Origin of the sequence: Pelagibius litoralis, assembly GCF_011683915.1 — a bacterium.
GTDB classification, from domain to species: Bacteria; Pseudomonadota; Alphaproteobacteria; order Kiloniellales; family Kiloniellaceae; genus Pelagibius; species Pelagibius litoralis.
The window spans coordinates 1-89672 of sequence record NZ_JAAQPH010000025.1 but is presented as its reverse complement, the minus strand read 5'-3'; the positions used below and the strand labels follow the sequence as shown (position 1 = coordinate 89672).

Below are 89672 nucleotides of genomic sequence, written 5' to 3'. Positions count from 1 at the left end.
CCTCGTCCGCGCCAATCTCATGCACCGAAAGCGCATCGACCGCCTGATCCAGTCCGATCCAGAGCCTCCGATCAACCCCGATCAGATGGTCCTCCAGTGGGCCTAGTCTTAACCGGACACCAGTGGGCTTGACCCGGGCATCCGTGGCGGTGGCAAAACCGAACCGATCCGGCAAGGGCTCCAGCGAGCGGCCCCATGGACCTCGGGTCAAGCCCGAGGGTGACGTCGAGGGACAACCGCCCCGCTGCAAAACTCCCGCCGCCAAAAGACCGGCTCACACACAAAAAAAACCGGCCGGCTGGGCGCCGGCCGGTCTGGTGTTCAAAAAAGACTGGGGCTGGGATTCAGTCTTTCTCTTTCTCCGCACCGTTGCCGTTTGTGCCTATGTCGTGCAAGGCGGACTTGGTGCGCTGTTCCACCGGCGCCCAGCAGTCGCGGGTGATGCGGGCCATCATGGTCATCAGCTTGCTGGTTTCCTCGATGTACTGCTCGGCCGCATAGCGGGCGATGGTGCACTGTTTCTCGAAAATCTCCTCCGGGTCCTTTGATTTGATCAGTTCCTCGGAGGTTTCGATGTTTTTGCGCATGCGCTCACCGGCAAAGGTCATCACTTCCTGGCTGACCTCGGCCATGCCGGCAAACATCGCCTCGCTGGCGCTCATCGCGGCAGAGATGTTCTCGCCGTTGGACCCGAGCACGGCTTCATAGGAAGGCGCACCCGGTAAAGACACCCCGGGGATACCGGTTTGAACGCCCGCCTGGCTTTCGCCGGCGGGGGACGGGGAAGGATTGCTGCTGCTTGTTGTCTGTTTACGGGCCGTAGCCATGGCTTGGGATCTCCTGCACGACGCTTTGGTTTGTGGGGGGGAACCGGACATTGCCGGCAAAAACAAACCGTCTCCTTGGCATTTCCCGATACCGCAACCTGATCCTGCAGACCCGGACTCTGCACTCGTTCACACGAGCGCACCTCTGCACGTCAGGATCGCGGGTCACGGGAACCCCAGCAACCGGAGCTTCACATTCATGAGCATAGTCTAACAGGTGTTAACCATAATTGATCTGGGACAGTTTCCCTTTTTAGGGGTGCAGGGCAGGCCGGAACCCGGACAAGATCGTTCATGGCCACCATGGACGCCTGAATTTCTTGGCAGCCCGAAGGTTCCACCCTAGATTGATCATCCCCAACCCGTCGCGGCATCCTGCCGGGCGCGGCGCCGGGTTCCGCAGCAGGCAGGTCGCAACAAGGCAGGGGGACAAGTCAGCCGTCATGGTCGCGCGCATCACCACGGTCGCCTTTTCCGGCGTCGAGGTTCTCGACATCGACGTGCAGGTGCAGATGGGCAGCGGCCTGCCTGCCTTTTCCCTGGTCGGGCTGCCGGACAAGGCGGTGGCCGAAAGCCGGGAGCGGGTGCGTGCCGCGCTCAGCGCTCTCGGCCTCGCCCTGCCGCCCAAGCGCATAACCGTGAATCTGGCCCCGGCGGATCTGTTGAAAGAAGGCAGCCATTTCGACCTGCCCATCGCCCTCGGCCTGCTGACCGCCATGGGGGTGCTGCCCGCCGACGAGATGGCCGGCTATACCGCCCTGGGCGAGCTGGCGCTGGATGCCCGCATCACCCCCGTCGCCGGGGTGCTGCCGGCGGCGATCAACAGCCTGGCCGCCGGGCGCGGCCTGATCTGCCCAGCGGCACAAGGCGGCGAGGCGGCCTGGGCCGAGGGGCTGGATATCCTGGCGCCGGCGACCCTGCTGACCCTGATCAACCACTTCAAGGGCAGCCAGGTGCTGAGCCCGCCGGAGCCGGTGCTGGCCGAACGCGATGAGAACGCTCTCGACCTCCGGGACATCAAGGGGCAGGAAAGCGCCAAGCGGGCGCTGGAATTGGCCGCGGCGGGCGGCCACAACCTGCTGATGGCGGGACCGCCCGGCGCCGGCAAGTCGATGCTGGCGGCGCGCCTGCCGGGCATCCTGCCGCCGCTGGCCCCGGCGGAGGCGCTGGAGGTCAGCATGATCCATTCCGTTGCCGGAACGCTCGGCCAGGCCGGGCTGCTGCGCCAGAGACCGTTTCGCGAACCGCACCACTCCGCCTCCCTGCCGGCGCTGGCCGGCGGCGGCCTGCGCGCCCGGCCCGGCGAGATCTCCCTCGCCCATCTCGGCGTGCTGTTCCTCGACGAACTGCCGGAGTTTCAGCGCGGCGCCCTGGAAGCCCTGCGCCAGCCGCTGGAGACCGGCCGCGTCTCGGTCGCCCGCGCCAACGCCCATGTGACCTATCCGGCCCGGGTCCAGCTGATCGCCGCCATGAACCCCTGCCGCTGCGGCTATCTCGACGATCCGGCCCAGGCCTGCGCCCGCGCGCCGCGCTGTGCGGCCGACTATCAGGCCAAGATCTCCGGCCCGCTGTTCGACCGCATCGACCTGCATGTCGACGTGCCGGCGGTAAGCGCCGCCGACCTCTCCCTGCCGCCGCCGGCGGAGGGTTCCGCCGCCGTGGCCGCAAGGGTCGCCCAGGCCCGCGCCCGCCAGACCGCCCGCTACGCCACCCTGCCGGAGGACAAACGCCCCCGCACCAATGCCGAGGCCGACGGGCAACTGCTGAAAGAAGTCGCCGCGCCCGACGCCGAGGGCCGCAAGCTGCTGACCCAGGCCACCGAGGCCATGAAGCTCTCGGCCCGCGGCTATCACCGCGTCCTGCGCGTCGCCCGGACCCTGGCCGACCTGGAGGGCGCCGAAGCCGTGCGCCGCCCCCAGATCGCCGAAGCCCTGACCTACCGGCGGCAACTGCCGGGGCGGTGGGGGCCAAAAGCTTAACGGCCATAATTGGTTAACGAAATGCAGCCTAAAATGCTGCATGGCAGAAATAACCGCCCACTACAGCCCGGCTTCGGCGCTCACGCTCTTCGTGGCGGAGGGCCGCATCCTGGCCGACGACCTGGTCGCGGCCATCGAGACCCACTATGGCGCCAACCCGACCAGCATCACGATCTGGGATCTCTGGAAGGCCGACCTCTCCGAGCTCGATATGCCGGCCCTGACCCGGGTGTCGGACTGCGCGCGGAACTTCTCGAAAAACCGGGAAAACCCAAGAACGGTCTTCGTGGTGAAACGGGAGCAGGAAAAGCTGCTGATCAAACTCTACAAAAAGATTTCCGAGGTGCGGGGCTCCCCGACCAGCTATGAACTCTATCCCTCCGTTGCCACCGCCTACGAAGGGCTTGGCCTTGCCGACCCCTTCAAAGAGCAGAGAAAGCGCGCCTGAGAAGACCGGCATCGGTTACCGCCGCCCGTGCTGAGGGCGATGGCGATCGCGGTAGCGCCTGGGCACATTGCCACGGCGAAGAAAGCGCGCTATGCGATCGGGCATGAACGCGCCCGACAGCCTTCCCGACATCACCATCGAACTGGTCGACCTCGACGCGACCTTCGAGCTGCGCAGGGCGGTGTTGCGGCCCTGGCTGACGCCGGAGGAATCCCGCGCAAGTTGGGAAGGCTTCGACGAACATTTTCAGATCGGCGCCCTGCTGGATGGCCGGGTTGTCGGGACGGCGGGCTTTGTGACCGAGGCGCAGCCGGACTACGACGGCAAGGCCTTTACCGGCCCGCAGTGGCGGCTGCGCGGTATGGCCAGCGATCCGGATTTCCAAGGCCGCAGCCTGGGCGGAAAGGTGCTGGTCTTCGGCATCGAAGAGCTGGCGCGGCGGATTGCGGCGCGGGGTCAGGAAAGTGCGATCCTCTGGTGCAACGGGCGCACCCCGGCGCAGCGCTTTTACGAGCGCCACGGCTTTCAGCCGATCGGCGATGTCTTCGAAACACCGGGTACCGGACCACACTACGTCTTCTGGCGAAATGTGGTTGCGGCGTAAGAAAACCAAGAACAAAGCCTCCTCACCCCGACCCTCTCCCGCAAGGGGATAGAGGGAGGTTCTATCGAGGCCACCGCGAGCCCCTCTACCCTGGTGGGAGAGGGAGGGGCCCGCGAAGCGGGAGGGTGAGGGGGATCGCGCTACCGCACAAAACCCCGACGGCAGAAGTTGGGATCTCGCCGAGACATGTATGTCAGGGTCAAGCCCGCGTAGGACGGCTGTAAAGCGGTGGGGCGGGCACCTTCAGCCTGAAACCGCTACAGCCCTTCGAGGAATTCGCGCAGGTGGCCGTTGAAGGTTTCCGGCTGCTCCATATTGGGCAGGTGGGCGGTGCCGGGGATGACGGTGCCGAGAGCCTGGGGCATGGCCTGGACGACATGGACGCAGCGCTGCTGCAGGTGGGGAAAGTCGGCATCGCCCCAGACCACCTGGGCCGGTACGCCAAGGTCGGCAAGGCGGGAATAGGCCACCGGAAAGGCGGCGGGATTGGTTTCGCGCCCGGGGTCCGGCGCGTGCAGCGCGCGGTCGTTCATCACCAGGAAGAGATCGCGTGCGGGGCCGCCGACGCGGCCCTCCTCGCTGGCCGGGCCGTCGAGCCAGAGCCAGGCCTCCAGCAGGTTGATGCGGTCGAGGTCTTCTTCTTCCTCGGCCTCCTCCAACAGCTCCAGCACCGCCTCCACCGCCGGGGGGAAGTCCTCCGTCCTCGGCGCACCGGTTACCGAGGGAGCGACGAGGAAGAGACCGCCCACCCGGCCCGGATGGGTGAGGGTGAAATCGATGGCGATACGCCCGCCCTGGGAACAGCCGACCAGAACCGCTGACGTAATCCCCTGCTGGTCGAGCACCGCCAGCAGATCGTCGACGTGGGAGAAAGTCTCGGCCTCGTAGCGCGTTTCACCGAAGCCCCGGCGGTCGTAAGCGATGACACGATGGCTGCCGGCAAAGGCGGCGATCTGGTCCTGCCACATGCGCCGGTCCGCGACCCCGGCATGCAGGAACACCAGAGCCGGGCCCTCACCCGCCTCGACACCGCTCAGCGTCGCCTTGCCGCTGACCAGGCTAAAATCCTTCACCATGGGGGTAGGTCCGTTCCTTCAGTCGTCAAGATCCAGCGCGGCCATTGAGCCGGGGAAGGCCCCCGGCAGGGCGGCCTCGCCCTTTGCGGTGATAATGACCTTGCGGGATTTGCGGTCGCGCTTCAACCACTTCGCGGCAATCAGCCGGTCGGCAAGAGCCGCACCCAGGGCGCCGCCCAGATGCGGGCGCCGTTCGCTCCAGTCCAGACAGCAGCGCGCGAAGTGGCGGCGCTGGCCCTCCGCCGTTTCGATGTCGACACCGAGAGCGGCCAGGAAGCCGCGGCCCTTGGGGCCGAGCCGGAAGTCGCCCTCGACCCGGCGCAGGAAGCGGCGCTTCAACAGCGAGTCCGTCAAGGCAACCCCCAGGCGCCCGGCCAGATGGTCGTAGCAGAAGCGCGCCCGGCGCAGGTCGCCGACACGCCGGGCATGGGCGCGGCGCCGTTCCGGCACCCGCTGGTTGGGCGTCAGATGGGTCAGCGGCTCCAGCGCTTCGGCAACGCCCGGATTGGCCAGACAGTAATAGCGATGCCGGCCCTGGCTTTCGACCGCCAGAAGGCCGGCCTCGGTCAGCTTGGCGAGATGGCTGCTCGCGGTCTGCGGCGTCACCCCGGCAACGAAAGCCAGCTCCGTCGCGGTCTGGGCGCGGCCGTCCATCAGGGCGGCCATCATGTTGGCACGCGCCGGGACCCCGATCAGGGCGCCGACGACAGCAAAGGAAGGTTCTACGGACATATTTCGATGATAGGCGATCCGTAATCGCCCGGCAAGATACGATCAACAAGAATTGCGATCAAACATATCGGCCAGGATCGAAATATGATTGTCATCTAGATGACTCATTGTGGAAACCAAAGCCCCCTCACCCTCCCGCTGCGCGGGCCCCTCCCTCTCCCACGAGGGGAGAGGGAACCAAAAGCGGCGCATAAGAATCCCCCTCTCCCCTCGTGGGAGAGGGTCGGGGTGAGGGGGCTTTGCTCTAAGGAAATGGCATCGCCCTTCGAGACGATCACGACACACCTCATCCTGAGGAGCGCTCACCAGAGCGCGCCTCGAAGGATGGCAAGAGAGGAAGCCTCAACCCTGGGGCGGCTTGATCATGCGGCCGAGGGGCTGGCCGCCGAAGAGATGGAGGTGGAAGTGCGGCACCTCCTGGTGGCCATGCACACCGGTGTTGGCGAGGACGCGGTAGCCGTCGCCTTCGATCCCCAGGTCCTTGGCGATCTTGCCGGCGGCGCGGAAGAAACCGGTGATCTCCGCCTCGGAGGCCTGGGCGGAAAAGTCCGCGAAGGAAACGTAGGCGCCCTTGGGAATGACCAGGACATGGACCTTGGTCTGCGGCTGGATATCGCGGAAGGCCAGAACGTGGTCGTCCTCGTAAACCTTGTCGCAGGGAATTTCACCGCGCAGGATTTTAGCGAAGATGTTGTTGTCGTCGTAGGTCATGGAGTCCTTCCCCTGCCGCGCCCGGTTTGCAGATCGGTCAGCCGCTGGCGCGCGACGCCTTTTCGACAATGCCGGAGATGCCCTTGCGGCCCTCCAGCGCCGCCCAGACGTGCTTGGGCTTGATGTCGCTGGCCGCCCAGAGCACCAGCAGGTGGTAGAGCAGGTCCGCCGACTCGTCGATCACGCCGTCGCGCCGTTCGCGCGTTGCCTCGATCACGGTTTCCACCGCCTCTTCGCCGACTTTCTGGGCGATCTTATCCATGCCGCGGTCGAACAGCTTGGCGGTATGGGACGTTTCCGGGTCTTCGCCGCTGCGGCTTTGGATCACGTCATAGAGTCGGTCGAGGACGGAGCCGTCGAGTGAGCCGCTCTTCATAGGATGAGAGTCCTTAAAGGTCTAAACATATGCCTGAGGCGTAACAGGAATTTCCCCGGCTGTCACGCCGCCCGCCGGTGGATATCCGGTGGAAACTGCGTGGATAAAATGGCGGGCCCAGCCAGGAGTCCGGTTCCGCTTTTTCAGGAAACGGGTCTGACCGGCAGCCCCGCCGCCGCCAGGGCGGCCTTGGCCTCGGCAATGGAATGGGTGCCGAAGTGAAAGATCGAAGCGGCCAGCACGGCGGAGGCATGGCCTTCGCGCACACCGGCGCTCAGATGATCCAGAGTCCCGACACCGCCCGAGGCGATGACCGGCACCGGCACCGCATCGGCCACCGCGCGGGTCAGCGGCAGATTGTAGCCCTGCTTGGTGCCGTCGCGGTCCATGGAGGTCAGCAGGATTTCGCCGGCGCCGAGTTCGCAGAGCCTGACCGACCAGTCGACCGCGTCCAGGCCGGTGGCCTGGCGCCCGCCGTGGGTGAAGATTTCAAAGCGCGCTTCACCCTTCTTGTCCTCACCGTTCGGTGCCGCACCCACCGACTTGGCATCCACGGCGACCACGATGCACTGGCTGCCGAACTTCTCCGCCGCCTCGCGCACGAAGTCAGGGTTCTCCACCGCGGCGGTATTGATCGAGACCTTGTCGGCCCCGGCCAGCAGGAGCTGGCGGATATCTTCGGTGGTCCGGACGCCGCCGCCCACGGTGAGCGGCATGAAGCATTGTTCCGCCGTGCGGCGCACGACGTCGAGCAGGATACCGCGCTTCTCATGACTGGCGGTGATATCGAGGAAGCAGAGTTCATCGGCGCCGGCGGCATCATAGACCTTGGCCTGTTCGACCGGGTCACCGGCATCGCGCAGGTCGACGAAGTTCACGCCCTTGACGACGCGCCCGTCCTTCACGTCGAGACAGGGGATGATGCGAACCGTCAGCATCAGGCGGCCAGCAGGGCGAGGGCGGAAGCCGGGTCAAGCCGCCCGTCGTAGAGCGCGCGGCCTGAAATGACCCCTTCGATACCGCTGTCGGCAATACTGAGGAAGGCGGCGATATCGTCCAGCGAGGCAACGCCGCCGGAGGCGATCACCGGCGTGGCGATGGCCTCGGCCAGGGCGAGGGTCGCGGAGACATTCGCGCCCTGCAGCGCGCCGTCGCGGTCGATGTCGGTGTAGACGATGGCCGCCGCGCCGGCATCTTCGAAGCGGCGGGCAAGATCGTCGGCGGTGATCTCGCTGACTTCGGCCCAGCCCTCCACCGCAACGCGCCCGCCACGGGCATCGATGCCCAGGACCACGCGGCCGGGAAAGCGCCGGCAGGCTTCGCGCACCAGATCCGGATTCTTCACCGCCACGGTGCCCAGGATCACCCGCCGGACGCCGAGTTCAAGCCAGCGTTCGATGGTCGCCAGATCGCGGATGCCGCCGCCCAGTTGCACCGGCAGATCGACCGCCGCGACAACCGCCTCGACCGCCGCCGCGTTCACCGGCCGGCCTTCGAAGGCGCCGTTGAGATCGACCAGATGCAGCCATTGAAAGCCCTGTTCGGCAAAGGCAACGGCCTGGGCGGCCGGGTCTTCGTTGAACACGGTTGCCGTGTCCATCTCGCCGCGCAGCAGGCGCACGGCCTTGCCGTCCTTCATGTCGATGGCGGGAAACAGAATCATGAAGCGATGCCTTTAAGAAGCGGCACCGGCCCGCTCCCCCTCCCGGCCACCCAACATGAGTATCCTATGGGTGGCCGGGAGGGGGAGCGGGCTGGAACCGAAATCATGCGAAGCATAGACAATCTAATCGCCCTGCGGCATAGCGCCGTTACCGATCAGATCCTTGTAGTAGTAGAAGCCGGTCACCCAGCGGTTATCCACCCAGGCATAGTGCGGATGGGTGCCCCAGCGCACGTAACCCATCTGCTCCACCACCTCGATGGCGCGGCCCTGGGTTTCGCGGATGTCCAGGTTCAGAACCCGCAGGCCGTTCTGGCGCGCCGCCTCTTCGACCTGGGATACCAGGCCCGCCGCCAGGCCATGACCGCGTGCCCAGGGGGCAACGAAGAACGTCGTCAGCTGGCCGGTCAGGTTCTGCGCCTCGTTGTTGCGCGGCAGGCGCACCAGCTGGGCCGAACCGGCAATGGTGTTGTCCAGGCGGCCGACAAAGAGCTCACGCTCCGGCACCAGAAGCACGCCCTGCCAATAGGTTTCCATGGTCTGGCGCGGCGGCGGGGTCAGCCAGCCGAAGCCGCCGCCATCGTTGATGGCCGCCTCTGCGGCGTCGCAGAGATCGTGCAGATCGGGGCCGTGAAAGCCGGTCAGCCTGTCCACGGAAATGCTTGCGCTGGAATCACTGACCGTCATGGACACCACCTCAGGAAATTCGACAGGAACCGCAGGCCCACCGCCTGGCTCTTTTCAGGGTGAAACTGGGTTCCGGCCAGATTATCGCGCCCCACGACGGCCGTAACCAGCCCGCCGTAATCGACCGAAGCCAGCAAATGCCGGGGATCGGCCGGGCGCAGATGATAGCTGTGGACGAAGTACACATAGGAAGGCCGGGGCAAACCTGCCAGCAGCGCGTGATCCGCCGCTTCGATTTGCAGCTGGTTCCAACCCATATGCGGCACCTTCAGAGCCACCCCCGGGTCGCGGGCTGGGTCCGGGGCCGGCGCCAAAGCCACCACATCGCCCGGAATCCAGCCGAATCCGGCATGGCTGCCGTGCTCCAGGCCGCGGCTGGCCATCAGTTGCATGCCCACGCAGATGCCCAGAAAGGGCCGCTGGCGGGTTTCCACGAAATCGACCAGGGCCGCCACCATGCCCGGCAGGGCGTGCAGCCCGGCGCGGCAGTCACCAAAGGCGCCGACGCCGGGCAGGACCACCCGGTCGGCAGCCCGCACCACGGCCGGATCGTCGGTCACCCGCACCGGACCGCCACCCACCTCGGCGGCGGCACGTTCCAGGGACTTGGCGGCCGAGCGCAGATTGCCCGAGCCATAGTCGATGATCGCAACGCTCATGGTCTTCCTAGATCCGCTTCAAAAGCCCGCTTTAAAGGCACTCTTTTCCGGGCGATTCAACGCGCCGCGAGCCCTGTTCCGGGCCCGCAAAGGCTCTGGTTTTAGAGGCTGCCCTTGGTCGAGGGCACGGCGTCGGCCTTGCGGGGGTCGATCTGGATCGCCTCGCGCAGGGCCCGGGCCAGGGCCTTGAAGCAGGATTCGACGATATGGTGGTTGTTCGTCCCATAGAGGGTTTCGACATGCAGATCCAGCCCCGCATTCTGGGCGAAGGCCTGGAACCACTCCTTGAAAAGCTCGGTATCCATGCTGCCCAGCTTGTCGCGGTTGAATTCCACCTTCCAGATCAGGTAGGGCCGGTTGGAGGCATCCAGCGCAACCCGGCTGAGGGTCTCGTCCATCGGGATCAGGGCCGCGCCGTAGCGCCAGATGCCCTTGCGGTCGCCCAAAGCCTGGAAAACCGCCTGACCGAGCACGATGCCGCAGTCTTCCGTCGTGTGATGGCCGTCGATATGCAGATCGCCCTCGGCCTTCAGCTGGATGTCAATCAGGCTGTGGCGCGACAGCTGCTCCAGCATATGGTCCAGAAAGCCGATCCCGGTGCTGATCTCATAGCTTCCGGTACCGTCCAGGTTCACCGTTGCGCTGATCCTGGTTTCCGCGGTTTTTCGCTCGACTGTTGCCCGGCGCATATCTCTTCGCCCCGCCGCCGCGGGGTCCCTTGGCATTCATGGTATGAAACGAAGGCGCCCTTGTAACAGGAAGGCCCGGAATACGCCAGAACCCATGAATGGGGTCACTATGAGAGGCCAAAGGGGGGCCAAGAGGAGGCCAGCGGGCGGCCTTGGCGGACGGCGGCATCGAAATGCGGCTTGACCCGGCTGCCGATTTTGCCCATTTGACAGACCATGTCCGAAAATCAATCCCCAACAGGCCAATCCCCGATCTGGCACGGGACCACGATCCTATCCGTGCGCAAGGGCGATACGGTGGTGGTCGCCGGCGACGGCCAGGTCAGCTTCGGCAACACGGTGATGAAATCCAACGCCCGCAAGGTCCGCCGCCTGGGCAAGGACAACGTCATCGCCGGTTTCGCCGGGGCGACGGCCGATGCCTTCACCCTTTTCGAGCGCTTGGAAGCCAAGCTCGAAACCTATCCCAACCAGCTGACCCGGGCCTGCGTCGAGCTCGCCAAGGACTGGCGCACCGACCGCTACCTGCGCCGCCTGGAGGCCATGATGGCGGTGGCCGACGCCACCACCTCGCTGGTGCTGACCGGAACCGGCGACGTGCTGGAGCCGGAGGACGGCCTGATCGGCATCGGCTCCGGCGGTTCCTTTGCGCTTTCCGCCGCCCGCGCGCTTTACGACATCGACGGCCTGGAGGCCGAGGCGATTGCCGCCAAGTCGATGGGCATCGCCGCCGACATCTGCATCTATACCAACGACAATATTGTCATCGAAAGCCTGCCCAACAGCGCGCCTGCAACGGCCGCGCCCAAAACAAGCGGGTGAAAGCGCGGACCCCTATGACCGATAACAACTCTGCCTTTTTCACCCCCCGGGAGATTGTCTCGGAACTCGACCGCTTCATCGTCGGCCAGAACGACGCCAAGCGCGCGGTGGCCATTGCGCTGCGCAACCGCTGGCGCCGCCAGCAACTGCCCGAGGAGCTGCGCGAGGAAGTCCTTCCCAAGAACATCCTGATGATCGGGCCGACCGGTGTCGGCAAGACCGAGATCGCGCGCCGCCTGGCCAAGCTGGCCCAGGCGCCCTTCCTGAAGGTCGAGGCCACCAAGTTCACCGAGGTCGGTTACGTCGGGCGCGACGTCGAGCAGATCATCCGCGATCTGGTGGAGGTCGCGATCCACATGACCCGCGAGCGCCTGCGCCAGGAGGTGAAGGCCCAGGCCGAGCTGAATGCCGAGGAGCGGGTGCTGGACGCCCTGGTCGGCGCCGGCTCCAGCGCCGATACGCGCCAGAAATTCCGCCGCATGCTGCGCCAGGGCGAGCTGGACGACCGCGAGATCGAGGTCGAGGTCCAGGACAGCGGCGGCATGCAGCTGCCGACCATGGAGATCCCCGGCATGCCCGGCGCCTCCATGGGGATGCTGAACCTGGGCGACATCTTCGGCAAAGCGATGGGCGGGCGCAGCAAGCAGCGCCGCATGAAGGTCGTCGATTCCTACGAGGTGCTGCTGGCCGAAGAGGGCGACAAGCTGCTGGACGAGGAAACCGTCGTCAGCAGCGCCATTACCGCCGTGGAGCAGAACGGCATCGTCTTCCTGGACGAGATCGACAAGATCACCGCGCGCTCCGACCGCGCCGGGGCCGATGTCTCGCGCGAAGGCGTGCAGCGCGACCTGCTGCCGCTGATCGAGGGCACGACGGTCGCCACCAAGCACGGCGCGGTGCGCACCGACCACGTGCTCTTCGTCGCCTCCGGCGCCTTTCACATGGCCAAACCCTCGGACATGCTGGCCGAACTGCAGGGCCGCCTGCCGATCCGGGTGGAGCTGGAAGCCCTCACCCGCGACGACATGAAACGCATCCTGACGGAGCCGGAAAACAGCCTGATCCGCCAGTACAAGGCCCTGATGGACACCGAAGACGTGACCCTGGACTTCACCGAGGACTCCATCGACGCCCTGGCCGACCTGTCCACCGAGATCAATTCCTCGGTCGAGAACATCGGTGCAAGACGCCTGCACACGGTGCTGGAAAAGCTGCTGGAGGAGATCTCCTTCACCGCCACCGACCGCGGCGGTGAGACCGTCACCATCGATGCGGCGCTGGTGCAGGAGCGTGTCGGCGAACTGTCGAAGAACGCCGACCTGTCGAAGTTCATTCTTTAGGGCAAACCTGAACTTCCGGGCACCAACGCAGTCTGATTCCGCTCCCCGGTCACCCCGGACTTGATCCGGGGTCCATGTCGGCAATGATCACAACATCCGCCTGGAGAGGCCGAGCCTGTGGAACCATGGATCCCGGATCAAGTCCGGGATGACGGGTAATATGAGCGTAGCGGCAAAGAATTCGCCTGGGTCAGGAGTCCTCTCTCAGTGTGCTTTGTCCAGCGGCGCCTTGCTCTCCTTCTGTTTCGGAGGCCGGTGAAGAAGGATCGACGAGGGCCAGCAGGCGCTCCAGGGTGGCCGCGTCCATGGTGGCGATGCGTTCGGCCAGCAGGTTGGCCAGCAAGGTTGCCCGCGGGCTGAGGCCTGCGGTATCCACGGCAACGCGCGGGTGGGAGAGGTCGGCCAGGTTCTGCAGCTCCTCGGCGTCGTCCCAGATAATGCCCAGGAACTGACAGACCCGGTGCACGAAACGGCGGCTCGGCTTGCCCCGGCGGCCGTGTTCCATGGCCGAGAGATAGGCGGGGGAGACCTGCAGGCCCGCCGCCATGTCCTTCAGCGCCAGGTTACGCGCCGCCCGGATGGCCCGCAGCTTTTCCCCGAAAGGCGTCATGGCGAGGCCTCACCGTCCGACTCGTCGAAGAGACCGTGCGCCCTGTGCCAGTCTTCGAGAGAGAGTTCCGGGTAGGCGTCATGGCAGGAGTCCGGATCGGCATCGCGCGGCAGCCCGGCCCAGGCCGGTTTGGCGTCCAGCATGATGAAAACGCTCTCCGGCGCCTTGGGCAACGGCGTGTCGATGGCCGAGGCGAAGGGGTGCAGCAGATCGGGCCAGCGCGGATCGAAGACGTAGAGCGCAGAGCCGCAGTGCTTGCAGAAGTGGCGCCGGGCCGGGCTGACAACCTCGGGGTCGCTGCCCACGCCCTTGGCCTGATAGACCGTGATGTGTTCCTTGCCCTCCAGCGTCAGGCTAGCCGCCTCGCCCGAGAGATTGATGGCGTAACCGCCGCCGCCCGCCGTCTTGCGGCAGATCGAGCAATAGCAGCGCATGTAGGGAACGGCGGCGCGCGAGAACACCGAGAAGCGCACGGCGCCGCAGTGGCAGGATCCCTTGAGATGGGGCACGCGCACTCCCCGCTTTCCGGAATAGGGTCTTGGTGGATAACCGGATCGGAGTTTAGCGGCTTTCTGCCGCCAAGGCGATTCCTGCTTGTCGGCCGGAAACGACCGCTCAGCGGCGGCGGCGCAGCAGGACGTAGAGCGCGCCGGTGCCGCCGTGTTTGGGCTGGGTATAGTCGAAGGACAGGACGCGCTCCCGGTTGCCGGGCTCGTTCAGCCAGCGCGGCACGGCGGCCCGCAGAACCCCGCCCTCTTCCTTGTGCAGGCCCTTGCCGGTCACCACCAGGACGCAGCGCTTGCCGGCGTCCTGGCAGTCGGCCAGGAAATGGCCGAGCCGCCGGTGGGCCTCCGCCTGGCGCAGGCCGTGCAGGTCGAGGCTTGCCTCGATGGGCAACTTGCCGCGCTTCAGGCGTTCGGCCTTGCGCCGGTCCAGGCCGTCGCGGGTGCCGTGGGCCAGGGGCGGCGCATCCCTGCGGCTGGGCGCGGGTTTGGCGACCGGCCGGGGCGCCGCCCGCTTGGGGGCAGGCGCCGGATTCTTGGGGAGCGGTATCACCGGATGCCGGCGCTCCTGCTCGCGCAGGTCATCGACCTTGGAGCGCAGCCGGTCGCGCCCGGTAAGGGGCTTGGCCTGCCGGGTTACATGGTCCCAAAGATGCTTGTCCTCTGCAGAAACATCCACCGCGCTGCGATCGCGCGGCGGGCCCTTACGCTTGCCGCTCATCGCGATCTGATCCGCCAGCCGCATCGCCGTCTTCGACCAGGATCACATGAAGCCGCCGCGGCCCGTGGGCGCCGAGCTGTATCGTCTGTTCGATGTCGCCGGTGCGCGAAGGCCCGGTAATCATGTTCACCGCCCGCGGCATGACCCCGCTGCCGTAGCGCTGACGCAGCCGCGTCCAGGCTTCCTCGTAGGCGCCCACCACCTGGGAGGCGCGCAGCACCACGATATGGTTTTCCGGCAGGAAGTTCAGGGTAATCGGCGCTTCGGGGCCGGAGGCCATCATCAGGGTGCCGGTCTCGGCAATGCCGGCGAAGGCGCCGGTGAGCGAGGCGGTATCCGGTTCCTCGGCAATGCCCTCGGCCACCTCCAGCAGCGGCTGGCTGTCCCAGGGCAGATCGCGCAGGTCGTCGCGCGGCGCCAGGCGCAGCTTCGGCGGCAGATTCTCGCCCTTCAGATAGTCGGCCACGGCCCGGGGCACCTCTGCGTCATCGCGCAGGCGCACCACGCTGGCTGAGAGCTCGACGAGCATCTCTTCCATCAGGTCGAGCTGTTCGCCGTGGGGGCGCTGCCCGCGCGCCGGAATTAAACCCGGCTGCGGGGCCGAAAGCCGCGCCTCAAGCTGCGCGCGCTCCTCTGCCGAGGGCTGTTCGCGCTTCAGGGAGCGGCGCAGCGTCGCCATGATTTGTTCCCGGGAACCGCTCATCGCCGGCCCCCGCCCGTCTGCTTTTCCGCCCAGAGCTGCTGGAAGGTCTTGCCCTGCGGGGCCGGGAAGTCACGGTGCTTCGTCCAGCCGCCGGTGAAGGGCAGGGCATCGAAGCGGCCCTTGCTGCGGCCGAACGCCGCCAGCGCGCGCATCTTCCAGCCGGCGATCCGGTGGTAGAGTTCCGGCCGCCGGGCGAAAAAGGCCCAGAAACCCAACCCCGCGCGCACCGCCTTGGGGCTGAGGTGGCGCTCGAACTCGCGCTCGCGCCAGTGGCGCATCATCTTCGGCAGGGGAATGCGCATCGGGCAGACCGCCTCGCAGCGCCCGCAGAAGGTCGAGGCATTGGGCAGTTGCCCGGCTTCGTCGACGCCGATCAGGCTGGGGGTCAGCACCGCCCCCATGGGCCCGGGATAGACCCAGCCGTAAGCGTGGCCGCCAACCGCGTGATAGACCGGGCAGTGGTTCATGCAGGCGCCGCAGCGGATGCAGCGCAGCATGTCCTGGAACTCGCTGCCCAGCATCTCGCTGCGCCCGTTGTCCAGCAGGACGACGTGATACTGCTCGGGTCCGTCCGGGTCTTCGGCGCGCCGCGGCCCGGTGGAGAAGGTCGTGTAGGAGGAGAATTCCTGACCGGTCGCCGAGCGCGCCAGAACCCGCAGGATGGTCGTCGCATCCTCCAGATTGGGGACGATCTTCTCCAGGCTGGCGATGACGATGTGCACCTTGGGCAGGGTCTGGGTGAGGTCGCCGTTGCCCTCATTGGTGACGATGATCGAGGTGCCGGTCTCCGCCACCAGGAAATTGGCCCCGGTGATGCCGACGTCGGCCTCGAGGTAGCGCTGGCGCAGCATCTGGCGCGCCTCGGCGACCAGCTGGGTCGGCTCGGAGAGCGGGCGTTCGTCCGGCAGGTCCTTGTGGTGATGGCGGAAATCGGCCTCGACCTGATCCTTGGTCAGGTGAACCGCCGGCGCGATGATGTGGCTCGGCGCTTCCTTGCGCAATTGGATGATGTATTCGCCGAGATCGGTTTCCACCACATCCAGGCCGGCCTCTTCGAGATGGGCATTGAGGGCGATCTCCTCGGAGATCATCGACTTGCCCTTGGTCACCACCCGGGCGTCAACATCACGGCAGATCTTCAGGATCATCGCCCGCGCTTCTTCCGCGGTCGCCGCCCAATGCACCTGACCGCCACTCTCGGTGACTTTTTCTTCGTAGCGTTCGAGGTAGAAGTCGATGTTGGCCAGGGTGTGGTTCTTGATATCCCGGGATGCATCGCGCAGGTCATCGAACTCCGGCAGGCGGTCGCGGGCCTTGGCGCGCTTGCCGATGAAGCCGGATTTGACGTTCTGCAGGGCCTTTTGAAGCTGCTGGTCGGCCAGCGCGTCGCGGGCGTTGTCCTTAAAGGCGGGCGAGGTGCTTTGCATCAGGAGGCTATACTCTCTTCGTCCGCCGCTTCGCCGATGGCCGGCTGGCCAATCGCTGGTTCATGGGTCATATCCGCCAGCACCTCGGCCACGTGGCGCACCTGGACGGCGACCCCCTGGCGTTGCAGCTTGCCGGCCATGTTCATCAGGCAGCCCAGGTCGCCGGCCAGCAGGGTATCCGCACCGCTGGCGGCCACAAAGGCGGCCTTGTTGGTCACCATCTTGTTGGAGATGTCCGGGTACTTCACGCAGAAAGTACCGCCGAAGCCGCAGCAGACATTGGACTCCTCCATCTCGCGGATCTCCACGCCGGTCAGGGTGTTCAGCAGCTTGCGGGGCTGCGTCTCGACCCCCAGTTCACGCAGGCCCGAGCAGGAATCATGATAGGTCACCGCACCGCTGAAGGAAGACTCCACCGCCTCGACATTCAGGACATCGGTCAGGAAGGACACCAGCTCGAAGGTCCGCTCCGCCAGGTCTTCGGCCTTGGCGCGCAGCGGCGGATCGTCGGTAAAGAGGCCAGGATAGTGCTTCTTGATCATCGAGGCGCAGGAGCCCGAGGGGGCGACCACATAGTCGAAGCCGTCGAAGGCGGCGATGACCTGCTCGGCGATGGCCTTGGTATCGGCCCGGTCGCCGGAGTTGTAGGCCGGCTGGCCGCAGCAGGTCTGGGCCCGCGGCACTGCGACCTCGCAACCCGCCTGTTCCAGCAGCTTCACCGCCGCGAAACCCACCGACGGCCGCATCAGATCGACCAGACAGGTTACGAAAAGCCCGATACGGGGCCGCGTCTCAGCCATGGTCTGCTTCCTCAGCTCGGTTCCTCAGCACCAGGCGATAATGGTATTACCACTTGGGAAAAGCAAGGGGCGGGCGGGGCGGCGTGTCAGGTTTCCGGACCTCACCCGGGATTTCCCGGCGGCACGGCAGACCCCGGCATCGCTTGACAGAGCGACCAGGAGACCGCCAAACTAGACAGGTACAGACACGTTATCCAGACAGGTTTGGTCAGTGACGCGTAGAAAGTTGGCAACGACGAACACGCCCCCGGGGGCGGCAAAGCCCGAGCGGATCGCCTCGGCCCTGGAAGCGGAGATCCGCTCTGGCCGGCTTACCTACGGCGAACGCCTGCAGAGCGAGCAGGAGCTGGTCCGGCGCTTTTCGGTCAGCCGGACCACGGTCCGCAAGGGCCTTGAGGAGCTGTCCAGCAAGGGCCTGATCATGACCCGGATGGGTGTCGGCTCCTTCGTCACCTTCAACGGCCAGACCATCAACGACGCGGTCGGCTGGTCGCGCGCCCTCGCCGATGCCGGCGCCGACGTCAAGACGCGCACCCTGCGCATCGAAGTGGTCGACGAAGCGGAACTGGCCGAGCTGCTGAGTGTCCAGGGTCAGACCTTCATCGCCATCGACCGCCTGCGCAGCCTTGCCGCCGGCGGCCAGGCCATCTCCATCGAACGCAGCCGCGTGCCTTTGCTGCCGGCGCTGGAGGATCTTCCCCTGCGCGGCCTGCGCGACGGTTCCCTGCACGAGACGCTGCGCGCCGCCGGGCTGGTTCCCGACCACGGCGAGGAATGGGCGGAACTGCATCGCCTGAACGCCGAAGACGCCGCGCTGCTGGGCTGCGAAACGGGCACCGCCTTCCTGCGGACGCGGCGCCTCGTGCGGGCGGCGGACGGCCAGCCCATCGAACACGTGGCAAGCCTGCTGAACCCCGACTTCTTCGCCCTGCACCTGGAGTTCTGAGCGATGGCGCCGGCACAGCAAGGAGCGGACCGGGCGACAGACCGCGCAATTGATCGCGCTTTGGGGGCTCTGATGGGCGGCGCCCTGGGCGATGCCCTGGGCATGCCGACCCAGACCCTCTCGCCAAGGGAAATCAAGGAGACCTTCGGCCGGGTGACCGATTTCGTCGCCCCGAGGGACGACCATCCGGTGTCGCGGGGCCTGCCGGCCGGCACCGTCACCGACGATACGGAACAGACGCTGCTGCTGGCCAAAACCCTGCTGGCGTCGGAAGGCGCCTTCGACGACCGGCGCTGGGTCGAAGTGCTGGTGGACTGGGAGGCGGATGTAAAGGCGCGGGGCAGTTACGACCTGCTCGGCCCCTCCACCAAGCGGGCGATCGATGCCATCCGCAGCGGGGTGCCGCCGGCGGAGGCGGGGCGCTACGGCGATACCAATGGCGCGGCCATGCGCGCTGCGCCGGTGGGGATCATCATGCCGCCGGAACCCCTGGACGGGTTGATCGCCAAGGTGGCGGAGACCTGCCGCGCCACCCACAACACCTCCATCGCCATCGCCTCGGCCTCGGCGGTCGCCGCTGCGGTCAGCGCCGGGATCGGCGGCACCGGCTGGCGGGGCGCTTCGGCCCTGGCCGTGAAAGCCGCGCGCCACGCCGGTCAGCATGGGCATTGGGCCGCCGGCGCGGACATCGCCACGCGCATTGCCTGGGCCCTGAAACTGGTCGACGGCCGCGACCGCGATGATGCCCTGGAACAGGTGATCGCCCTGGTCGGCACCAGCGTCGCCGCGCAGGAGTCGGTTCCGGCGGCCTTCGCCGTGCTCAGCCTTGCCGAAGGCGATGCCTGGCAAGCCGCGGTGCTGGGCGCCAACCTGGGCGGCGACACGGACACCATCGGGGCCATCGCCGCCGGCATGGCCGGGGCCTGCGGCGGCTTCTCGACGCTGCCGGCCGATAAGGTTTCGCGTCTTCGGGGCATCGATCTTGGCGAGGTCGAGACGCTGGTCTCCGCTCTGATTGACCGGCGTCTCGGCGACCAGAGGCAGCGCATGACGGCCGCATCATGACCGCGCCGCGCATGCTGCATATGGGCGGCGCGGTGGTGGACTATGTCTACCGCATCGCCGCGCTGCCGCCGCGCGGTGGAGAGGCCGTTGCCGGGGCCCACGCCAGGATCGCCGGCGGCGGTTTCAATCAGATGTGCGCCGCCCGGCGCAACGGCCTCGCCGTTGCCTATGGCGGCGGCCACGGCAGCGGGCCGGATGGAGACTTCCTGCGCGCCGCCCTGACGGGCGCCGGGATCGAGGTCCTGCTGCCCCGCTCAGCCACCATCGATAGCGGCAACTGCGTCGTGATGATCGACGAAGCGGGCGAACGCAGTTTCGTTTCCTGGCCCGGGGCCGAGAGCCGCCTGAGCGACGCCGAGCTTTCGGCGGTCCATCCGCAGCGGGGCGACTGGATCGTCGTCTCGGGCTACACCCTCAGCTACGCCGACAGCCGCGAGCCACTTCACCGCTGGCTCACGTCCCTGCCGCCGGACCTGCCGGTGATCTTCGACCCCGCCCCGGTGGTCGCCGCCATTCCCGAGGAGATCCTTCACGCGGTCCTGGCCCGAGCGACCTGGGTCAGCGCCAACCTGGCCGAAGCCCGGGTGCTGACCGGCGAGAACATCCCCGAGCGTCAGGCCGCCGTGCTGCTGGAGCACCACTGTCCGGCCGCCGAGGGCATCCTTTTGAGAGCAGGCGCGGAGGGCGCCTATCTGCAGCAGCGCGGCGAACCGCAGACACGGCTGCCGGCCTTTGCCGTGGAAGCCGTCGACACCAACGGCGCCGGCGACACTCACCTGGGGGTCTTCGTCGCCGCGCTGGCGCGCAACGAAACAGCCTGCGACGCGGCACAGCGCGCAAACGCGGCAGCGGCTATCTCCGTCACCCGTTTCGGCGGATCGGCCGCACCGACCGGGGGGGAGATCGATACATTCCTGGCCGGCCAACAACCCGACGCGCCGAACGCGGCCCCACCAAAGACAGTCCAGAATCAATGATGCCAAAAACACGACCGGAAACAGGATCAGAATCAAGAAAGGAACAGGGAATGCGTAAGATGAACCTGAAACATATCGTCTCGGCCGCCGCCCTCGCCGGCATGGTGACGGCCGGTGCCGTTCAGGCCGACGAACTGCACGTCCTCAATTGGAAGGGCTACGGCACCGACGAGGCCTGGGCGACCGCCGCCTTTGAGGCGAAGACCGGCCACAAGGTCATCCACGACTATTTCAATTCCGAGCAGGAGATGCTCACCAAGCTGCGCACCAACCCCGGCACCTATGACGTGGTGATGATCAACGCGGCCTTTACCGGACAGGCCATCGACGAGGCGCTGATCCAGCCCATCGACGTCGGCAAGATTTCCAACGCCGCCGGCCTGGCGCCGGAGATGGCCAGGTCCGAACTTCTCAACGCCGAAGGGGCCGCCTACGGCGTTCCCTGGGTCTGGGGCGTGACCTCGGTCGCGGTGAACGACAAGGCCTTCGATGCGCCGCCGAGCAGTGTCGAGGTGATGTGGGATGCCGCCCACAAAGGCAAGGTGGTACTGCGCGACGACGCCCTGGAGGCGGTGCAGTTCGCCGCCCTGGCCAGCGGGCAGAACATCAACGACATCAAAGATCTCGACAAGGTGCGCGACAAGCTGGCCTCGCTGATGCCGCAGATCCGGACCTTCTGGAGCTCGGAGAACGACTGGAACCAGATGGTCGCCGCCGGCCAGATCGATGTCGGCACCTACTGGAGCGGTTCGGCCTCGCGCGCCAAGACCAGTTTCAACCTGCCGGTCACCTTCGTCATTCCAAAGGAGGGCGCCATCGGCTGGCTTGACGGCCTGTCGATCCCGGCCGGTGCGAAGAATGCCGAGGGCGCCCATGCCTTCATCGACTTCATGATCGCGCCGGACTTCTACGTCGAGTGGGATCAGAAGGTCGGCGCGCCGGTCTCGGCCAACCTGGAAGCCGTGGCGGGGCTCGACGAGACGGCTTTCAATCGCGCGGTACTCGGCGATCCCGCGGTCGCCGCACGCATTCAGTTCCAGAAGCCGGTCTCCGACGAAGACCGGGAAAAGTACCTCAAGCTCTGGCAGGAACTGAAAGCAAGCAGCCAGTAACGGCCGCAGAGGCGGAAAGGGGGAGAGGCCATCATGACAGCGGCACCGCCGCCGGGCGCGCAGCATAGTCAACTGCGCCCGGCGCTCCCCCTGCTGCTGCCCGCCTATCTCTGGCTGACGCTGGCCATCTTCCTGCCGCTGTCGGCCATGGTCTTCTTCAGCTTCATGACCGATCTGCCGCTCGCCGACCGGTCATGGGCCATGACCCTCGGCAACTACGCCGCCTTCTTCGAAACCGACCTCTATGGCCGCCTGCTGCTGCGCTCTCTACGGCTCGGCCTCGAGGTGACGCTCTACTGTGTGCTGATCGGTTTTCCCTGCGCCTATGTACTGGCAAAGGTCCTCAAAGGGCGCAGCCGCGAGGCGATTTTCCTGCTGGTCATCCTGCCGTTCTGGAGCAACGGGCTGGTGCGCATCTTTTCCTGGGCGATCTTTCTGCGCGGCGGCGGCGTGATCGACAGCGCGTTGAATGCGGTGCTGCCCTTCGAGGTCTCCGTCGACCTCATGTACTCCTACCCGGCGGTGATCATCGGGCTGGTGCATTCCTATCTGCCCTACATGGTGCTGACCTGTTATCTGACCTTGCAGGCCATCGACGACTCCTTGATCGAAGCGGCCCGCTCCCTCGGCGCGTCCAGGCTGACGGTGCTGCGGCGCCTGATCGTTCCCCTGGCCATGCCGGGGCTGATCGCCGGGGCGGTGCTGATCTTCGTGCCGGTCGTCGGCTCCTTCATGGAACCGCGCATCCTCGGCGGGCGCAGCGGCACCTTCTACGGCACGGTGATCGAGGACCAGTTCGTCGCGGTCTTCAACTGGCCGCTGGGCGCGGCGCTGTCGTTCATCCTGCTGGCCGTGGTGCTGGCGGTCCTGGCGCTGGCGGCGCCGGTCCTGAGGCGGCAGACATGAGGCTCTTTCCGCGATTTCTGAACGGCGCGGGCCAGCTTTACGTCGGCCTGGTCCTCGCCTTTCTCTACCTGCCGATCTTCATCATGGTGCTGATGTCCTTCAACGCCTCGCCGTTCTATCAGCTGCCGATCGACTGGTCGGCCGGCTGGTACACGGCGCTTGCCGGCAACAGCCAGCTCATCGCCGCGACCTGGAACAGCGTCACCATCGCGCTCACCACCACCGCCATCGCCACCCTGCTGGGCACCGCCGCCTCCCTGGCCCTCTACCGCTATCGGTTCCGGGGCAAGAAGCTGCTGCAGGCCCTGTTGTTTCCGCCCATCGCCATTCCCTGGCTGATCACAGGCACCGCCATGCTGATCTTTTTCTTCGCGGTCGGCATCGGCCGCGGGCTGCACGCGATCCTGCTGGGCCATGTGGCACTGGCCCTGCCTTACGTGATTGTCGTGGTCTCCGCCCGCCTGCAGACCTTCGCGCCGGAGCTGGAGGAGGCGGCGCGCTCCCTCGGCGCCAGCCAGTGGCAGGTGACGCGCCGGGTAACCCTGCCCTGGATCGCGCCGGGTGTGATCGCCGGAGCGCTCTTCGCCTTTGCGGTTTCCTTCGATCAGTTCGTGGTCTCCTACTTCCTGTCGACGCCCGGGCAGACAACCCTGCCGGTGGAGATCTACGCGGCGATCCGCAAGGGCTTCACGCCGGAGATCAACGCCGTGTCGACCATCATCATCGTTCTTTCCATGACGCTGATGCTGCTTACCGCGCGCTATTTCCGTTTCGGGGGAGAAAAGTAATGGCCGAGGTCACCGTGCACGGCGTCTCGCGTTTCTTCGGGTCGCATGCCGCCCTGCAGGACGTTTCCATCGACTTTCCCGACGGCGGCTTCTACGGCCTGCTCGGCCCCTCCGGCAGCGGCAAGACGACCCTGCTGCGCATGATCGCGGGTTTCGATTTCCCTGACGCCGGCGCCATCGCCATCGGCGGTGAGGACGTTGCCGCCCTTCCCGTGCAACGCCGGCGCATCGGCATGGTGTTTCAGAACTACGCGCTGTTTCCCAACATGAGCGTCTTCGACAACATTGCCTTCGGCCTCTCGGTACGCGGCGTCGCCCGCAAGGAGACGCGGGACAGGGTGGAAAAGGCGGTCGATCTGGTCCAGCTCTCGGGCCTCGGCGCGCGCCGCCCGCATCAGCTCTCCGGCGGCCAGCGCCAAAGGGTGGCCTTGGCCCGGGCAATCGTGACGCGCCCACAGGTCCTGCTGCTCGACGAGCCCTTGTCGGCACTCGACAAGTCCTTGCGCGTGGGCATGCAGATCGAACTGAAACGCATCCAGCGCGAAGTCGGGATCACCACGATCTTCGTGACCCACGATCAGGAAGAAGCCCTGACCATGAGCGACCGCATCGGCATCCTGCGCGACGGGCGGCTGGAACAGGAAGGACCACCGGCTGAGATCTACGACAACCCGGCCAGCGAATTCGCCGCAACCTTCCTGGGCGATGCCAACATATTTCGGGGAACGGTGGACGGGAATACGATCCACCTCGCCGATGGAACCTGCCTGCACTGCCGGGAGGCCCTGCCCCCCGGCACCCGGGCAGCCTGTGCAGTGCGGCCCGAACGCATCATGATCCGATCCACGGCCGGGCCCGTCGAAGCAGCAGCCATGAACAGCCTGCCGGCCCGCATCACCAAACGCATCTTCGCCGGCAACAGCATTACCTATCTGCTCAACTGGCAGGGCGAGACCCTGAAGGCTTTCGCACAGAATACCGGCACGACACCCTTCGACGAGGGCGCGGCAGTGACCCTTCACTGGGCGGTCGAGAGCACCATCCCACTGAGCTAAAGCGGACTTTGTGGGTAAGCCTCAGCTCGCCCTCTGCCGGCGCTCGGCGACGGCCTTGGGGAGGAGCAGGTAGTAGACGCCCTTCTGCTTCATGCGCCCGGCCTCGGCGAGCGCTGCTTCACCGGAGCCCCAGAAGAAATCGCCGCGCACCGCGCCCTTGATGGCGCTGCCGACATCCTGGGCGACCATCAGGCGGCGCAGCGGCTTGTCGGTTGCCGGCCAGGTGGTGTCGAGGTAGAGCGGCACGCCGAGCGGCAACAGCTTGGAATCCACCGCCAGGCTGCGCCCGGGGGTCAGCGCCACGCCCTGGGCGCCGATCGGCCCTTCACCCACGATCTCGCGAAAGAAGATGTAGCGCGCATTGCGCTGCATGATTTCCTGGGCGCGCGCCGGGTTGGCACGCAGCCAGTCGCGGATCGACTGCATCGAGGAGTCCTTGCGCGAAACGATGCCTTCGTCGATCAACGCGCGCCCGATGGCATAGAAGGAATGGCCGTTGGAGCCGGCGAAGCCGACCCGGGTGCTGCTGCCGTCGGGATAGATGACGCGGCCCGAACCCTGCACATGCAGGAAGAAGACATCCACCGGATCGTCGGCCCAAAGCAGCTCGGCGTTCTGTCCGTCCAGTGCGCCGGCGTCGATTTCCTTGCGGGTCAGATAAGGCAGCAGGCGCCCGTCGCGAACCTGGCCGACCAGGCGCTCGCCGCGCAGATCGGCGCGGAAACGCCCGAGATCGACGGTCACCAGATCCTTCGGCAGGCGGTAAAGCGGGGTGGCGCCGGGCGCCGCCGGATCGCGGGTGCCCTTCAGCTCGGCCTCATAGTAGCCGGTGAAGAGACCTTCGCTCTGCCCGGCGTTGGACACGGCGAAAGGCTGGAAACTGTTCTCCAGCAGGCGGCGCAGCGCGGCGTCATCCTGGCCCCCGGCTTGTCCCTGGGCCTGTTCCAGGGCCGCACAGGGCGCGGCCCAGTCGGCCACCTGACCGGCCAGGCCGTCAGGGCCGACCGCGCGCTCGCCCGGCTGGCGGGCCAACCTGCCACAGGATTTCAAAAGGGCCGGCAGAGCCTCCGACACCGGATCGCTCGACCATCCCGGCAGGGCGTCAAAGCCGACCGGCGTCAGCAGCAGGGACGGTGGTTCAGGCGGCACAACCGTTTCCGGCGGCGGCGGCACCTGTTCGACGGCTTCCTCGGGCGGCGCCTCGCCGTTGCAGGCGGCCAGCACCACCACCAGCGCAAACGACAGGCCTGTGGGAAAAAGCCGCCTGCCGCCCCAGCTCACCCCGAGCAGCCGCTTAATTGGGGCTGCGGGTCGCAACCAGGGCCCAGTTGGGGTCGCGGCTGCGGGTGTTGCGGGCGAAAGTCCAGATATCGGTGATCTTGGTCACCTCATTGGGGTCGCCGTCGACGATGCGACCTTCGGAATCACGGGTCACATTGACCTGCTCGGAGACGAACTTCACGGTCACGAAGGCGCTTTTCTGCTGCATCTCCGCCTCGATCAAGTCCACCGAGGTAATGCCGATCAAGGTTGTTTCCAGGCTTTCATTGCGACTCTCGCGGTCCTTGATGGCGCCGTCGAAATCGCTGAAGACGTCGTTGGCCAGCAGCGGGCGCAGGGATTTGCTGTCGCCGTCGGCAAAGGCGGCGACGATCATTTCAAAGGCGCCGCGCGCGCCGCCGACGAACTGAACAGGATCAAAATCCCGGTCCGCCAGCCTGATCTGGGTGATCCCGGCCGCCAGGGGACTGTCGTCCATGGCCGCTTCGGCCGATTCCGGTTCACCCTGCTCAAACAGCTCGTCCTGGGAAATCCGCGGGCCCTTGCCGCGCTCGGGAAGCTGAACGACCTTGTCGTCCTCGCCCTCAGCGTCGTTCGGACGCGGCTTGAAGGGATCGAAATCCGGTTTTTCCTCATGGCCGGTGCGCTTGCCGAGTACCGAACGCAGCTTGAAGATAAAAAATGCTGCGACGGCAGCGAGGATGACTATTTCTATGAGGCTGCTGTCGCTCATCTACTTCGCAATCTGTAAGACAAAAGGCGGAGGGCGGCCGTGAAACCCCTGAAGTCCGCCGCGGCTGGCCTCACCGCATGGTTTATGGGCATTATGTAGGCAACTGGTCAAGAAAGAGCAAGTATGGCCCTTATTCTGTTGGCTGTCTTTATTGGGCTGCCCCTGCTGGAAATCGCCGTGTTCATACAGGTAGGTGGTGCCCTGGGCATCTGGCCGACCATTGCCGCGACCGTGGCGACGGCCCTGGCCGGCAGCCTGCTGCTGCGCGCACAGGGCCTGGCAACCCTGGGGCGGGCCCGGGCCCAGATGGATCGGGGCCAACTGCCGGCCCACGAAATGTTCGAGGGGATCTGCCTGGTCTTTGCCGGCGCGCTGCTGCTGGTCCCCGGCTTCGTGACCGACGCGATGGGCCTGCTGCTGTTTCTGCCGCCTTTCCGCGCGTTTCTGCGCCGCGCCGTCGGCCGGCGGCTGGCCCAGCGGGCCGCGCGCGGCCAGGCCCGGGTTTTCGTCGACGGACAGGAGGTCAATCCCAACACCTGGGGCAAGGACAGCCACAATAAAGGCCGCCACGGCGGCCCCGGCGGCATCATCGACGGTGAGTTCGAGGAATTGGACGATTCCCCGGGCGATCCCAATGACAGTGGCAAACCCAAGAACAAACCGGGTAGCGGGCCCGGCGCCGAAAACGGGCCCGACGCGCCAAGGAGGCTGGAGCCTTGATCCTCGTTCGTCACGGTCAATCCCACTTCAACGTCCATTTCGCCAAGACCCGCATCGACCCGGGCATCGTCGATCCCGGCCTGACCGAAGAGGGTGAACGCCAGGCGCAGGCGGCTGGCGAAGGCCTGACGGGCCAGGGCATCAAGCGGATCGTCGCCAGCCCCTATTGGCGCACGCTTCATACCGCGGAAATCATCGCCGAAACGCTGGGCCTGCCGGTCGCCATCGACCCGCGGGTACGCGAACGCTACTTCTTTACCTGCGATATCGGCAGCCATCGAAGCGACCTCACGGCACGCTGGCCGGGTTTCGGTTTCGGCGATCTGCCGGAGCGCTGGTGGCCGGAAGAGGAAGAGACCGAAGACGCCCTGGGCCTGCGTTGCGCGGACTTTCGCAGCGCCATGCTGGAACAGGGCCGCTGGGACGGTCTGCTGATCGTCAGCCACTGGGGCTTCATCCGTGGGCTGACCGGCGAAGCCGTCGGAAACGGGGTCGCCCTGCGGTTCGACCCCCATCAGGGCGCGGTTTCCGCTGCACTCTAGAGAAGCGTCAGCTCAGACAGTCCGGCGTCAGGCCGGCAACCGGCCCGGCCCGGCAGGCTTTGTTGTAAGGGGCGGCAATCCGTGATAGCCAAGCGCCCAACACAAGAGGAGGCGTAAATGGCCGAGGAAGCCGCGCAAGCACCGTTGACCATCAACTCTCAGTACGTGAAGGATCACTCCTTCGAGAACCCCAATGCGCCCGGCATCTACGGCTCCATGCGCAAGGAAAGCCCGCAGCTCAACGTCAATGTCGAGGTGACGCCGGGCCATCTGCAGGGCGACCTCTACGAGGTGACCCTGGGCCTGCGGGCCTCTGCGATGATCGGCGAGACGACGGCCTTTCTGGCGGAACTGGACTATGCGGCCGTGGTCACCATCGCCAACAACCTGGATGAAAAAGTGCGCGAGCAGATGCTGATGATCGAGGTGCCGCGCTTCCTTTTCCCCTTTGCCCGCGCCATCCTGGCCGACGATACCCGCGACGGCGGCTTTCCGCCGCTGATCATGAACCCCATCGACTTCGGACAGATGTATATGAGCCGCAAAATGGCCCAGTCCGCTGAGAATCCGTCGGGTGAGGGCGAGTCCGGCGAAGACGAGGCTGGCGAAGATGGGGGCGAGGCCGCGGCGGAAGAAACAACCCCGGCCAACGGCCAGGCCTAGATCGCTATCGATCCGGCGTCACTCCGGCATCACTGGCGCCAGATCGGATCGGAGAGTTTGGCCAGCATCGCATCGTGGGCGGCCTTCTCGTCGTCGGAAGCGCTGTGCGGCCGGGCAGGCCGGGCCGCACGGGCAACGGACTGAGCGGCGCCGCCGCGTTGCTGTTGCTGACGCTCCAGCGTCAGACCCGGCTGGCGGCCGCCGGAAAGCTCCAGATAAACCTCAGCCAGAAGCTCGCAGTCGAGCAGCGCGCCGTGAAACGTGCGCGCGGAATTGTCGATCTCGAAACGGCGGCAGAGTGCGTCCAGGTTCACCTGGGCACCCGGAAAACGCTTGCGCGCCATGGCCACGGTATCGATGGCACGGTCACTGGGCAGCGTCGTAAGACCAACGGCTTTCAGTTCGGCGTTCAGAAACTTCATGTCGAACTGGGCGTTGTGGATCACCAGCTTGGCATCGCCGATGAAGTCCAGAAAGGGCTGGGCGATGGCGGCGAAGAGCGGCTTGTCGGCCAAAAATTCGGCGCTCAGGCCGTGAATGCGCTCCGCCTCTTCCGGCATGTCGCGCTGGGGATTGATGAATTCGCGGAAGGTGCGGCCGGTGGGCACATGGTGCAGCAGTTCCAGGCCGGCGATCTCGACGATGCGGTGGCCGGCGGCCGGGTCCAGGCCCGTTGTCTCGGTGTCGAGAACGATCTCACGCATCAGGAGTATCTCCCAAAGAGCTTGTGCAGAGGCGGCGGCGCGGCGGCGGCGCGGCCTTTCATCACTGTGACGATGCTGCGCAGCTGTTGCAAGGCATGGGCCTTGTTGAGCCCGGACTGCACGACAAAGTCGGCACGGCGGCGCTTCTCGGCATCCGGCATCTGCTGGGCGAGAATGGCCTGAAAGCGTTCCTCGGTCATGCCGGGCCGGGCCATCACCCGGGCGCGCTGGGTCGCCGCCGGCGCCGAGACCACGATGACCGCATCGCAGATCTTTTCGCCGCCGGTTTCGAACAGCAAGGGAATATCGAGCACCGCCAAAGGCCGCTGCAGCCGGGCCTGCTGGGCCAGGAAGGCACGGGCGGAGGCACGGGCCAGGGGGTGCAGAATCGCTTCCAGACGACTCAGCGCAGCCGGGTCACCCAGCACCTTTGACGCCAAACGGGCGCGATCGACAGCCCCCTCGACAACGACGCCCGGAAAGGCTGCTTCCACCGCCGCCACGGCAGCACCGCCCTTGGCCATCAGGCGATGCACCGCGGCATCGGCATCATGGACCGGCAGGCCGAGGCGCCGCAGCATGGCCACCGCGGTGGACTTGCCCATGCCGATGGAACCGGTGAGGCCGATGACCAGCATCGCGCCTCAGCCGTCCCCACCGGGAACAAAATCCCCGAGAACGAAATCGCGCAACGCAGCCGTTACTGCCGGGGCAACGCCGAACCAGGCCTGAAAGCCCGGTCGGGCCTGATGCAGCAACATGCCCAGGCCATCCACGGTCACACAGCCCCGCGCGCGGGCCGCGGCCAAGAGGCCGGTCTCCAGCGGCGTGTAGACCAGGTCGGTGACCAGGGCGCCGGCCGGCAGACGGTCGAGTACCAGATCCAGCGGCGGGTGGCCGGTCATGCCAAGAGAGGTGCTGTTGACCAGGAGGCCGACGCCCGCCAAGGCCTCGGCCCGCCGCGCCCAGGCCAGCGGCTTGGCGCGCGTACCCAGGTCCGCCGCCAGACGCTCCGCCCGCTCCGGGCTGCGGTTGCAGATCAACAGCTCCGGAAGGCCGGCATCGAGCAAGGCCACCGCAACCGCCTTTGCAGCGCCGCCGGCGCCGAGCAGCAAGCCCGGTGCCGTGGTGAAATCGTGAGAAGGCACGGCTTCCTTCAGGTTCTCGATGAAACCGAAGGCATCGCTGTTGGAGCCATGGATGGCCTCGCCGTCAAAGACCAGGGTGTTGACCGCGCCGATGCGCCGCGCCGTCTCGTCAACCTGATCGCAGAGCGCCATCACCGCTTCCTTGTGCGGGATCGTCACGTTCAGGCCGCGGAAACCGGCATCGCGCAGGCCCAAAACGGCGCTTTCCAGTTTTTCCGGCGCCACGGCCAGGGGAAGGTAAGCCCCGTCGATGCCATAGGCCTTCAGCCAGAAGCCATGCAGCCGCGGCGAGCGCGAGTGGGAAATCGGCCAGCCGATCACACCGGCCAGGGCCGCCTTGCCGCTGAGGCTCATGACGGCAGCACCTTGTTGGCCCGCAGATAGTCCAGCAGCGGCAGCAGCGGCAGGCCGAGGACGGTGAAGAAATCGCCCTCGACCTCGGCAAACAACTGAGCCCCCGGACCTTCGAGCTGATAGGCACCGACCGAGCCCAGCACCGCCTCGCCGGCGGCGGCCAGATAGGTTTCTATGAAGTCATCTGACAGGGACCGCATGGTCAGGCGCGCCACCGCGTTGTGATGCCAGGCCCGCGCGCCGTTGCGCACCACGCAGACCGCGGTACTGAGCTCATGAGCCTTGCCGCTGAGCGCGCGCAGATGCGCCGCGGCATGATCGCTGTCGACCGGCTTGTCGAACCACACAGCGTTGCAGGAAAGCATTTGATCGGCGCCGATTACCAGGGCGCCGGGAAACTTCGCGGCAACCCGCTGGGCTTTCAGTTCGGCCAGGGTTTCCGCTGTCTGAATCGCGGTTGCCCCCTCGGCTCTCAGGGATTCCTTCACCGCCGTTTCATCAACCGCCGCCGCCTGAACCTGAAACGCCACGCCCGCCGCGGCCAGCACCTTGCGGCGGGTTGCTGAGCCCGACGCCAAGACCAGCAAGGGGGCGTCAGCCGCGTTCAGGACAGCAGGCGCTTCGCCGGACATCTGCATCACACCTCGGCACCGATGTGCCGGGCATAGTAGTTCATGATCGTCGCCGCGGTTTCCTCGATGGAACGGCGGGTGACGTCGATCAGCGGCCAGTCGTGTTCGACGCAAAAGCGCCGTGCCTGGGCGATCTCCTGGCGCACCGCCTCCAGGTTCACATAGTCGGTTTCCTGCCGGTCGTCGGTCAGCATGCGCAAGCGGTTCTGGCGCACCTGAACCAGGCGGGCCGGGTCTTTCGTCAGGCCGATAATCAGCGGACCGTCGGCCTGCAGCAGCTCGTCGGGAATGGGACAGCCCGGCACCACGGGAATGTTCGCCGCCTTGATGCCCCGGTTCGCCAGATACATGCAGGTCGGCGTCTTGGAGGTGCGCGATACGCCGACCAGAATGATATCGGCCTTGGCGATGTCGCTGCAGTGCTGTCCGTCGTCGTGGGTCAGGGCAAAGGTCATGGCATCCATGCGCCCGAAGTATTCCGCGTCCAGGACATGCTGCAGACCGGGCGTCCCCTTCATTTCGACACCGAAATAGTTTGCCATGGTGTGGATGACCGGGTCGAGAATGGCGATGCAGGGAACCCCCAGCCGCATGCAGCAGGAGGTGAGCTGATCGCGGAGCTGCAGATTGACCAGGGTGTAGAGCACCGGGCCGGGATGCGCTTCGATCTGACCGACGACCTTGTTCATCATCCCGCGGGTGCGCACCAGGCTCCAGATATGCTCGACGGGTTCGACCCCGCTGAACTGGACCAGGCAGGCCCGCGCAACCGAATTGATGGTCTCGCCGGTCGAGTCCGAAACAAGATGCAGATGATGCGCTGTCATTCCCGACGTTCCTTAGCCCCGGCGTTGCTTAGCGAAATGGCCCCGAAATCAACGACAGGCCCGAAGCCCTCGGTCCGCCGCTGCTTCCCGGGCCGATTCTGTGCATGACCTGTGCAGCCAATGGGGAAACCGGGGGCAAATCGGAGTCGCTGCAACACGGAAAAAAAACCATCACACCCGTCCCTTCTTTCATCAGACGAGTCTTCAGTTTTGAACAGATAAGAACCCACAGCCGCCCAAGACCCTGATATCGGCGCCGTAGATGAAGATTTTCCCCGTTATCCCCTGGTTCCCATTTTTGTGCAAGCGACAGCAAATTGGCCGGTCGCAGGGTCTTCTCCCGGTGAAACCCACCGCCAAAGACCGGCAGGCCGTTCCCTGCGGATGACTCTCTGGACAGATTCAGGCAAAGCGCTGATCCCCAGGATTCACAGGGATCAACTACAACTACACTAGATTCTAATTTAATACTTTTTAGAAGAAGGGGGGTTTGCCAAGTCTGCGGAAAAGGCCATCTTTCGGCTCAGTGATGATCTGCTGCGAAAAGAGAAACCGTGAAGCAAGCAAGCGACAAGCTTCTGTTACAGGCCCTGAGCGGCAAAACCCTGCCCCGGCCCCCGGTCTGGCTGATGCGCCAGGCCGGCCGTTATCTGCCGGAATACCGGGCCCTGCGGGCTGAGGCCGGCGGCTTTCTGGACCTCTGTTTCACGCCGGATCTGGCGGTCGAAGTGACGCTGCAACCGATCCGCCGCTATGGATTTGACGCCTCTATCCTGTTTTCCGACATTCTGGTGGTGCCCCATGCCCTGGGTCAGAAGGTCTGGTTCGAAGAAGGCGTCGGACCGCGGCTGGAAGCCATCGAGAAACCAGCCGGTCTGGACCGGCTTTCACGCGACGGGATGCACGAGGCCCTGGCGCCGGTCTACGAAACGGTTCGGCGCCTGAGCAAGGAGTTGCCGCCGGAAGTGACCTTGATCGGCTTTGCCGGTGCGCCCTGGACCGTTGCCAGCTACATGCTGGAGGGCGGAAGCAGCAAGGATTTTGCCGCCGGCAAACGCTGGGCCTACGGGGCGCCCGATGATTTTCAGCGCCTGATCGATCTTTTGGTCGAGGCGACCGGCGACTACCTGATCGCGCAGATCGATGCCGGCGTCGAGGTTGTTCAGATCTTCGATTCCTGGGCGGGCATCTGGCCGGAAGAGGCCCTGCGGCGTTGGTGTCTGGAGCCGGCCAAGGCCCTGACCGCCCGCATCCAAAAAGAGCGGCCGGGCATTCCCGTTATCCTGTTTCCCCGAGGGGCCGGGCTGCTGTACCGCGATTTTGCGATTGAATGCGGCGCCGCCGGGCTCGGCCTGGATACTACGCTGCCCCTGGGCTGGGCGCGCGACGAGCTGCAGTCGCGCCTGACCGTGCAGGGCAACCTCGATCCGCTGCAACTGGTGGCTGGCGGCGATCAGTTGACCCAGGCGGTCGAGCGTATTCTAAACCATCTCGGCCAGGGCCCGTTCATCTTCAACCTTGGCCATGGCATCGTCCCGGAGACGCCGCTGGATCATGTGAGCCGGATGATGGAGCAGATTCACGCCTGGAACGCGTCGGAAAGGCGCGCAGGTTAGCACCATGAGCAGGATTGCCGTCGTCGTCTTCAACCTCGGCGGGCCGGACCGGCCCGAAGCGGTCGAGCCCTTTCTGTTCAATCTGTTCAACGATCCGGCGATCATCGGCCTGCCGGGCCCGCTGCGCTGGCTGCTGGCCAAGGTTATTTCCAGACGCCGGGCCCCGGTGGCCCAGGAGATTTACCGGGAGCTGGGCGGCGGTTCGCCTTTGCTGCCCAACACCCAGGCGCAGGTCGACGCCCTGCAGGCACAGCTGAACGATGGAACCGACGACTACGGCGTTTTTATCGCCATGCGCTACTGGCATCCGCGGGCGGCGAAGGCGGCCCGGGAAGTCGCGGCCTTCGCGCCGGACCAGGTTCTGCTGGTGCCGCTCTATCCGCAGTTCTCGACCACAACATCCGGTTCTTCGCTGAAGGAATGGCACAAGGAAGCAAAAGCAGCCGGGATATCCGCGCCAAGCCGGAGCCTATGCTGCTATCCGGAGGAGCCGGGTTTCGTGGCGGCAACGGCGGCAAAGCTGCGTGAGGCCCTGCGCGGCCTCGAACACGAAACGGCGCCCCGGGTTCTGTTTTCCGCCCACGGCCTGCCGAAGAAGATTGTCGAGAAGGGCGATCCCTATCAGTGGCAGGTGGAACAGTCGGTTGCGGCGGTTGTGAAGGCGATGGGCGAGGTGAATCTCGACTGGGTGGTCTGCTACCAAAGCCGGGTCGGCCCGCTGGAGTGGATCGGCCCCTCGACCGATGCGGAGATCGAACGGGCCGGGCGGGAAGGCCGGCCGCTGATCGTGGTGCCCATCGCGTTTATTTCGGAACACTCGGAAACCCTGGTCGAATTGGACATCGAATACCGCAAGCTGGCGGAGGATTCAGGGGTGCCGGCCTATGTCAGGGTCACGACGGTTTCCTGTGACGAGGCCTTTATCGGGGGCCTGGCCAAGCAGATCCGCGCGATAGCGGCCAGCGACCGGACAATCTGCTCACAGGATAGGGGCCGGATTTGCCCGGCGCGCTGGAGCGGTTGTCCCCAGGCGCCTCACGAAGCGCCCGACCAGGGTGCTGCGGACTAGCGTTGTGATCCTAATTGCATAAGAAAGACTTTTGGGAGACGTGATGGCCGGTTTTCTGGGCGATGCCTATCTCTGGGTGAAGAGCCTGCATATCCTGGCGGTGATCGCCTGGATGGCGGGTTTTCTCTATCTGCCGCGTCTTTTCGTCTATCACTGCGGGGCCGAGGTCGGCTCCAAGCAGTCCGAAACCTTCAAGATCATGGAACGCCGCCTGCTGCGGGCGATCATGAACCCGGCCATGGTGGTGGCCTGGGCGGCGGGCTTGTCGCTGGCCGCCCACATCGAGGCCTGGGGCGAAGGCTGGTTTCACGTAAAATTGACCCTGCTGATCGTCCTCACGGCCCTGCACATGATTGCCGGGCGCTGGCGCCGCGCTTTTGCCGAGGACGACAACCGCCACAGCGAGCGTTTCTATCGCGTCATGAACGAAGTGCCGGCCCTGCTTATGATCGGGATTGTCGTCATGGCGGTGGTGAAACCGTTTTGACTGCCGACTTGATAGATTTTGACAATGGCGGATGCAGATACCGGCTTCACTTGACTTCATCATTGGCTTCAAGTAACCATCGCGAAATCCTAAGCACCTTGCCGTCCGGCGGTGTCGATCCCATATGGTGAGTCATAATTCATTAACCAGCCAAGTATAGGCTGTATTTGGGAATTCCTCCCCCGTCCGCGGTCTCTTCCCACGTCTTTCTGCACCCCCTTCCCGTTGTTTCTCTTTGGTGCAGGTCCAGGCCAGACATCCAATTTTCCCTTCGATCGAGCACAGGCGTAAGCGCCCATGAACCTCCAAGAACTTAAAGCCAAAAGTCCGGCAGATCTTTTGGCCTTTGCCGAAGAGCTGGAAATCGAAAACGCCAGCTCCCTGCGCAAGCAGGACATGATGTTTGCGATCCTGAAACATCTGGCGGAGAACGATCAGCCGATCTACGGACGCGGCGTTCTGGAGATCCTGCAGGACGGTTTCGGCTTCCTGCGCTCGCCGGAATCGAACTACCTGGCCGGACCGGACGACATCTATGTCAGCCCCAGCCAGGTGCGCCGCTTCGGTCTGCGCACCGGCGACACGGTCGAGGGACAGATCCGCTCCCCCAAAGACGGCGAGCGCTACTTCGCGCTGCTGAAGGTCAGCGAGATCAACTTCGATCCGCCGGAGAATTCGCGCCACCGGATCAACTTCGACAACCTGACCCCGCTCTATCCCGACGACAAGATCAAGCTGGAGGTCGAGGACCCGACGATCAAGGATCTCACCCCCCGGGTGATCGATCTGACGGCGCCCATCGGCAAGGGCCAGCGCGCGCTGATCGTGGCGCCGCCGCGCACCGGCAAGACCATGATCCTGCAGAACGTCGCGAAATCCATTGCCGCCAATCATCCGGAAATCTTCCTCATCGTGCTGCTGATCGACGAGCGGCCGGAGGAAGTGACCGACATGGACCGCTCGGTCGTCGGCGAGGTGGTGAGTTCCACCTTCGACGAACCGGCGCAGCGTCACGTGCAGGTCGCCGAGATGGTGATCGAAAAAGCCAAGCGTCTTGTGGAGCACAAGAAGGACGTGGTGATCCTGCTGGACTCCATCACCCGCCTGGCCCGTGCCTACAACACCGTGGTGCCGAGCTCGGGCAAGGTGCTGACCGGCGGTGTCGATGCCAACGCCCTGCAGCGCCCGAAACGATTCTTCGGTGCCGCTCGAAATATCGAAGAAGGCGGATCGCTGACCATCATCGCCACCGCGCTGATCGATACCGGCAGCCGCATGGACGAGGTCATCTTCGAAGAGTTCAAGGGCACCGGTAACAGCGAAATCGTTCTCGACCGCAAGCTGGCCGACAAGCGCACCTTCCCGGCCATCGACATCGGCAAGTCCGGCACTCGCAAGGAAGAGCTGCTGGTCGACAAGGCGACGCTGTCGAAGATGTGGGTGCTGCGCCGCATCCTCATGCCCATGGGCGTTACCGATTCCATCGAGTTCCTGGTCGACAAGCTGAAGCAGCAGAAGACCAACCAGGACTTCTTCGATTCTATGAACCAATAGGGTGATACCGGCCGTTCTGCGAGCGGGTAAGAATGCGGCGCCATGGATCATGAAACGGCTCTGATCAACGCCTTTGTCTTACCGGCGAAGCGCGAGCGCGCTTTGGATCAGCTTGCTAATCATAAGCGCCGCCGCAAGTTTCTCGAAAGCTTGTACCACTACCGGGATCTTGACCCCAGATACCGCATTGACATCGCACCAGCAGATCAACAAGCGGAAACCATTTTTTCCTTGTTGACCAAGCGTGGCGCTTCGGCTCAGTGCCACTTGATCTCAAGCGATCGCAACCTCGATGGTTTCGACATTGCGCTGTCGGACGCGCTTGCGAAGGTCGTTGGTCTCGGCGAAGGCACGTTGGTTTCCTGCATACCGGGTCGACTGGGATACTTCGAAGGGGAGTCGCCTGGCGACCGGTTTATCCTTGAACGAACCGCGCCTTAGCTGCGCCCAGTTCAAGCTAGACTCTTTTCAGTTTAGACGGCAGCGGTCCGTGCTAACGGGCGGCGTATGCCCCCTGGATATCACTCTCTTATTCGTCATCCCGGGCTTGACCCGGGATCCATAGCGTGTCCAGGTCCGGCATTCGCTGGAGAGGCCCCTGCGCGGGGAGGGATGGACCCCGGATCAAGTCCGGGGTGACCAGGAATCTGAAAGTACTTACGAAATCTTGGTCAAGCGGTTACGACCCTCAGCCCGCTTCGACGTAAGTCGAAAACGCTATAGCTGGAGGTCGGTACGACAATGAGCCTACCACTCTCCCCTCGCACCCCCTTCTTCAAAGGCTAAGGCAGCAGCACTGTCGAACCCGTCGTTTTGCGGGCCTCCAGGTCGCGGTGGGCCTGGGCGGTTTCGCTTAAGGGATAGGTCTGGTTCACCGCGAACTTCACCTTGCCCGATGTCACGACGTCGAAGAGCGCGGCGGCGGAGGCCTCCAGTTCTTCGCGCTTGGCGTTGTAGGCCATCAGGCTGGGACGGGTCCGGCAATCCGCTGGGCCCGTTTTTTTATATTGGATTGCGAAACCTTCCGAAAGGGCAGGCGCCGAGAGAAGCTCACGTCAGATTTCGGAGAAAATGCTGAACGGCTTTTCGACTGTTCAAGTGATAGGTCGTGAGAGTCGGAGGCGGTTTGTTGTAAATTTTCTGGAGTTTCGCACGCGACGTTTTTCGGGTTCGCCAGATGAAGCGCAGGAACTCGATTGTTTCCTTGTTCAACTGCTCAGGGCAACCATCCGGCAGATCAGGCCGGGTCCTGCCGGCATTGACGACTGAACGGCGCAAAACTCTCCAGAGTCTGATCCACACCGGAAAGTCGAGCCAGATAAAGGTGTCAGCTCTCTCCACCCTTTCGTCGTAGGTTCGCGAGTGCCCGCCTTCGAAGATCCATCTATCGAGCATGTGGACTTTATGGGTAAGCTGGTCTTTCTCGACTTTGCTTCGCTCGATCCAGCCAGACTTCCAATGGATATGATCCATATGGAAAACAGGTAGGCCTGAACGGCTGCCCAGCAGGTTCGCGAGGGTGCTTTTCCCTGAACCAGGGCCTCCCACGATCATGACGCGTTTCACTGCAGCCCACCCACTCAGTCGCTGATGAACGGACCGCAAAGTATCGGAAGCCGGTCCTTAAAGCCACAAGACACGGCGCTGCCGGGTCATTGGTCGATCAGTGCATCAGAGCCGCCTGCTCGTGCAGCCATCCGACAAGGGCGGCAACGCAAGGGTCGGCGAGGGCGCCTGGCGCGTAGGCGATAAAGTAGCCATAGTCTGCCAGTTCAATCGGTGAAAGGCGGGCGAGCTTTCCGGCGGTAATCTCGTCGCTGACCAGGGCGTCGTTCAGGGCAATGCCCTGACCGTCGATGACAGCCTGAACAAGCACGTTGGGGTCCGGGATCGCCAGGGCGCCGCCATGGCGGAGGTAGGACAGTCCTGCGGCGGCATGCCAATCGGCCCAGGCAGAGCTGCCCTCTCGGTCAATGAGGAGGGGCGTTCGCGCGAACACGGCCGTCAGGCCGTCGCGTTCTATGCGTGCCGCCAGGCCCGGCGCGCCTGTCGGAAAGGCCGGACAGGGGAAGAGCGGTTCGAGTTCCAGATCCGGCCAATCCCCCTTGCCCCAGCGAATGGCCAGGTCGACGCCGGCGCCGCGGAGGTCGACCAGATCGACCATCGGCTGCAGGCGCAGCCTGATGTCGGGGTGAGCCTGCATGAAGGTCATCAGGCGCGGCGACAGCCAGCGCGACGCAAGATAGGTCGAGAGGCCCAGGGTAACGGACTGCTGTACGCCACTGCGCAGCCGTTCGATCTTGCGCTCGATGTCTTCAAAGGCTGTTTGAACCGAAGCCCGGAGTTCCCGCCCGGCATCGGTCAGCTCGATCCCGCGGGGGCGGCGGTGGAAGAGCGCGAAGCCCAACGCTTCCTCCAACTGGTGGACCTGATAGCTGACGGCGCCCTTGGTCAGGTTCAGTGCGGCGGCGGCGGCGGAGAAGCTGCCGTGTTCGGCGATGCTGGCGAAGAGCCGCAGACTGTCGTGATGACGGAAGCGCATCCTGATCGTCTAAGATATTTGAACGATCTGTTCAAATGAATTGCATTGTCCGGCAGCGCTTTTACCGCGAAGTTGGCTGATTAAAGTCTAATGAAAGTCACGCCTCGCGATGACTTACCGTCACCGCGCAGCCTGTTGAGTGCAAAAATGCTGAACCATAAAAGCGATCTGCCGGCGCCGGAGAAGCCCGGCACAGCCCCCCGCAGGAGAGGGCGCGTTGCGCGCCGGGAAGCCCGCGTGGCTGCCGGTAGAGAGAAGGTGCCACAAGCGCTTCGGCGGATTCCGGCTTATACGCTGCTTGACGAAGAATCGCTGATCGCCATCGAGGAACAGGCAGACTGGATTCTGAGCCGGATCGGGGTGGAGTTTCGGGGAGACGACACCGCGCTGGCTCTGTTCCGGGAGGCGGGGGCGACGGTGGAGGGTGCGCGCGTGCGCTTCGATCCCGGTCATGCACGCGCGCTCTGCGCCACGGCGCCGGCAACCTATCGCCTGCATGGCCGCGATCCGGACCGGAGCGTGACGCTGGGCGGCGACCATGTCGTGCTGATGCCGGGCTATGGCTCGCCCTTCGTGACCGATCTCGACCGCGGCCGCCGCTATGCCTCGCTTGAGGACTTCCGGAACTTCGTGAAGCTGACCTATCTCAGCCCCTGGCTGAACCATTCCGGCGGCACGGTCTGCGAACCGGTGGACGTGCCTGTGAACACGCGCCACCTGGATATGGTCTATGCGCATCTGCGTTACTCCACGAAGCCGTTCATGGGGGGCGTAACGGCGCCGGAACGCGCCCGGGACTCGCTCGACATGGCGCGGATCGTCTTCGGCGGGTTCATGGACAGCCATGCGGTGATCCAGGCGAACATCAACGTCAATTCGCCGCTCGTCTATGACGGCACGATGTCCGGCGCGCTGCGGGTCTATGCGGCGGCGAAGCAGTCGGTGGCGATCTCGCCGGCGATCTTCGGCGGGGCCATGGGGCCGGTGAGCCAGCCCGCGGTCATCGCCCAGACGCTGGCCGAAGGCATGGTCGGCATCGCGCTCGCGCAGCTGGTGCGCACGGGCTGCCCGGTGGTTCTCGGCAGTTTTCATTCGACGATGAACCTGAAGTCCGGGGCGCTGACTTTCGGCTCGCCGGAAGCGAACCTCTCGACCATGGCGCTGTCGCAGTTGGGGCGGCGCCTGGGCGTGCCCGTGCGCTCCGGCGGCGGGCAGATAACCGCCGCGAACTCCGCCGACGGTCAGGCCATGCAGGAAAGTTCGATGGCGATGCTGACGTCGATCCTCTCCGGCGCGAACCAGATCTGGCATGCGGCCGGTTGGCTCGAGGGCGGGCTGACCATGGGCTATGAGAAGTTCGTGATGGACGTCGATCACTGCGGGATGCTGCTGCGTCTGATCGAAGGTCTGGTGGTCGACGACGAAAGCCTGGCCCGCGAGGCCTATCTGGATACCGGCCCGGGTGAGAACTTCCTTTCGACCCGGCACACGCTGCGTCATTTCGAGCAGGCCAACTACCTCTCCGCATTGCCGGAGGCGGGGCCTTACGAGACCTGGCTGGAACAGGGCAGCCGGACGGCCGAGCAGCGCGCCAACGGGTGCTGGAAGGCCATGCTCGCCGCCTACGAGGCGCCGGCGATCGACCCGGGGGTGGACGAGGCGCTGCGCGACTTCATCGACCGAAAGAAATCATCGCTGCCGGAACGCTGGCACGAGTGACGCTGGCATGAATGTCGGGGGAACGATCATGACCGAAGAACGCGGCCGCAGTTCCGCTCTTGCCGCGCGCCATGCCGCTCTACAACACCGTCGAATCGCGAACCGATGCTTAGGCGGTGACGCCCGGCATCGGATGATGATCTCCTTCGGCAGCCAAACCCGCTAAGGCAGCAGCACTGTCGAGCCGGTGGTCTTGCGGGCCTCCAGGTCGCGGTGGGCCTGGGCGGTTTCGCTTAAGGGATAGGTCTGGTTCACCGCGATCTTCACCTTGCCCGAGGTCACGACCTCGAAGAGCGCGGCGGCGGAGGCCTCCAGCTCTTCACGCTTGGCGTTGTAGGCCATCAGGCTGGGGCGGGTGAGGTAGAGCGATCCCTTCTGGCCGAGGATGCCCGGATTGAACGGTTCGACCGGGCCCGAAGCGTTGCCGAAAGTGACCATAAGACCACGGGGACGAAGACAATCGAGCGAGCCTTCGAAGGTGTCCTTGCCGATGGAATCGTAGACCACCGGCACACCGGCGCCGTCGGTCAGTTCGCGGACCCGGGCGGTGAAGTTTTCTTCGCGGTAGTTGATGGTGTGGTGGCAGCCGTGCGCCTTGGCAAGCGCGGCCTTTTCTTCCGAGCCGACGGTGCCGATCACCGTGGCGCCGAGGTGGTTCAGCCATTGGCAGGCAATGAGGCCGACCCCGCCGGCGGCGGCATGGAGCAGCACGGTGTCGCCGGGTTGCACCGCATAGGTGCGGCGGATCAGGTACTCGACCGTCATGCCCTGCAGCATCATGGCGGCGGCCTGCTGGTCGCCGATGGCATCGGGCAGTTTCACCAGCCGGTGCCAGGGCATGATGCGGGCGGCGGCATAGGCGCCGGGCGGCACGTCGGCGTAGGCAACGCGGTCGCCTGCGACAAAGGCATCGACACCCTCGCCGACCGCTTCGACGACACCCATGCCCTCCATCCCGATGACGGCGGGATAGGCAGGCAGGGGATAGAGGCCGCTGCGCTGATAGACATCGATGTAGTTGAGGCCGCAGGCATTCTGCTTCAGCAGGACCTCGCCGGGCCCCGGCGCGGGAACCTCGACGTCTTCGTAGACCAGGGCTTCGGGGCCGCCGGGCGCGTGGATGCGGATTGCTTTGGTCATCAGCCGAGGTTCTCCCTGAAAAATTTCACGCTGCGGTCGTTTGCAAGTTTCGCGGCGGCTTCGTCGTAGTGTTCGCCGCCTTCGCGCGCGAAGGCGTGGTCGTTGCCGTCGTAGACATGGATTGTGACGTTGTCATTGCCGCCGAGGCCCTGTCGGACCTTTTCGATTTCCTCGGCCGAGGAGAAGGCGTCCTTCTCGGCGATGTGCAGCATCAGGGGTTTGGTGATCCTGTCGGCTTCGCCGAGCAGGTCGCCCAGGCCGACCCCGTAGTATCCGACATTGCAATCGGCGTCCGAGCGTGTCGCCATGAGGTAGGCGAGCTTGCCGCCGAGGCAGTAACCGAGGGTACCGGCCTTGCCGTTGCAGACCTCGTGGGCCCGCAGCGTGGCCAGGGTGGTGTTCATGTCCTCGATACCCTTGTCGACATCGAAAAGGCCGAACAGTTCGAAAGCGCGGTCCCACTCCGGCTTGCTTTGATCGGTCAGCTGGATGCCCGGCTCGATACGCCAGAAAAGATCGGGGCAGACGGCGACGAAGCCCTGGGTCGCCAGCCAGTCGCAGGTATCGCGCATCACTTGGTTGACGCCGAAAATTTCCTGCGCGACGACGATGCCCGGCGCCGGTGTGACATCCGGTACCGCGGTGTAGACCGCGAAGCTGCCGTCCTTGCCTTCGATGGTGACTTCGCTCATGCGCTTTCCCCGTCTGTTTCATTGTTTCGATATGCGGTTTGCCGGCGGCGAGCTTATCGTGCGCTGCCCGCTGCTGTCATCCCGCCAGCGGTGGATGCCGGCTGGTCAGGCAAAGGAAAAGCCGTGCTGGATCGGCCAGGCGCCTTCCAGGGTGAGCAGCTCGGCTTTGGTCTCCGCCCCTAGGCCGCCGGAGAAACCGCCCAGCGCCCGGTCGGCGCCCAGCACGCGGTGGCAGGGAATGATGATCGGGATCGGGTTGGCCCCGCAGGCGCCGCCGACGGCGCGGGCAACGCCGCCGGTCGCCTTGGCCAGATCGCCGTAGGAGCGGGTCTCGCCATAGGGAATGCGCAGCATCTCCCGCCAGACGGCAAGCTGGAAGTCGCTGCCGGCGGGGCGCAGGGGCAGGTCGAAGACCTGAAGCGCGCCGGCGAAGTAGGCGGTGATCTGTTCGGCGGTACGATCCAACAAGGGACTTGTGTCGTCGAACATTGCGGTTCCCGGGCTGCCGGCCCAGGTGACCCGGATGATGACGCCGTCGTCCTCGGTCAGGTTGACCGGGCCGGTCGGGGTTTCGACGCTGCGGCGAAGCAAGGTCATGGTGCGGGGTTGCTCAGTGAAGTCGGTTCACCTTCCGAATCGGAGGGGGCCAGCGCGGCGGTCAGCGCTGCCGGCGCGGTGATCGGCAGGGAGCAGGTCGGGCCGTGACAGACGTAGGCCGTGGCGCGTCCCTCGCTCTGGCCCTTGCCGCTGGCCGGGTGGTTTTCAGGCAGGCTTTCCGCCGGCGCGATCACCTGAAGAACCCGGTTGGGCAGGCAGAGCGCGCGGACGGCGGCCAGCAGATCCGCCGTATCCGCGGCGTCCTTGTCGCCGACGATGACGATCTGCACTGCGGAGGACAGAAGCTCGGTGCTGTTGAGCAGGGTGGCCAGCGGGAAGAAGTTGCGGTTGATCTCGCCGGAGAAGGCCCGCATCACGGCTTCGGCGCGGTGGCGGTAGCTTTCTCTGCCCGTGAGGTAAAAGAGCTTCGCCAGCACGGCGATGATCGTTCCGTTACCGGAAGGAACCGCGTTGTCGTGCGGCGTCTTGGTGCGCACGATGAGGCCGCGGGTATCGTCGGCGGTCAGGAAGTAGCCGCCGTCGGCATCGTCCCAGTAGTGCCGGTCGAGATCGCCGACCCAGGCTTCGGCCTGATGGAGATAGCTGGACTGTGCCGTGGCTTCATAAAGAGCGAGCGCCGCGGCGGCCATGTTGGCGTAGTCGTCCAGGGTGGCCGGATGCTTCAGACGACCGTGGCGCCAGGAATGAAAGAGGCGGCCATCGCGCTGCATCTCGCGGCAGACGAAGGCGAAGGCCTCTTCGGCCGCGACCAGCCAGGACGCTTCGCCGAACAGCGGGCCGAGCTCGGCCAGGGCGGCGATCATCAGCCCGTTCCAGTCGGCCAGGACCTTGTCGTCCCAGCCGGGCCAGATGCGCCGGCTGCGCACCGCGAACAGCTTTTCGCGGGCCGCGGCCAGGCGGGCCTCGACGGCGGGTTCGGCCAGCAGCGGCCGGTCGGTGCGGTTGAGGATGGTCTTGCCTTCCCAGTTGCCGCCGGGGCCGACGTCGTAGTGGGTTTTGAAAAGCTCCGCTTCCGCGCCGAGCAAGGCGTCGATCTCGCTCTCCGACCAGACGTAGAATTTGCCCTCTTCGCCCTCGCTGTCGGCATCCAGGGTGGCGGCGAAGGCGCCGGAAGGCGTTTTCCCGCTGCCGTCGCCGTCGGCGATCATTTCCCGCAGGGTCCAGGCGACCGTCTCGCGGATGCGTTGCTCATAGAGCGGATTGGCCGTGTCCTGCCAGAGCCAGCCGAGCACCTCGAGCAGCTGGGCGTTGTCGTAGAGCATCTTTTCGAAGTGGGGCGCCAGCCAGATCGCATCGACGGAGTAGCGCGCAAAGCCGCCGCCCAGGTGATCGTAGATGCCGCCCTGGGACATCTTGGTCATGGTCAGCTCGCAGGCCTGGCGCAGGGCCTGACGCTGGGCCGGGTCGCCGCTGCGCTTCCAGGCGCGCCACAGCAGTTTCATGATCGCCGGCTGCGGGAACTTGGGCGCGCTGCCGATGCCGCCGTGCAGCGGGTCGATCTCTTTCACCAGATGGGCGGCGATCTGGTCGATCATGCCAAGGCTGATGGCTTCGCCGGCTTGGTTCTGCGACAGCTTGCCCAGGGCGTCTTTCAGCGCCGTGGTGTTCTTGGTCACCCGCGCGCTGTCGTTGGCGTAGATCTCGGCAATGCCCTGGAGCACCTGGGGCAGGCCGGGCCGCCCGAACCGCGGGCTCGGCGGGAAGTAGGTGCCGCCCCAGAAGGGCTTGCCCTCAGGGGTCAGGAACATGGTCAGAGGCCAGCCGCCATGCTCGCCCAGCAGCGCCAGCGCCGATTGATAGATCGAATCGACATCGGGCCGTTCCTCCCGATCCACCTTGATATTAACATATAATTGGTTCATTTGGGCGGCGATGTCGGGGTTTTCAAAGCACTCGTGGGCCATCACATGGCACCAGTGACAGGCCGCATAGCCGACGGAAAGCAGGACCGGCTTGCCCTCCCGGCGTGCCGCTTCGAAGGCTTCGTCCCCCCAGGGCTGCCAAGCCACCGGGTTGTCGCGATGCTGCAGCAGATAGGGGCTGGTTTCCTCGTCCAGGCGGTTTGCCAGGCCATCGGTGTTGCTGGCGGTGTCGGACAACGGGGGCTGTTTGGTCAAGGGGCGACTCTTTGTTTGCGGCAGGCTGCGGGCGGCGCAGAAACCACTCTGTTGTTGGATCGGATTGCGGTGCCGGGTTGGCGCCCTGTAGTTTCACAATCGCTGCCCTCAATATGGGTTGCCATGGCGTCCCGGCTCAACCTTGAATTCAGTGTGGGAATTCGGGGCGGAAGTCTGGGATGGGAATTCAGCGGCGCCACGATGCGGCGCCATGATCCGGTGACAGGCGGACACGCGTGAAAGCGTGCTTATAAGAACGGGAGAGAGTGATGAAGATTCATCTGGATATCGATTGCACCCCGGAAGAGGCGCGGGCCTTTCTGGGGCTGCCCGATGTTACGCCCATGCAAAAGGCTGTCATGGAAGAAATGCAGAAGCGCATGATGGCGAGCCTGTCGGCCATGGAGCCGGAGCAGCTGTTCAAGACCTGGCTGCCCGCCGGTATCCAGGGTTGGGAGCAGATGCAGAAAGCCTTCTGGTCGCAGATGACCAAGACCGCCGGCGACAAGGCCAAGGGCGCCTAGCGGTTCGCCGGATGCGCCATAACTATTTGATAATGAAATATAAATGACCATAGTGGTGAGCTTGGGCGATGCCTGACGGCTATGCAGGAGAGACCATCTTCGCGCCCTCGACGGCGCCGGGCCGGGCCGGTGTCGCGGTGATCAGGGTGTCGGGCCGGCAGGCGGGAAGGGCCCTGTCGGCGCTCACCGGCGGCGATGGGGCTGGTGGCGATGGGACCGGCGGTGGTGCGACAGCCACCGATCTGCCGGCGCCGCGGCTGGCGACGCTGCGCAGCCTTCGCGATCCCAAATCTGGGGAGCCGATCGACCGGGCGCTGGTGCTGTGGTTTCCGGCGCCGCAGAGTTTCACCGGCGAGGATGTTGCCGAGCTGCACCTGCACGGCGGCCGGGCCGTTGTCGCTGCGGTCCTGGCCGGATTGGGCGGGATCCCCGGGCTGCGCCCGGCCGAGGCGGGCGAATTCACCCGGCGGGCCTTCGACAACGGCAAACTGGATCTCACCGCGGTCGAGGGCCTGGCGGACCTGATCGAGGCGGATACCGAGGCGCAGCGGCGCCAGGCGCTGCGGCAGATGGAAGGCGGGCTGGCGCGCCTGACCGATGCCTGGGCGGCGCGGCTGCTGCGCGTGCTGGCCCACTTTGAGGCGGCCATCGACTTTGCCGACGAGGATCTGCCGGAGGCGCTGGATCGCGAAGCGCTGGACACGGCAGCCGGCGTCGCCAGCGAAATTCGGGCGGCCCTGGCGGACGGGCGGCGGGGGGAGAGGCTGCGCGAAGGCCTTTCCGCCGTCATCCTGGGGGCCCCCAACGCGGGCAAGTCGTCCCTGATGAATGCCATTGCCCGGCGCGAGGCCGCCATCGTTTCGACGGTTGCCGGGACCACCCGTGATGTGATCGAGGTGCATCTGGATCTCGGCGGCTATCCCGTGACCCTGGTGGATACCGCCGGTCTCCGCGCGGGGCCGGCCGGTGAGGACGAAGGCGACAATGCCGAAGCCGGGCAATGGGCCATTGAACACGAGGGAATGGAGCGCGCCCGGCGCCGCGCCGAAGCGGCCGATCTTAAACTGCTGGTGTTCGACATCACGGGGGGGCCGGGCCTGCCGCCTGAGGTGCTGGCGCTTCGCGATGAGCGCAGCCTTCTGGTGCTGAACAAGATGGACCTGGGCTCACCGGAAGAGGTGGCGGTAGCCCGCCGGGCGCTGGCGGGTGAAGACGGCGTTCGCGGTGCCGGTTGCTTCCTTGTTTCGGCGGAGACCGGGGAAGGGTTGTCGGATCTGCTGGCGGCGATGATCGAACGGGCCGGCGATTGTTTCGCCAACGGAATGGGGTTGGCCGAGATCACCCGGGAACGACATCGCCGTGCCCTGGAGGACTGCTGCGCTTCCCTGGAAGCAGCGGCGGCGGCGGCCCTGCCGGAGCTGGTGGCGGAGGAACTGCGCCTGGCCGTCCGCTCGCTGGGCCGGCTTACCGGGCGTGTAGATGTCGAAGACCTACTAGATGTTGTGTTCAGCGAGTTCTGCATCGGTAAATAGGCTATCGATAGGCATGTTTCACGTGAAACATGGTGAAGTTTCCTTAACCCGTTTCAGCGCTGTTCGCAGGCGCCAGGACCCTGGGGTTGCCGCGGGGAGTTGCCTGGACCTTCAGGCCTGATATAACCCGGCACAGCAAAGGATGCTGGGCGGATGTCGCGAAAAACCTCTTTTGACGTGATCGTTGTGGGCGGAGGCCATGCCGGCTGTGAAGCGGCTGCGGCTGCCGCGCGCCTGGGCGCCGACACCCTGTTGGTCACTCACCGGCAGGACAGTATCGGCGTCATGTCCTGCAATCCGGCGATCGGCGGTTTGGGGAAGGGTCACCTGGTTCGGGAGATCGACGCGCTGGATGGCGTGATGGCCCGGGTCGCCGATGCGGCCGGCATTCAGTTCCGGGTGCTCAACGCCAGCAAGGGGCCGGCGGTCAGGGGCCCGCGGGCCCAGGCCGATCGGGCGCTCTACCGAACTGCGATGCAGGCGCGGCTGGCGGGGCAATCGAACCTCAGTATTTATGAGGCGGCAGTCCATGATCTGATCCTCGATGCCGAAGGGCACTGCTGCGGCGTGACCTCCGAAACGGGAGAGAGCCTGCAGGCGGCGGCCGTGGTCCTGACCACCGGCACCTTCCTGCGTGGTCTGATCCATATCGGCGCGCAGCGCATCCCGGCGGGCCGCGCCGGTGAAGCGCCGGCTGTGGGTCTTTCGGCGACCCTGGAGCGGGCCGGGTTTCAGCTGGGGCGCCTGAAGACCGGGACCCCGCCGCGGCTGGACGGGCGGACCATCGACTATGACGGCCTGACGGCGCAGCCCGGCGACTCGCCGCCGGAGCCTTTCTCGACCCTCACCGAGACGATCACCCAGCGCCAGATCGACTGCCACATCACCCATACTTCCGAGGCCGGGCATGCCCTGATCCGCGCCAATCTGGACCGGGCGCCGCTGTATTCCGGCCAGATCGAAGGGGTCGGGCCGCGTTACTGCCCCTCGATCGAGGACAAGGTGGTGCGTTTCGCCGACAAGGAACGGCATCAGATCTTCCTGGAGCCGGAAGGCCTGGAGGATCACACCGTTTATCCGAACGGGATTTCGACCTCGCTGCAGGAGGAGGTGCAAAAGGCCCTTCTGAAGACCATTCCCGGTCTCGAACGGGCGGCGATGATCCAGCCCGGCTACGCCATCGAATACGACTATGTCGATCCCCGCGAGCTGTCGTCGTGCCTGGAGACGCGGCGGCTGCCCGGTTTGTATCTGGCGGGTCAGATCAACGGCACCACCGGTTACGAGGAGGCGGCGGCCCAAGGGCTGATGGCCGGACTGAACGCGGCGCGGGCCGTCGCGGCCCGGGGGGCGGATGCCCAGGCGGCGCCCTTTGTTCTCGACCGCTCCGAAGCTTACATCGGCGTGCTGATCGACGATCTGGTCACGCGGGGCGTCAGTGAGCCCTACCGCATGTTCACCAGCCGCGCCGAGTATCGCCTGCGGCTGCGCGCCGACAATGCTGATCAGCGGCTGACCGCCAGGGGGATTGACCTGGGATGCGTCGGACCGGCGCGGCAAGGTGCCTATGAGGCCAAGCGGGCGGCACTCGCCGAGGGACACAGCCTGGCGGCCGCGCTGACCGCCACCCCCAATGAACTGGCGGGGCAGGGCATCGCCATCAATCAGGACGGGGTCCGGCGCAGCGCCTATGAGATGCTGCGCTATCCCCAGCTCACCCTGGCCCGTTTGGCCGAGGTCTGGCCGGCGCTGCGCGATATGCCGCCGGGGATTGCCCGCCAGATCGAGATCGAGGGGCGGTATCAGGGTTACATGGAGCGGCAGGACGCGGATATCCGGGCTTTTCAGAAGGACGAAGCCCTGCTGTTGCCGGAGAACCTGGATTACACCGCCATCGGGGGTCTTTCCACCGAGGTTCTTCAGATCCTGGCGCGGGCGCGGCCTGAGACCCTCGGCGCGGCATCGCGCATTCCCGGCGTGACCCCGGCGGCCGTGGTGGCGCTGCTGCGGCATGTGCGCAAGAAGCCGGCGCAGCGGCGACCGGCGGCGGCGGGCCGTTCCGGGGATTCCGCCGCATAGGGTGGAGAGTCGATATGGTTAATGAGCCGGAAAGGCTGACCGCCGCCGATTTTCAGCGCATCGTCGGTGTTTCACGTGAAACACAGGACAAATTCGATCGATACGCGGCCATGCTGACGAAATGGACGGCGGCGATCAATCTCATCTCTCCACGCAGCCTGCCGGATCTCTGGCGCCGCCATTTCCTCGATGCTGCCCAGTTGCGGCAATACCTTCCCGATCCGAAGGAGACGGCTGAGAGAACGATCCTTGATCTGGGATCGGGCGGGGGATTCCCGGGCCTGGTCCTGTCGATCCTGGGTTGCGGCCACGTCCATCTTGTGGAGTCGGATCAGCGCAAGGCTGTCTTCCTGCGGGAGGTGGCCCGGGAGACGGGCGCGCGCGCGACGGTTCATGCCGTGAGGGTCGAGGCCCTGGATCTGTTTCCCGTCGATGCCGTCACCTGCCGCGCTTTTGCCCCGCTGCCGAAGATCCTGGACCTTTCCGAGCGGTTTCTGAGGGCAGATTGTGGAAAAGATCGGCCGATCGGGCTGTTTCTGAAGGGGCGGAACGTGGATCAGGAATTGACCGAGGCCGGTAAAACATGGAGACTGCAAACCGAGCGCTTTGAGAGCATCACCGATCCAGAAGGATCGATTCTGCGTCTCAAACTTCTACCTGTTGAGGATAGCGCGTCTTGAACCTACAATATATTGATGAATCCCCAGACCCTGGGCTGATCTCACCGGCCGCTCCGGTGGCGCGGGTCATCGCCGTCGCCAACCAGAAGGGCGGCGTCGGCAAGACCACGACAACGGTCAATCTGGCAACGGCGCTGGCCGCCTGCGGCAAGCGGGTGCTGATCGTCGACATGGACCCGCAGGGCAACGCCAGCACCGGTTTGGGCGTCTCGGCCGAGAAGCGCAGCCAGGGTGTCTATCAGGTGCTCATCCAGGGCCTGGCCCTCGACGAGGCGGAAAGCACCACCCTGGTGCCGGGCATGGACATTATTCCCTCCGGCGTCGAGCTGTCGGGTGCCGAGCTGGAACTGATCTCGGTGGACAACCGGGAATACCGCATGCGCGACGCGATCGACCGGGTGAGGGGCCGTTACGACTTCATCCTGATCGATTGTCCGCCCGCCCTCGGCCTGCTGACCTTGAATGCCCTGGTGGCGGCCGATGCGGTGCTGGTCCCGCTGCAGGCGGAGTTCTACGCCCTGGAAGGGCTCAGCCACCTGATGCGGACCATCGACCGGGTCCAGCGCGGGCTCAATCCGAAACTGTCGCTCCAGGGCGTCGTTCTGACCATGTTCGACCGCCGCAACAATCTTTGCGAGATGGTGGCGGCCGACGTCCGCGGGCATCTCGGCGATGCGGTTTATCAGACGGTCATCCCCCGCAATGTCCGGGTCTCGGAGGCGCCGTCCCACGGCAAGCCGGTGCTGCTGTACGATATGCGTTGTGCCGGCTCTCAGGCCTACATCCGTCTGGCGCGCGAGATTTTGCAGCGCGAGGATGGTTTGGCCGGCCAGCCGGCGATGGCATCTTGATCCCAGGCTCTTGCGATAGCGTCCTTGGGGAAAGTAATTCGTTTCTGGATCGTAACGATCGATCTTGAGATAATCCAGCCGGCTTTCGGGCGAAGGGACCGGGCGGGCGAAGCGGACGGGCGCCACTGGGCAATGCCGTGTCGGGGAAACTGAGACTATGACAGACGGAGCATCATCGGACCAAGGCAAGCGCAACAACCTGGGGCGCGGCCTTGCGGCGCTCTTTGGCGAGGAGAACGAAGACTACGCCTCCCTCGACAAGGTGCGTGCCAACAAGAGCGTACCGGTCGAGCATCTTCATCCCGGGCGCTACCAGCCGCGCCAGCACTTCGATGAAGAGGCGGTGTCCGCGCTGGCTGAATCGGTGAAGGCGCAGGGCATTCTTCAGCCGATCCTGGTGCGCCGCCATCCGGAGCGGCCGAGCGAGTTCGAGATCGTCGCCGGCGAGCGCCGCTGGCGGGCCGCCCAAAGGGCCAAGCTTCACGAAGTGCCGGTGATCATCCGTGACCTGACCGACGCGGAATCCCTTGAGCTGGCCATTGTTGAAAATGTTCAACGGCAAGACCTGACCCCGATTGAAGAGGCGGAGGGATACCGTCGTCTCCTGGAGGAGTTCCAACACACCCAGGATGACCTGGCCAAGGTGGTCGGCAAAAGCCGGAGCCACGTGGCCAATACCATGCGGTTGCTCAGCCTGCCGGAGGCGGTCAAGGCCATGGTCATGGAGGGCAAACTCTCCGCCGGCCATGCCCGCACCCTGGTCGGCTGCGAATCGCCGGAGGACCTGGCGGCGGAGATCGTCAGCAAGGGCCTGAACGTGCGCCAGGCCGAACGCCTGGTGCAGGAGGCCAAGGCCGGCGCGCGGTCAAAAACCAGGACCGGCAGCAGCGCCTCCCCGGGTGAAGTCGCCAAGGACAGCGACACCATCGCCCTGGAGCGCGACCTGACGGCGCTCCTCGGCCTGAAGGTCAGCATCAAGTTCCATGGCGATGGCGGTTCCCTGACCATTCACTACAAAACCCTGGAACAGCTGGACGATGTGCTTCACCGGCTGAACCAGATGCCGCCGATGGCCGGTCGCCCCTAGATCGGATCATGTTTTGACGGAACCACTTCGTGGTTGCGCCAAAACATGATCCGATCGACATCAAACAGTTAGAGCAGATCCCGGTCGATAGAAGATCAACCTTGACCGGGCTCAGCGCCGTGCCGCCCGCCGGCCCGGTGCATTGGCGGCAATCTCCATCAGGGCCCGCGCCGTCAGGGTCTCCGCCGGCGCGCCGCTGCGCTTGCAGGCGGCCTCGGCTTCCAGAAGCTTGTTCATCGCCACCGCCAGGGCTGCACCGGGCCAGGCGCTCGCCTGCGCCTTGAAACTGGCTGCCGATTTCCAGAATACCGGGGGCCGCAGGCCCTTCATGGCCTGCTCCACCGCCGTGCCTGCGGCAACCGCGCCCGCGACCTGATGAATCCGTTGAAAGTGACGTGCCACGGCGCGCAGCAGGCTGACCGGCGCATTGCCTTCGGAAAAGCAGCGGGACAACGCGCGTTCCAGGCCCGCCAGGTTTCCGCTGGCTGTCGCCAAGGCCACGTCGTCCAGGCTCAGCAACGCGGAGTCGCCGACGCAATGCTCCGCGTCTTCGGCGGTCAAGGGCCCGGACTCCAGGCCTTTGAAGAGCAGCAGCTTCTCCAGTTCCCGCCGGGTGAGCTGCCGGTCGCCGCCCAGATGACCGGCCAGGAAGTCGACGGCTTCGCGCTCGATCAGCAGGCCCGCCTCGGCAAAGAAATCCCGCACCACCGCTGCGACACTGCGCTGGTCGTCGTGATAACAGGCAATGGCCACCGCCGATTTGTCTCCTTCGAAGGCGCGGCGCAGGCTGGAGCGACCGGGAAGGTCGCCGCCGTCGAACACCACCAAGGCCTCGCCCGGTGCTCTTTCCAGGAAATCCTTCACCGTTGCGGTCATGGCATCGGCGGCATCGCGGACCAGGACAAAGCGCCGGCCGCCGCCGAATGTCAGGGCGGCCGCCTCGTCCGACAGGCGGGCCGGATCTTCCTTGATCTGCGCTGCCGAAAGCTCCGAGACGCAGAAAGGGTCGCCGGGGTCGTCCACCACACCGGCGCGCAGCTGGTTTATGCGCTCCCGGCGCAGGCCGCCGTCCGGGCCATACACGAGCACTGCCCGCTGTGCCGGATCGGGCCTTGCAAGAAAACCATCAACCTGCTTGCCCGTCAGCTTCAAAGCGTGCTTCTGCCCGGTTCAGGTACTGGAAAAATAGACGGCGAGGCGGGTCTGGATGTCGTCCGCCACCTCGCGCAGCGCCCGGTCGCGCGCATCGCGCTCGGAGATCGTCGTCGCAAAAGGATTCTCGAGGATGTCGTAGCTGGTCGTCGAGGTGGAGCGTCCATTGATCAAAGACGCGCCGTTGCCGGCGTCCCTCAAGTCAAAGTTCGCCGTCAGCTTAAGGTTGGCGCGGGTTGCCGTCTCGTCCCGGCGTACGCCGAGCTCACTTGTGGTTTCCTGGATCTGCAGCCGCAGTTGATAGTTCGGTGACACCGGCTGCCCGTTGGGGTTCAGCCGATCCCGCAGAAAGTTGTGCATCTGCTGGCCGATCCGGTCGCGCAGCGGCTCGATGCGCACCGCCGCCAGTTCGGCCGAGACCGCCTGGCTGTTATCGTCCCCGCGGCTATAGAGCGGGCTGAACCCGCAAGCCCCCAGGGGAAGGATTGCTCCCGCCACGGCTGCCCGCCGGACCAGATTGCAGAAATTGCGACGCGACCTTTCCATCCCTCAGACTACCACGTTCACGATGCGATTCTTCACCACAATTACCTTGCGCGCGGGCTTTCCATCCATGGCCTTTTGCACCGCCGGCTCGGCCAGGGCCAGTTCCTGGGTTTCGGCCTCCGACGCGTCGACGGGCAAGGATATCGTCGCGCGTTTCTTGCCGTTCACCTGAACCGCCAGGGTCACGTGCTCGTCGGCCACCAGGGCGGCGTCCGCCTGCGGCCAGGCGGTCTCGGCCAGCAGACTGTCGTGGCCCAGCTGCAGCCACATTTCCTCGGCCAGGTGCGGCATCATCGGTCCGATCAGGCGCACCAGAAGCTCCAGGCTTTCGCGCAGAACGAAACGCCCGCCGTCATCGCCCGGCTTGAAACCCGCCAAGGTATTGGCGATCTCATGAATCCGCGCCACCGCGCGGTTGAAGCGGAATTTCTCCAGGTCGTCGCCGAAAGCCTGCACGGTCTTGTGCACCGCGCGGCGCATCTCCAGGGCCGGGCCGTCCAGCGCCTCCGGTACCGCCGTGCCCTTGGGCGCCAAGGCGTCCAGGCTTTCCGTCAGCAGACGCCAAAGTCTCTGGGTGAAGCGCCAGGCGCCCTCGACGCCGGCGTCGGTCCACTCCATGTCACGCTCCGGCGGACTGTCGGACAGCATGAACCAGCGCGCCGTATCGGCCCCGTAGGTGCCGATGATGGCTTGCGGGTCCACGACGTTGCGCTTGGATTTGCTCATGGATTCGGAGCGGCCCAGGACCACCGGTTGCCCGGTCTCAAGATGCTGCGCCGTGCCGTCGGCGCGTTTCTCCACCTCTTCCGGGAACAGCCACTTGCCGTCCGGGTCCTTGTAGGTTTCGTGGCAGACCATGCCCTGGGTGAACAGCCCGGCGAAAGGCTCCGGCAGGCCGACATGACCGACCTTTGCCAGGGCGCGGGTGAAGAAGCGGGCATAGAGCAGATGCAGGATGGCATGCTCCACCCCGCCGATGTACTGGTCGACCGGCAGCCAGTAGTCCACAGCCTTGCGATCCATCGGGTCTTCGGCGCGCGGGCTGCAGAAGCGGGCGAAGTACCAGGATGAATCGACGAAGGTATCCATGGTATCGGTATCGCGCTCGGCGGCTGCACCGCAGCCCGGACAGGTCGTTTGCTTCCAGGTCGGATGCTGCGCCAGCGGATTGCCCGGGGTCTCGAAGGTGACATCCTCCGGCAGGACAATCGGCAACTGATCCTCAGGCACCGGCAGCGGGCCGCAGTCCGGGCAATGGATCACCGGAATCGGGCAGCCCCAATAGCGCTGGCGCGAGATTCCCCAATCCCTCAGGCGGTATTGGATCGTGCTTTCGCCCTGGCCTGCTTCGACAAGGCGGTCGATCGCGGCGCGCTTGGCCGCCTCGACACCCAGACCGTCCAGGAAGTCGGAGTTTATCGCCGTGCCGTCGCCGGTATAGGCTTCCGTGCCGATCTCGAAGCTGGCCGCATCGCCGCCGTCGGGCAGCACGACGGGCACCACTGGCAGGCCGTATTTGCGGGCAAAGTCCAGGTCGCGCTGGTCGTGCGCGGGGCAGCCGAAAATCGCCCCGCTGCCGTACTCCATCAGCACGAAGTTGGCGATGTAGATCGGCAGGCTCTGGTTCGGCAGAAAGGGGTGCCGCACCCGAAGACCGGTATCGAAACCCTGCTTTTCCGCCGTTTCTATGGCCTCTTCACTGGTTCCCAGGCGGTTGCAGTCCTCAGTGAAGGCCTGGGCCGCCGGGTCGCCGGCTGCCACTTCGGCCGCCAGGGGATGGTTGGGCGAAACGGCGCAGAAGGAGGCGCCGAAGAGCGTATCCGGCCGGGTCGTGAAGACAGTCAGGCGGTCTTCGCGGCCTTCGATTTCAAAGCGGACGGTCGCACCCTCGGAGCGTCCGATCCAGTTCCGCTGCATTACGCGGACCTTGTCCGGCCAGCGTTCCAGGCTGTCGAGACCCTCCAGCAGGTCGTCGGCAAAAGCGGTGATCTTGAAGAACCACTGTGAGAGTTTCCGCCGCTCGATCAGCGCGCCGGAGCGCCAGCCGCGACCGTCGATCACCTGTTCGTTGGCCAGGACCGTATGGTCGACCGGATCCCAGTTTACGGATGATTCCTTGCGATAGACGATGCCGGCCTTCATGAAGGCCGTGAACAGCTTTTGCTGCTGGGCGTAGTAACCGGGATGGCAGGTCGCGATCTCCCGGTCCCAATCGATCGCCAGGCCCATCAGCTTCAGTTGGGCGCGCATGGTGGCGATGTTGTCGTAGGTCCACTGCGCCGGGTGGATGCCGCGTTCCATGGCGGCATTTTCAGCCGGCAGGCCGAAAGCATCCCATCCCATGGGATGCAGCACATTGAAGCCCTTGGCCCGCTTATAGCGCGCGACGACATCGCCGATGGTGTAGTTGCGTACGTGCCCCATGTGGATCTTCCCCGATGGATAGGGGAACATCTCGAGCACGTAGTACTTTTCGCGGGTCTCATCCTCTTGGACGGAAAAGCAACGGGCCTCATCCCAGCGGCGCCGCCACTTCTCTTCGACTTCCTTGGCGTTGTAACGGCTCATGGTCTGGTCAATGCCTGGATTAGATCAAAGGTCGGATCTGGGTCGCCTGTTTGGCCGGCAATGGCGGTCATCTCGCAATCGGGCAGGGTCCTGCGGTTGCCGGCACGCGGCGTCGGCAAAGCAAGCGACTCCATCGCCTCCCGACCGCGCAAAGAGACCTCGAAACTACTGGAGCGAGGCGATGCGCAGCTGGCGGGCGCGGGTAAGGATGGCGTTTTCGATGTCGACCGGGGTCTGGCCCTCGACCACGGCATCGACCCAGGCCCCGTTGCGCGGGTCCTGCAGCTGACGGAACACGGCTGCACGTACACCATCGGCGCGGAGGTCGCGGCCGAGAATGTAGACATTGATCTTGAACCGCTCGGCCGCGGACTCAGGGGGCGAGTACCAGTCGGTGATGATCACCCCGCCGAAGGGATCGGCTGAAGCCAGCGGCATGAAGGAGACGGTATCCAGCGAAGCGCGCCAGAGGTAGGAATTCACGCCGATCCCGGAATCGCCGCCGCTGGCGTCCGGCCGGTCGCTGTCGTTGTTGATCCCGACCTGGTCGTTGCCGAGGATCGATCCGCGGGTTTCCTCAAGCTTTTCAGCGGTATCGTCACGATAGACGGCTTCGCCGCCCAGGCCGCAGCCGGCCACAACGCTGACTGCCAGGGCCATCGCCACCAGGCGCAGGCTCGTCTTCTTGCTGGCAAAGGCCGTTCTTGTCATCGCTCTCACGTCCCTTGAATACATACACCGGCTGGTTTTCCGCCCGTTGGGAGAAAACCAGGCTCGAACTCTTGATCGTGTAGATATCATAGGGCCCGGAAGCGGGCAAAAGAAATGGGCGGCACCCGAAGGCGCCGCCCATTCAAGACTGAAAAGTCTTCGTTCTGGCTTAGAAAGAAACAGCCAGACCGCTGGTCACCGCGACGATTTCGTTGTCATCGCCGCTGCCGAGGTCTTCCTCACCGATGTAGCCGGTCAGGAACACCCGAACGCCCGGGGCGACGCTGTAGCCAACGTTAGCCGAACCAGCGAGCAATTCGTCGTCTGAGTCGTCGTCTTCGGAGTAGATGCCGTTAACCGAGAACGACCAGGGACCGGTCGCATAACCGATACCGGCGTCAAAGGCATAACCTTCACCACCATTACCATCGGCATCGTCAAAGACTGCGCCGGTCGCGAAGGTGAAGCCGGCGTAGCTGATAGCAACACCACCGCCGATGCCATAAACGTCGTCTTCCGGCTCAGCGTCGGCTGTACCGAAGGCTGCAACCAGACCAAGCTCAATACCGACGCCGTTGAACTCGCCGTCGTAGCCGAGGCCAACACCGACGTGGTCGTGGATGCCATCGTCGTCAGCCCGATTGAACTTATTACCATCACCACCGTCAGACGAGTCCGGCGCATAGCTGACGCCGGCGCTGAAGCCGTTGAAGTTCGGCGTGGTGTAAGTGATCTTCGTGCCGTCGCTGCTGTCGACGCCGTTCGCGAAATCGACCGACGTGCGAGCCTGACCGGCAAAGGCAGACGAGAGGAAGTTCGACGTCGGGTTACCGACACCGCCATAGTCAACGCCGGAGTTCGAGCCGTTCACCATGAAGGTGTCTTCGGCGCCGTCGTTGTTGCCGAATTCCAGCTTACCGAAGCTGCCCTGGGCGTAGATGCTGTTTTCGTCGACGTTGTTTTCTTCACCCGAATCCGCCTCGAACTCGACGCGGAAACCGAAGGTGATGCCATTGTCGGCCATGATCTCGCCCTTGACGTGCACTTCCGTGTTCGTCGAGAACGCAAAACCACGATCCGAACCGCCTTCATCTCCGCTGTTTTCTTGATCTGCGTCGCCACCGGAGGCCATGAAGACCTGGAACGCGTTCAGCGTCAGTTCCTGAGCAGCGGCAGGCGAGGCAGCCAAAACCGCGGCCCCGACAATGGCACTGCTTGCCATCAATACTTTTTTCATTTCCGAAAAGCTCCAAATACGGTGTCTATTGTGGGTACCCCAAGCCACGGGATGGACTGTTGGTACTAGGCTCTGCTTAGGATCGCAAGGGTGGGCAAGGGTATTAAGTTGTTTTTCCGACACACTGTGTCTTCGTTGCAACGGTTCTGTTTTTCGGCGGTAGACCAGATACTTCGTGAACCGCCTTGCAACCGGACAATAAGCGGAATTTGCACTGGTCAGTTGTTTAGCCTTCGTTAAAATCCCCAGAAAAGTTTATTTTGAATCGTCCCATTAACTTTTCCACTGCAGGGCCCTGCACCCTGCCTTGCATCCGCCCGGGCTTTTGCCTAGAGCAGTCCGGCAGCGTTACGGCTGCGGCGCCCTGCCCCTTCGATCTTTAAGGTTCACGTCCCGATGCCCGGAATTCTGTGGCTGGCCTCTTACCCCAAGTCCGGAAACACCTGGATGCGGGTGTTTTTGGCGAATGTCATCCTCGGCGAGGAAAAGCCGCTGGCCCTGCAGCGCATCAACGAGGTTTGCTCCAGCGAACCCAACGAGGTCTGGTTCGCGCCGCTCACCAAGGCCCCGCCCGGCCAGCTCAGCGATAAGAAGGTTGCCGCTCTGCGGACCAAGGCGCAGGAGCGCGCCGCCTCCCTGAACAGGAACATCCTGCCCATGAAAACCCATAGCTTTCTGGGCAAGGACTACGGCTACCCGACGATATCGGTGAAGGCGAGCGTCGGTGTGATCTACATTGTGCGCGACCCGCGCGATGTGGCCATCTCGGCCGCCGACCACTACGGCCTCACCATCGACCAGGCCATCGAGATGATGCGCGACAAGACGACGCGCGGGCGGCCCATGGCCGGCAACACGGTCTATGAACGGATGGGCAGTTGGTCCGACCACGTGAAATCCTGGACCGGATGGCGTCACAGCCCGCTGATTGTGCTGCGCTATGAAGACATGCTGGCCGATCCGCTGCGTCAGTTGGGCGGTGTGGCCCGCAAGCTGGGCGTTACGCGCGACGACGCGAAGATCGCCAGGGCGGTAGAGTTTTCATCCTTCAAGGTGCTTCAGGCCCAGGAGGAGCAAACCGGCTTCGTGGAGAAATCGGTGAACAGCCAGCGCTTCTTCCGCTCCGGTCGTTCGGGCGGCTGGCGCGAGAAACTCAGCCCCAGCCAGGCGGCCGAAATCGGGCGTGACCATGCGGTTCAGATGAAGCGCTTTGGGTATCTTTAGGGTCATGCGCCGTCTCCTGCGTCCCCTCCCATCGCTGAGAAAGGCTTGCTGACGATGCCCGGTATCCTCTGGCTGGCTTCCTACCCGAAATCGGGAAACACCTGGATGCGGGCCTTTCTGGCCAATCTCATCCTCGATGCGCGAGAGCCCCTGCCCTTGAAGCGGATTGGCGAAATCTGCCCCAGTGAGCCGGCGGAGACGTGGTTCCGGCCTCTGTCAGAGCGCCCGGTCGACCAACTTTCAGCGAAAGAAATCGCGGGGCTGCGCAGCAAGGCGCAGGAGCGGGTTGTCAGTCTCAACAAGAACGTGGTGCCGATGAAGACCCACAGCTACTTCGGCGAGGACTACGGCCATCCGATCTTCTCGATGTCGGCCACCTTCGGGGCGATCTACATCATCCGCGATCCCCGCGATGTTGTTTTGTCGGCGGCCGACCATTTCGGCAAAACCCTGGACGAGATGATCGTCATGATGGCCAATCCCGCGGGTCTTGGCGCGGCAATGCCGGGTACTATCGTTCATGAGTTTCTGAGTTCCTGGTCCAACCATGTCGAATCCTGGACCAAGTGGAATCATCCGGGGATCTACACGGTACGCTACGAGGACCTGTTGGCCGACCCGCTGGACCAGTTCGGGCGGGTTGCCCGGCGGTTCGGTATCTCCAACGACCAGACGTGTATCGAGCGCGCGGTCGAGCATGCCGCCTTCAAGCAGCTCAAGAAGCTGGAGTCGGATGAAGGCTTTATCGAACGCTCACTGCACAGCGAACAGTTCTTCCGCTCCGGGCGCGCCGGCGGTTGGCGGGAAAAGCTGTCGGCGCAGCAGGCCCGCCAGATCGAACTTGATCACGGCGTGCAGATGAAGCGTTTCGGGTATCTTTAGGCGACGACAGGTTTTAGAGGACGACAGGCGGACCCCGATGGCGACGATTGCAGAGAACCTGGCAGAGGTGAAACGCCGCATGGCCGAGGCGGCGGAGGCGGCGGGGCGCGACCCGGAAGCGGTCGCGCTGGTTGCCGTCAGCAAGGTACAGCCGCCCGAAGCGGTGGAAGCGGCGTTGGCGGCCGGGCAACGGGTGTTCGGCGAAAACCGGGTGCAGGAGGCCAAGGCGAAATTTCCGGCGCTGCGGGCGCGCTTTCCCGATCTGCGCCTTCATCTGATCGGACCGTTGCAGACCAACAAGGTGAAAGAGGCATTGGCTCTGTTCGATGTGATCGAGACGCTGGATCGGCCGAAACTGGCCCAGGCCCTGGCCCGCGAGGCCGGAAAAACCGGTCAGCGCCCCGCCTGCTTCGTTCAGGTGAACACCGGCGAAGAACCCCAGAAAGCCGGCATCATGCCCCGGGATGCGGATGCCTTCGTGGCCGAAAGCCGCGCCCTGGGGCTCGAAATCAGGGGGTTGATGTGCATTCCGCCGGTGGATGAGGAGGCGGCGCTGCACTTTGCCTTCCTGCGCGAGATCGCCCGGCGCAACAGCTTGCCTGATGCGCCCCTGGCGCTGTCGATGGGCATGAGTGGCGACTACGAGACCGCAATTCGTTTCGGGGCCGATCTGGTGCGCGTCGGCACCGGGGTTTTCGGTCCGCGGCCGGTCAAACCGGCTGCCGTCTGACTTCTTTTCTGCGCTCTGCTGCGCCGCTGCGTTTCAACCGCTTAATCGCACTTCCGGAACAGACAGTCGTCGTCGACCACCGGGTTGCGCCGCGGCAACGCCTGCCGTCCGATCGCGCCGACGAAGTCCAAGAAAGCCGCGGAGTTAATGTCCGCATTCGCGCCGGGTGTGCCCTCTGCGATGCTGACAAAGCGTGCGCCGCGGCACAGCGCTACCACCGTTCGCTCGCTGCTGCCGTCACTGCCGACATCATCCGGCTGCAGATCACTGCTGCAGAGATCCGCCCGGGCGAAAGCGACAGGTGCACCATAGGCAAAGCGCAGACGGTAGGGTGCCTTGGGGGTGTCGGCGGGATTGCCGCTATAGCCCAACTGGGCCCAGCGCGGGCCGGATTTGCGCAGGCCTTCGACGGTCGCTGCCGTAATGGCCGCCTGCGACGGCCCTGCGGCGGGCCGCCCGAAGGTCTCAACCAACAAGGGCTCGCGCAAGGCCGCAAGGCTGCTCGGCGAATAGCCGGCGGTGAAATTCTTGTTGTAGACCACACCTTTGCTGCCGGCACAGGCCGACAGGGCCGTCAGACCGCAAAAGGCGGTGGTCAGCAGCAAGACCTGTGTGACGCTGCGGCGATTGGTCTTCATGGAACGGACTCCCTGATGGTCGTGTGAGTATCGAACACTCCGCCCATAGAGATACGTAGGGATTCGGCTCGGCGTTTCCATGGCCAGCTCTTTTCGGCTTCACAAAGACCGGAGGTTCCCGCCGACCAATCAGTCGCCAGACTCTTTCGCAGTTTGACGGCACCGGCCCGCTCCCCCTCCCGGCCACCCACCAGGATAATCGCATTGGGTGGCCGGGAGGGAGAGCGGGCTGGAACCGATTCGACGTAAGTCGAAAATGCGCTAGCCCTCGCCCAGAACCCTGACGGCATCGCCGGGCCCGGCTTCGCTCAACAAGGTCAGCAGGTCGGCTTGGGCAAGGGCGACGCAGCCTTCGGTGCCGCTGTAGTCGCTCTGCGCCAGGTGCAGGAAGATGGCGCTGCCCAGGCCCGGCACCACCGGCGCGTCGTTGTAACCCAGCACAACAAGCAGGTCGTAGAGATGGTCGTCCCGGCGCAGCACCTCGTGGCTTGCCGGATAGGGTAGCTGGACCGGCTGGTTGTAGGCGGGATCCTCCGGGGCATCGCACCAGCCGTCGCCGTCGCCGATCGTCCGGCAGGACAGGGCGGTTTTCGGGTGTTCCAGGCGGTCGTCGCGATAAAGCAGGCGCCGCAGCGGCCAGACGCCGACCGGCGTGGCCCCGTCGCCCTCCCGCTTTGCCGTGGTGATGCCGCTGCGCCCGACGGCACAGCGCCATCGCCGGTCCCCCCAAGAGGCCCGGTAAACGCCATTTTCCTGAGAAACGGTCAGCTCCATGGGCGCAGTCTAGCCACGCTTCGGATGATCTCAAGGGCGGCGGAGATCATGGAGGGCCCTAAAGCCTTGGCAGCGCCGGGTCGCGGGTGTCGACCGGCGGGTTTTCCTGGTTCTGTTGCTGGCGCTGCTGGGTCATGGCGCCATACTTGTCCAGGGCCTTGAGCATGCGCTCGGCCAGGGCCGCGTCGGGGGCGCCGGCCGCGGACAACAGCGGATTTGTTGCCGCTGCCGGGTTCTGTGGCGTCGTGTCGGGCGGGCCGGCGCTATCCGCGGTTACTGCCCGGGTCCTTTGTCCAACGGCGCTGCGATCCAGCGGTATGGACGGGGGCATCGACGGCGGTTGGCTGGCGGGCGGCGTCACCGCCGCGCCGCCATGCAGGTCGTTGAAGAGCGCGTTCAGGGCAGCCTGTCCGGTCAGAAGCCCATTGCCGCTAGTTTCCTGACGCCCGGCGGCAGGGGTCTCCGGCTTGCCGGGCTGGGCTTGGGGCAGTGGCGGGAGTTGAGGCTGCGGCGCCAGCGGCATGGCCGTCGGGATAAACCCGGTGGGATCGCCGTCGCCCTTAGGCATCGTTGCCGGTGCAACCGCCGGCATAACGCTGCCGGCGGCGGTCACCAAGGGTGCTGCGGCAAAGGGATCGGCGCCGCCGCCTGGTACCGCGCCGTCGCTGGCGACCTGGCCTTCGCTGCTGTCGTCCTCGCCGCTGAACCAGGCCAGGACGCTGGCGCCCACGTCTTCGCCGGCGACTTCATCAAAGAGGGTGTTGGCAATGGCCGAGACGAAACCGCTGGGGCCGCCGAAGAGGGTGCCGCCGATGACTCTGGCCGGTGCCGAGATCTCGTCTCCGGTCAGTTCGCGATAGAGGCTCGATACGACGGGGATGTGCTGCAGCGGATTGATGATGTCCAGGAAGTCGTCGAAGGTGAACTCCGCCTCTGCCGTTTCGCCCGGCTTACCCGCGCCCGGCATATCCGCCGCTGGCGTGCCTGCTTCCGGCTTGTCTGCGCTCGACGCAGGCGAAGACCGGCCGAAGCGCCCGGCCGCCGCCGACTGCTCGTTCGCATGCCCTCGCCAAAACTGAATGTCCGTCATCAATCCTCCACCCGCGCAATCCGCAAGATGCGGGCCAGAACATGAAGTGAAGGAAAATCAATTGGTTACCGGCAGGCTTGGGAGGATAGAGGCGTTCTGGCGGCAAGTTCTGCCTGCCAAAAAAGCCCGCAACCCGGCGGTTTTGCCGGGTTGCGGCGCTCGGTCTACGGTTCTGCCGTGGCGTGTTAAGGCCGGCTGACCTAGAAAAGGTGGCCGAAACGCTCCGCCTTGGTCGCCAGGTAAAAGGCGTTGTGGCCGTTCGAGGGGAAGCTGTGCTCGACCCGCTCCTCCACCGCAATGCCGAAGCGGCTCAGGGCCGCGACCTTCTGCGGGTTGTTGGTCATCAGGCGTACCTTGCGGAAGCCCAGTTGGTGCAGCATCTGGGCGGCAGGCAGATAGACCCGCTCGTCGGCGTCGAAGCCCAGCTGTTCATTGGCATCCAGGGTGTCGGAGCCGAGGTCCTGCAGGGTGTAGGCGCGCAGCTTGTTGACCAGCCCGATGCCCCGTCCCTCCTGGGTGAGGTAGAGCAGGATGCCCGAACCGGCGTCGGCCATGGCCTTGATCGCGCCGCGCAGCTGCTCGCCGCAATCGCAGCGCAGCGAGGACAGCAGATCGCCGGTGAAGCATTCTGAATGCAGGCGCAACAGCAGCGGCGCTTCCGGATCGGGCTCACCGATGATGATGGCCAGATGCTCGGTGCCGCCGTCATCCGGGCGGAAGGCGACAATGCGGGCCTGCTCGGCCTCGGCCAGCGGCACCATCGCATCGGCGACCGGTGCCAGGGACCGGGCGGACGCAAAACTGTATTCGGCAACGTTGGCGGCCGTTACGGCCAGCAGATCATGGGCATCGGCCCAGGCCAGCGGGCTTTGTACCGGCGCGCCCGGCAGGGGCGCCAGAAGAGCCGCCGGCAGCAGGCGTGCCAGCTTGGTCAGCTCGACGGCGGCCACGTCCAGGCCCGGCGGTGCCGTCACTACGCGCCGTTCCCGGCCGCTGCCGGCCTTTGCGGCTGTCGGGTCGGCCAGGGCGCGGATCCGCTCGGCTTCGCGGTCGTCCAGGGCCAGGGCAAGCACGCCGCCGCTGGCGATCAGGCCGTCGGCCTCCGCCATGCCCAGCGCCTGCGCCCGGCGCGCCGTGAGCAACAGCATGGCGTCTTTGCCGGTCAGCGCGCCCAGGCCCGCCAGGCCCTCTGTGCTGACCTGTTCGGCGGCCTGCACCAAGGCGCCCTGGCCGGACCAGTCATGCAGCACAATCGTGGCGCCCCGGCGCAGCTCGGCGAGGGCGCGTTCGACCGCCTGCAAAACGGTGGCATCGGCCGATTTCTGATATTTTTCGGGTTCTTGCATCATCAATGGTCACTTTACGGCTGCGGCCAAGCCATGTCACGCTGGTGCAACGTCGCAGCCGGCCTAGTTAGAGATAAGGGGCGGAACGGCGATTGACCAGTGTTTCGGGCCTGGCGGGACCAGACCGCCGGGGCAGTGTGGCCGAAGTGGCCCGGTAAGCAGGGACAATAAGGAAAACATGGCAGTTCAGGTGGAAGCCGGTACCGCAAACCAGAAAGCGGCTGCGATCTTTCGGCACTATGACCAGGCGGCGCTCGACAAACAGCTCAACCTTCGGGACCGCTGGCCGGATCATCCGGTTTTCTTTGAACGCTGGGCACGGGAATCCGCAGCGGTCCGGGCCCGCCTGACGGCCCATCTGGATCTGTCCTATGGGACAGCGGCACTGGAAACCCTCGACCTCTTCCCGGCCGAGGGATCTTCATCGGCGCCCCTGCTGGCCTTCATTCACGGCGGTTACTGGAAAGCGCTCGACAAAAGCGATTACAGCTACCTGGCGCCGACTTTCCTCGACCGGGGTACGGCTTATGCCAGCCTGAACTACGGCCTGGCGCCGGGTACCGCCATCGGCGCCATGATCGATCAGATCCGCCAGGCCCTGATCTGGCTTTACCGTCACGCGGCCGACTATGGCATCGATCCGCAGCGGATCTATGTGGCCGGGCACTCCGCTGGCGGGCATCTGGCGGCCATGGCGCTTTCCACCGACTGGCCGGGCATGGAGCCCGATCTGCCGGCACGCCTGCTGGCCGGTGGCTGCTCGATCTCCGGCGTTTACGACCTGGAGGCCGTGCGCCTGAGCTTTCATAACGAGATCCTGGCGATGTCCGAGGCCGAGGCTGCCGGCTGGAGCCCGCTTCACCGGCTGCCGCCGCAGGCGCCGCCGCTTATTCTCGCGGTCGGCAGCGAAGAAACCGACGAATTCCGCTGTCAGCATGCGGAATATGCCGCGGCCTGGGAAGAGCGGGGCCTCAAACTCCATGACATTCCGCTTCCGGACCTTCATCATTTCTCCGCTGTCGATGCACTGGGCGATGCCGGGCACCCGCTTTGTGTTGCGATGCAGCAGATGGTGGCAGGGCAGCTTTCTTGAACCGCGGCTGCAGCGGTGCTATCTCACAATTTACAGGGGGTCCGAGTGGATTTAGGAGATAGATGTCGGGTATGAGCGGCGCCAGCGGCAAAAAGATACTGCTCGTCGATGATGATTCGGCGCTTCGTCAATCGCTTAGCGAACAGCTGCGCTTGCACGAGGAATTCGATACCGCGGAGGCGGAAACCGCAGCTTCCGGGTTGGAAAAGGCGAAAGCGGACTACTACGACCTGATTCTCCTGGATGTCGGCCTGCCCGATATGGACGGGCGAGAGGTCTGCCGTCTCATGCGCCGCGGCGGGGTGAAGTCGCCGATCATCATGTTGACGGCGGCTGAATCCGATGCCGACACCATCCTGGCGCTCGATGCCGGCGCCAACGACTACGTCACCAAACCGTTCCGGCTGGGGGTTCTTCTGGCGCGCATGCGCGCCCAGCTGCGTCAGCACGAGCAAAGCGAAGACGCGGTTTTCACCATCGGTCCCTACACCTTCCGGCCCAGCGCCAAGCTGCTCACCCATGGCGAGTCGAAAAAGAAGGTGCGGCTGACGGAAAAAGAAACCTCGATCCTGAAGTATCTCTACCGCAGCGGCGATATGGTCGTCGGCCGCGACAAGCTGTTGGGCGAGGTCTGGGGCTACAACGCCGGGGTCACGACCCACACCCTGGAAACCCACGTTTACCGCCTGCGCCAGAAAATCGAGAACGATCCCTCGGTGGCGGAGATCCTGGTCACCGAGCCCGGCGGCTACCGGCTGGTTCCCTAAACCCCTGCCGCCTTGCCGCCGCCGGCCGGTATCAGCAACTCCCGGCGCACTCTGGGCGCGGCGAACACCAGCAAGGCGGCAAAGGCCGCTGCGAGCGTTGTCAGAAGACCGAAGATCAGGCTGCTTGCCATCCAGCTGCCGAACCACTTCACCAACTGCGCCAGTAACAGCGGGCCCATCAGGACACCCAGATTCCGCCCGGTCATGATGCCGCCGAAGGCGCGGGCGGTCTGTCCCGGACCGGTCGTCAGCACGGTCGGCAGGGCAAACAGGCAGGTCGGCACAATGCCGGCCGCGATGCCGTAGATCACCAGTGAAAGCAGGCCGGGAAAGCCGCCCCCGGTGAACGGCTGCAGCCACCACAACGCGGCTTGCAGGATAACCGCCCCCAGGAGCAGGCATTCCGGGCGCAGGCCGCTGCGCAGGGTGAACCCGGTTGCCACGTTGAACAGGGCGACGAAGATCACCGGGACGAGATAGAACCAGAGCGCGGTTTTCACCGGCATCCCCAGGGTCTCCATCAGGTATTCCGGCAACCAGGTCATGTAGGCCAGATACTGACCGGCCCACAGCATGAAGACGGCGGCGGTCAGCAGCAGGCTGTATCTCTGCGCGGCGCTCCACGGCTGCGCCGATTTTGCCTGCTGCGCGTTCTGTGCAGCCGACCCGGATGGCGTGCGCCGTTTTATCGCCCAGGTCCAGAGCGTCAACAGAGCCGCCAGGGCGATGCTTCCCTGCCAAAGCAGAGACCAGTCGCCCCCGGCCAGCGCCAGGGGCGCCAGCAGGGCGGCGAACAATTGTCCGACCGGTATCCAGGCCGCTATCAAGCCGATCACCAGGGCGCGGTGTCGTGGCGCCGCCGCGCTGGTGGTCAGCGCCGCACCGGCAATTGCGAGGACGGCGAAGGCTGCCCCTTCGAGGCCGCGGCCCAACAGCATCGTCATCCCCGACTGCGGGGCTGACAGGCTGACCAGGGTGCCGGCGGCCATCAGCGGCAGTGCGAAGAGGATCGGTTTCAGCGGCCCGCTGTCTTCGACCCGGCGGCCGATCCAGATCGACAGCGCGATGCCAAGCGATGCATGGACCGACATGAAGCCGCCGGCCAGAACCGGATCATAGGCGTAGCGGTCGAGCAGCAGGGGCAGCACCACCGGCAGCTTGTATTGCGAGAAGGCGGCAAAAACCAGCAATGCGAGCCCGAGGCAGATGACCGCGTAGCGGCTGTCTGTCCGCTGGGTCAAGCCTTGCCGTCTTGTCGTGCGATTCCTGGGGTGATTTTCATGAGGGTGCCGTTCCTGTCCGCTGGCGTGAACCGAATCTCGGCAAAACAATTGTCAGTCCGCCTGATCGGCGGGCGACCTTAAGTATCTGCTGGACCGGGGGGATATCGGAAGAGTTGCAGAACGGCAGTGATTTTTTTGTTCGTTCCCGCAGCCCCTGCGGGTCAATTTCGTGTCCCGGCGAAAGCCACCGGTATCGCAGCGGAGATACGGGTGAGCGACCCCGGCGGCTAGCGGCCGGTTCCGTAAACCCGTTCGGTGCCTTCGGCGGCGGCGATCAACTCGCCGCGCACCCTGGGGGCGATCAGGATCAACAGCGCGGCAAGGGCCGCTGCACCGGTTGTCAGAAGGCCGAAAACCAGGCTGCTGGCGATCCAGTCGCTGGACCACTTGACCACCTGGGCCAGCAGCAGCGGGCCCATGAGAACCCCCAGGTTCCGCCCGGTCATGATGGCGCCGAAAGCGCGCGCGGTCTGCCCGGGGCCGACCGTCAGCACCGTCGGCAGCGCAAAGAGGCAGGTCGGGACGATCCCGGCGGTTACGCCATAGACCACCAGCGACAGCAGGCCCGGAATGCCGCTGCTGCTGACCGGCAGCAGCCACCACAGCAGCGCCTGTACGACGACCGCGCCGAGCAGCAGCCGCTCCACCGCGATGCCGCTGCGCAGCATAAAGCCGGTCGCGACGTTGAAGAGGGCGACGAAGACCACCGGAACCAGATAGATCCAAAGCGCGGTTTCCACCGGTATGCCCAACGCTTCAACCAGGTACTCGGGCAGCCAGGTCATATAGGCCAGGTATTGGCCCGACCACAGCATGAAGACGGCGGCGGTCAGCAGCAGGCCGCGCCGCTGGGCCGCGCTCCACGGCTGCGGCGTCGCGGTAGTCTTCCCTGGTGACCGGTCGTTTTCCTGCTTTCGCTCTTTTGCCGCCTGCCGCTTCACGGCCCAGCTCCAGACCGTCAGCAGGGCTGCCAGGGCAATGCTGGCCTGCCACAGCAGGGACCAGTCGCCCGCCGCAAGCGCCAGCGGCGCCAGCAGCGCGGCGAGCAGTTGCCCGGCGGGCATCCAGGCAGCGACCAGGCCGATCACCAGGGCGCGGTGCCGCGGCGCCGCAGCGCTGGTGGCCAGAGTGGCGCCGGCAACCGCAAGGATGGCAAAGGCCGCTCCCTCGAGGCCGCGGCCCAGCAGCATCGTCATTCCCGACTGGGGCGCGCTCAGGCTTATCAGGGTGCCGGCGGCCATCAGCGGCAGGGCGAGGAGAACCAGGGGCAAGGGGCCGCCACCCTCGGCGCGCCGGCCGATCCAGATCGACAAGCCGATGCCCAGCGCCGCGTAGACCGACATGAAGCCGCCGGCCAGAACCGGGTCATAGGCGTAGCGGTCGAGCAGCAGGGGCAGGACCACCGGCAGCTTGAACTGTGAGAAGGCGGCAAAAACCAGCAATGCCAGCCCCAGGCCGATGACCGCATAGCGGCTGTCTGTCCGCTCGATCAAGCGCCGCCACCACAGACTGCCGTTTTTTGGGCAATTTTCATTGGGGCGCACCGCTCCTATTCGCTAGAGTGAACCAATTCTCGGCAAAGCATTTGTTCGTCCGCCCGATCTGCGGGCCCTATTAAGTGGCTGCCGGACCGAAGGGATATTGGCATTTTGCAGAACGGTAGCGATTTTTTTGTTCGTTTCTGGGGCACTCGGGGATCGATTTCCTGTCCCGGCGAAAGCCACCTGCGTTACGGCGGAAACACCTCCTGCCTGGAGGTACGCTGCGGCGAGAAGCTGCTGATCTTCGACGCGGGAACGGGGTTGCGGCCGCTGGGCCAGGAACTGATGGCGGATACGCCGCTGGAGGCGGACATCTTCCTGACCCACACCCACCATGATCATATCGTGGGCCTTCCCTTCTTTGCGCCGCTGTTCGACAAGCGCAACCGGATCCGCCTCTGGGCCGGACATCTGATTCCCGACCTGACCCTGCACGACGTGCTGGTTCAGTTCATGAACGCCCCGCTGTTTCCGGTGCCGCCGAAGATCTTCGCCGCCAACGTTTCGTTCCACGATTTCACCGCCGGCGACGTGCTGGAGCCGAAGCCCGGCGTGCGCCTGATCACCGCGCCGCTGAACCACCCCAACGGCGCCACCGGCTACCGGGTGGATTACGGCGGTCACGCGATCTGCTACGTGACCGACACCGAGCATGTGGAAGGCAAGCCGGACCGGCACATTCTGGAGCTCATCCAGGGCGCCGATCTGGTCATCTACGACAGCACCTATACCGACGAGGAATTTCCCAAGTACCGCAACTGGGGCCACTCCACCTGGCAGGAGGGGGTCCGGCTCTGCGAGCAGGCGGATGTCGGAAAGCTGGTGATCTTCCATCACGACCCCGGCCACGAGGACGACTTTATGGACCGCGTGGCCGAAGAGGCAGACAAGCGACGTCCCGGTACCATCGTCGCCCAGGAAGGCATGGTCCTGCGGCCATGACCGCGACCCAGCGGGGCGCCGTCTGGTCGCGCGGACGCCTGCGTCACACTTGGTTCGGCCTTCTCACCCTGCTGGGCATCGCCGAGCGCGGATTCTTCATTCCCTATCGCTACGCTGCGCAGATCCTGCCTGAGGACCGTCGGCGCAGCTATGATGCGCTTGAGTGCCTTATGAAGGATCGCGAAGGCGCCTTTGCCGATTTTCTTGCGGAGATGGAGGGCTGGGCGGCCGCGCTTCTGGCCCTCGGCCAGGCCTGCGCGCCGGGCCCGCGTTGGAACCAGGTCTGGTATCCGCGCCTGGATGCTGCCGCCGCCTATACCATGATCCGACATTTCGCTCCGCGCCGTATTGTGGAAGTCGGTTGCGGCCATTCGACCCGTTTCGTCGCCCAGGCAGTTCGCGACGCGGGCCTGGAAAGCGAGATCCTGGCGATCGACCCGGCGCCGCGGGCCGATCTTGCAACGCTGCCGGTGACCCTTCGGCGCTCGGTCGTTCAGGCCACGCCGCTGGCTGCTTTTACCGATCTTCAGGCCGGTGATTTTCTGATGATCGATTCCAGTCACATCCTGGTGCCGGGCAGCGATGTCGACTTCCTGTTCGGCCGCGTCCTGCCGTTGCTGCCGGCGGGCGTCATTGTCCAGGTCCACGATATCTTTCTGCCCGACGACTATCCCGGGGCCTGGCATTGGCGCGGCTACAACGAACAGCAGGCGCTGCTTCCGCTGCTTACCTCCGGTGGCTGGGAAGTTCTTTTTGCCAGCCACTATGCGGCCACCCGAATGACCGATCGTCTGGCCGCCGGCCCCCTGGCGGCGCTGCCGCTGCCCGAGGGCGCCTGGGAAACGGCGCTCTGGATACGCAAGACCGCCGGCGCGCCAGTATCGCGAGACCCGGGATCGCAAAACAGGGTCCTGCAATGACCAGGGCGACCGCCGGCCAGTTTGCCGCCGGTCACGCAGAAGTTATGCGTTGCGATGCGGTTCACGCCGCATCATCGCCTAGAATGGCAAAGGCTGGAGTGATCCAGGAATATACCTCTCTCCCCGGTCTTTTGAGATGGGATCCGGTTCACACTTCATCTTCGTTCAAAATGAAACAATCAAGTGCTGGGAACGGATGATGTGGTCGTCGACTTCTCCCTGGGCTTTGATCCCGGTCGATCCGGTTAGGAAATGGCCATGATGAGTTGGTGGCGCAAAGACCCGGAAGCCGGCCTGCCCGAGCGGGTGAAGGCGGCTGTCCGCGAACAGGAGAATGCGACCGAGCGGCTGATCTCCTGGATCCAGCTGTGCATCGTCATCACCTTCGGCACGCTCTATCTCCTGTCGCCCAAACCGCAGGTCGATATTGCCCCGGTGCCCTGGGCGCTGTCGGTTTATCTGGTGCTCACCGTGATCCGCGTGATCTGGTCCCACCTTGGGCGTCTTCCGGACTGGTCGCTGGCGGTTTCCGTCTTCTTCGACATGACGCTGCTGATGGTGCTGATCTGGAGCTTTCACATCCAGTACATGCAGCCGGCGTCGTTTTATCTGAAGGCGCCGACCCTGCTTTATGTCTTCATCTTCATCGCTCTCAGGGCGCTGCGTTTCGATGCCCGCTTTGTTCTGCTGGCCGGTGTTGTCGCGGCCATCGGTTGGGGTCTGATGATCGTCTACGTGATTTACTATGACCCCTTCGACACCATGATCACCCGCGACTACGTCGCCTACATGACATCGAATTCGGTGCTGCTGGGGGCCGAGTTCGACAAGATCATCTCGATCCTCATGGTCACCGGCCTGATCGCCTTTGCCATCTACCGCGCCAAGAACCTTCTGGTCCGCTCGGTCTCCGAGCAGGCGGCAGCCACCGAGCTGTCGCGCTTCTTCGCGCCGGAAATCGCCAAACGCATCAAAGGCTCCGAGGACCAGATCCGTGCCGGAACCGGGGAGCTGCGCCAGGCCGCGATCCTCAATCTCGACATGCGCGGCTTCACCCGCCTGGCCGGCGAGGCGCCGCCTGACCAGGTGATGAGCCTGCTGTCGGAATATCAGCAGCGGATGGTTCCGGCGATTCAGCGCCACGGCGGTTCCATCGACAAGTTTCTCGGCGACGGCATCATGGCAACTTTCGGTGCCGCGGAGCCTTCGGAGACCTACGCCGCCGATGCCCTGCGCGCGCTTGAGGAAGCGATGTCCATCGCCGCGGCCTGGCAGGAGGACTGCAAAGCCGAAGACCGCAGTTGTCCCTCGGTCAACGGTGCCGTCGCGGCCGGCACCATTCTGTTCGGGGCGGTCGGCGACGAAAGCCGTCTGGAGTACACCGTCATCGGCGATGCGGTGAACCTCTCGGCGAAGCTGGAGAAGCACAACAAGGATCTCGGCGTGCGCGCGATCTGCGACCGCGAATCCTATGACCGGGCCCTGGCTCAGGGCTATCAGCCGCGCAGCCAGAAGAAACTGCTGGAGGCGGTTCCGGTCGGCGGCATCAAAGACAGCATGGGACTGGTCGTCATCGCGCCTTAGATCGGATCATGTTTTGACGGAACCACTTCGTGGTTGCGCCAAAACATGTGAATCCGATCGCCATCGAACAGTTAGAGCAGATTCACCCGGTCGATGGATCGCCTCCGGCGATTCCATCCGGCCGGGATCTGCTCCAGAAAGCATCCGTTTGGCTTCCGTTATCTGTAAGGGTCCGCCGCGTCGCGCAGGCCGTCGCCCAGGAAGTTGAAAGCCAGCACCACCAGGAACAGCGGCACCACCGGCAACAGCAGCCAGGGATAGAGTTCGACCGCATTGAGGTTCTGCGCTTCGTTGAGCAGAACGCCCCAGGAGGTCACCGGCGGCCGCAGGCCGATCCCCAGGAACGACAGTGCCGTTTCACCCAGGATCGCGGTCGGCACCGACAGCGAGAGAGAGGCGATCAGGTGGCTGGTGAAACTGGGCAGCAGGTGACGGCCGATGATGCGGCTTGGCGAGGCCCCCATGAGCTGCGCCGCGGTGGTGAAATCCTCCTCGCGCAGGGAGAGGATCTTGGCCCTGACGGCACGCGCCAGGCCGGGCCAGTCGAGAAACCCGATGATCACCGAGATACCGACGAAGACTCCGATCGGGCTCCAGGTTACCGGCAGCAGTGCCGAGAGCGTCATGAACAGCGGCAGTTCCGGGAAGGACCGGATCAGCTCGATGATCCGCAGCACGACGGCGTCGACCATGCCGCCGTAGTAGCCGGCGGCGCCGCCGATGATGACGCCCAGCACGAAGGAAATGGCGACGGCGATGAAGGCCAGGGTCAGCGAAATCCGCGCGCCGTAAATAATGCGGCTGAACATGTCGCGGCCCAGCCGGTCGGTGCCGAATAGATAAAGGGTGCCGCCTTCGGCCGCACAGAAAAGATGGACGTCGCCGGGGATTGCGCCCCAGAACTCGTAGGGGTCGCCGGAACAGAAGAAACGGACCTTCTGTATCTTGTCGGGATTGGGCACGTACTCGCGCGCCAGGGTTTCCATGTTCAGTCTGAAATCGTAACCGTAGACGAAAGGCCCGACGAAGGTGCCCTCGTGGAACAGGTGCAGGCCCTGGGGCGGTGCGTAGATGTGGGTGGTGTCGCGGCTGTGCAGGTTGTAGGGCGTCAGGAATTCGCAGATCGCAATTGCGAAGTACATCATCAGCAGGAAGGCACCGGACCAGACGGCAAGCTTATGGCGGCGGAACTTCCACCACATGATCTTCCATTCGGATGCCTGGTAGTAGCGTTCCTGCTCCGGCGTCAGGGTATCGGCGCGATAGGGGTCGAAGGGCGCCTTGTTGACGTAGTGCTGCAGCGGGTCGCCGGGGCGCGGATTGTGGTCGCTCATTTGGACGAAGCCCCCCCCAGGCGGATGCGTGGGTCGAGCATGGCCAGCAGCACATCGGAGAGGAAGACGCCGATCACCACAAGGGTCGCCTCGAACATCAAAAAGGCGCCGGCCAGGAACATGTCCTGGCTTTGCAGCGCGCGCAGCAGCAGCGGCCCGTTGGTCGGCAGGTCCATGACGACGGAAACCAGCGCGGCGCCGGAGACGATCTGCGGCAGCAGCATGCCGATATCGGCAATGAAGGGGTTGAGGGCCATGCGCAGCGGGTACTTCAGAATGATCTTCGTTGACGACAGCCCCTTGGCCCTGGCCGTCACCACGTACTGCCTCTGCAGTTCGTCCAGCATGTTGGCGCGCAGGCGGCGGATCATCGCGGCGGTGCCCGAGGTGCCGATGACGAGCATCGGAATCCACAGATGGTTGATGACCGAGATCACCTTGTCCAGGGTCCAGGGCGCGTCGATGTAGCGCGGGTCCATCAGGCCGCCGATGGAAAGGCCGAACCAGATATTGGCGTAGTGGAGCAGCACCAGGGCGAAGAGAAAGTTCGGCATGGCGAGACCGAAGTAGCCGATCAAGGTCACCGTATAATCGCTCATGGAGTACTGCTTGACGGCCGAGTAGATGCCGATGGGAAAGGAGATGATATAGGTAAAGATCGTCGTGGCGACGGCCAGCAGAACGGTGAACCAGAAGCGGTTGCCGATGACTTCCCCCACCGGCAGCTCGAACTCGAAGGAGTAGCCGAGGTCGCCCTGCAGCAGGCCGAACAGCCAGACCCAGTACTGTTCGATCATCGGCTTGTCGAGGCCGTATTGCTCACGCAGGAATGCGATGCGGGCGGAATCGACGGTCTCGCCCTGGGCGATCAACTCGGCGATGTGGGTTTCCAGGAAGTCGCCGGGCGGCAGCTGGATGATGAAGAAGACCACCAGGCTGATCACCAGCAAGGTCGGGATCATCACCAGCAGGCGGCGGACGAAGTAGCTGAGCATCCGACCTAGACCTTCGTGCTTGTCTGCAGAACCGGCTGCGGGCGGCAGAGCAGCAGCTCCGGCGCTGCGTCGGCGCGGGCGCGCACCTGGTGACCGCCGCCCAGATCGACCATCGTCATGGCATGCTCGCCGTCGATGCCAAAAGGCGCCGGCCAGGCCGTGGGGTCGGAGGCGCGGCCCTGCATCAGCGCCGTCAGGTCGAGGCGCTGGTTGGGATTGGGTTCGGGCACTGCGGAGAGCAGGGCCTTGGTATAGGGATGCGCCGGTGCGCGGAACAGGCTCTCGCGCGGTGCCAGTTCGACCAGCCGCCCCTGGCACATCACCGCGATGCGGTCGGCGATGTAGTCGACCACCGCCAGGTTATGACTGATAAAGATATAGGTGAGGCCGAGGTCTTTCTTAAGGTCTTTCAGCAGGTTCAGGACCTGCGCCTGGATCGAGACGTCCAGGGCCGAGACCGGTTCGTCGCAGATCAGCAGCTGGGGCCGCAGCGCCAGGGCGCGGGCGATACCGATGCGCTGGCGCTGACCGCCTGAGAAGCTGTGGGGATAGCGGCGGATATGCTGCCGGTTGAGGCCGACCACGCCCATCAGTTCCTCGACCACCTTGCGCCGGTCGGCGGCGTCGCCGATGCCGTGAATGACCAGCGGTTCGGCGATGATCTCGCCGACGGTCATGCGCGGGTTGAGAGAGGAGAAGGGGTCCTGGAAAACAAACTGGATCTGTGTGCGAAAGTTCATCAGCGCCTTGTCATGCAGCGCCAGCACGTCGGTCTCGCTGTCGCCGGGGCGCCCGCCGGTAAAGGTGATGCTGCCGCTGTCCGGGGTGAGCGCCCGCATGATCATCTTCGACAGGGTGGTCTTGCCGCAGCCGCTCTCCCCCACCAGGCCCAGGCATTCGCCGCGCTCGACCGTCAGGTTGACATCGTCGACCGCCAGGACCGCGCTCTCCTTGCCGCCGCCGAAAAGACCGGACTTGCGGATCGTGAACTTCTTGGTGACACCCTCGACCTTAAGGATCGTGGGATCGGCGCTTACCGCCTGTTCGGCTTTCTGGGCCAGGAAGGCGCCGTCGGCCCGCTTCTTGATCTCGCGGATCGGCACCAGCCGCTCGCCGGGCTTCATATGAAAGCGCGGCACCGCGCGCAGAAGGGCAGAAAGATAGGGATGGGCGGGGGCTTTGAAGATATCGTCCAGGGTGCCGCTTTCCATGATCTCGCCGTGGTACATGACCACCACCTCGTCGGCCACGTTGGCCACCACCCCCAGGTCATGGGTGATCATCAGCACCGCCATGCCGAGCTCGGACTGCAGGTCCTTGATCAGCTTCAGGATCTGCGCCTGGATGGTCACGTCCAGTGCGGTTGTCGGCTCGTCGGCGATCAGCAGCGCCGGGCGGCAGACCAGGGCCATGGCGATCATGGCGCGCTGGCGCAGCCCGCCGGAAAGCTCAAAGGGATAGGTGTTGATCGCCTTGGCCGGGTCGGGGAAACCGACCAGGCGCAGCATCTCGGTCGCCAGGGACAGGCCTTCCGCGGTGCTGACCTTGCGGTGCAGATGCAGGGCCTCGCAGATCTGGTTGCCCACCGAGTGGACCGGCGACAGAGAGGTCATCGGCTCCTGGAAAATGATCGAGATACGGCTGCCTCTGATGTCGCGCATCGCCTGGCTGTCGGGGTGCAGACTGGCAATATCGATGACCTGGCTGGATGTCGCCGGATCGTTCAGCAGGATACGGCCGCTGTCGATCGACGCACTGCGCGGCAGGATGCCCATGATCGCCTGGCTGACGACGGACTTGCCGGAGCCGGACTCGCCGACCAGGGCGACGGTCCGGCCGGCCGGCACGCGGAAGCTGACGCCGCGGACCGCCTCCAGGCGCCCCTCCGGCAGATTGAAGCTGATCCGCAGATCCCTTATGTGCAGTAGGTTCCGCACCCTCTTGTCCCCGTCTCCCTGCTGCTGCTCCCGGTCGGCATTCCCGGCCGGCTTTCCCTGTCTGATGAAGCAGCGTTATAGGATGTTTGGCGGGGAATCACACCCCGGCTCCGTTGTCCCGCTGTCGATGCCCAGTTCGATCAGATTACTGGCCGTTGCCGGATCGATCTCCAGGCCTCTCTCCTTGTATGAACGCAGCGCTGCCGCGGCGAGCTTTTCAAAGCCGTCCAGGCTCGATTCGAAAGTAACGGCCGTGCCGGCGCCTTTCAGCGTCAGTTCCATGAATCCGCTGCCGAAGATGCCGCGTTTTCCCTTGCGGGCGCCGAAATAGCGCAGCTTCATGACTTCCAGTTCCGCCCAGGGCAATACCTTGGTGCCAAAGCCGCGGCAGGCGATCTCGTTGTCGGTCAAGGCGACCTCCAGCTTGTGGCGGCGCAGGGTCCGGATGCCGAAGATGCTGAACAGCAAGGCAATGCCGCCGAAGATGACCAGCACCGGCAGGTTTGGCGGGACCGCGGCGAGCACCCCGAAACCGACCAGCAGCCCGGCGCCGGAGCGCAGGTAGTCCCCCATCAGGGCGCGTGGCGGGTAGCGCAGGACGATCATGCGACCTTTCCTGCCGTGGTTCCAAGCTTGGCCGGCGCGAAAGTTTCGGCGGCGGACAGCAGGCGCGCCGCCCGGTGGCGGCCCAGGCAATCGAGCAGCCGGTCGAGGAAATCCCAGGCGTCGTCGTCATGGGCGGCGTGGTGGGACAGGATGCCGCTGGGCTCCGCCGGGTCGGCGGTACCTTCGCGCCGCGCCTTCAGATGGCCGGCCAGCAGATCGAGCGCCGCCGCTTCGCCGAGAAAGCGGCGTTCGGGGCGCCATTGCATGATATCCAGGTGGCAGTTCACCTGCTGCAGGCCCGGCAGGGGCACGGCCCTGTCCCGTGCCTTGTAGGTGGACAGGCCGGTGATGCCGAGGCCCGGCAGCTGCGCGCAGAGGGCCGGGTCGATACGGTTCCACGGCGGCACCAGAACGCTCAGCGCCCGCGCGCCGAAGCAATCCTGCAGCCGGGCACCGCCCTGGCGCAGTTCAGCGAGGATCTCCGGGCGCGTCTGCGGGTCGATCAGCTCGCACTTCTTGGCACCGGCGGGTGCGTGGTTGCGATGGGCGAAGCCGTGCTGCAGCACGCTCACCGGACTGTCGGGCCTGGCGAGGTCTGTCTCAAGCCCGGCTTGCGCTTCGTTGGGGATGACCGCCAGCGCCAGCGGCTGGCCGTGGCGGGCCGCCAGGCCAAGCAGGCGGTCCAGGGCGGGGGAGCGCGCGCCGGCATCGTCGTCGCGCCACCATAGGGTGGCGCTGCGGCCTGCCGCGTCCCAACGGTCCAACTCGCGCTCCAGGGCTTGCCAGTCGCTCATGCGTCCAGTTCCTGGGGTTGGTCCCGTGCGGCCAGTTGTGCGATCAGATGGCGCGCGGTTTCGTCAGCCCCGTCCATTCGAAAGGGCTTTGCTGTCGCCAACGGCCGGGTCTCCAGCGCCCGGGCGATCCCCGCGGCCAGGCTGGCGCCGCTCAGGTTTGCTTCGTCGACGACGGTCAGGTAGCCCTGGTCCGCCAGGCGGCCGGCACGCAGGGTCTGCTCGGTCTCGGTGCCGCCGGCGAAGGGCACCACCACGCCGGGCAGCCCGGCGGCGAGAACCTCCATAAGGGTGTTGTAGCCGCCCTGGCTGATGGAAAGCCTGGCGCGGGTCAGCAACAAGGCGAAGTCGCTGCGTGCGCGTTCCACCGCGATGCCCGCCGGCGCTGCGGCGACGATCTTCTGGAAATCCACCTCGGGCATATTGGGGCCGATCAGCACCCGCCAGGGGATCTCGGCGAGGGGCGACAGGGCCCTGGCGGCCAGGGCCGCTTCGACCAGATGACGCCCGACCGCGCCACCGCCGACGGAAACGATGGCCTCGCCTTTGCCGGCCTTCAAGTCTTCGGCGCCGGTGTCGTCCGGCTGGGGCGGCGGCAGGCGCTGGCCCGCTTCGGTGACATAGCCGGTGTAGTACAGGCGTTCGGACAGTGCGGCGGCTTCGGGAAAGCTGGTTTCGAGTTGGAAAAAGGCCGGATCGCCGTGGACGTAAAGCAGATCGAAACCGCGGCGGAAAGTCTCCAGCATCCAGGCTGCCTTGTCGGCCTTCTCCGGCCGGTTGACGATATCGCGCAGGGAACAGGCGATCAGCGCCCCGGATTCCCGGGCCGCAGCAATCAGGGGTTCCAACTCGAAGCGCATCTTGCGGCGGCCAAAGGGGTAGAGTTCGATCATCACCACCCTTGGGCGGCAGCGTTCATGGACCGCCAGCAGCGTCTCGCGGCGGTTCGCCATCCAGGCGTCGTCGACCGGCCGGTCGTTCTCGTCGACCAGCACGGCGAAAGTCTCGTCCTGGGCGCGGGCGGGCGGCAACTGGACCACCTCTATCGGCGCGAGGCCCTGGACCTCCTCGAAGCCAAGATCGCCGATGGGCAGCCCGCCGGTTACGAAGACGACCTTCAGTCCGGCCTTTTGAAAGGCGCGGGCCAGCACCGCGGCGCGGCGGATATGACCGATCCCCAGCAGGTGCTGAACGTAGAACAGCACGTCGCAACCGTAATTGCCCGGGGCCCCTTTGCTTCCGCGATCCGTCGTCACCTGTTCCGCCAAAGACCTGTTTCCGTTATCCCCCGCCACTATTCCCGGCCACTATACCGGGCTGAGCGGGATGTTCAGCATAGCAACCTGCGGCGCGCCGTCAGGCGCCAGGTCGAAGCGATGGGCGCAGGCCCGTTCCAGCCTCACAGGCGGCTTTTCGCGCATGTCCCAGCGGCTGGCAAGGGCATAGACGGCCCGGATCACGCCCTTGTGCGCCACCGCCACCGTGTCCTGTCGATCGCGGGCGAGTGCGGACAGCAACGGTTTTACCCGCGCCTGGACCGCGCGCGGGCTTTCGCCGCCCGGCGGTTGGAAGTCCAGACCGCGGGCCTCGTTCTCGGCCATGGCGACGCCCTGGGTGGCGCGCAGTTCGGCCAGCCTGCAGCCTTCCCAGTCGCCCCAGTCGGTTTCTATGAGGCGGTCTTCGCTCTCCACCGCCGTGCCGTGCAGGATTTCCGCCGTCTGGCGCGCCCGCATCAGGGGGCTGGTGATCCAGGCGGCACGGCTGTCCGCTTCGGGAACCCGCCAGCCCTGAACCTCCCGGCGCCCCTGCGCCGAAAGCGGCTGGTCGCTGCGTCCCTGAAGGCGCCCCTCCTCGTTCCAGGCTGTCGGGCCGTGCCGGATCAGCAGCAACGCCGTCACCGGCGGCTCGCTTCTTCCAGGATGCTGTTCAGGCGCCGCGCCGCGGCCAACAGGCTGTGATTCTCGGCTACCATGCGGGGGGCCGCTTCACCCATGGCGCTGCGGCTGGCGGTCTGGGTCAGGATCTCGCGCACGCTGGCGGCAAAGGTTGCGAGGCCGGGGTCGCAGAGATACCCGGTAACGCCCTCGGCAACCACGGTTTCCACGCCCGGATTGCGGCCGGCCACCACTGGAAGACCGGCCGCCTGGGCCTCCAGCAAGGCCATCCCGTAAGCTTCGTTCACCGCCGGCCAGACCATCAGATCGCAGGCTGCATAGAGGGCAGGCATGACTGCGGGCTGCACCAGCCCCAGGAACCGCACCCGCTCCGGCATTGCCCAGGCAAAGGCCTGGCGCACGTCTTCGTAGGCATCCCCCTCGCCGGCGACAATCAGCTGCCAGGGCATATCGGGAATGGCCCGCAGCGCCTGCGCCAGGATCTGGTAGGACGCCAGCTTGTCGCCCCGTCTGGTCATCGCGGCGGCCAACAGCCAGGGCATTTCCGGATCCAGGTGCTGCTCGGCCGCCAGGGCGTTGCGGTAGTCGCCGCGCAGCGCCAGCACGGCTTGGTAGGGCGCGGTATCCAGGAACGGCTTCAGTGACCGGACCTTGTTCTGGTCCGGGATCAGCTTGGCATCCAGCGGGTTCAAGGCGATAACCGCGGCGGCCTGGTCCAGGGCCTGCAAGACCGCGCGGTGGCTGGCCGACCAGGGACCGTTGGCGCGTTTATGGGCGACCGAGGCTTCGGCCACGACATAGGGGATCTTCAGGGCCTTGGCGACGGCCGGGCCGATCCAGTCCGGGGCCTTATAATACAGATGATAGGTGAACCAGAGCTGGGGGCGCTGGCGTGCAGGCAGCGCCTGATAGTGCCGGATCAGGCGCTGCGCCAGCTGTTGGCCGACTTTCTGCAGACGGGCCTGACGATCCGCCTTGCCGACCGCTTCGCGGCTGCGGTAGCGGCTTGCCAGGGTGACTTCGTGGCCCGCCTGCTCAAGGGCCTGCATCAGCAACTGCGCCATCAGGCGGTCCCCGGAAGGGGTCGCATGGGTCGGCGGTTTTAGCGGAGCATAAAAGGCGATACGCATAGTCTAGAACAAGAATACCCTACAACAATTCGGCAAGTTTGCTTGCTTGGCCCGATCTCAGCAACCGGTCTAAAGCATCAATCCCCCGGTTCATATCAAAATCCCTTCGAACGCGCACCTCGCCGGCCCTGCCAAGCTGCGCCCTGAGGTCCGGTGACGCCATCAACAGTGACAGCGCCCGGGCCAGGGTCTCCGGATCGCCGGGCGGTACCAGGCAGCCGGTTATACCATCTTCGATCAGTTCCGGAATCGCGGCGGCGGCGGTGGCCAGGCAGGTCAGGCCCTGGCTTTGGGCCTCCATCAGGACGTTCGGCAGGCCGTCCCGGTCGCCGGTTCTGGCGATCCGGCTGGCCAGGACGAAGATGTCGGCTTTGCGGTAGTGCGCCAGAATCTCGCGCTGGGCCTGGGGGCCGAGCCATGAGATTCGCCCGGCAAGGCCCAGTTTCTCGGCCTGCTGGCGAAGCGGCTGGGCCAGCGGCCCGCCGCCGATGTGGGTCAGGTGCCAATGCCGCCCGGCCGGCAGGGCCGCGAGCGCCGCCAGCAGGTCGTCGTAACCCTTTTTCTCGACCAGCCGGCCGACGGAGAGCAGGCGCACCGGTGCCGTTTCCGCGCTGCCGTCCCGGTTCTCCGGGGTCTCGCCTGAATCTGATGCGGCGGCAAAGCGCGACAGGTCCAACCCGTGATAGACCAGTCCGACACGCTGCGGCTCCGGTGCCAGGGCGCGCAGGTGCTCGGCCCCATAGGCGGTGCAGGTCACCAGCCAGTCGGCCTCCGCCAGTTTTTCGCGCTTCTCCCAGTCCGGCAGGGTCCAGATGTCCTTTGCATGGGCCGAACCGCACCACGGCAGTCCCCGCATTACCGCCGCATAGCGGGCAACCGAGGCAGGGGTATGCAGAAAGTGGGCGTAGAGGCGCTCCACGTCGTCGGGCAGCTCGGCTGCCAGCGCACAGGCTTGGCCGAAGCGCCTGATACGGTTCGGCGTGCGGTCACGCCACAGGTCTTTCAGGAAAACCTGCCGGGCCCGGCGATAGCCGGGCAGATGGCGGGCCCGCCGCCAGGCGCGCAGCACGCGCCACGGTTCCTGATAGAGATATTCCGGCAGGTAGGTCACCGGCGCGGTGATTTCGTCGTGCACCGGGTGGCGCTTCGCGTCGGTGGGATGGCGCAGCGATATCAGCCGCAGACGAAAGCCACGGCGCTGCAGGGCCAGAAGCTCCTGGGCGATAAAGGTTTCCGACAGGCGGGGGTAGCCCTTCAGGACCACGGCGAGCGAGGGGCCCGGTGCCGCGCTGTCGACACTTGCCTGGGTGCTGGTGTGCGGGACAGCCTGCATGGCGGCCGGTGTCACGCCTGCCCTTGTTTGGCACTGTCGGCCAGGCTGAGGCCTTTGCCGCCCTGTTCGAGCCAATGGTCCGCCAGGCGCACGACGTTTTGCGGCCCGTCCAGCAGACCGGGAACCACGACCTCAGAGGGGCGGCGCTGCTGCGGCAGGTTGCGCAGGGCCGTTGCCATCAGGCGGGCATCGCGGGTGCCGTCGTCGCGCAGCATGCGCACCAGTCCCAGGTCCTGCGCGCGGGAGGCGCGGATGTACTGCTCCATCCGGGGTTCGGTGCGCGGGACCACCAGGGCGCGCTTGTCGAAGGACAGGACCTCGCAGAAGGTGTTGTAGCCGCCCATGCAGACCAGCCCGGCAGCCTGATCCACCAGGCTTTCGATGCGGGCCTCGAAGGTGATGGCTTCCACCTTGTCCAGTTTGGCCACCCTGGCCTGCAGGTCGGCCTGTACTTCGCTGTTCATGAAAGGCCCCAGGATCAACAGCGCGGGATTGGGCAGATCGGGGTCGCTTTCGTAGGCGCGCAGCACCCAATCGACGATCGCTTCGCCGTCGCCGCCGCCGCCGACGGTGACCAGGATGAAGGGGTCCTGGATCTTCTCCAGGGTCAGCTGCGCGGCGGCCTCCGGCAGGGTGCGGCGCAGATAGCCGGTGTAGGTCATCTTCTTGCGCACTGAATCCGGCAGGTCGATGCCCTCAAGCGGATCGCAGATCTGCGGCAGGCCGTAGACCCAGATGTCGTCGTAGTAGCGCGCCAGGGCCGGAACCACCTGTTTGCGCTCCCACTCCGGGGCCAGCAGGCCGGGCTCGTCCATAACGTCGCGCAGGCCCAGCACGCAGGGCGTCCCGCGTTCCTTCAGCATGGCGAGCGTCCCCTCCACCTCGCCGCGCAGGCCGAGCGGCTCCTTGTCGACGATGAAAAGGTCCGGGTCGAAGGCCTTGGCGGTATGTTCGATGATCGATTCGCGCATGGCCATGGTCTGATCGACATCGATATGCAGCGCCAGAGAGGTGTAGTCGCCGTTGCGCAGCTTGATCACTCCCGGCACCCGAACGAAGTCGACGCGGGCGCGGAAATCGAAGGAACCGATGATGGGTGAGCCGGAAAGAATCAGCACCGACAGGGCCTTGTGCGCCTCCGCCAGGGTATGCGCGATTTCCCGGCAGCGGCGCAGATGGCCCAGGCCGAAACTGTCGTGACTGTATATGAGGACCCGCTTGCCCCTGCGGCTTTCCTGCACGCCGCATTCTCCCTCGTTGCAATCTGGCTTGGTGCAATCTGGCGGGCCGGACTATGACACAGCGCCGGCCCGGCAGGAAGCCCGCTGAAAATCGTCGTTACGCCAACGAAAGCGTGATCGTGGCGGGCCGGCGCGCCCTTGGGCGGGCGTTTACCCGCTGCGGGCCATGGGCTAAGTTGCGCCAGGAGAAGCGCCAAAGCTGGCCGCTGGATCAAGTGGTTAGTTCGGGTCGGTGAGGGGTATGGAACCAAACATCTTCAGATATGTGTGGCATCACAGCCGGGCGGAACAACTGGTAATCCTGGTCCTGGTTCTCCTGTCACTGCCGTTTTATTACCTTTCGCTGAACCTGCCTAAACAGATCGTCAATGAGGGGATCCAGGGGCAGGGCTTCGACGGGCCGGGCGCGACCCAGAGGTTTTTCAGTCTGGACCTGCCTTTCGCCGAGAGTCTGTTTGGCCGGCCGATACAGCTGTTCGAGGGCCTGTCGCTCGATCAGGCTAATATGCTCCTGGCCCTCAGCCTCTCCTTCCTCAGCCTGGTCCTCGTCAACGGGCTGTTCAAGTTCGTCATCAACACCCGCAAGGGCCGCATGGGCGAGCGCCTGCTGCGGCGGCTGCGTTACGAGCTGAGTGACCGCATACTGCGCTTTCCGCTGCCCCACCTGCGCCGTGTGAAGCCCTCCGAGATGGCGACCATGGTGAAGGACGAGGTGGAGCCGCTCGGCGGCTTCATCGGCGACGCCTTCGCCACCCCGCTGTTTCTCGGCGGCCAGGCCCTGACCGCCCTGACGTTCATCCTGGTGCAGTCGATCTGGCTGGGCCTTGTGGCGGCCGCGATTGTTCTGTTCCAGGCTTTCCTGATCCCCAAGCTGCGCAAGCGCATTCTGGTTCTGGGCCGCGAACGTCAATTGACGGCGCGCATGCTGGCCGGGCGGATCGGCGAACTTATCGACGGTGGCGTCGAGGTGCATGCCAACGATACGTCGAACTACGAACGCGCCGATCTCTCTTCACGCCTCGGGCGCATCTTCAAGATCCGCTACGAGATCTATCAGCGAAAGTTCTTCGTCAAATTCCTCAACAACCTGCTGGCCCAGTTCACCCCCTTTGTCTTCTATCTCGGGGGCGGCCTGCTGGCGATTTACGGCCACCTGGACATCGGTGCGCTGGTCGCGGTGATCGCCGCCTACAAGGACCTGCCCTCGCCGATCAAAGAGCTGATCGACTGGGACCAGCAGCGCCTGGACGTGCAGATCAAATACGAGCAGGTGATCGACCAGTTCCAGCCGCCAAGCCTCATCGACCCGGCGCAGCAGTTGCCCGACAACGATCCAGGTCCGCCGCTGACCGGACAGATCGCGGCCTCGTCGCTGACCCTGCTCGACGAAAACGACATCCCGCTGCTGCGCTCCGTGTCCTTCACCGCGGAGACGACCCAGCATATCGCCATCGTCGGCCAGAGCGGCAGCGGCATGGAGCAGCTGAGCCTGTTGCTGGCCGGCCTGATCGAGCCTTCTTCCGGCCATTTGTGGATTGCCGGCAAGGACATTGACGAGCTGCCGTCTTCGGTGACCGGGCGGCGCCTCTCCTATGTCGGCCAGAACGCCTATCACTTCACCGGATCGCTGCGCAGCAACCTGCTTTATGGCCTGAAGCACAAGCCGGTGATCAAGGCCGATCCCGATCACGCGACCTCCGCCGCCGATCTTGCCGAGAGCCGGCGCGCGGGCAATCCGGTGCTCGATATCCAGGCCGACTGGATCGACTATCAGGCTGCCGGCGCCGGCGACGAAAAGGAAATGACCGAGCGTCTGATGGAGGTTCTGGCGGCGGTCGATCTTGAGAGCGATGCCTATCGTTTCGGTCTGACCGGGACCATCGATCCGCTCGGCAAACCGGAAATCGCCGCCGGCATCCTGAAAGCCCGCGCCGCCATTGTCGAACGCCTGACCAGCAGCGGGAACGAAGATCTTGTCGTGCGCTTCGAAGCCGACAACTACAACCTCAACGCCAGTGTGGCGGAGAACCTTTTGTTCGGCACGCCGCGCCGTGCCGATTTTGAATCCGAAGCGCTGGCCACCAACGCGACGGTCGACCTGGTTCTGCGCGAGGCCGGGCTGACCGAAGCTTTCGTCTCGATGGGTTCGACCATCGCCAAGACCATGGTCGAAATCTTTGCCGACCTGCCGCCCGGCCATCCCTTCTTCGAGCAGTTCAGCTTTATCAGTGACGACGACCTGCCGGAGTTCCGCACCATCGTCACCCGGGTCGACAATTCCGGCGTGGAAGCGCTGGACGAAGCGGCCCGCCAGCTTCTGCTGGGCCTGCCCTTCAAGTACGTCGAGGCGCGCCATCGCCTCGGCCTGGTCGACGACGCCATGGCGGTGCGGCTGGTGGATGCGCGCCGCCGCCTGGCGGAGCGACTGGAGCGGGACTGCCCGGGCGCCGTGGAGTTCTACGGGGCCGAAGCCTACAATGCCGCGGCCTCCCTGCAGGACAACATCCTCTTCGGGCGTCTGGCCTATGGCCAGGCCAAGGCGGAGGAGACGATCGGCGAAGCCCTGTCGGAGGTGCTGAACGATCTCGGCCTGCATCAGACCGTCATCGAGGTCGGCCTGGATTACAACGTGGGGATCGGCGGCGGCCGGCTTTCGGCCGCACAGCGGCAAAAGCTGGCGATCGGGCGGGCCTTGCTGAAGCAGCCGGATATTCTGATCGTCAACGAAGCGGCCTCGGTTCTCGACCGGGCGAGCCAGATACGTCTTATCGACAACATTCTGGAGATGCGCCGCGGCCGGGGTGTGGTCTGGACCCTGCAGCGGCCGGATCTGGCCAGTCGTTTTGAAACCATCCTGGTGATGGGCGATGGCCGGCTGGTCGAACAGGGCAGCTATCAGGACCTGACGCAGAGCGGCACTACCTTCAAGAACCTGGTTGCCGCGGAATAGCGGCCAATAATCGGCGCCCGCATGGAGTGGGCGCCTGACAGCAGAGGAGCGAGGAAGCGGGGCATGAGCATCGATCAAGAAGTGGAGATCCTGCGGCGCATTCCGATCTTTTCGCAGATCGAACCGGCCAAGCTGAAGCTGATGGCCTTTGCCAGCGAGCGGCTGACCTATAAGTCGGGCCAGACGCTCTTCGCTCAGGGCGAGATGGGCGATGCCGCCTACATCGTGCTGGAGGGAACGGCGGACATCCTGGTGAACGCGGCTGACGGCCCCATGCGGGTCGCCCAGCTTTCGGATAACGAGATTATCGGCGAGATCGCCATCCTCTGCGATATTCCGCGCACCGCCACGGTGCAGGCGGCGACCGAACTCACCACATTGAAGATCACCAAGGATCTGTTTTTCCGGATGATCATGGATTTCCCCGAGATGGGGGTCGAGGTCATGCGCGTGCTGGCCCATCGCCTGGAGCAGACCACCAATCAACTGCGCGAGGCGCGGGCGGCGGGCTGATCCCTGATCGACTGACCTGCCGACCCTCGGCAAAGGGGCCCGTACCCCACAGCCCAAGAACACAGGTACTATGAGCCGTCTCGACAGCTTTATCCGCCGCCTTCAGGCGCAGCGCGCCTGCCTTGATGCCGCCGTCGATCTGGTGGGCGATCTGCCGGGGGCGGTGTTCGAACTCGGCCTCGGCAATGGCCGCACCTACGACCATCTGCGCGAGGCCTGCCCCGGGCGCGAGATTTTCGTCTTTGAGCGCAAGGTCGCCGCCCATCCGGATTGCGTTCCGGATGTGGAACATTTGTTCGAGGGCTGCATCGAAGAGACCCTGGAGGCCGCGGCCGGGCGCTTTGGCGGTCGGGTCGCCTTGATCCACGCGGATCTCGGCAGCGGGCGGGCCGACTGCGATGCGGCGGTCTCGGCATTTGTGGCGGCGCGCCTGCCTTTGCTGCTTACCAGCGGCGGCGTCGTGGTCTCCGATCAGGATGTCGGCTGGTCCGGGGCCGAGCCCCTGGCTTTGCCGCCGGGGGTCCGGGCGGGCCGCTACTACCTCTACCGCAAGGCCTGAGCCGGCGCGCGGCTGTCCGGTTGCTTGCTGCGCGGTGTGTCCGAGAGAATCATCGCGCCCGGGGCTCACCCCCCTCCCAACCTCCCCCCATCAAGGGGGGAGGGGATTTCGTTGCCCCTGGCCAAAGGCTTCCCCCCTCACCCTCCCGCTTCGCGGGCCCCTCCCTCTCCCGCAAGGGGAGAGGGTATTACAGCGGCCCCTATTTGTTTCCCCCTCTCCCCGCCGTGGGAGAGGGCCGGGGTGAGGGGGGCATCCCGCGTCAGCGGGAAAACGGCGGGGTCTTCCGGGCCCACTAACCGACCGGCATGGCAAGGCAGACGCCGGGGCCGCCGCTGTCGTCGTCGATCAGCATCACGCCGGATGTGATGAAGGTCAGGCGCAGCAGCCGGGCGCTTCCCGGTTTCAGGGTGCAGTGGCCAAGTTCGAAATTGCAGAGGGTGATGTAGTGGACGCCGCTGCGTTCGGAGAGTTCCTCGCGGCTCCATTGCAGCATGGCGCGCGCCGCGCGGCACTGCCTGCCGGTAATCAGCGGCGGCTTCGGCGGATGGTGGCCTGTCCGGTCGCTGTTGTCGCCGGTGATGTCTTCGGGGGCACTGTTGTCGGGGGCCTGATTGTTTCGGGAAGGCGAATCCGTGATAAGGCTGTTCTTAGCCATGGCCTGACTCCTTAACAGTCGGGTTGTGGTCAGGCGCGGGCGGGTGTTTCAGCACCTTCTCGCGCCGTTTGTCATGTGAGATTCAATCAATACTATGCTAGAATCATGCAATGATGCCTCTTTAATATAAACGTATTTAATGCAACATGAGCGTATTTTATATAACTTCGGCCCAGTGCAAAGGCGCACGCGCAATGATCGACATGTCGCGCGACAAGCTGGCAAAAGCAGCCGGGGTAGCCCCGCGAACTCTGGCTGATTTCGAAACAGGCACCCGCAAACCTCTCAAGAACAACCTCCTGGCCATCCAAGCCGCCCTGGAAGCAGCCGGCGTGGTCTTCATTGAAGAGAATGGTGGCGGTGCCGGGGTGCGCCTGCGCGACCGCGCCGACTAGCTCTCGTTACTCACCGCATCCCCACAGCCGTCATGCTCGGGCTTGTCCCACTGGTGTCCGGTTAAGACTAGGCCCACTGGAGGACCATCTGATCGGGGTTGATCGGAGGCTCTGGATCGGACTGGATCAGGCGGTCGATGCGCTTTCGGTGCATGAGATTGGCGCGGACGAGG

91 protein-coding genes are annotated in these 89672 nt (G+C 65.1%); 39 read left to right on the top strand and 52 right to left on the bottom strand.

The features are described 5' to 3' along the window. Nucleotides 1–344 precede the first annotated feature (344 nt). Nucleotides 345–827, bottom strand: a complete 483-nt coding sequence (locus tag HBA54_RS24450; protein WP_167229824.1) for a phasin family protein — start codon at nucleotides 825–827, stop codon at nucleotides 345–347. 443 nt (nucleotides 828–1270) lie between these two features. Here HBA54_RS24450 and HBA54_RS24445 point away from each other — a divergent pair, with 443 nt between their 5' ends. From HBA54_RS24445 to HBA54_RS24435, 3 genes are all read left to right on the top strand, one after another. Further along, entirely contained in the window at nucleotides 1271–2806 is a 1536-nt protein-coding gene (locus tag HBA54_RS24445) for a YifB family Mg chelatase-like AAA ATPase (RefSeq protein WP_167229821.1), read from the top strand. A 40-nt stretch (nucleotides 2807–2846) separates the two neighbouring features. Further along, nucleotides 2847–3254: a hypothetical protein gene (locus HBA54_RS24440; RefSeq protein ID WP_167229818.1), complete on the top strand. Its 408-nt coding sequence runs from the start codon at nucleotides 2847–2849 to the stop codon at nucleotides 3252–3254. Between the two features lie 91 nt (nucleotides 3255–3345). Continuing rightward, the gene (locus tag HBA54_RS24435) at nucleotides 3346–3858 is read left to right on the top strand and encodes a GNAT family N-acetyltransferase (protein WP_167229815.1); all 513 of its coding nucleotides are present in this window, start codon (nucleotides 3346–3348) and stop codon (nucleotides 3856–3858) included. Nucleotides 3859–4115: 257 nt separating this feature from the next. Here the strand turns inward: HBA54_RS24435 and HBA54_RS24430 are convergent, their stop codons facing one another. The 9 genes from HBA54_RS24430 to hisB all read right to left on the bottom strand — a co-directional run bounded on the left by HBA54_RS24430 (nucleotide 4116) and on the right by hisB (nucleotide 10451). Then, nucleotides 4116–4934, bottom strand: coding sequence for an alpha/beta fold hydrolase (locus HBA54_RS24430; RefSeq protein ID WP_167229811.1), 819 nt, complete (start codon nucleotides 4932–4934; stop codon nucleotides 4116–4118). Between the two features lie 18 nt (nucleotides 4935–4952). Then, a complete protein-coding gene (locus tag HBA54_RS24425; protein WP_167229808.1) occupies nucleotides 4953–5666 on the bottom strand; it encodes an ArsR/SmtB family transcription factor in 714 nt (237 codons plus the stop codon). Nucleotides 5667–6008: 342 nt separating this feature from the next. Next, nucleotides 6009–6377, bottom strand: a complete 369-nt coding sequence (locus HBA54_RS24420) for a histidine triad nucleotide-binding protein (protein WP_167229805.1) — start codon at nucleotides 6375–6377, stop codon at nucleotides 6009–6011. A gap of 37 nt (nucleotides 6378–6414) precedes the next feature. Continuing rightward, nucleotides 6415–6753 (bottom strand): phosphoribosyl-ATP diphosphatase, encoded by a 339-nt coding sequence (locus tag HBA54_RS24415; protein WP_167229802.1) that lies wholly within the window; start codon nucleotides 6751–6753, stop codon nucleotides 6415–6417. Between the two features lie 143 nt (nucleotides 6754–6896). Beyond that, on the bottom strand, nucleotides 6897–7691 hold the full coding sequence (gene hisF, locus HBA54_RS24410) for an imidazole glycerol phosphate synthase subunit HisF (protein ID WP_167229799.1): 795 nt from the start codon (nucleotides 7689–7691) through the stop codon (nucleotides 6897–6899). After that, complete coding sequence (hisA, locus tag HBA54_RS24405; protein ID WP_167229796.1) at nucleotides 7691–8416, bottom strand: 1-(5-phosphoribosyl)-5-[(5-phosphoribosylamino)methylideneamino]imidazole-4-carboxamide isomerase; 726 nt, start codon at nucleotides 8414–8416, stop codon at nucleotides 7691–7693. Before hisA ends, hisF begins: the two co-directional genes overlap by 1 nt. Nucleotides 8417–8539: 123 nt before the next feature. Continuing rightward, the gene (locus tag HBA54_RS24400) at nucleotides 8540–9103 is read right to left on the bottom strand and encodes a GNAT family N-acetyltransferase (RefSeq protein WP_167229792.1); all 564 of its coding nucleotides are present in this window, start codon (nucleotides 9101–9103) and stop codon (nucleotides 8540–8542) included. Continuing rightward, nucleotides 9100–9762: an imidazole glycerol phosphate synthase subunit HisH gene (gene hisH / locus HBA54_RS24395; protein WP_167229789.1), complete on the bottom strand. Its 663-nt coding sequence runs from the start codon at nucleotides 9760–9762 to the stop codon at nucleotides 9100–9102. Before hisH ends, HBA54_RS24400 begins: the two co-directional genes overlap by 4 nt. A gap of 101 nt (nucleotides 9763–9863) precedes the next feature. Beyond that, nucleotides 9864–10451: an imidazoleglycerol-phosphate dehydratase HisB gene (gene hisB, locus HBA54_RS24390; RefSeq protein ID WP_167229786.1), complete on the bottom strand. Its 588-nt coding sequence runs from the start codon at nucleotides 10449–10451 to the stop codon at nucleotides 9864–9866. A 216-nt stretch (nucleotides 10452–10667) separates the two neighbouring features. Here hisB and hslV point away from each other — a divergent pair, with 216 nt between their 5' ends. Both hslV and hslU read left to right on the top strand, forming a co-directional pair. Further along, entirely contained in the window at nucleotides 10668–11273 is a 606-nt protein-coding gene (gene hslV / locus HBA54_RS24385; protein ID WP_167229783.1) for an ATP-dependent protease subunit HslV, read from the top strand. Nucleotides 11274–11287: 14 nt separating this feature from the next. Then, nucleotides 11288–12613: an ATP-dependent protease ATPase subunit HslU gene (gene hslU, locus HBA54_RS24380; protein ID WP_167229780.1), complete on the top strand. Its 1326-nt coding sequence runs from the start codon at nucleotides 11288–11290 to the stop codon at nucleotides 12611–12613. Between the two features lie 190 nt (nucleotides 12614–12803). Here the strand turns inward: hslU and HBA54_RS24375 are convergent, their stop codons facing one another. The 6 genes from HBA54_RS24375 to HBA54_RS24350 all read right to left on the bottom strand — a co-directional run bounded on the left by HBA54_RS24375 (nucleotide 12804) and on the right by HBA54_RS24350 (nucleotide 17377). Continuing rightward, nucleotides 12804–13223: a helix-turn-helix domain-containing protein gene (locus tag HBA54_RS24375; RefSeq protein ID WP_167229777.1), complete on the bottom strand. Its 420-nt coding sequence runs from the start codon at nucleotides 13221–13223 to the stop codon at nucleotides 12804–12806. Next, nucleotides 13220–13732: a GFA family protein gene (locus HBA54_RS24370; protein WP_322096111.1), complete on the bottom strand. Its 513-nt coding sequence runs from the start codon at nucleotides 13730–13732 to the stop codon at nucleotides 13220–13222. The genes HBA54_RS24375 and HBA54_RS24370 overlap by 4 nt, the downstream gene beginning before the upstream one ends. A gap of 106 nt (nucleotides 13733–13838) precedes the next feature. Further along, nucleotides 13839–14447 carry a Smr/MutS family protein gene (locus HBA54_RS24365; RefSeq protein WP_167229775.1) on the bottom strand — a complete coding sequence of 203 codons (609 nt, stop codon included), beginning with the start codon at nucleotides 14445–14447 and terminating at the stop codon, nucleotides 13839–13841. After that, nucleotides 14431–15126, bottom strand: a complete 696-nt coding sequence (locus HBA54_RS24360; protein WP_240932878.1) for a LutC/YkgG family protein — start codon at nucleotides 15124–15126, stop codon at nucleotides 14431–14433. Before HBA54_RS24360 ends, HBA54_RS24365 begins: the two co-directional genes overlap by 17 nt. A 20-nt stretch (nucleotides 15127–15146) precedes the next feature. After that, entirely contained in the window at nucleotides 15147–16577 is a 1431-nt protein-coding gene (locus HBA54_RS24355) for a LutB/LldF family L-lactate oxidation iron-sulfur protein (protein WP_167229768.1), read from the bottom strand. Then, on the bottom strand, nucleotides 16577–17377 hold the full coding sequence (locus HBA54_RS24350) for a (Fe-S)-binding protein (protein WP_167229765.1): 801 nt from the start codon (nucleotides 17375–17377) through the stop codon (nucleotides 16577–16579). Before HBA54_RS24350 ends, HBA54_RS24355 begins: the two co-directional genes overlap by 1 nt. 211 nt (nucleotides 17378–17588) lie before the next feature. On the opposite strand from HBA54_RS24350, the gene HBA54_RS24345 reads away from it, so the two are divergent. Genes HBA54_RS24345 through HBA54_RS24315 form a run of 7 tightly spaced genes read left to right on the top strand, consistent with a single transcriptional unit; the run spans nucleotide 17589 to nucleotide 24226 of the window. Beyond that, nucleotides 17589–18323, top strand: coding sequence for a GntR family transcriptional regulator (locus tag HBA54_RS24345; protein WP_167229762.1), 735 nt, complete (start codon nucleotides 17589–17591; stop codon nucleotides 18321–18323). Between the two features lie 3 nt (nucleotides 18324–18326). Continuing rightward, nucleotides 18327–19388, top strand: a complete 1062-nt coding sequence (locus HBA54_RS24340; protein WP_167229759.1) for an ADP-ribosylglycohydrolase family protein — start codon at nucleotides 18327–18329, stop codon at nucleotides 19386–19388. Then, entirely contained in the window at nucleotides 19385–20365 is a 981-nt protein-coding gene (locus HBA54_RS24335; protein ID WP_167229756.1) for a PfkB family carbohydrate kinase, read from the top strand. The genes HBA54_RS24340 and HBA54_RS24335 overlap by 4 nt, the downstream gene beginning before the upstream one ends. A gap of 50 nt (nucleotides 20366–20415) precedes the next feature. After that, nucleotides 20416–21477 carry an ABC transporter substrate-binding protein gene (locus HBA54_RS24330; RefSeq protein WP_167229753.1) on the top strand — a complete coding sequence of 354 codons (1062 nt, stop codon included), beginning with the start codon at nucleotides 20416–20418 and terminating at the stop codon, nucleotides 21475–21477. 33 nt (nucleotides 21478–21510) lie between these two features. Continuing rightward, nucleotides 21511–22383 (top strand): ABC transporter permease, encoded by an 873-nt coding sequence (locus HBA54_RS24325; protein ID WP_167229750.1) that lies wholly within the window; start codon nucleotides 21511–21513, stop codon nucleotides 22381–22383. After that, complete coding sequence (locus HBA54_RS24320) at nucleotides 22380–23171, top strand: ABC transporter permease (RefSeq protein WP_167229747.1); 792 nt, start codon at nucleotides 22380–22382, stop codon at nucleotides 23169–23171. Before HBA54_RS24325 ends, HBA54_RS24320 begins: the two co-directional genes overlap by 4 nt. Continuing rightward, nucleotides 23171–24226, top strand: a complete 1056-nt coding sequence (locus HBA54_RS24315) for an ABC transporter ATP-binding protein (RefSeq protein WP_167229744.1) — start codon at nucleotides 23171–23173, stop codon at nucleotides 24224–24226. The genes HBA54_RS24320 and HBA54_RS24315 overlap by 1 nt, the downstream gene beginning before the upstream one ends. Before the next feature lie 21 nt (nucleotides 24227–24247). Here the strand turns inward: HBA54_RS24315 and mltA are convergent, their stop codons facing one another. Together mltA and HBA54_RS24305 are read right to left on the bottom strand one after the other, a co-directional pair. Further along, nucleotides 24248–25507: a murein transglycosylase A gene (gene mltA / locus HBA54_RS24310; protein ID WP_322096110.1), complete on the bottom strand. Its 1260-nt coding sequence runs from the start codon at nucleotides 25505–25507 to the stop codon at nucleotides 24248–24250. 13 nt (nucleotides 25508–25520) lie between these two features. Next, the gene (locus HBA54_RS24305; RefSeq protein ID WP_167229741.1) at nucleotides 25521–26240 is read right to left on the bottom strand and encodes a Tim44/TimA family putative adaptor protein; all 720 of its coding nucleotides are present in this window, start codon (nucleotides 26238–26240) and stop codon (nucleotides 25521–25523) included. A gap of 123 nt (nucleotides 26241–26363) precedes the next feature. Here HBA54_RS24305 and HBA54_RS24300 point away from each other — a divergent pair, with 123 nt between their 5' ends. The 3 genes from HBA54_RS24300 (at nucleotide 26364) to secB (ending at nucleotide 28165) form a co-directional block, all read left to right on the top strand. Continuing rightward, nucleotides 26364–26960 (top strand): FxsA family protein, encoded by a 597-nt coding sequence (locus HBA54_RS24300; RefSeq protein WP_167229720.1) that lies wholly within the window; start codon nucleotides 26364–26366, stop codon nucleotides 26958–26960. Beyond that, nucleotides 26957–27502, top strand: a complete 546-nt coding sequence (locus tag HBA54_RS24295) for a histidine phosphatase family protein (RefSeq protein ID WP_167229717.1) — start codon at nucleotides 26957–26959, stop codon at nucleotides 27500–27502. Before HBA54_RS24300 ends, HBA54_RS24295 begins: the two co-directional genes overlap by 4 nt. A 117-nt stretch (nucleotides 27503–27619) precedes the next feature. After that, a complete protein-coding gene (gene secB / locus HBA54_RS24290; protein WP_167229714.1) occupies nucleotides 27620–28165 on the top strand; it encodes a protein-export chaperone SecB in 546 nt (181 codons plus the stop codon). A 29-nt stretch (nucleotides 28166–28194) separates the two neighbouring features. On the opposite strand, the gene dnaQ is transcribed toward secB, so the two are convergent. The 5 genes from dnaQ to HBA54_RS24265 are packed head-to-tail and all read right to left on the bottom strand — an operon-like array spanning nucleotide 28195 to nucleotide 31830. After that, nucleotides 28195–28869, bottom strand: a complete 675-nt coding sequence (gene dnaQ / locus HBA54_RS24285; protein WP_167229711.1) for a DNA polymerase III subunit epsilon — start codon at nucleotides 28867–28869, stop codon at nucleotides 28195–28197. Continuing rightward, complete coding sequence (gene coaE, locus HBA54_RS24280) at nucleotides 28869–29507, bottom strand: dephospho-CoA kinase (RefSeq protein ID WP_167229708.1); 639 nt, start codon at nucleotides 29505–29507, stop codon at nucleotides 28869–28871. The genes dnaQ and coaE overlap by 1 nt, the downstream gene beginning before the upstream one ends. A 6-nt stretch (nucleotides 29508–29513) precedes the next feature. Continuing rightward, the gene (locus HBA54_RS24275; protein ID WP_167229705.1) at nucleotides 29514–30371 is read right to left on the bottom strand and encodes a shikimate dehydrogenase; all 858 of its coding nucleotides are present in this window, start codon (nucleotides 30369–30371) and stop codon (nucleotides 29514–29516) included. Next, complete coding sequence (locus HBA54_RS24270) at nucleotides 30368–31003, bottom strand: Maf family protein (RefSeq protein ID WP_167229702.1); 636 nt, start codon at nucleotides 31001–31003, stop codon at nucleotides 30368–30370. The genes HBA54_RS24275 and HBA54_RS24270 overlap by 4 nt, the downstream gene beginning before the upstream one ends. 5 nt (nucleotides 31004–31008) lie before the next feature. Further along, the gene (locus tag HBA54_RS24265; protein ID WP_167229699.1) at nucleotides 31009–31830 is read right to left on the bottom strand and encodes a pyruvate, water dikinase regulatory protein; all 822 of its coding nucleotides are present in this window, start codon (nucleotides 31828–31830) and stop codon (nucleotides 31009–31011) included. Nucleotides 31831–32384: 554 nt separating this feature from the next. Here HBA54_RS24265 and hemE point away from each other — a divergent pair. From hemE to HBA54_RS24240, 5 genes are all read left to right on the top strand, one after another. Continuing rightward, complete coding sequence (gene hemE, locus HBA54_RS24260; RefSeq protein WP_322096109.1) at nucleotides 32385–33446, top strand: uroporphyrinogen decarboxylase; 1062 nt, start codon at nucleotides 32385–32387, stop codon at nucleotides 33444–33446. A 4-nt stretch (nucleotides 33447–33450) separates the two neighbouring features. Further along, nucleotides 33451–34515, top strand: a complete 1065-nt coding sequence (hemH, locus tag HBA54_RS24255) for a ferrochelatase (protein ID WP_167229696.1) — start codon at nucleotides 33451–33453, stop codon at nucleotides 34513–34515. A 43-nt stretch (nucleotides 34516–34558) separates the two neighbouring features. Further along, nucleotides 34559–35002, top strand: a complete 444-nt coding sequence (gene hemJ, locus HBA54_RS24250; protein ID WP_167229693.1) for a protoporphyrinogen oxidase HemJ — start codon at nucleotides 34559–34561, stop codon at nucleotides 35000–35002. Nucleotides 35003–35299: 297 nt separating this feature from the next. Continuing rightward, nucleotides 35300–36556 carry a transcription termination factor Rho gene (gene rho / locus HBA54_RS24245; protein ID WP_167229690.1) on the top strand — a complete coding sequence of 419 codons (1257 nt, stop codon included), beginning with the start codon at nucleotides 35300–35302 and terminating at the stop codon, nucleotides 36554–36556. 42 nt (nucleotides 36557–36598) lie between these two features. Further along, nucleotides 36599–36997 carry a hypothetical protein gene (locus tag HBA54_RS24240; protein ID WP_167229687.1) on the top strand — a complete coding sequence of 133 codons (399 nt, stop codon included), beginning with the start codon at nucleotides 36599–36601 and terminating at the stop codon, nucleotides 36995–36997. Nucleotides 36998–37338: 341 nt separating this feature from the next. Here the strand turns inward: HBA54_RS24240 and HBA54_RS24235 are convergent, their stop codons facing one another. The 3 genes from HBA54_RS24235 to HBA54_RS24225 all read right to left on the bottom strand — a co-directional run bounded on the left by HBA54_RS24235 (nucleotide 37339) and on the right by HBA54_RS24225 (nucleotide 39098). After that, nucleotides 37339–37518 carry a zinc-binding dehydrogenase gene (locus tag HBA54_RS24235; protein WP_167229684.1) on the bottom strand — a complete coding sequence of 60 codons (180 nt, stop codon included), beginning with the start codon at nucleotides 37516–37518 and terminating at the stop codon, nucleotides 37339–37341. Nucleotides 37519–37606: 88 nt separating this feature from the next. Beyond that, on the bottom strand, nucleotides 37607–38122 hold the full coding sequence (locus HBA54_RS24230; protein ID WP_167229682.1) for a P-loop NTPase family protein: 516 nt from the start codon (nucleotides 38120–38122) through the stop codon (nucleotides 37607–37609). Nucleotides 38123–38219: 97 nt separating this feature from the next. Continuing rightward, the gene (locus tag HBA54_RS24225; RefSeq protein WP_167229679.1) at nucleotides 38220–39098 is read right to left on the bottom strand and encodes a LysR substrate-binding domain-containing protein; all 879 of its coding nucleotides are present in this window, start codon (nucleotides 39096–39098) and stop codon (nucleotides 38220–38222) included. A gap of 90 nt (nucleotides 39099–39188) precedes the next feature. Between HBA54_RS24225 and HBA54_RS24220 the strand changes: the two genes are divergently transcribed. Beyond that, nucleotides 39189–40817: a trimethylamine methyltransferase family protein gene (locus HBA54_RS24220; RefSeq protein WP_322096108.1), complete on the top strand. Its 1629-nt coding sequence runs from the start codon at nucleotides 39189–39191 to the stop codon at nucleotides 40815–40817. 162 nt (nucleotides 40818–40979) lie between these two features. Here the strand turns inward: HBA54_RS24220 and HBA54_RS24215 are convergent, their stop codons facing one another. From HBA54_RS24215 to HBA54_RS24200, 4 genes are all read right to left on the bottom strand, one after another. Then, nucleotides 40980–41957: a quinone oxidoreductase family protein gene (locus HBA54_RS24215; protein WP_167229673.1), complete on the bottom strand. Its 978-nt coding sequence runs from the start codon at nucleotides 41955–41957 to the stop codon at nucleotides 40980–40982. Next, the gene (locus HBA54_RS24210) at nucleotides 41957–42649 is read right to left on the bottom strand and encodes a dienelactone hydrolase family protein (protein WP_167229670.1); all 693 of its coding nucleotides are present in this window, start codon (nucleotides 42647–42649) and stop codon (nucleotides 41957–41959) included. Before HBA54_RS24210 ends, HBA54_RS24215 begins: the two co-directional genes overlap by 1 nt. 105 nt (nucleotides 42650–42754) lie before the next feature. Further along, the gene (locus HBA54_RS24205) at nucleotides 42755–43246 is read right to left on the bottom strand and encodes a methylated-DNA--[protein]-cysteine S-methyltransferase (RefSeq protein WP_167229667.1); all 492 of its coding nucleotides are present in this window, start codon (nucleotides 43244–43246) and stop codon (nucleotides 42755–42757) included. Beyond that, a complete protein-coding gene (locus HBA54_RS24200) occupies nucleotides 43243–45384 on the bottom strand; it encodes a thioredoxin domain-containing protein (protein WP_240932877.1) in 2142 nt (713 codons plus the stop codon). Before HBA54_RS24200 ends, HBA54_RS24205 begins: the two co-directional genes overlap by 4 nt. Before the next feature lie 269 nt (nucleotides 45385–45653). Between HBA54_RS24200 and HBA54_RS24195 the strand changes: the two genes are divergently transcribed. The 6 genes from HBA54_RS24195 to HBA54_RS24170 all read left to right on the top strand — a co-directional run bounded on the left by HBA54_RS24195 (nucleotide 45654) and on the right by HBA54_RS24170 (nucleotide 52137). Next, on the top strand, nucleotides 45654–45908 hold the full coding sequence (locus HBA54_RS24195) for a DUF6489 family protein (RefSeq protein ID WP_167229664.1): 255 nt from the start codon (nucleotides 45654–45656) through the stop codon (nucleotides 45906–45908). 68 nt (nucleotides 45909–45976) lie between these two features. Next, complete coding sequence (gene mnmE / locus HBA54_RS24190) at nucleotides 45977–47440, top strand: tRNA uridine-5-carboxymethylaminomethyl(34) synthesis GTPase MnmE (protein WP_167229661.1); 1464 nt, start codon at nucleotides 45977–45979, stop codon at nucleotides 47438–47440. A gap of 153 nt (nucleotides 47441–47593) precedes the next feature. Continuing rightward, nucleotides 47594–49519, top strand: coding sequence for a tRNA uridine-5-carboxymethylaminomethyl(34) synthesis enzyme MnmG (mnmG, locus tag HBA54_RS24185; protein WP_167229658.1), 1926 nt, complete (start codon nucleotides 47594–47596; stop codon nucleotides 49517–49519). 35 nt (nucleotides 49520–49554) lie between these two features. Continuing rightward, nucleotides 49555–50199 carry a 16S rRNA (guanine(527)-N(7))-methyltransferase RsmG gene (rsmG, locus tag HBA54_RS24180; RefSeq protein WP_437126255.1) on the top strand — a complete coding sequence of 215 codons (645 nt, stop codon included), beginning with the start codon at nucleotides 49555–49557 and terminating at the stop codon, nucleotides 50197–50199. A 35-nt stretch (nucleotides 50200–50234) separates the two neighbouring features. Beyond that, entirely contained in the window at nucleotides 50235–51050 is an 816-nt protein-coding gene (locus tag HBA54_RS24175) for a ParA family protein (protein WP_205944892.1), read from the top strand. Nucleotides 51051–51207: 157 nt separating this feature from the next. Beyond that, on the top strand, nucleotides 51208–52137 hold the full coding sequence (locus HBA54_RS24170; RefSeq protein ID WP_167229652.1) for a ParB/RepB/Spo0J family partition protein: 930 nt from the start codon (nucleotides 51208–51210) through the stop codon (nucleotides 52135–52137). A 111-nt stretch (nucleotides 52138–52248) separates the two neighbouring features. On the opposite strand, the gene holA is transcribed toward HBA54_RS24170, so the two are convergent. The 5 genes from holA to HBA54_RS24145 form a co-directional block, all read right to left on the bottom strand. Continuing rightward, nucleotides 52249–53289, bottom strand: coding sequence for a DNA polymerase III subunit delta (gene holA, locus HBA54_RS24165; RefSeq protein WP_167229649.1), 1041 nt, complete (start codon nucleotides 53287–53289; stop codon nucleotides 52249–52251). 18 nt (nucleotides 53290–53307) lie between these two features. Then, a complete protein-coding gene (gene lptE / locus HBA54_RS29520) occupies nucleotides 53308–53787 on the bottom strand; it encodes an LPS assembly lipoprotein LptE (RefSeq protein ID WP_205944887.1) in 480 nt (159 codons plus the stop codon). A 51-nt stretch (nucleotides 53788–53838) separates the two neighbouring features. Next, nucleotides 53839–56403 carry a leucine--tRNA ligase gene (gene leuS, locus HBA54_RS24155; RefSeq protein WP_167229642.1) on the bottom strand — a complete coding sequence of 855 codons (2565 nt, stop codon included), beginning with the start codon at nucleotides 56401–56403 and terminating at the stop codon, nucleotides 53839–53841. 165 nt (nucleotides 56404–56568) lie between these two features. Further along, nucleotides 56569–57114 carry a DUF3576 domain-containing protein gene (locus HBA54_RS24150; protein WP_167229639.1) on the bottom strand — a complete coding sequence of 182 codons (546 nt, stop codon included), beginning with the start codon at nucleotides 57112–57114 and terminating at the stop codon, nucleotides 56569–56571. 169 nt (nucleotides 57115–57283) lie between these two features. Continuing rightward, nucleotides 57284–58351, bottom strand: coding sequence for a porin (locus HBA54_RS24145; RefSeq protein WP_167229636.1), 1068 nt, complete (start codon nucleotides 58349–58351; stop codon nucleotides 57284–57286). Nucleotides 58352–58747: 396 nt separating this feature from the next. Here HBA54_RS24145 and HBA54_RS24140 point away from each other — a divergent pair, with 396 nt between their 5' ends. The 3 genes from HBA54_RS24140 to HBA54_RS24130 are packed head-to-tail and all read left to right on the top strand — an operon-like array spanning nucleotide 58748 to nucleotide 61187. Continuing rightward, on the top strand, nucleotides 58748–59575 hold the full coding sequence (locus tag HBA54_RS24140) for a sulfotransferase domain-containing protein (RefSeq protein ID WP_167229633.1): 828 nt from the start codon (nucleotides 58748–58750) through the stop codon (nucleotides 59573–59575). 54 nt (nucleotides 59576–59629) lie between these two features. Next, on the top strand, nucleotides 59630–60457 hold the full coding sequence (locus HBA54_RS24135) for a sulfotransferase domain-containing protein (RefSeq protein WP_240932881.1): 828 nt from the start codon (nucleotides 59630–59632) through the stop codon (nucleotides 60455–60457). Between the two features lie 37 nt (nucleotides 60458–60494). Beyond that, nucleotides 60495–61187, top strand: coding sequence for a YggS family pyridoxal phosphate-dependent enzyme (locus HBA54_RS24130; protein WP_167229627.1), 693 nt, complete (start codon nucleotides 60495–60497; stop codon nucleotides 61185–61187). A gap of 41 nt (nucleotides 61188–61228) precedes the next feature. Here the strand turns inward: HBA54_RS24130 and HBA54_RS24125 are convergent, their stop codons facing one another. The 4 genes from HBA54_RS24125 to ribA form a co-directional block, all read right to left on the bottom strand. After that, complete coding sequence (locus tag HBA54_RS24125; RefSeq protein ID WP_167229625.1) at nucleotides 61229–61825, bottom strand: hypothetical protein; 597 nt, start codon at nucleotides 61823–61825, stop codon at nucleotides 61229–61231. 261 nt (nucleotides 61826–62086) lie between these two features. Then, entirely contained in the window at nucleotides 62087–62599 is a 513-nt protein-coding gene (locus HBA54_RS24120) for a L,D-transpeptidase family protein (protein ID WP_167229620.1), read from the bottom strand. A gap of 58 nt (nucleotides 62600–62657) precedes the next feature. Continuing rightward, nucleotides 62658–63689: a hypothetical protein gene (locus HBA54_RS24115; protein ID WP_167229617.1), complete on the bottom strand. Its 1032-nt coding sequence runs from the start codon at nucleotides 63687–63689 to the stop codon at nucleotides 62658–62660. 200 nt (nucleotides 63690–63889) lie between these two features. Next, the gene (gene ribA / locus HBA54_RS24110) at nucleotides 63890–65038 is read right to left on the bottom strand and encodes a GTP cyclohydrolase II (protein ID WP_167229614.1); all 1149 of its coding nucleotides are present in this window, start codon (nucleotides 65036–65038) and stop codon (nucleotides 63890–63892) included. A gap of 175 nt (nucleotides 65039–65213) precedes the next feature. On the opposite strand from ribA, the gene HBA54_RS24105 reads away from it, so the two are divergent. Together HBA54_RS24105 and HBA54_RS24100 are read left to right on the top strand one after the other, a co-directional pair. Continuing rightward, nucleotides 65214–66128, top strand: coding sequence for an alpha/beta hydrolase (locus HBA54_RS24105; RefSeq protein ID WP_167229611.1), 915 nt, complete (start codon nucleotides 65214–65216; stop codon nucleotides 66126–66128). A 71-nt stretch (nucleotides 66129–66199) separates the two neighbouring features. After that, on the top strand, nucleotides 66200–66895 hold the full coding sequence (locus tag HBA54_RS24100) for a response regulator transcription factor (protein WP_167229834.1): 696 nt from the start codon (nucleotides 66200–66202) through the stop codon (nucleotides 66893–66895). Here HBA54_RS24100 and HBA54_RS24095 read toward each other — a convergent pair. Next, entirely contained in the window at nucleotides 66892–68136 is a 1245-nt protein-coding gene (locus HBA54_RS24095; RefSeq protein ID WP_167229608.1) for an MFS transporter, read from the bottom strand. The genes HBA54_RS24100 and HBA54_RS24095 overlap by 4 nt on opposite strands. Before the next feature lie 269 nt (nucleotides 68137–68405). After that, a complete protein-coding gene (locus HBA54_RS24090; protein WP_167229605.1) occupies nucleotides 68406–69671 on the bottom strand; it encodes an MFS transporter in 1266 nt (421 codons plus the stop codon). Nucleotides 69672–69827: 156 nt separating this feature from the next. On the opposite strand from HBA54_RS24090, the gene HBA54_RS24085 reads away from it, so the two are divergent. From HBA54_RS24085 to HBA54_RS24075, 3 genes are all read left to right on the top strand, one after another. After that, nucleotides 69828–70661 (top strand): MBL fold metallo-hydrolase, encoded by an 834-nt coding sequence (locus HBA54_RS24085; protein WP_167229602.1) that lies wholly within the window; start codon nucleotides 69828–69830, stop codon nucleotides 70659–70661. After that, entirely contained in the window at nucleotides 70658–71581 is a 924-nt protein-coding gene (locus HBA54_RS24080; protein ID WP_167229599.1) for a class I SAM-dependent methyltransferase, read from the top strand. The genes HBA54_RS24085 and HBA54_RS24080 overlap by 4 nt, the downstream gene beginning before the upstream one ends. A 258-nt stretch (nucleotides 71582–71839) precedes the next feature. Continuing rightward, complete coding sequence (locus tag HBA54_RS24075) at nucleotides 71840–73165, top strand: adenylate/guanylate cyclase domain-containing protein (RefSeq protein ID WP_240932876.1); 1326 nt, start codon at nucleotides 71840–71842, stop codon at nucleotides 73163–73165. 158 nt (nucleotides 73166–73323) lie between these two features. Here the strand turns inward: HBA54_RS24075 and HBA54_RS24070 are convergent, their stop codons facing one another. From HBA54_RS24070 to HBA54_RS24025, 10 genes are all read right to left on the bottom strand, one after another. After that, on the bottom strand, nucleotides 73324–74499 hold the full coding sequence (locus tag HBA54_RS24070) for an ABC transporter permease (RefSeq protein WP_167229596.1): 1176 nt from the start codon (nucleotides 74497–74499) through the stop codon (nucleotides 73324–73326). Then, nucleotides 74496–75494 carry an ABC transporter permease gene (locus HBA54_RS24065; RefSeq protein WP_167229593.1) on the bottom strand — a complete coding sequence of 333 codons (999 nt, stop codon included), beginning with the start codon at nucleotides 75492–75494 and terminating at the stop codon, nucleotides 74496–74498. The genes HBA54_RS24070 and HBA54_RS24065 overlap by 4 nt, the downstream gene beginning before the upstream one ends. A 5-nt stretch (nucleotides 75495–75499) precedes the next feature. Continuing rightward, a complete protein-coding gene (locus tag HBA54_RS24060; protein ID WP_167229590.1) occupies nucleotides 75500–77431 on the bottom strand; it encodes an ABC transporter ATP-binding protein in 1932 nt (643 codons plus the stop codon). Between the two features lie 75 nt (nucleotides 77432–77506). Continuing rightward, nucleotides 77507–78037, bottom strand: a complete 531-nt coding sequence (locus HBA54_RS24055; RefSeq protein ID WP_167229586.1) for a hypothetical protein — start codon at nucleotides 78035–78037, stop codon at nucleotides 77507–77509. Then, nucleotides 78034–78831, bottom strand: a complete 798-nt coding sequence (locus HBA54_RS24050) for a polysaccharide deacetylase family protein (RefSeq protein WP_167229583.1) — start codon at nucleotides 78829–78831, stop codon at nucleotides 78034–78036. Before HBA54_RS24050 ends, HBA54_RS24055 begins: the two co-directional genes overlap by 4 nt. Further along, on the bottom strand, nucleotides 78828–80084 hold the full coding sequence (locus tag HBA54_RS29780) for a glycosyltransferase family protein (protein ID WP_167229580.1): 1257 nt from the start codon (nucleotides 80082–80084) through the stop codon (nucleotides 78828–78830). Before HBA54_RS29780 ends, HBA54_RS24050 begins: the two co-directional genes overlap by 4 nt. Nucleotides 80085–80135: 51 nt before the next feature. Further along, nucleotides 80136–80726, bottom strand: a complete 591-nt coding sequence (locus HBA54_RS24040) for a histidine phosphatase family protein (RefSeq protein ID WP_167229578.1) — start codon at nucleotides 80724–80726, stop codon at nucleotides 80136–80138. Beyond that, on the bottom strand, nucleotides 80723–81787 hold the full coding sequence (locus HBA54_RS24035; protein ID WP_240932875.1) for a glycosyltransferase family 4 protein: 1065 nt from the start codon (nucleotides 81785–81787) through the stop codon (nucleotides 80723–80725). The genes HBA54_RS24040 and HBA54_RS24035 overlap by 4 nt, the downstream gene beginning before the upstream one ends. Nucleotides 81788–81872: 85 nt before the next feature. After that, entirely contained in the window at nucleotides 81873–83186 is a 1314-nt protein-coding gene (locus HBA54_RS24030) for a glycosyltransferase (RefSeq protein WP_167229572.1), read from the bottom strand. Nucleotides 83187–83197: 11 nt separating this feature from the next. Then, entirely contained in the window at nucleotides 83198–84427 is a 1230-nt protein-coding gene (locus tag HBA54_RS24025) for a glycosyltransferase family protein (protein ID WP_322096107.1), read from the bottom strand. A gap of 241 nt (nucleotides 84428–84668) precedes the next feature. Here HBA54_RS24025 and HBA54_RS24020 point away from each other — a divergent pair, with 241 nt between their 5' ends. The 3 genes from HBA54_RS24020 to HBA54_RS24010 all read left to right on the top strand — a co-directional run bounded on the left by HBA54_RS24020 (nucleotide 84669) and on the right by HBA54_RS24010 (nucleotide 88449). Next, nucleotides 84669–87377 (top strand): ATP-binding cassette domain-containing protein, encoded by a 2709-nt coding sequence (locus tag HBA54_RS24020; protein WP_167229569.1) that lies wholly within the window; start codon nucleotides 84669–84671, stop codon nucleotides 87375–87377. Between the two features lie 63 nt (nucleotides 87378–87440). Next, nucleotides 87441–87890 (top strand): cyclic nucleotide-binding domain-containing protein, encoded by a 450-nt coding sequence (locus tag HBA54_RS24015; RefSeq protein ID WP_167229566.1) that lies wholly within the window; start codon nucleotides 87441–87443, stop codon nucleotides 87888–87890. Nucleotides 87891–87960: 70 nt separating this feature from the next. Continuing rightward, complete coding sequence (locus HBA54_RS24010) at nucleotides 87961–88449, top strand: class I SAM-dependent methyltransferase (RefSeq protein WP_167229563.1); 489 nt, start codon at nucleotides 87961–87963, stop codon at nucleotides 88447–88449. A 292-nt stretch (nucleotides 88450–88741) separates the two neighbouring features. On the opposite strand, the gene HBA54_RS24005 is transcribed toward HBA54_RS24010, so the two are convergent. Continuing rightward, the gene (locus HBA54_RS24005) at nucleotides 88742–89104 is read right to left on the bottom strand and encodes a helix-turn-helix domain-containing protein (RefSeq protein ID WP_167229560.1); all 363 of its coding nucleotides are present in this window, start codon (nucleotides 89102–89104) and stop codon (nucleotides 88742–88744) included. 194 nt (nucleotides 89105–89298) lie between these two features. Between HBA54_RS24005 and HBA54_RS24000 the strand changes: the two genes are divergently transcribed. Next, nucleotides 89299–89499 carry a helix-turn-helix domain-containing protein gene (locus HBA54_RS24000; protein ID WP_205944885.1) on the top strand — a complete coding sequence of 67 codons (201 nt, stop codon included), beginning with the start codon at nucleotides 89299–89301 and terminating at the stop codon, nucleotides 89497–89499. The last annotated feature ends 173 nt before the right edge of the window (nucleotides 89500–89672 follow it).

Bases quoted from the DNA above. Each gene is read 5' to 3' on its own strand.
- HBA54_RS24270 (WP_167229702.1), bottom strand. From the start codon at position 31,003: ATGTCCGGCGAAGCGCCTGCTGTCCTGAACGCGGCTGACGCCCCCTTG.
- HBA54_RS24065 (WP_167229593.1), bottom strand. From the start codon at position 75,494: ATGCTCAGCTACTTCGTCCGCCGCCTGCTGGTGATGATCCCGACCTTG.
- HBA54_RS24210 (WP_167229670.1), bottom strand. From the start codon at position 42,649: ATGAGCGAAGTCACCATCGAAGGCAAGGACGGCAGCTTCGCGGTCTAC.
- hisF (WP_167229799.1), bottom strand. From the start codon at position 7,691: ATGCTGACGGTTCGCATCATCCCCTGTCTCGACGTGAAGGACGGGCGC.
- HBA54_RS24080 (WP_167229599.1), top strand. From the start codon at position 70,658: ATGACCGCGACCCAGCGGGGCGCCGTCTGGTCGCGCGGACGCCTGCGT.
- HBA54_RS24450 (WP_167229824.1), bottom strand. From the start codon at position 827: ATGGCTACGGCCCGTAAACAGACAACAAGCAGCAGCAATCCTTCCCCG.
- HBA54_RS24120 (WP_167229620.1), bottom strand. From the start codon at position 62,599: ATGGAGCTGACCGTTTCTCAGGAAAATGGCGTTTACCGGGCCTCTTGG.
- HBA54_RS24125 (WP_167229625.1), bottom strand. From the start codon at position 61,825: ATGAAGACCAATCGCCGCAGCGTCACACAGGTCTTGCTGCTGACCACC.
- HBA54_RS24365 (WP_167229775.1), bottom strand. From the start codon at position 14,447: ATGAGCGGCAAGCGTAAGGGCCCGCCGCGCGATCGCAGCGCGGTGGAT.
- hemJ (WP_167229693.1), top strand. From the start codon at position 34,559: ATGGCCGGTTTTCTGGGCGATGCCTATCTCTGGGTGAAGAGCCTGCAT.
- HBA54_RS24195 (WP_167229664.1), top strand. From the start codon at position 45,654: ATGAAGATTCATCTGGATATCGATTGCACCCCGGAAGAGGCGCGGGCC.
- HBA54_RS24130 (WP_167229627.1), top strand. From the start codon at position 60,495: ATGGCGACGATTGCAGAGAACCTGGCAGAGGTGAAACGCCGCATGGCC.
- HBA54_RS24225 (WP_167229679.1), bottom strand. From the start codon at position 39,098: ATGCGCTTCCGTCATCACGACAGTCTGCGGCTCTTCGCCAGCATCGCC.
- HBA54_RS24430 (WP_167229811.1), bottom strand. From the start codon at position 4,934: ATGGTGAAGGATTTTAGCCTGGTCAGCGGCAAGGCGACGCTGAGCGGT.
- HBA54_RS24070 (WP_167229596.1), bottom strand. From the start codon at position 74,499: ATGAGCGACCACAATCCGCGCCCCGGCGACCCGCTGCAGCACTACGTC.
- HBA54_RS24425 (WP_167229808.1), bottom strand. From the start codon at position 5,666: ATGTCCGTAGAACCTTCCTTTGCTGTCGTCGGCGCCCTGATCGGGGTC.
- HBA54_RS24415 (WP_167229802.1), bottom strand. From the start codon at position 6,753: ATGAAGAGCGGCTCACTCGACGGCTCCGTCCTCGACCGACTCTATGAC.
- HBA54_RS24420 (WP_167229805.1), bottom strand. From the start codon at position 6,377: ATGACCTACGACGACAACAACATCTTCGCTAAAATCCTGCGCGGTGAA.
- mnmE (WP_167229661.1), top strand. From the start codon at position 45,977: ATGCCTGACGGCTATGCAGGAGAGACCATCTTCGCGCCCTCGACGGCG.
- HBA54_RS24325 (WP_167229750.1), top strand. From the start codon at position 21,511: ATGACAGCGGCACCGCCGCCGGGCGCGCAGCATAGTCAACTGCGCCCG.
- HBA54_RS24015 (WP_167229566.1), top strand. From the start codon at position 87,441: ATGAGCATCGATCAAGAAGTGGAGATCCTGCGGCGCATTCCGATCTTT.
- coaE (WP_167229708.1), bottom strand. From the start codon at position 29,507: ATGCTGGTCATCGGCCTCACCGGTTCCATCGGCATGGGCAAGTCCACC.
- HBA54_RS24360 (WP_240932878.1), bottom strand. From the start codon at position 15,126: ATGGCGACGCTGCGCCGCTCCCTGAAGCGCGAACAGCCCTCGGCAGAG.
- HBA54_RS24170 (WP_167229652.1), top strand. From the start codon at position 51,208: ATGACAGACGGAGCATCATCGGACCAAGGCAAGCGCAACAACCTGGGG.
- mnmG (WP_167229658.1), top strand. From the start codon at position 47,594: ATGTCGCGAAAAACCTCTTTTGACGTGATCGTTGTGGGCGGAGGCCAT.
- HBA54_RS24335 (WP_167229756.1), top strand. From the start codon at position 19,385: ATGACCGCGCCGCGCATGCTGCATATGGGCGGCGCGGTGGTGGACTAT.
- rho (WP_167229690.1), top strand. From the start codon at position 35,300: ATGAACCTCCAAGAACTTAAAGCCAAAAGTCCGGCAGATCTTTTGGCC.
- HBA54_RS24140 (WP_167229633.1), top strand. From the start codon at position 58,748: ATGCCCGGAATTCTGTGGCTGGCCTCTTACCCCAAGTCCGGAAACACC.
- HBA54_RS24300 (WP_167229720.1), top strand. From the start codon at position 26,364: ATGGCCCTTATTCTGTTGGCTGTCTTTATTGGGCTGCCCCTGCTGGAA.
- HBA54_RS24445 (WP_167229821.1), top strand. From the start codon at position 1,271: ATGGTCGCGCGCATCACCACGGTCGCCTTTTCCGGCGTCGAGGTTCTC.
- HBA54_RS24355 (WP_167229768.1), bottom strand. From the start codon at position 16,577: ATGCAAAGCACCTCGCCCGCCTTTAAGGACAACGCCCGCGACGCGCTG.
- HBA54_RS24315 (WP_167229744.1), top strand. From the start codon at position 23,171: ATGGCCGAGGTCACCGTGCACGGCGTCTCGCGTTTCTTCGGGTCGCAT.
- HBA54_RS24150 (WP_167229639.1), bottom strand. From the start codon at position 57,114: ATGACAAGAACGGCCTTTGCCAGCAAGAAGACGAGCCTGCGCCTGGTG.
- HBA54_RS24055 (WP_167229586.1), bottom strand. From the start codon at position 78,037: ATGATCGTCCTGCGCTACCCGCCACGCGCCCTGATGGGGGACTACCTG.
- HBA54_RS24240 (WP_167229687.1), top strand. From the start codon at position 36,599: ATGGATCATGAAACGGCTCTGATCAACGCCTTTGTCTTACCGGCGAAG.
- dnaQ (WP_167229711.1), bottom strand. From the start codon at position 28,869: ATGCGTGAGATCGTTCTCGACACCGAGACAACGGGCCTGGACCCGGCC.
- HBA54_RS24075 (WP_240932876.1), top strand. From the start codon at position 71,840: ATGATGAGTTGGTGGCGCAAAGACCCGGAAGCCGGCCTGCCCGAGCGG.
- HBA54_RS24375 (WP_167229777.1), bottom strand. From the start codon at position 13,223: ATGACGCCTTTCGGGGAAAAGCTGCGGGCCATCCGGGCGGCGCGTAAC.
- HBA54_RS24030 (WP_167229572.1), bottom strand. From the start codon at position 83,186: ATGCAGGCTGTCCCGCACACCAGCACCCAGGCAAGTGTCGACAGCGCG.
- HBA54_RS24305 (WP_167229741.1), bottom strand. From the start codon at position 26,240: ATGAGCGACAGCAGCCTCATAGAAATAGTCATCCTCGCTGCCGTCGCA.
- HBA54_RS24000 (WP_205944885.1), top strand. From the start codon at position 89,299: ATGATCGACATGTCGCGCGACAAGCTGGCAAAAGCAGCCGGGGTAGCC.
- hisH (WP_167229789.1), bottom strand. From the start codon at position 9,762: ATGAGCGTTGCGATCATCGACTATGGCTCGGGCAATCTGCGCTCGGCC.
- leuS (WP_167229642.1), bottom strand. From the start codon at position 56,403: ATGAGCCGTTACAACGCCAAGGAAGTCGAAGAGAAGTGGCGGCGCCGC.
- HBA54_RS24330 (WP_167229753.1), top strand. From the start codon at position 20,416: ATGCGTAAGATGAACCTGAAACATATCGTCTCGGCCGCCGCCCTCGCC.
- HBA54_RS24265 (WP_167229699.1), bottom strand. From the start codon at position 31,830: ATGACAGCGCATCATCTGCATCTTGTTTCGGACTCGACCGGCGAGACC.
- hslU (WP_167229780.1), top strand. From the start codon at position 11,288: ATGACCGATAACAACTCTGCCTTTTTCACCCCCCGGGAGATTGTCTCG.
- HBA54_RS24115 (WP_167229617.1), bottom strand. From the start codon at position 63,689: ATGACGGACATTCAGTTTTGGCGAGGGCATGCGAACGAGCAGTCGGCG.
- HBA54_RS24215 (WP_167229673.1), bottom strand. From the start codon at position 41,957: ATGACCAAAGCAATCCGCATCCACGCGCCCGGCGGCCCCGAAGCCCTG.
- HBA54_RS24220 (WP_322096108.1), top strand. From the start codon at position 39,189: ATGAAAGTCACGCCTCGCGATGACTTACCGTCACCGCGCAGCCTGTTG.
- HBA54_RS24340 (WP_167229759.1), top strand. From the start codon at position 18,327: ATGGCGCCGGCACAGCAAGGAGCGGACCGGGCGACAGACCGCGCAATT.
- HBA54_RS24205 (WP_167229667.1), bottom strand. From the start codon at position 43,246: ATGACCTTGCTTCGCCGCAGCGTCGAAACCCCGACCGGCCCGGTCAAC.
- HBA54_RS24435 (WP_167229815.1), top strand. From the start codon at position 3,346: ATGCGATCGGGCATGAACGCGCCCGACAGCCTTCCCGACATCACCATC.
- hisB (WP_167229786.1), bottom strand. From the start codon at position 10,451: ATGCGCCGGGCAACAGTCGAGCGAAAAACCGCGGAAACCAGGATCAGC.
- HBA54_RS24235 (WP_167229684.1), bottom strand. From the start codon at position 37,518: ATGGCCTACAACGCCAAGCGCGAAGAACTGGAGGCCTCCGCCGCCGCG.
- HBA54_RS24350 (WP_167229765.1), bottom strand. From the start codon at position 17,377: ATGGCTGAGACGCGGCCCCGTATCGGGCTTTTCGTAACCTGTCTGGTC.
- HBA54_RS24035 (WP_240932875.1), bottom strand. From the start codon at position 81,787: ATGGCGCAGTTGCTGATGCAGGCCCTTGAGCAGGCGGGCCACGAAGTC.
- HBA54_RS24010 (WP_167229563.1), top strand. From the start codon at position 87,961: ATGAGCCGTCTCGACAGCTTTATCCGCCGCCTTCAGGCGCAGCGCGCC.
- HBA54_RS24135 (WP_240932881.1), top strand. From the start codon at position 59,630: ATGCCCGGTATCCTCTGGCTGGCTTCCTACCCGAAATCGGGAAACACC.
- HBA54_RS24145 (WP_167229636.1), bottom strand. From the start codon at position 58,351: ATGAAAAAAGTATTGATGGCAAGCAGTGCCATTGTCGGGGCCGCGGTT.
- hemH (WP_167229696.1), top strand. From the start codon at position 33,451: ATGAGCAGGATTGCCGTCGTCGTCTTCAACCTCGGCGGGCCGGACCGG.
- hisA (WP_167229796.1), bottom strand. From the start codon at position 8,416: ATGATTCTGTTTCCCGCCATCGACATGAAGGACGGCAAGGCCGTGCGC.
- HBA54_RS24320 (WP_167229747.1), top strand. From the start codon at position 22,380: ATGAGGCTCTTTCCGCGATTTCTGAACGGCGCGGGCCAGCTTTACGTC.
- HBA54_RS24400 (WP_167229792.1), bottom strand. From the start codon at position 9,103: ATGACGGTCAGTGATTCCAGCGCAAGCATTTCCGTGGACAGGCTGACC.
- hslV (WP_167229783.1), top strand. From the start codon at position 10,668: ATGTCCGAAAATCAATCCCCAACAGGCCAATCCCCGATCTGGCACGGG.
- HBA54_RS24275 (WP_167229705.1), bottom strand. From the start codon at position 30,371: ATGAGCCTCAGCGGCAAGGCGGCCCTGGCCGGTGTGATCGGCTGGCCG.
- secB (WP_167229714.1), top strand. From the start codon at position 27,620: ATGGCCGAGGAAGCCGCGCAAGCACCGTTGACCATCAACTCTCAGTAC.
- HBA54_RS24100 (WP_167229834.1), top strand. From the start codon at position 66,200: ATGAGCGGCGCCAGCGGCAAAAAGATACTGCTCGTCGATGATGATTCG.
- HBA54_RS24005 (WP_167229560.1), bottom strand. From the start codon at position 89,104: ATGGCTAAGAACAGCCTTATCACGGATTCGCCTTCCCGAAACAATCAG.
- HBA54_RS24020 (WP_167229569.1), top strand. From the start codon at position 84,669: ATGGAACCAAACATCTTCAGATATGTGTGGCATCACAGCCGGGCGGAA.
- HBA54_RS24440 (WP_167229818.1), top strand. From the start codon at position 2,847: ATGGCAGAAATAACCGCCCACTACAGCCCGGCTTCGGCGCTCACGCTC.
- HBA54_RS24050 (WP_167229583.1), bottom strand. From the start codon at position 78,831: ATGAGCGACTGGCAAGCCCTGGAGCGCGAGTTGGACCGTTGGGACGCG.
- HBA54_RS24105 (WP_167229611.1), top strand. From the start codon at position 65,214: ATGGCAGTTCAGGTGGAAGCCGGTACCGCAAACCAGAAAGCGGCTGCG.
- ribA (WP_167229614.1), bottom strand. From the start codon at position 65,038: ATGATGCAAGAACCCGAAAAATATCAGAAATCGGCCGATGCCACCGTT.